Source organism: Thermohalobaculum xanthum (genome assembly GCF_016623495.1).
GTDB classification, from domain to species: Bacteria; Pseudomonadota; Alphaproteobacteria; order Rhodobacterales; family Rhodobacteraceae; genus Thermohalobaculum; species Thermohalobaculum xanthum.
In genome coordinates, this window is sequence record NZ_JAEHHL010000006.1 from 168,992 (window position 1) to 282,296 (window position 113,305).

Consider the following 113,305-nt stretch of genomic DNA (forward strand, 5'->3'; position numbering starts at 1 on the left):
CTGGAGCCGTTGCGAAAGGGCATCATTGTCGATGGCGAGCGATTCCAGCCCATGACCGTCACGATCGACCGCCAGCAGGGGTCGAATGCCTGGCTCACCGTCGGCCTGCGCGAGGGGCGGAACCGCGAGGTCAGACGGGCGATGGAGGCGGTCGGACTGACGGTCAACCGCCTGATCCGGCTCAGCTATGGCCCGTTCCAGCTTGGCGATCTCGCGGCCGGGGCGGTCGAGGAAGTGCGCTCGAAAGTTCTCGCCGATCAGCTTGGTGGCGCATCGCGCAAGCGATGAGCGCCGTACAGGGCGCAACGACCGAAACGGCGCATGGCGGGAACGGTGGCGCTTTCCATTGCGATCCCGAATGTGCTATCAATCCTTGATGTTTGCGTGGCCGCCATTCGTGGCGACCGATATGGGGCGTCCGCGAGTGTTTGGACGGAGGGTGAAGTGAAACGTTTCGCAGTGGTTGTTGCGGCCGCCGTGTGCCTTGGATTGGCCGGGTGCTCGGGGTCGACCGGTGGACCTGATACAGAGACCGCCGCACAGGAAGCCGAATACCAGCAAGAGCTCAATCGCGGCTTCGCGATGTTGCGCGACCAGCGCTTCGAAGAAGCCAAGGACCATTTCTCGGAAATGGCTCAGGACCATCCCAAGGATGCAACCGTCGCGTTGTCCTTGGGCGTGGCGCATCACGAGCTTGGGGAATGGGACGCCGCGCAGGTCCAGTACGACAAGGCCGTCGAGAACGGCAACCTCGTGATCGTCAAGGAGACGATCTACAAGGGCAAGGTCACCGAGGAACGGACGACCATCGCCAACCTCGCCTTCAAGAACATCGAGCAGCTGCGCGCTGATCGTGCTGGCTGAGCGGGGTGTATAGTGTGATGACGGGAACAGTATCCATGCGAAAGATTGCAGCAGCGGGCTTCACCGCGATCCTGACCGCGCTGGCGCCCATGGCGGGGCAGGCCCAGGTTGCAGGCGTTCCGGCCGACGACAAGGCGGCGGCGGCCATTCCGCCCGCGGCGGTCGCGGTTGGCGCGGCTGCGCTGATCGGCGGCGGCGTCGCGATCGCGCTTTCGGGCGGTGGCGGCGGCGGTGGTTCGACCACCTCGACGACGGGCACGACGACGCCCTCGCCGTCCGACTGAGGCTTGCCGGAGCGGCAGCCCAGACCTGCCGCCATGCAAGATGTCCGAGCTATGCTATGGGGCCCCTGAAGGGCCCCGTTTGCTTTTTGCATCCCGCGTTATCTGCGGGTCACGCGGTCAGCCTTCTGCGGATGCTCTCAGCAGTTCGACGATGACCGGCCGGGTGGTTGGCCCGGTCCACTGCTGCGAGCGCCGGATCGTGCCCGAGTCAGGCTCGACCCAGTAGGTATTCTCGAAGCTGCGGCGCTGATTGGTGCAGGTCTCGACGATGCGCACGGTCTCGTATCGCTCGATGACCTCGATGTTCTCGCGCACCACCCGGTCGAAGACGCAGCTGACGACGATCGAGTAGTTGTAGAGGTCGCGTTGCCGGTACTGGTATTCGCGATCCACCTGTCCCGGCCACTGGATCAGGGGGACCGGGTGGGCCACGGGATCGTCTCGCTGGAAGCGCACGGCGAGCAGGTCGATGCCGAAGCCATAGGTTCCCGACACCGCGCCTTCGTGCATCCTGATGCCGCGACGGTTCTGGTCCTGAAAGTTCTGCTGGTCATCCGCTGCATAGGGGGCGGCGCTGAGAATGATGCGCTGAACGCCGCCGAGCGTGAGCGCGATCATCGGCTCTGGCGATTGCGCCAGCACGTCGGCCGGTATCGCGCCCTCCGGCATCACGAGCGGGGGCTCCTCGGCGCGGCCGGTGCGGATGCTGCTTGCCGCGACCTCTGCAAGCTCGCCGAGCGGGCCCAGCTGCTCGCTCGCGCTGCCGCATGCGGACAGCAGCACCGCCAGGGCGGTCATCGCGTGACGCAGTTGCGTGCGGGAGCCGATCATTCCCAGAACCCTCCCCAGCGCGTCTTCAGACCGCCCCGATCATTGTCGCGCACCGTCGGGTAGAGCCGGTTCGCGACGATCAGGCGCTGCCCGCCGTCCCGCGTCACCGGGCGGATCGTGGTCGAGTACGAACTGCGGCCGTCGAAGGGAAGCACCCAGTTGAACGGGATCGTCAGCGTGATGCCCTTGTCGAAGCTGCCCTCGCCGAACTCGTCAAAGGGCACGTCGGTGAGGGTGAAGAAGGCGCCGATCTCCCAGCCATTGGCGAAGCGGCGCGAGAGCGAGAACGTGCCGCCCCAGTCGCCTGCGAGATATCGCCCGGCATCGATCTGGGTGGAGATGCCGTAGAACCCCGTATCCCAGTAGAACGAGGCGTGGCCGGTGAACACATCGTAGTTGCGGAAGCCGAAATACCCCTCGAAATCGCGCTGCTGGACCCAGTTGATCTCGCCGCCGATGCCCCAGGACTGGTCGACCGGTTTCCACAGCACCTCGGCCCCGACGCCGCCGAACATCCGCTCGAAAAGCCCGCCCGAGAAGCGCGCGTAGATGTCGTCGTCCAGCTTGGTCACGTAATCGGCCGTGAGCCGTGAAATCACCGGCGTGTCGGTGCGGAAATACTCGGCGAGATCGGTGCGCACTGGCGGCAGGTCCGAGTCCGGGTCGCGCTCGATGTCGTCGAGATTGCCGACGATCCGCTGCGTGATCTCGGCCGAGGCCGATATGCCCGGCGCTACCTCGACCGTGCCGAGCGCGAGGATCTGCAGATCGGCGCGAAGCGGGCTGTCGGGGTCGAAGAAGTTGATCGGCACATAGGGACCGATCGAATAGGACGCGCGCGGGAAGAGGCTGTCGACCCCCTCGACGGCGCTCCACTGCGGCTTGGGCGCCTCGGCAAGCGTGGCCGCGGACCACATGTCGGTCGCGCCATCGGACTGGTCGACGAAGTCCTCGACGTCGGTGCGGGTGATCGCGATCGTCGCCACCGGCAGGCCGTTCTCGACCGGAACGATTTCGAAGAGCTCGACCGAGGGCGGCATCGAGCGGCTGAGCGCCCGGGCCGTGCGCCCGATGGCGCGCGGCATGGCGAAGAAGCGCCGGTTCTCGATATAGACCCGCGCGCGGGTCGCGAAGAGCTCGATGCCGAAGAGCCCGACACCATCGGTCGCAAGGGCCTCGCCGAGGGCCTCGACGGCGCGCTCGCGGTTGGCGGGGTCGTCGTACCAGTCGGTCGAAAAGTCGGTCGCTGCCCGGCGCGCGGCCCGGATCGCCCGCTCGCCGGCAGGCCGCAGTGCGACCGTGCAGATCGCCTGGCCATCCGGGCGCACGTATGTAACGAGGTCGATCAGCTGAAGATCGGCATCGATGCCGGTGGCGGTCGCGGCCGGGCAGGCGTCGTCGGCCGAAGCCGGAAGGACCGCCTGCGCGCGCCTGGTGCCGTCGGGGTCTGTCTCGAGCGTGACCTTCTTGATCCCGGCTTCGCGGTAGTCGGTCACCGGGACGGCCCCGGTCACCAGGTCGATGGTCTTGCCGAGACCGACGGACGGCGCCGTGCTGGGCTGCAGGCTGCGATGCCGAACCGGGAGGGTCGAGGGCTCGGTGTCGAAAGGCGCGGGCGGCGAGAAGGGATTGCCCGAGATGGTGATCCGAACACCGAATTCCGAGCCGTACATGTAGTAGGCCCCGACCTCGATGTTCTCGATGGGCCTGTATTCGATCCCGAAGTTGACGGGAATGTTCTGGTCGAAGTTGCCGGAGAGTTCCTCGCGCGTGTAGGCGTCGCTCGACAACTCGGCCTTCAGGGCAAGCCCGTCGATCGGCGTGTCCCACTGGACGCCGCCGAAGAAGCCCATTTTCTCGCCGCGGAAGAAACGGCCGAAATTCACTTCGCCGCCCACGCCGTCGAAGTCGTCGCGGTCGCACATGCTGTCGATCGCCGCGCAGAAGACGTTCTCGACATCGTTCGCTGACGAAAGGCGCCCCCAGCCGACGCCGCCGGTGAGCACGACGCTGCCTTCGAAAAAGCGCTTGGTCGCCGCGATGTATTCGGACGAGTAGACGCCCGTGCCGAGGAAGTCCTGGAAGCCCACGACCACGTTCGGCCAGATTTCGGATTCTCGGATCAGCCTGAGCTTGATGTCGAAGCTGCGGTCGTAGAGGTCCTCGGTGCCGGCGCTGAGAAAATCTGTGAGGATGCTGTATCGGAACGCGGCCTCGACGCCCGGAAAGATCTGCGCCGAGAGCGTGTTGCGCATGTAGCCGCCGAAATATCCGCTGGTCAGGCTGATCTGGGCGTCCGGCTGCATCTCGGCCGAGGGCATGTCGATCAGGCCGGTCACGCCATAGAGGTTGTGGTGCGGCCGTGGCGGCTCCTCGGGCATCTCTGCGCGCGTGCTGACCGGCGCGGCAAGTGCCGCACAGGCGCAAAGCCGCACCGCGACTGACTTGATGTCGCGCACCACCCCTTCGGAGCCCCCGCTCGCAGATCTCCCCGCGCGACCTTGCCTCTATCGCGCGCGGGCAGCCTACGGATTTGAAACTGGTGTCACAATCCGTTTTTCGGCAAGTCGGAATCGCCGTCGGGAAATCGCGTGCGTCGGGCAACAGGTGTGCCGGTCCCAGGTTTCGTGATAGGCGTCGAAGCGTTGACCCCTCCCTTGCGCGTTCTTAAGATGTTCTGTCTGCGCCTCAGGACGACAGGATCCGCCCGATGACCGCTTTCACGGCCCCGATCGCCCGACAGATCTGGGAAATGAAGTATCGCTTCAAGTCGCCATCGGGGGACTCGCTCGACGCGAGCCTGGACGACAGCTTCCGGCGTGTCGCGCATGCGCTGGCTGCCGTCGAAGCCGAGCCCGCCGTTTGGGAGCCCCGGTTCCGGGCGGCTCTCGATAGTTTCAGGTTCCTTCCCGCTGGGCGGATCCTCGCCGGTGCGGGGACTGACCGGGCGGTCACGCTTTTCAACTGCTTCGTGATGGGCACGATCCCCGATTCGATGGAGGGGATCTTCGAGTCGCTCAAGGAGGCCGCGCTGACGATGCAGCAGGGCGGCGGGATCGGCTATGACTTCTCGACCATCCGGCCGCGGGGCGCGGCGGTGAAGGGCATCGGGGCCGACGCCTCGGGACCGCTGAGCTTCATGGATGTCTGGGACGCCATGTGCCGGACGATCATGTCGGCCGGGTCGCGTCGCGGCGCGATGATGGCGACGATGCGCTGCGACCACCCCGACATCGAGGCCTTCATCGAGAGCAAGCGCGACGCCGCGCGGCTCAGGATGTTCAATCTCTCCGTCCTCGCCACCGACGCGTTCATGGCGGCGGTCGAAGCCGACGAGCCCTGGGACCTCGTGTTTGATGGCGTGGTCTACAAGACCCTTCGGGCGCGCGACCTGTGGCACCGGATCATGCGCGCGACCTATGATTACGCCGAGCCGGGCGTGATCTTCATCGACCGGATCAACCGGCTCAACAACCTTTGGTATGCCGAGGCCATCTCGGCCACGAATCCCTGCGGCGAGCAGCCGCTGCCACCCTACGGCGCCTGCCTGCTCGGCTCGATCAACCTTGCCGCCTTGGTGCGCGACCCGTTCGGCGAGGACGCGGGCGTCGATGCCGAGGAACTCTCGGACCTCGTGTCGGTCGCGGTCCGGATGATGGACAACGTGGTCGATGCCTCGCGCTTTCCCTTGGCCCAGCAGGCCGAGGAGGCGCGGGCGAAACGCCGGATCGGGCTGGGCGTCACGGGGCTCGCGGACGCGCTGGCGATGTGCGGGGTGCGGTACGGCACGCCCGCGGCGGTGGCGCAGAGCGGCGCCTGGCTGAGCGCCATCCGCGATGCCGCCTATGCCGCCTCGGTCGGGCTTGCGCGCGAGAAGGGCGCCTTTCCGCTGTTCGACCGCGAGAAGTTCATGGCCGGCGAGACAGTCGCCGCGCTCCCGCAACATGTCCGAGACGGCATCGCGAGCCATGGCATCCGCAACGCACTACTGACCTCGATCGCGCCCACGGGCACGATTTCGCTCTTTGCCGGAAACGTCTCCTCGGGGATCGAGCCGATCTTCGCGCTGTCCTACACGCGAAAGGTCCTGCTGCCCGACGGCACGCGTGCCGAGGAGGAGGTCGTCGATTACGCCCTGGCGCGCTGGCGCGATCTGAAGGGACCCGACGCGCCGCTGCCCGAGACCTTCGTGACGGCGCAGGACCTGGCGCCCCATGACCACGTGGTCATGCAGGCGGAAGCGCAGAAATTCATCGACAGCTCGATCTCGAAGACCATCAACCTGCCTGCCGACATTCCCTTCGACGCGTTCGAGGACGTCTACCTCGAAGCCTGGCGCAGCGGCTGCAAGGGATGCACCACCTACCGGCCAAATGACGTCACGGGATCGGTGCTCGAGGTGTCGCAGTCCGTCGCGAAGCCGGCGGCAGGCGCGGAGGACGATGCCGATCACGCAAGCGCGGGCGATGTCGTCTGGATCGCCGAGCCGCTGAACCGGCCGGAAACGCTTGAAGGCATCACCTACAAGCTCAAATGGCCCGACAGCCCGCATGCCATCTACATCACGATGAACGACGTGATCGTGGGAGGCCGGCGCCGGCCGTTCGAGATCTTCATCAACTCGAAGAACATGGAGCACTACGCCTGGACCGTGGCGCTCACGCGCATGATCTCGGCCGTGTTCCGGCGTGGCGGCGACGTGAGCTTCGTGGTCGAGGAGCTGAAGGCCGTTTTCGACCCGCGGGGCGGGGCCTGGATGAAGGGGCGGTATGTGCCCTCGATCCTCGCCGCGATCGGCGGGGTGATCGAGCGGCACCTGGTGGAGATCGACTTCATCGATGGCGAGGGCATGGGTCTTGCCGAGGACCCGGCCGCGGCCAAGCAGGTCGCCGTCGGCCAGGATCGTGCCGTCCCCTCGGCCTGTCCCAATTGCGGCAGCTTCAACACCACCCTGCGCGAGGGCTGCGAGGTCTGCCTCGACTGCGGACACTCGAAATGCGGTTAGGCGGGGGCGCGCTGCCGCCGCCAGCCGCTTGGCACCGCTGACCTCAGTTCTCGTCGCCGTCATCCCCCAGCGGCGCATCCTCGGTCGGCTTGGCGGCCTTCGGCCTGGCCCGCTTCGTGTCGCTTCTGGCTGCAGGAGACGGCTCGACGAGGGCCCGCGTCAGGCCGCGATCGGCGAGCGCAAGCTGCGCCGGCGGGGCCGAGCCGTCCCGGTTCTCGCCAAACCAGATGGTCATGTGCGGGAAGGGGATCTCGACACCCGCCTGGTCGAAGCGCTTCTTGACCGCCTCGTTGTAGGCGCGGCCCATCGACCACTGATCGCCCGGACGGGTCTTGATCCGTGCACGCAGCACCACGGCCGAGTCGCCAAGCTGCTGGACGCCGAACCATTCGAGATCGCCAAGGATCTTGTTGCCCTGCTCGGGATCCGAGCGCAGCGTCTCGAACGCCTCGATCATCAGCGCCTTGGCCTCGTCGATGTCCTCGCGATAGGCGATGCCGATATCGGCGACGTGGTAGGAGAAGCCCCGCATGTAGTTCGAGACCGCGTCGACCGAGCTGAACGGGATGATGTGGAAGACCCCGTGGACGTCGCGCAGGCTGACCGAGCGGATGGTCAGCTTCTCGACCGTGCCGGTCGTGCCCGCCAGGGTCACGACGTCGCCCACATTGATGGCGCTCTCGAACTGGATGAAGATGCCGGTGATGATGTCCTGCACCATCTTCTGCGCGCCGAAGCCGATCGCGAGGCCCAGCACACCGGCCGATGCGATGAGCGGCGCGATGTCGATGCCGATGTCGGAGAGCACGAACATCAGCGTGAAAACCGCGATCGCGATCGTCGCGGCGTTGCGCAGGAGCGACAGCAGCGTCTGCTCGCGCGAGGTGACCCGGCGTCCACGCCGCGGTGTCATGCGATAGTCGACCCAGCTGGTGAGGGCGAGCCAGACCGCGAAGCCGGCCAGGACGATCACGCTGGCCGAGATCAGGGTCTCGGCAATGTCGACGCCGAACGAGCCTTCCAGCCATGCCTCGAGGTCAGCCACGCCCATGGTGTGCAGTGAGAACGCGACCACCATCACCATCATCACGAAACGCACGACGTTCAGGAAGGCGGGCACGAAGGTATTGATCCGCCGCTCGAGCAGGGGGAGCCGCTCATTCACTCCCGAGGGCAGTTTCAGGCCTCTCGCGCTGATCCTGCCGAGCACGGCCATCACGAATGCGCCGAGCGCGGCGGCGGCGGCGATCTTCGCCGTGGCGACGAGCATCGGCCCGACATTGCCCGACTGCCGAACCGCTGCCGAGAACAGGGTGAGCAGATAGATAACCACGGCGATATGCCAGTAGCGCGCCGCATGGGCGATGATTGTGAGCGTGACGTCGCCGCCGCTCTCCTCGGCGCGCTTCTCGTAATACTCGCGCGGCACGCGACGGTTTCTGATCACCAGCGCCATCGCACTGAGCAGGAAGATCGCGTAGACCACGACCGCGACCGCCCGGCCGGTGAAGATGTTCACGGTCTCGTTGACCAGTGGCACGACAAGCAGCAGGCCGTAGCCGAGGAACGCGATCAGCAGCCCCCCCCAGCGCATCCAGTAATGCGCGGTCGCGCTGCCCATCGGGGCAATGCGCAAACCTTCGACCTTGGGTGAAAGGATGGCGCGCAGGACGACGCAGCCGAGCCCCACCATGATGAAGGAGTTGAGGAAGAGCGCCTGGTGCAGCTCGATGTCGAGCCGCTGCCCCAGATAGGCGATGGTCGTAAATGCGCCCGTCGCGGCCGAGACGATGAGTGCAATCGCATCAACGACCAGTGCCGCGGCGTCGGTCACGACGCGCCTCAGCGGGCCGGTGCGGCTCGCTATGGCGCCCAGGCGCCTCCGACACCACTGGACCGGGCCCCAGAGAATCGCGCGGATACCGGTCGCGATCGCCAGCGCGATCCCGACGGCTTCCATCGCGGACAGGAGTTCGTCGACATTCGTGTTGGCCAGCCCCGACAGGCGGCGCTGCGTGGCGCGCAGCCCGCGATACACCTCCTGCGCCCTCGCCATCACGCTCGTCATGGCCTCATGCGTGACCTCGGCAATCCGGCGCCCGATCGGAGGGTCTTCGGCGCTGGCGTCGCTTTTTCCGCGGTTCACGGCCGGTCTTTGCGAAGGCCCTCCAGTCGGTGTTGCAGGGGCATCGGCGGCGGCGGATGTAGGCGCGGAGCCATCGGTCTCGCCCGCCAGGCGCTCAAGTTCGGCGATCAGCCGGTCACGGGCCGTTGCATCGCGCAGGATCGCGATGAGCGCGCGGGCCTCGGAAATGACGGACTCAGCCGAGGCGGGCGCGCTCTCGGGCGTCGTTCCTGTCGCAGGTGCCGCCTGGCCGGGCTCGTTTGCCTGTGCATTGGATGTCGAGGACGGATCCTGCTGCACCCGCGCACCCTCGGGGATCTCTGGCTCGCGGACAGGCGCTTCGACTTGCGGTGCGGCAATCTGCGGGGCGGCTGGAGACGCCGAAAGCACCGCGAGGCCCAGGAATATGAACGGGATCAGCCCGGGCATCGAGCCCAGTCGTGCAATGGTGTTCATGAAAACTCGTGCCGTCTGCTTCAGGAAGGGCATCCGCAAAGGCTGACGCTCGATGCGGGTCATACGGTCCGTCGCTGATAGGTCTTCTGGGGTCGGCATGTCAACGAAGGCCCATCCCAAGCTCTTCCACCCGAGCGTTGTAATTCTGGTTTGAAACGGCCAGATTTCAAGCGCGCGCCCGATCGTCGGTGCGTTTGAGGGGAGCGCGTCACATGAATGGTATCGATGGGAATCTCGGCGTTCTTCAGATCGCCGTCATCGTCCTCGTCATCTTCACGATCATCGTCATCAGCCGCGCCGTGCGCAGCGTGCCGCAGGGCGAGGAATGGACGATCGAGCGCTTCGGGCGGTATGTCCGCACCCTTGGTCCCGGGTTGCGCTTCCTTTGGCCCGTGATCGAGCGCGTTGGCCGCCGCATGAACATGATGGAGACGGTCCTCGACATCGAGGGACAGGAAGTCATCACCCGCGACAACGCGATGGTTCATGCCGATGCCGTCGCATTCTACCAGGTGATCGAAGCGAGCATGGCGGCCTACGAGGTCCGCGACCTCGAGAACGCGCTCCAGAACCTCGCGATGACAAATATCCGCTCGGTGATCGGTGCGATGGATCTCGACGATGTGCTGTCGAATCGCGACGTGATCAACTCGAAGCTCCTGGGCATCATCGACGACGCCGCCCATCCCTGGGGCGTGAAGGTGACGCGGGTCGAGATCAAGGATCTGTCGCCGCCCGCGGACATCGTGGCCGCGATGGGACGGCAGATGAAGGCCGAGCGCGACAAGCGCGCCGACGTCCTCCAGGCCGAGGGGCAGAAGCAGTCCGCTATCCTCAAGGCGGAAGGCGTGCGCGAGAGCCAGGTCCGCGAGGCGGAAGGCCGGCGCGAAGCCGCGTTCCTCGACGCGGAAGCGCGCGAACGCCTCGCCCAGGCGGAAGCGAAAGCCACCGAGATGGTCAGCCTCGCGATCTCCGAGGGTGACATCCAGGCGGTAAACTACTTCGTTGCCACGAAGTACACCGAGGCGCTGCGCGACATCGCCGCAAGCCCCAGTTCCCGCGTCGTGATCGTGCCGATCGAAGCCGGCGGCATCGCCGGAGCGGTCGCCGGAATCGCGGAACTGACGCGGACGATCGGGCAGCCCGTCAAGCGCGACGCGCGGGGCGCGGGCACGACGGATGGTGGCGACGGCGCTCCGGATCCCGGGGCTCGTCCGTGGGGAGGCAGCTGATGCCCGCCATCGACCTCTTCGGTTTCCTCGACGGCACTTCGGCCTGGTGGTGGGTGGCGCTCGCCCTTGCCTTGGGCGCGGTGGAGGTCGTGACCTTCACCTATTTCCTGCTCTGGCTTTCATTCGCGGCGCTCACGGTCGGCGGGCTTCTCTTCCTCGCCCCGGAGACCACCGGCACGACGCAGGTCCTGACCTTCGCGCTCTCGGCGCTTGTCTACACGGTGGCGGGCTGGGCATGGCTGCGTGCGCGGCGCTCGGGCGGCGCAGCGGACGGGGGAAACCTCAATCGCCGTGCCGCGCAGCTCGTGGGGCGCGTCGGCGTCGTCGCGGGCCCGTTTCGCGCAGGGGTCGGCACGATCGAGATCGATGGCGTCGGGTGGCGTGCGCGACTTTCCGGGAATCTCGACCGGGACGCGCAGCCCGGACCGGGCAGTCTGATGCGCGTTCTCGCGGCCGAGGGCACTACGCTTCTGGTCGACATCGCGGGTTGAGTCGCACGCAGGATTGATCAGGTCGCCTCGCAACGGGGCTTGCCGAATTTTAATACTTTGTTAAGAATACTGTCTAAAGGCCCGCAGAAATTGGAGAACCTCCACTTTTCCGCAGGCTTTGGTCAGAGGGTGCAGATTATGATGGGTCAGTTTGCCGGTTTATCCGCGCGCGTCGCCGCGTTGGGTATTGCAACCGTGCTGTGGAGCGCTGGCGAGGCGCCGGCGCAGGGCAGGGGCCCTATCGCCTGCGGCTCGTTCTACACCGTGGTCCGCGGCGATACGCTGCACGCCATAGCCTCGCGGGCGTATCCGCGACCCGATTACATGGCGATCTACCGCGCGAACCGCGGCTTCATGCCCTCTCCGGCCGAGGTCGAGATCGGGGATCAGCTCCTGATCCCATGCCTCGATGGCAGCGGGTTCCAGACGCGGGACGAGGCGCTTGCCGGTCTGGCGCCGCAAGGGGCCGCAAACGCCGCGGGCGAGACCGCTTCGACCGGTCAGGCACAAGGCGCACAGACCGAGCCGGTGGCGGGCCAGTCCCCGACCGCGCGCATCATCGTGGTCTCGGAAGCCGCGCCCTATGCGGGCAAACGCCTGCCCGAAGGCGGCATGGTGACCGAGCTTGTCACCCGCGCCATGCTTCGTGCGCCTTCGCTGGTCGATTACGAGGTGTATTTCGACGAGACCGAGGTCGATCCGGTCGACGCGCTCGCAGCAGGCACGTTCGATCTTGGCTTCCCGATCGCCCGGCCGGATTGCGGGAACGCCCCCGCGCTGGGCGCGCGGCAGCGGCGGCTTTGCGAAGGGTTCATCTTCTCGGAGCCCTTCGCCGAGGTCGAGACACGCTTCTACGTGGCGGCTGGTGACCCGCTGGCGGCATCGACGGATCTCTCTGCAGTGTCAGGCAAGCGCGTATGCCGGGCGACGGGCCGCTTCCCGGGGGACGTGCCCGACGTCGAAGGCATCGAGGTGCTGCGCGAGGCCCATACCCGCGACTGCTTTGCCCTGCTCGCGTCTGGCGGAACCGACCTGGTGTCGGCGAGCGGTCCGGGACTTGACGCGCTGATGCCGCATCTGGGCGCCGACGGTGCGGCCGTCGAGGCGACTGGACTTCGCAGCCGTCGAACGATCCATGTCATCGCGCCGAAGGACAACCCGCGCGGGCAGACCTTTCTGCTGACGCTGAACCGCGGGCTCGAAGCGACGCGCCAGTCCGGCGAATGGTCCGAGGTCGTGGGCAACCACCTCGCGCTCGAGGCAAACACGATCTGAGCGGAGCCGGGGGCGGTCAGGACGCCTGATGCGCCTGTGCTCGGGCGCCGGCTCCATCTGGCGTGTCGGGGTCGCCGGAGATCTCGCGGACGCGGTGATCGAGTTCCTCGAGCGTGCTGTCCTCGACACCCAATTCGATGAGGTGGGCCACCGTGTTGTGGAGATAGTCCCGGTTGGTTCCCGCGGGACCGGCGGCACGCGAGATGATTCTTGCCTGCTCGTCGAGGCTGAGGCCGCCGCAATACTGGGGATGGGTCCGGTCGAGGATGTAGCAGATCGCGTCCACCGGGTCGCCGTCATCAAGCGTCACCGGATGGAGCACCTCGAAATAGCTCCGCGTGACCAGCTCCCGCTCGGCGAGGTAGGTGCGTACCGCCTCGGCACGCGTCGGGCAGACCCGGAAGGCCATGCCGGTGCAGACGGCGTTCGGATCCCAGTCGAGGCCGAGGACGAGGCCCGGCGCCTCGGGTGTCCCGCGGTACCGCACCGATCGCAGGGCGAAGGCACGCCGATAGCCGCGCAGCCGCGCCATGCGGCGGTCGAGATACTCGAAACCGGGCCGCCACATCAGCGAGCCGTAGCCAAACACCCAGAATCCGCCGTCAGTCATGGTGTTGCCACCCTCCATCGCATCTGAGGTATAACCCTCGCCGGTTCCGTGCAAGGAGAGGCCGATGATCCGCCTTCTGAAGGCCGCAAGCGTTCTGTTCGCGATCGCAGCCGCTGGCTGGGTCGCGTGGTGGGTGGTTGCTGCCAACGGTCAGGAGGCGGCGCTGGAGGGCTGGTTCCAGGGCCGGGCCGCGGAAGGGTGGCAGGCCGAGACGAGCGCCATCGAGACAGGGGGGTTCCCGAGCCGTTTCACCACGCGCATCGCCAAGCTTGCTCTGGCGGATCCGGATGCGGGCTGGGCCTGGAGCGCGCCCGAACTGGTCCTCGACCGGCCGGCAACGGATCCGACGCATGTCACGGCTGTCTTAGCCCCCAGCCAGACCCTGGCCGTCCCCGGCGAGCGCGCCGCGATCGAGAGCAGCGAAATGACGGCGGTTCTCGCGCTCTTCCCGGGGCTCGATCTGCAGTTGCGGGAAGGCTCGATTGTCGCGCGCGACCTTGCGGTCGTAGGGCAGTCGGGTTGGCGCGCGGGGGCCAAGCTGGTCGATGCCGGCCTTCGCCGCCGAACGATCGAGGGCGAGCCCCCCGAGACGCACCAGTTGGAACTCACGGCCCAATCCGTGCTGTTGCCTGATACGCTCATGAAGCAGATCGACCCCACCGGGCTGCTCAAGCCCGAGGTCACGGCGCTCCGCCTCGATGCCCTGTTCGTGCCCGATCGGCAGCTCGACCGGCATGTCATCGAGGACGGGCATCTGGGCGTACGCACCCTCGTGCTCCGGCGCGCCGAGTTCGACTGGGACGGAATGGGCCTGACCGCGCGCGGGCGCCTCGATGCGGACGCGCAGGGGCTTGCCGAGGGTGACATCGCGCTCAGCCTCAGCGACTGGCGGCGGCTGCTCGCGCTCGCGCGCACGAGCGGTGCTCTCAACGACGAGGTCGCGGATGCGGTCGAGGGTGCGCTCGGGCTGGTGGCGTTGTTCAATGGCTCGGACGAGCTCGATGTCACGCTGAGCTTTGGCCGCGGGCGGGCGCGCATCGGCCCCGTGCCGATCGGCCCGGCGCCCCGCCTTCTGCCGCCATGAAGCGGCAAACGCGAAAAAATCGGTCAATCGAGGAATCTTCGGGAACCGGTTGCGCCAACTTGCGTTTGAGTGGTGCCGGGCGTCGTGTGTAAGCGCTCGCACTCTCACCCCGGAAGGCGGCGGGCGCCCGGCGAGTCTCCCTCATCCCTGATCGGCTTCACCGACAGTAGGCGTTGCCCCGGCGGCGCGCGGTGTCGAGGTGGAAGTGGTCGTGGTGATAGCGATCCGCGTCGGGGCCGAGCACGGTCATGAACAGTCCGCAGGACTGGCGGTGCACGGCCTTGAGGAATTTTCCCTCGCTCTTTTGCCCCCAGTCTTCCTTGACCGAGATGCGGCGGCCGTCTGCAAGGCGGAAGCCGCCCACGTCGATCGCTCGACCCACCGCGTGCTCGGAGATGCGCCCGCCCGGCCGGTTGTTCCGAGTCCGGCACGAATAGCTGCCCATGACGTCAACCTCGACGATCCGGCTCCCGAGATGCTTCCGGGCGAGCGGCTCGGCGACACCCGTCAGCCAGTGCGCAACGCGCCGTGCAGTCGGGCAGTCGAGTGTCGCCGGCGTGTCGAACGCGATGCCCGAGACCGAGGTGAGGCGAACGGGCAGGGTAACGCCGCACGGAGCGCCATAATCCCCGATCGCCGGGATCACGGAGCCTGCGAGGCGGGGATCTCGGCAGACGAACTGGTCGGGCTGCGGGCCGCGGCTGTCGTCGGGCAGCCGAGCGGGTACGACCGCTGCTGGTTCGAGCGCGACGAACTTCACCGCGTCCGTCGCAGCCTCGGGGCGCGCTCGCGGTCGCATCACCCCTGCGCCGGGACGCGGCGGCGGGAGCGGAGAAGCGAGCTGATCAGGCGTGCCGTCGTTGCCTGTGGCTGGCCTTTGCTCGACGCGCTGCGTTGGCGGAGGGGAGACTGGCGTCCTTGCCTCGGCAAGGCCGGCTGCGACGCGCGGCGGGATGGCGTAGGGAGGTCGGTCGGAGGTCGCCGGGGCAAGCGGGCTGTCGCTTGCCTCGTCCTCGGGTCCGAACGGTGCCGTCGGCTCGACACGATCGACCGTCTCCGCGGCGTCGGATGATGGTGCCGGCGCCGGCGTCACGATTTCCAAGGCTTCGCCTGGAATTGCCGGGCGGGCGGGCGGTAACGGCGCAGCGGCGAGCGCCCAGAGGGCGAGGACCATCGCTGAGGTCCCCATCGCCGCCATTACCCAGCCCGCCCCTTCTCGGCCTTGTGGATGCGCCCGAAATCGGGGGCGGCGGTGTCTTGCCCCGCCTCGATGATGCCGCGGCGGATCGCGCGCGTTCGAGTGAAATAGTCGTGGAGGTAGTCGCCATCACCTGTGCGGATCGCGCGTTGCACGACGAAGAGCTCCTCGGCGAAGCGGCCAAGGATGTCGAGGACCGCCTCGCGGTTGTTGAGGAAGACGTCGCGCCACATGGTGGGGTCGGATGCCGCGATCCGGGTGAAATCGCGAAAGCCGGCTGCCGAGTACCGGATCACCTCGGAATCCGTCACGCGCTGAAGGTCATCGGCGACCCCGACCATGGTGTAGGCGATCGCATGCGGCACATGGCTGGTGACGGCGAGCACGAGATCGTGGTGCTCGGCGGTCATCTCGTCGGTGCGCGCGCCAAGCGCCTCCCAGTAGGATCGCAAGCGCCTGGTGGCGTGCGGATCGGCGTCGGGCAGCGGCGTCAGGATGCACCAGCGGCTGTCGAAGAGCTCGGCGAAGCCCGACTCGGGGCCCGAATGCTCGGTCCCCGCGAGGGGATGCGCCGGGACGAAATGGACATTCGCGGGCAGGTGCGGCGCCATCTGCGCGATCACCGAGGTCTTGACCGAGCCCACATCCGACACGATCGCGCCCGCCGCGAGCGAACCCGCGATTTCCGCGGTGACCGCCCCGCAGGCGCCGACCGGAACGCAAACGATGACGAGATCAGCGTCCTCCACCGCCTCGGCCGGGCTTTCCACCACCTTGTGGCAGAACCCGAGCTTGCGGGCAGTGGCGCGCGTCTGCGCCGAGCGCGCGTATCCCACGATCTCGTCCGCCGCCCCTGCGCGCCGCGTGGCCCAGGCAATCGACGAGCCGATCAGGCCCAGCCCGATCAGGGCCACACGGCGGAAGTGGGTGCCGCTCATCGGGCGCTCTCGGCCACGAAGGCGCGCATCGCCCCGGCGACCGCGCGGCAGGCCGCCTCGTCGCCGACCGAGATGCGCAGGTGGTGGGGCAGGCCGTAGCCCTCCATCCGGCGAACGACGATGCCGCGCAGCTGAAGGTACTCGTCCGCCGCCGGCGCACTCGGCCCGATCTCGACCAGCAGGAAGTTTGCCGACGATGGCACGGCCTTCAGACCTGCCGCCGCGAGCTCCTTCGCCAGCCAGTCGCGCCAGACCTCGTTCTGGATGGCGCAGTGATCGACATACTCGCGATCGCGGATCGCGGCCTCGCCCGCAGCGAGTGCGGGTGCGGACACGTTGAACGGGCCGCGCACCCGGTTCAGAACGTCGACCACGTGTTCCGGGGCATAGGCCCAGCCCAGCCGGAGCGCCGCAAGGCCGTGGATCTTCGAGAAGGTGCGGGTCATCACGACGTTATCGCGCGCGCGCACCAGGCCGACGCCGCCGTCGTATCCCTGGTCACGGACATATTCGGCATAGGCCGCGTCCAGAACCAGCAGCGCCGCGGGCGGGAGCGCCTCGGCAAGCCGCGCGAGCGCGCCCGCATCCACCATCGTGCCGGTGGGATTGTTAGGGTTGGCAAGGAACACGAGGCGCGTCCGCGGCGTGAGCTCGCGGATCAGCGCGTCGACATCCGTCGTCAGCTCCGCCTCGGGCGCGACCACGGGTGTCGCCCCCGCGGCCAGCGCCGAAAGGCGGTACATCAGGAAGCCATGCTGCGAATAGAGGACCTCGTCGCCGGGGCCCGAATAAGCCTTGCATAGGAGCGCGATGAGCTCGTCCGAGCCTGCGCCACACACGATCCGGCCGGCCTCGAGGCCGTGCGTCTCGGCGATTGCGGCGCGCAGCGCCACAGCGCTTCCGTCGGGATAGAGCGCCAGCCCGTCCGCCGATGCGGCGTAGGCCGCGCGAGCGGCCGGGCTCGGGCCCAAGGGGTTCTCGTTCGAGCTGAGCTTGATCGTGCGGTTCGCCCCGGCCGCATGGCTCTTGCCGCCGACATAGGGGGCAATCTCCATGACGCCCGGACGGGGGCGAATGGTCGGATGTGCGCTCATTTGGTCCTGCCCGTTGGTCTCGCGCGAGAAAGCCTCACTGCTCGCATACAGTCTCAAGCGCGGCTTGAGAAGGGGGCTGACGCCCAGCCGGGAATCGGGGCGGTCCCGCCATCTGGCTCGCTTCGCTGCGCGCCGACACGCCCACGAGGCGGCGGCCCGACGAAGCCAGGCCCCGACCGGCTCAAATGTGAATCTTGAAAGATGTTTTTCATCAATTGTTAACACGGATTTCTTGACACAGATTCGAGACTTTGGCGAAAATGCGCCATAGCTGATCCAAAAATGAACATGGTCTGCGTTCAGCTTGAAGCCACGAACAGTCGCGGGGTGGCGACTCGCCGACGCGTCCGATGGGAGATCGCTCCAGTTCCCGAAGGGCACGCAACGGCAGGGTGACGGCGGGAGAAGCGAGGCTTCCGCCGTCATTCAGGAGGGGAGGGCCGGCGGCCCGTTCACCCGGCGGCGCGTCCGAACCAGAAGGGGTAGGGTACGCCGATGAATCTTGCGTTGAACTTTGAGCATGGCGCCGCAGTCAAAGTAATTCCCGCGCCGCGTGCCCCGCAGACACTCGCCGACACCGGTCTTGCCGAGGGCTTCCTTGTCGAACTGATGATGAAGACGATCTATCGCCGCGGCCTCGAGCGTGCGAGCGAGATCGCCCGGGCGATGTGCCTGCCCGTGAATGTCGTTGGCGAACTGATCGAGACGGCCAAGGAGAACAAGCTGATCGACACGCTCGGCCAGCTCGGCGCCTCGGTCACGGCCGAGATGCGCTACGCGATGACCGTCAAGGGCCGCGAATGGGCGCTCGACGCGCTCACCCAGAGCGAGTGGGTCGGACCCGCCCCCGTTCCGGTCGAGCAGTACAACGCGCAGATCCGGGCACAGTCGATCCGCAACGAGCGGCTGTCCGAAGCGATGCTGCGCCAGGTGTTCGCGCATCTTACCCTGACCGACGCGATGATGGAGGAGGTCGGCCCGGCGGTTAACTCGTTCTCGGCCGTCCTGCTCTATGGCCCGCCGGGCAACGGTAAATCCTCGATTGCGCTTGCCGTTTGCGAGGCCTATCGCGACCACATCTACGTGCCGCACGCGATCCTGGTAGAGAAGCAGGTGATCACCGTCTATGATCCGACCGTGCACACGCCCACCGGCGCCGAGGCCGAGGCGACGGGCGGGGACGGGCTGCGCCGTCACATCGGCTTCGACCCGCGCTACATTCCCTGCAAGCGTCCGTCGATCACGGCGGGCGGCGAGCTCACGGTCGACATGCTCGACCTGAGCTACAACCCGGTGAGCCGCGTCTACGAGGCGCCCATGCAGCTCAAGGCTGCCGGCGGCGTGTTCGTCGTGGACGATTTCGGACGCCAGCGCGAGAGCCCGCAGGCGCTCATGAACCGGCTGATCGTTCCGCTCGAAGCACGCCTCGACTACCTCGCGCTCCAGACGGGGCGGAAGTTCGAGGTTCCCTTCGACAGCCTCGTCGTGTTCTCGACCAACCTTACCCCGAAGACCCTTGTCGATGACGCGGCGCTGCGGCGTATCCGGTACAAGATCTTCGTCGGGCCGCCCGACGAGGCGACGTTCGTGCGGATCTTCGCGCGCACCGCGCGTCGTGCCGGGCTCGAGCTGGACGAAGGGACGCTGGGCTTCATCATGGCCGAGCTCTACGGCAAACACGAGGATGCGGGGTTCCACGCCTTCCATCCGCGCTTCCTCTGCGACCAGACGCTCGCGATGTGCACCTATCGAGGGATCCAGCCGCAGTTCACGCAGGACATCCTTCTCAGGGCCTGGCGGAACCTTTTCGTCGACGAGTGAGTTCGATCTAGGTGGGGCGGTAAGCCAACGTGCTGCCCCACTCGACCCTAGACTCGACTGAGTTGCCGTCGCCGCGCGCCCTTGTCCCTCGGGCGCGCGGCTGACGTGCATTTTGCGCCGGTGGGCGCCGCGGGGTGGACGAGGCGCCGATCGCGCGCGGCTTGCTCAGGCGCCCGTCCGCATCCGACCGTCGCGTCCCGCTGCAGGCTTCGGGCGCGGTGGCGCCAGTCCCTCGAGCACGCGCAGCGGGCGGCGGGCGGTCTCCTTCGCGCCACTCGCCGGAGCGATGTAGACAAGCTTCGTGGCTTCGACCAGAACCACACCGGCCAGCCGCTCGGCATCCAGCCGCGATCCGATCCGCTCCATCGCCGGGGCGAGCCTCAGCCAGAAACGGCGATGGGAGGGCGGATGGTAGAGCGCCCCGCCATGCCGCTCGGCTGCGAAGCGGTGCTGCGCCAGCGTGCGTTCGAGCTGGCTGACCGAGTAGGGCCGGCCGTATCCGAATGGCGTCACGTCACGCCGGGCCCAGAGACCGGCGCGGTTCGGCACGATGAACGCCGCACGCCCGCCGGGGGCGAGAACGCGCCAGATCTCGTCCAGCAGCGCCTGCGGACGCTCGCAGGTCTCGAGGCCATGCACGACCATCAGCCTGTCGACGAAACCGTTGGGCAGGGGCCAGAGCGTCTCTTCGATAAGGGCGGCATGGTTCGGTCCCTCGTCCGGCCAGGGGCACACGCCCTGCTGCGCCGGCATCAGGCAGAGCACGCGTGCCGATCGCTCGACGAAGGGGCGCATGAAGGGCGTGGTAAAGCCGAAGCCCGCGACGGTCATTCCCCGCGTGTCCGGCCACAATGTCGCGAGCCGCTCGCGCAGGCTGCGTTGCACCATCCTCCCGAGCGGGGTGCTGTGATAGAACTTCCGCAGATCGACAACGTCGAGGTGCATGGCTCCGCCGAACATATCAGTCGCACGGGCGGCATTGTGCTCCGCGCGCGAGGGGCTAGTCTGACGGCCCCGAGCCTGAAGGAACGCGAGGAGCTTCGCAATGCCTGTCGAGATCGTCACCGTCCCCTGCCGCGCCGACAATTACGCCTACCTCGTTAGGGACGAGGCGAGCGGGCAGGTGGCGCTTGTCGACGCCCCGGCCGTCGAGCCGATCGAGAGGGCGCTGGCCGAGCGCGGCTGGGGGCTCGACCAGATCTGGATCACGCATCACCACGGCGATCACACCGAGGGCGTCGATTCCCTGCGCGCGCGCTTCGGGGCAAAGGTCGTCGGGCATTCGGCCGACCGGGCGCGCCTCCCGGCCCTCGATGTCGAGATCAGCGAGGGCGAGACGGTCACTTTGGGGGACACGGTCGCGCGCGTGATCGACGTCTCGGGCCATACGATCGGCCACATCGCATTCGTCCTCGACGACGTGCCGGCGGCTTTCACGGCCGATAGCCTGATGGCGCTGGGCTGCGGCCGGGTTTTCGAGGGCACGATGCCCATGATGTGGGCTTCGCTCGGCAAGCTGATGGGCCTGCCGCCTCAGACGCAGATATATTCCGGTCACAATTACGGCGCGGCGAATGGCCGTTTCGCCCTGACGATCGAGCCGAAGAACAGAGCCCTGCAGGCCAGGATCGCGCGGATCAAGGAGGCCGACGAGGCTGGACACCCGATCGTTCCCGTCACGCTTGCGGAAGAACTCGAAACCAACCCCTTCCTGCGTGCGACGACGCCTGAGGTGAAGGCGGCGGTGGATATGGCGGGCGCGCCGGACGCCGAGGTCTTCGCCGAGGTGCGTCGCCGCAAGGACCGTTTCTGAACGGCTCCCGAACCGACAGCGCGCCGTTCCGCGCGGCGTGGTGCGGTCTGGCTGCTAGCCGCCCTCGTGCTCGAGAATGACCGTTCCGAGCGGCGGCAGCGTGAGGACGGCTGAACAGGGCAGGCCATGGCACGGCTGCTCGGTCGCTACGATGGCGCCCATGTTGCCGACACCCGATCCCCCGTAGTCGCGCGCATCGGTATTGAGGCGCTCGATCCAACGACCCGCCCGCGGCAGGCCGATGCGCCAGCCCTCGTGCGGCGTGGGCGTGAAATTCGACATCACCGCGACGGGTGGCGCGTCCGGCTCGCCATGCCTGAGCCATGCGAGGACGGATGCCTCGGCCGCGCCGCCATCGATCCACTGGAAACCGTCGGCGCGCGCGTCGCGCTGATGAAGCGCGGGCGTCGCGCGGTAGAGGCGGTTCAGATCCGCGACGAGACGCCTGACACCGGCGTTCAGCGGGTTCGAGAGCGCGCCCCAGTCCAGCCCGGCCTCGAAGTTCCACTCGGTCTCCTGGCCGAACTCCGACCCCATGAACAGCAGTTTCTTCCCTGGATGCCCCCACATGAATCCGTAATAGGCGCGAAGATTGGCGAATTTCTGCCAGCGATCGCCCGGCATTCGCCCCAGGATCGACCGCTTGCCATGGACCACCTCGTCGTGGCTCAGCGGCAGGATGAAACGCTCGGAAAAGGCATAGTGCAGTCCGAAGGTCATCTTGTTGTGATGCCAGCGGCGATGGACCGGATCTTCCGACATGTAGGACAAGGTGTCGTTCATCCAGCCCATGTTCCACTTGTAGCCGAAGCCGAGCCCGCCTTCGGCGCAAGGGGCGGTGACGCCGGGCCACGCGGTCGATTCCTCGGCGATCGTCACCGCTCCGGGCGCATGAGCGGCGACTGCTGAATTGACGCCGCGCAGGAATTCGATGGCCTCGAGGTTCTCGCGTCCGCCGTGAATGTTCGGGGTCCACTCTCCGGCGCGGCGCGAGTAGTCGCGGTAGAGCATCGAAGCGACGGCATCGACCCTGAGCCCGTCGACATGGTGCTCCTCGAGCCAGAAGAGCGCGTTGGCGATCAGGAAGTTCGCGACCTCGCGCCGTCCGTAATTGTAGATCAGGGTGTTCCAGTCGGGGTGGAAGCCCTCGCGCGGGTCTGCATGCTCGTAGAGATGTGTGCCGTCGAACCTGGCGAGGCCATGGTCGTCGGCCGGGAAATGTCCAGGAACCCAGTCGAGGATGAGGCCAAGATCCGCGGCGTGGCAGGCGTCGACGAAGCGGCGCAATCCCTCGGCATCGCCATGGCGCGCCGTGGGCGCAAAGAGCCCGACGGGCTGGTAGCCCCACGAGCCGTCGAAGGGATGCTCCGAGATCGGCAGGAGCTCGAGGTGGGTGAAGCCCATCTCGGCAGCATAAGGGACAAGCTGATCCGCGAGGTCGTTCCAGTCGGGGAAGCGCGAGCCGCTCTCGCGCCGCCAGGATGCGGCATGGACCTCGTAGATCGAGACCGGTGCGGCCGGATCCATGCGCCGCGCGCGCCGCGCCAGCCATTCAGCGTCGCGCCATGCGTGCCCGCGCAAGTCGCGCACGATCGACGCCGTCGCTGGCCGCAACTCGGCGCCGAACCCGACCGGGTCCGCCTTCAGCGGCAGCAGCCGGCCATCTGCGCCGACGATTTCGTACTTGTAGCGTGTGCCCGCCGGAAGCCCCGGAAGGAAGATCTCCCACACGCCGCTCGTGCCCATTGGGCGCATCGCGTGGCGGCGGCCGTCCCACGCGTTGAAGTCGCCCACAACCGAGACGCGCCGCGCATTCGGCGCCCAGACGGCGAAGGCCGTGCCGTCGACACCTTGATGGCACATGACCCGGGCGCCGAGCGCCGTCCAGAGCCTGAGATGCGTGCCCTCCCCGATGAAGTGAAGATCCTGGTCGCCGAGGACGGGCTCGAAAGCGTGAGGGTCGGTTTCGATCCAGCTGTCGTCGCCGCGCCGCGCGGAAAAGCGCCATGACACGGGCGCGGCCGCCAGCCATGCGGCGAAAACCCCTTCGGCGGGGCCCGGCGCAAGCTGAACAATGCTCCGCCCGTCCGGGGTGATCGCATCAACCGCGTCCGCGCCCGGGATGAAGGCCCGAAGGACATATCCGTCGTCGAGCGGGTGCAGGCCGAGGATGCTGAAGGGGTTGCAGTGCGTGCCGGAGGCGAGCGCCTCGGCTTGGTCGGGCGGAGTGAGGGCGGCTGGATCGAAGCGCTGGGGGGCGATGACAGGGCTCTCCCTTGGAAACTGCTCGGGACGCAGGCCGTTCAGCGAAAACTCCGCGCGAGGCGCGCGCACGGCCGGATCGGATGGTCGCAGATACTAGGGGCTGATGACATGGATGCAATCCATGCCGCCATTTCACGCTTGGGCTTCGCTTGCCTTGCGCGACCCTGTATGCGCCGCGCATAATCACGTCGGCCGAGCGGGGAGCGGCCAAGGCTTGGATCTCGTTTCGGGAAAGCGGATACAGCGCCGTTCCGATGGCGGCAGTGGACGATTGCATGGTGTTTGGACTTATCGACAAGCTGCGAGGCCGGCGCGAGACGGCGCGGATCGACACCGTCGTCGAGCCGGAGGGACGGATCTACGCGGTTGGCGATGTCCATGGCGCGGCCCTGCTGCTCGAGCGGATGATCGAGCGGATTGCCGCCGAAAGCCGTGCCGAGGGCGAGCCCGCGACCCTGGTGATGATCGGTGACTACATCGATCGCGGCGATTCGAGCCGGGATGTGCTCGATCTGCTCGCCAATCTTGATGCCTGGCCCGAGTTGTCTCCCGTGCTGCTCCAGGGCAACCACGAGGCGATGCTGCTCGACTTCATCGATCGCGGCGCGACACCCTCGCGCTGGCTCCGTTTCGGAGGGTTGCAGACGCTGCTCAGCTATGGCGTCGGCGGGCTCGGAGTCCTGGGGCCAGCCGCTGACGGCCAGGCCGTCGAGGACCTGAGGGCCGAGCTTGCCGAGCAGATGGCTGATCATCTCGATCTTCTGCGGGGCCTCAGCCTTTCCCACAGCAGTGGCAATGTGCTCTTCGCCCATGCCGGCGCCGACCCGGCGCTTCCGGTCGAAATGCAATCCGATCGCGCGCTGGTCTGGGGAGTGCCGGCTTTTCTCGAGCAGCCGCGAAGCGATGGCCGCTGGGTCGTGCACGGGCATTACATCGTGGATGTCGCGCATGCGGCCAACGGGCGGATCGCCATCGACACGGGGGCATACTTCTCGCAGCGCCTGAGCGCGGCGCGGCTTGGCCCCGGGCAACTCCACTTCCTGACCGAGACCATCGAAGACTGAACGAAGAATGGCGCCCCGCCGGGACGGGGCGCCATGGTCCGAAGCAGGCCTGCCGGGGTCAGTTCGATGCGACGTTGGCGGCCTGCAGGAAGATCTGCGGAAGGATCTGGCTGATGACCCGGTTCCACGACGTGATCGGCTGTTCGGCGACGAACACCACATCGTTGGGATGAATTTCGAGCCGGGTCGCGGATGCGAAGTTCACCGCGTTCTCGGCATTGAGATGATAGGCCGTGAGCTTGCCCATCAGCCGCGGATCGCTGGCGGCGCGGATGACATAGATTTCCGAGAAATCGGCCGTCTCGATCGCAAGGCCCTGGATGTCCTTGTGGAACATCACCTCGGCAAGGCTGGCCCTGCGCTCGAACGGCAGCGGCACCCGCTGGGCGCGCCGCACCTCGCCGGTCACGTAGGCGAAGTTCTGCTCGACCGCGCCGAGCTCGAGCCTGCGCTCGAAGATCGCGCGCTCCTCGGCAAGCCGCTGCAGCTCGTTATCCTGAACCTGCGAAAGCACATTGGTCAGCGTCAGCGCGCTTTGCGTCTGCTGGATCTGCGACTGGCGCAATGCAAGCTGCTGGTCGAAGAAGAGCTGCGCGGCGGCCTCGCTGAACTCGGAGACGACCTGGATGCTGTCACCGTCGCGCATCACCACCTGGCGTGCCGTGGGGTCGGAGAGGAAGCGCTCGCCGCCGATCTGGTAGACTTCGTTCCCGCGGAACAGCTGGACCTTCGCGACCGAGGGGTCGCTGACCCTCAGCCCGCCCGCCGCCTGGATCGCTTCGTGCAGGTAGAGGGGCGTCAGCGTAATCGGGACCAGTTGCGGTGAGCCCACGTCGCCGCCCACCGAGATGCGCTGCGAGTTGAACTCCGCCACTTCGAGCGAGAACGAGGGATCGATCCCCGCTGCGACGAGGGCGCGGAAGATCGCTGCCTCGGCGTCCGGCGTGGTCAGGCCGCCGATCTGGACGCGGCCGACGTCGGGAATGGCGATGGAGCCGTCGTCCTGGACGACATATCCCTGACGCTTGGACTGTGCATTGATCAGCGCCGGGAGGTCGTTGAGCGTCGCGGGTGCGTTGACCGACAGCAGCACGACGTCGGCGGGACCGATGCGATAGGGCTCGGGCGCCGCAAGCGGCGGGAAGCGGTCGGGGATGAAGTCCGGGCGTCGCTCGGGCAGGAACTGCGGCTCGGGCGGCGGGATCAGGGTGTCCGGCACGGATGACCGAACGGCATTGCGGGTGCGCTCGGCCGCGCCGGGCTGAAGCGCGAGCGGAAGCCGCGCCGGGATGTAGGGCTGAAGGTTCGCGGCGCGCGCGGTCTCCTCGGTCAGGACGATGACCTCGACATCGTAGTCGGTCCCCTTGGCGTCGCCGAGCGGCGAGCCGTCGCGCACCTGTGGCGACGTGTAGACCACCCCACAACCCGCCATGCTCAGCGCGAGCACGACCGGAATCATTCCCCTCATCGCCATCGGCGTCTCCCCACCTCGCCAGTATGATCTCCCCGAGCCAAGGTCTTAGCATCGGGCAGGGATCGGGTTAAGCGTGAATTGCCCGGAGCGATTCGGACGGTGCGATTGCAGCACGGGCGTGCCTTGAGCGACACGGCCGGGGAGGCGTGCGACGGGATGACCAAGGGTGATGGTGCCACTGCGCCGGTCGAGCGGCCGAGCCCGAACCAGGGGCCGCGCCGCGGCGGCGCGCGTGCCGACATGGTGGTCCTGCACTACACCGGGATGAGTGACTGCGCGGGTGCGCTTGACCGGCTCTGCGACCCGTCGGCAGAAGTCAGCGCGCACTACGTGGTCGACTTGAACGGGCGGATCTTCGCACTCGTGCCCGAGAGTGCGCGCGCTTGGCACGCCGGCGTCGCCGCGTGGGGCGCGGTGACGGACGTGAACTCGCGCTCGATCGGGATCGAGATCGTGAATCCGGGGCACGAGCTTGGCCATCCGCCGTTCCCCGAGCCGCAGATGCTGGCGGTCGAGCGGCTTCTTGCTGGCATCCTCGAGCGCCACGCCATCGCGCCGGAACGCGTCGTCGGGCATGCCTGTGTCGCACCCGGGCGCAAGCGCGACCCGGGCGAGAAGTTCGACTGGCGCAGGCTTGCCCGTGCAGGGCTCTCGGTCTGGCTCGACGCCGACGACACCGCGCAGCCCGACGGCCCCGCCGACCCCGCCGCGTTTCGCGACGCGGCGCGGCGCTTCGGCTATCCGGTCGGCGAGGGCGCCGGGTGGGACGATGCATTGCGCGCGGTCTGGGCCTCCTTCGCGATGCGGTTCCGGCCAGCCGACGCGGCACGAGGCGCGCTCCCGGGGCGCGCGGCGCTGCGGCATCTCGAACGCCTCGCCGCGTCCTGGCCCGTGGCACCGGAACGCGCGTCATCGATCTCTGCCGATTGACCTGCGGCGCGGCAACCCTTACCTCAGCGCTGCGGGCGATCGGATGGCCGCGCTGCCGCGCAAGCGGCGGTGAGGAAAGTCCGGGCTCCACGGAGGCACGGTGCCGGGTAACACCCGGCGGGGGAGGGCTTCGGTCCGGAACCTCAGGGAAAGCGCCACAGAGATCAGACCGCCGGGGCTTTGGTCCCGGCAAGGGTGAAACGGCGAGGTAAGAGCTCACCGCGCCCCCGGCAACGGGGGCGGCACGGCAAGCCCCACCGGGAGCAAGATCAGATAGGGACGACAGGGGCCATCGCGCTCCGGGGCCGCCTCCGGTCCGTCGTCCGGGTAGATCGCGCGAGGCCGCGGGCGACCGCGGTCCCAGATGAATGGCCATCGCCGCATGCTTCGGCGCGCGGCACAGAACCCGGCTTACAGATCGCCCGCACCCCACGATTGTGGAAACCGCCGCCTGGTGCCGGGCCGCTCGTTGGAGCGGATTCCATTTTCTCCCAGACCGACGGAAAGCCTTGATTCGAGCGTCATCGGCCCGCACTTGCATCCCGGATTCGCGGCGTTCATTCTGATATCGTGCCCGAGCGCCTTTATTGTCGACAGTTATGGAATGATGTTCTTTTTTTGTTCCAGTTAAAGACATCTTGATTATAAATTTGGGAGGGTTTGGGGAGGATTTGGGAGAAATATCCTTGTAGGGGGAAGTTCCTCCGGGTATAAGAATCATACGGAGGCGGGCAGACCGAAAAAATCAGGCACCCGATGCACTTCCGGTAACGACAAGACCACGAATGGCAGGCGCGTCAGACGAGCAGGACACACAGGCAAGAGCGACTGGCGAGCGAGGGACGCGGGGCGGACGTGGTGGCCAAAGGCCCTGTCCGCCCCGTTGCGTTAAGGCGGGGCCGCCGCCCCGCAGCGGCTCTCGGGCCGGCACGGCGGAAGGATCGCGGGGGCGTTCCTGGAACGGGATGGCGGCGGGTCGCCGCAGAAATGATGCTGGGGTGGCCCCCGTCGCCCCGGAGTGCGCGGTCGGAGCGGGATGGCGGGGTCGATGCCGACGGTCTTTTCAGGCACACATCCCCACAAGGTCGAGCCCAGGGGACGGGTCTCGATCCCGGCTGACTTTCGCCGCGTGCTGCGCGAGGCCGAGGCAGCCGAGGTTTTCCTCGTGCCGCAGCTGCGCGACGAGCGCGCGCACATGTTCTTCACCGAAAAGAGCCTGAGATCCTACATCCGAAGCTTCGATGACATGGATCTCGATGCCGAGCAGCAACGGGCAATCGACGAGGTGATCACCGGCGAGGCGCGCTCGCTCGCGATCGACGACCTCGGCCGGATCGTAATCCCCGAGGAATACCGCAATTCGATCGGCGTCGGCGCGGAATGCGTGTTTGTCGGGGGCGGATCCTATTTCGAGATGTGGGAGCCCGCCGCCCATGCCGAATACCGCCGGGCCCAGCGCGAACTGGCGCGCGACATCATCCGCTCGAACCGCATCAAGGAGCTTCCGGTATGAGCGCGGCGGCGGCATCCAGGCCGGCGCCGCATGTTCCCGTGCTGCTTGGGCCGGTGCTCGAGGCGCTCGCACCCATCAAGGGTGGGACCTTCATCGACGGGACTTTCGGCGCCGGCGGCTACACGCGCGCCCTGCTGGATGCGGGGGCTGCCCGTGTGATCGCGATCGACCGTGATCCAACCGCCGTCGCGGCGGGCGCACCGCTCGTGGCCGAGGCCGGAGCGCGTCTGACCCTTGTCGAGGATACGTTCGAGCGGCTCGACGAGATCGCCGAGGAGGCCGGAGCGCCCCGGGTCGATGGTGTCGTCCTCGATATCGGCGTGTCGTCGATGCAGCTCGATCAGGCCGCGCGCGGCTTCTCGTTCCTCCGCGACGGACCGCTCGACATGCGCATGGGCGACGACGGGCCGTCAGCGGCCGACGTCGTGAACCGCGCCTCCGAAGGGGAGATCGCGGACATCCTTTACGGCTTCGGCGAGGAGCGGGCGTCGCGGCGCATCGCGCGCGCGATCGTGACGGCCCGGTCGGACGCGCCGATCGGGCGAACGGCCGAGCTCGCCGAGATCGTCGCGGGCTGCCTGCCGCGGCCGAAGCCCGGGCAGCCGCACGCCGCGACGCGAAGCTTCCAGGCCTTGCGGATCGCCGTGAACGACGAACTCGGGCAACTCGTCCGCGCGCTTGCCGCGGCCGAGCGCGTCCTGTCACCGGGCGGCCGTCTGGCGGTGGTCACCTTCCACTCGCTCGAGGACCGCATCGTCAAGCGCTACCTGGCAGCCGCCTCGGGGCGGGCGGGCCAGGGCTCGCGCCACTTGCCGGCGCGCGAGATGCCCGAGCCCCGTTTCGAGCGACCCGCCAAGGCGGTGGATCCGGATGCCGCCGAGCTCGCGGCCAATCCGCGCTCGCGGTCCGCCCGGCTGCGCTGGGCGCGCCGCACCGCTGCAACGCCCGTCGCGCTTGCGCCCGAGACGCTTGGCCTGCCCCGCGCGCCGGTTGCCTCCGAGCTGTTCGGAGGGCGGGCGCCATGAAGCGTTTGCTGGCCGCGCTCTCGGTTCTTGCGGTGGTGGCGATCGCCGCCTGGACCTATGACATCAATTACCGCACCAAGAACGCCTTGCGCGAGGTCGACCGCCTGCGTGCCGAAATCGCGATGCGCCACGAAGAGCAACAGGTGCTTCGGGTGGAATGGGCGTATCTCAACCGCCCCGACCGGCTGAAGCGCCTTGTCGAGATGAACAACGATCGGCTGGGGCTCGTTCCGATCGGCCCCGAGCGCTTCGGCGACGTGGCGAGCGTTCCGTTCCCGCCGCCGCCCGAGGTCGATCCGCTGGAGGCGGCACTCGCGGCTGCAACGGCCGCGGGCGCCTTCATTCCCACGCCTGCGAAGACCAGCATCGATCCTGCCGCGGCCGCGGCCGAGCGGCTGGACGGAGGCGTGGCCTTCTTCCCGGTGAGGCTCGCGGCCGGTGGCCCGGCAGATGCCGCGCTCGCGCTGCCTGCCGCAGTTGGTCCGGCCGCAAATCATGGCGCCGCCCCGGATGCCGAGCCAGCACTGGCGCTCGCGTCTGCCGAGGTCGAGGCCCCGCAAACGCAGGAATCGGGGAATGCTGCGGCACAAACGGATGCCGTATCCGGCGCCGTGGTCGCGGCGGTTCCGATGCCGCCCCGGAGGCCGGAGGCGCTGCGGTGACCGATATCGCCGCCACCCCACAGCGGCGCCAGGCCTCGCCGAAGAATCGGACGGGCCGCGCCACCGCGCGACCGCGGGACGACTGGCGCCTGATGCTCATCGTTGCGGTCTTCATGCTCTGTTATGGAGCGGTCGCCGTCAGGATGGGGGCAATGGCGATCTCCGAGCCCGAGGAGCCGCGCCTTGCCGGCTACGGCGGGGCCGAGCCGGTTCGTGGCGAGATCGTCGACCGCAACGGCGCCTTGATCGCGGCCAACCTTCCGGCCTGGTCCCTCTACGCCCATCCCGCCGAGCTCAAGGACCCGCTCGCGACCGCGCAGGAGCTTGCCGGGATCTTTCCCGACATGTCCGAGGCGGAGCTCGTGCGCCTGCTGACCTCGCGAAATGATTTCGTCTGGGTCCGCCGGCCGATCACGCCGCGCCAGAAGGCGGCTGTGCAGGATCTTGGCCGGCCGGGGCTTTTCTTCGGAGCGCGCGATATGCGCTTCTATCCTGCCGGCCAGGCGGCGGCGCATATCGTCGGTGGGGTGCGCGCGCAAAGCGAGGGTGTCCGGCATGCCGAGCTGGTCGGATCGGGCGGCATCGAGCGCTACTTCGACGAGCGTCTGCGCGACCCGGCCCGGGCGGGCGATGCGCTTCGGCTGTCGATCGATCTTGGTGCGCAGCAGGCAATGCGCGAGGTCCTGAGCGCCGAGGTCTCGCGCCTCGGTGCGAAGGGGGCAACCGGCATCATCATGAATGTCCGGACCGGCGAGATCGTCACCATGGTCTCGCTGCCCGATTTCGACCCGAACGCGCGGCCCTCAGCCGCGGATGGCAAGGGCGCCGCCAACCCGCGGTTCAACCGCGCGGTCCAGGGCGTCTATGAGCTTGGTTCGGTGTTCAAGGTGCTGACGGCGGCGATGGCGCTCGAACTTGGCATCGTCACGCCCGAGACGATGGTCGAGACCGGCTCGGCGGTCGTGATCGGACGGAACGCCATCCGCGACATGCACCGCATGCCCGAGACGCTGAGCGTCACCGACATCGTGGTGCGATCGTCGAACACCGGGACGACGCGGCTTGCGCTCAAGATCGGGGCCGAGCGGATGCGCGGGTTTCTCGACCGCCTGGGAATGTTCGATCCGGTCCCGGTCGAGATTTCCGAGGCGGCCCGTGCCCGCCCGCTCAAGCCGCCGCGCTGGTCCGAGATCTCGACGGCGACGATTTCGTTCGGCCATGGCCTTTCGGTCTCGCCGCTGCATCTCTCGGCGGCTTTCGCGACTCTTGCCAATGGCGGGCAGAAGGTGGTGCCCTCCCTGATCCGCGGCGGTAACCAGCCGGGAGAGCGCATCTTCTCCGAGCGCACGTCGCGCGAGATGATGGCGATCCTGCGCGAGGTCGTTTCGCGCGGCACCGGGCGCCGCACGAATGTCGAGGGCTACGAGGTCGGGGGCAAGACCGGAACCGCCGACAAGCCTCGCCAGGATGGCCGTGGCTACGAGAAGGACAAGGTGATCGCCACCTTTGCCGCTGTTTTCCCGACATCGGCGCCGGCATATGTGGCGGTGATCTCGCTCGATGAGCCGGTCGATCGCTCGGGACCTCGACCGATCCGCGAGGCAAGCCGCACCGCCGTTCCCGCGACGGCCGAGGCGATCCGCCGGATCGCCCCCCTTCTCGGCCTTCGCCCCAAGGGCGGGCGCGTCGCGGCCGAGCTGAAGGTGGCGCCCGTCAGCGTCGCCAGCAACTGAGGAGAACGGATGGCCGGGACCAATCAGACGGCGCAGCGCACACTCGGCGGGCTCGGCCTGCTCGGGCTGCCGGTGGCCGGCGCGACGCCCGATCCTGCCGCCCCCGTCGCCGGCATCGCCGTCGATAGCCGGGCGGTGCGCGACGGGTTCGTCTTCGTGGCGGTTCCCGGCGTGAAGCTCGACGGTGCGAGCTTCGGTCAGTTCGCCGTCCGTCAGGGCGCGCTTGCCGTGGTCGCGACGCCGGCCGGTGCCGAGGTGATCCGCGCCGATCTTGGCGAGTTGTCGGTGCCCGTCTTCCTGACCGAGGAGCCGCGCCTGTGGCTCTCGCGTCTTGCCGCGGCCTTCTACGCCCGTCAGCCCGAGGTGATCGCGGCCGTCACGGGCACGAACGGCAAGACGTCGACCGCGCATTTCCTGCGCGAGATCTGGGCCGCGGCCGGGTGTCGTGCCGCCGCGATCGGGACGACCGGGGTCGAGGGTGACGGCTTCGCCGAGCCGGGAAGCCACACGACGCCCGAGCCGGTGTCGCTGCATGCGCTGCTGGCGAGGCTGGCCGAGAAAGGGTGCACCCATGCGGTCATGGAAGCGTCGTCGCATGGATTGGCGCAGCACCGTCTCGACGGCGTGCGGCTGACCGCGGCGGCGCTCACACATATCACGCGCGACCACCTCGACTACCATGCCAGCTTCGAGGACTACGTGGCGGCCAAGCTGCGCCTGTTCGGCGCGGTGCTTCCGGTGGGTGGGACTGCGGTCCTCAACGCCGACGATCCGATCTTTCGCGAGGCGCGCACGCTGGCTCAATCGCGCGAGCAGCGGGTGATCTCGACCGGCCGCTCGGAAGCCGCTGATCTGCGGATTGCCGAGGCCAGCTACCATGGTGGCGGCCAGTCGGTCACTTTCGTGTTCCAGGGCACGCGCTATCCGGTCGAGCTCGCACTGGTCGGGGATTTCCAGGCCGAGAACGTGGCAACTGCCGCGGCGCTTGCGCTCGGCACCGGGCTCGAGGCGCGCGGTGTCTTCGACGCGCTGCCACACCTGACGGGGGTGCGTGGCCGGATGCAGTTGGCGGCGCGGCGGGCGAATGGCGCGTCGGTCTTCGTGGATTACGCGCACACGCCGGACGCCCTTGCGTCCGCACTCAAGGCGCTGCGGCCGCATTGCCCGGGGAACCTCGTCGTCGTGTTCGGCGCCGGTGGCGACCGGGACCGCGGGAAGCGCCCGCTGATGGGGCAGGCCGCCGCGCAGTACGCGGACCAGGTGATCGTGACCGACGACAATCCCCGCTCGGAGCCGCCAGCCGCGATCCGCGGTGCGGTGCTTGCCGGGTGCCCTGACGCGACCGAGATCGGCGAGCGCGCGGCCGCCATCCTCGCGGGTGTCGATGCATTGCGTGGGCCGGGGGACTGCCTTCTCGTCGCGGGCAAGGGGCACGAGCAGGGGCAGGAGGTGGCGGGCCGAATTCTGCCGTTCGATGATGTCTCGCAGGCGGCAGCATCCGTCGCGGCGCTCGATGGCGCCGAGGCAGCGCTGGGAAGCAAGCCATGAGCGGGTATCTGTGGACCGCGACAGACGCGGCTGCCGCGACCCGAGGCACCGCCCAAGGCGCGTGGGACGGCGTGACCGGCATATCGATCGACACGCGCACGATCCTGCCGGGCGAGCTGTTCGTCGCCCTGATGGGCGAGAACCGCGACGGCCATGCCTTTGTCGCGGATGCGCTGGCGAAAGGGGCGGGCGCGGCGCTTTTAAGCCGCATCCCCGATGGCCTGACGCGCGATGCGCCTCTGCTGGTGGTGCGCGACACCCTCGACGGCTTGCGCGACCTTGGCGCGGCGGCCCGTGCCCGCAGCCGGGCGCGCGTGGTCGCGGTGACGGGGTCCGTCGGCAAGACCTCGACCAAGGAGATGCTGCGCGCCATGCTGGCCTCGCAGGGCCATGTCCACGCGGCCGAGAAGAGCTTCAACAATCACTGGGGCGTGCCGTTGACGCTGGCGCGCATGGCGCCCGAGACGGACTACGCCGTGATCGAGATCGGCATGAACCACGCCGGCGAGATCACGCCGCTCACGCAGCTGGCCCGACCCCATGTCGCCATCGTGACCACCGTCGAGCCCGTGCATCTCGAGCACCTTGGCTCGATCGAGGCGATCGCGGACGCCAAGGCGGAAATCTTCTGCGGGCTCGAGCCCGGCGGGGTCGCGGTACTCCCGTTCGACAGCCCCCATTTCGCGCGGCTGGCGGCGCAGATCGGCGAGGCACGGCCCGTGACCTTCGGCCGGACGCCCGGCGCCGACTTCCGCCTCGACGACGCCCGCATCGCGGGGGCGGTGACGGTCGTGCGGGCTCATGCGCGCGACGTCGCGCTGACCTTCAAGATCGGGGCGCCCGGCGTGCATTTTGCCTCGAATGCCCTTGCGGGTCTTGCGGCGGTCGAGGCGCTGGGCGGTGACATCACCCGCGCGGCGATGGCGCTTGGCCAGTGGCATGCGCCCGAGGGGCGCGGGCATCGCTGGTCGATCCTGCTCGGTCCCGGCGGTCTCGACGGCGCCGTGAACCTGATCGACGAGAGCTACAACGCCAACCCGGCCTCGATGCGCGCGGCGCTCGCCGTGCTTGCCGCAGCCGAGCCCCAGGACGGGGTCGGCCGCGTCGCGCGGGGGCGGCGCATCGCCTTCCTGGGCGACATGCTGGAGCTCGGACCCGAGGAGGCGCCGATCCACGCCGCCCTTGCCGCGGCGCCCGAGATGGCAGGCGTCGATCTCGTCCATTGCTGCGGGCCGCGCATGCGCGCGCTTTGGGAGGCGCTGCCTCGCGAGAAACGCGGCGAGTGGTTCGAGGACAGCGAGAAACTCGCGCACAAGGCGCGCAGGACGGTTGACGCAGGTGACGTCTGCATGGTCAAGGGCTCGCTCGGCGCCCGGATGGCCCGGGTGGTCGAGGCGCTGAAGGGCCTCGGTCGCGCCGTCGACGCGCAGCTGCGCGAGGAGGAATGAGGCGATGCTCTATCACCTTCTGACACCGCTGAGCGAAGGGGGCGATATCTTCAACCTCTTTCGCTATATCAGCTTCCGGGCGGGCGGCGCCTTTCTCACCTCGCTGATCTTTGCGTTCCTGTTCGGTCGGCCGATCATCAACTGGCTCAGGCGCATCCAGAAGAAGGGCCAGCCGATCCGCGACGACGGCCCCCAGCGCCACATCGTCGAGAAGGCCGGAACGCCCACGATGGGCGGCGTGATGATCCTCGGGGCGCTTGTCGTCTCGACGCTCCTCTGGGCACGGCTCGACAACGGCTTCGTCTGGATCGTGCTGTTCGTGACGCTGGGTTTCGGCCTGATCGGCTTCGTCGACGACTTTTCCAAGGTGCGCAAGTTCTCGGTCAAAGGCGTGCCTGGCAAGGTGCGCTTGGCGATCGGCTTCACCATCTCGGGGATCGCTGCGATCTGGGCGACCTCGCTCCAGCCCGCGGGGCTGCAGAACGCGATCGCGGTCCCCTTCCTGAAAGACGTGCTGATCCATGCGGGGCTGTTCTACATCCCTTTCGCCATGCTGGTGATCGCGGGGGCGGCGAACGCCGTCAACCTGACCGACGGGCTGGACGGGCTTGCCATCATGCCCGCGATGATCGCGGCGGGAACCCTGGGGATCATCGCCTATGTGGTGGGGCGATCCGACTTCACAGACTACCTCCAGCTTCACTATGTGCCGGGAACGGGTGAGACGCTGATCATCTGCTCCGCCCTGATCGGCGCAGGGCTCGGGTTTCTTTGGTACAACGCCCCGCCCGCGATGGTGTTCATGGGCGACACGGGATCGCTGGCGCTGGGCGGTGGGCTCGGCGCGATCGCGGTTTCCACCAAGCACGAGATCGTCCTCGGCATCATCGGCGGGCTCTTCGTGGTCGAGGCGCTGAGCGTCATCGTGCAGGTGGCGAGCTTCAAGCTCACGGGCAAGCGGGTCTTCCGCATGGCGCCGATCCATCACCATTTCGAGCAGAAGGGCTGGGCCGAGCCGACCATCGTGATCCGCTTCTGGATCATCGCGGTGATCCTGGGCCTGATCGGCCTCGCCACGCTGAAGCTGAGGTGATGCGGGGGGCGGCGGGCATGGTGGTGGCTCTGGCGCTGCTCACGGGCGGTGCCGCCGAGGCCTGCCGGTTCGACCAACTGCCGACGCTCGAGCGGCTTGCCGAAGCCGATGCCGTCGTCCGGGCCAGGCTTGTCTCGCGCAGGGCCGGGCCGGCTCTCACCGGCGGCGACGGCCGCGGTGGCGACGAGAGCGAGATCCTGACCCTGCGCGTGCTCCATACCTACAAGGGTGATGTGCGGGCCGAGTGGGAGGTGATCTGGCGCCTCGGCTTCGGCGTGACGAGCCATACGTCGCTCGGGAAACGACTCTACACCGACAACCCGCATTTCAATCTTCGCGACGGTGGCGACTACATCGCTGGAATCGTGATTTCCCCACACCCTTACGTCGCGGTCATCGATGGCGGGAGCCAGGGCGGAGCAGGCATGGACGGCACGACCCCCGCCGGTCGGCTCCCGTTCCTGATGTTCGATTTCTGCTCGGCCGGGGCCGCGTACCTCTTCCCCTTCGACCGGGCGACCGAGGCTCGGGTGACCGCGATCATGGGGCTGCCGCAGTGATCCCCGTGCGCGTCTTCGCGGATCGACGCGTCGGCGTGCTCGGCCTCGGCCGTTCGGGCCTGCCGGCGGCGCGCGCGCTCGCTGCCGGCGGCGCGGTGCCGGTCTGCTGGGACGACGGCGAGGCGGCGCGTGACGCGGCCGCTGCCGAGGGCTTCGAGATTGCCGATCTCACACGCCCGCGCGAGGCGGCGGCACTCGCGGCGCTGGTCGTCTCGCCCGGAATTCCGCACCTGCACCCCGCGCCCCATCCGGCTGTGACAGCAGCGTGGAACGCCGGGGTTCCGGTCGACAACGACGTCGGGCTCTTCTTTCAGGCGCTGGCGGTCGTGGGAGCCGAGGCGCAGGTCGTGGCCGTCACCGGCTCGAACGGAAAATCGACGACCACGGCGCTGATCCATCACGTCCTGCGTACGGCCGGACGGCCGGTTCAGATGGGGGGCAATATCGGGCGCGGCGTGCTCGACCTCGACCCGCCGGCGGATGGTGAGGCCATCGTGCTCGAACTGTCATCCTACCAGATCGAGCTTGCGCGGGTGCTGGCGCCCGAGATTGCGGTCTTCCTCAATCTCTCGGCCGATCATCTCGACCGCCATGGCGGCATGGGGGGCTATTTCGCCGCCAAGCGCCGCCTGTTCGAGATGGGCGCGCCGCGGCGCATGGTGATCGGGGTCGATGACGACTACGGCCGCTTCCTCGCGAATTCCGAGTTCGAGGAGGACGAGGAAGGCACCCGCGTGATCGAGGTCTCGGCCGCGCACAAGCTCAGGGCCGAGGGCTGGTCCGTCTACATGAACCGCCGCTTTCTCAGCGAATGGCGCCGTGGCCGGCAGGTCGCCGCGTTCGACATGGCTGGTGCGCCGGGCCTGATTGGCGCACACAACCATCAAAACGCTTGTGCCGCCTGGGCCACCTGCCGCGCCCTGGGCCTCGGGCCGCGCCAGATCGAGATTGGCCTTGCCTCGTTCCCCGGACTCGCGCACCGCATGGAGCGTCTTGGAACGGTGCGCGGCATCCCGGTGATCAACGACTCGAAAGCCACGAATGCCGATGCCACCGAGAAGGCTCTGCTTGCCTTCGAGCGCGTGCGGCTGATCGCTGGCGGCCAGCCCAAGGAGGGCGGCATCGCCGCGCTGCGGCCGCTGTTTCCGCGCATCGCCAAGTGCTATCTGATCGGCGAGGCCGCGCCCGCCTTCGCCGCCGCGCTGGGCGATGCGGTGGCGCACGAGCAATCCGGCACCCTGGAGCGTGCGACCGCGGCAGCGCTGGCCGAGGCCGAGCCGGGTGAGGCCGTGCTGCTCAGCCCGGCTTGCGCGAGCTGGGATCAGTTCCGCAGCTTCGAGCACCGCGGCGACAGTTTCCGCGCGCTGGTCGCGCCACATCTCGACCGCGAGGGAGGGTCATGACCGAACTCACATTCCGCCCCGCCGGGCTCAGGGCAGACGGCGCCTTGTTCGCCGACTGGTGGCACACTGTCGATCGCTGGACGATCGGCGCGGTGGCGCTGCTGTTCGCGCTCGGGATGGTCCTTGCGCTGGCCGCCTCGCCGCCGCTGGCCGAGAAGAACGATCTGTGGACCTATCACTACGTGCTGCGCCACGCCGTCTTTGCCGTGCTTGCGCTCGGCGTGGTGCTGGGCGTCTCGGCGGTGCCGGCACATCTGCTGCGCCGCGGTGGGGCGGTCGCCTTCCTGGGCTTTTTCGCGATCACCTTGATGCTGCCGGCCTTCGGCACCGATTTCGGCAAGGGCGCGACGCGATGGTATTCGCTCGGCTTCATCAGCCTGCAGCCGTCCGAGTTCCTCAAGCCGGCCTTCGTTCTGATTGCCGCGTGGCTCATGGCTGGCGCGGCGGAGCGCAATGGGCCCCCGGGCCGTCTGATCTCGGGCGCGCTTGCGATCGCGATCGCGACGACCCTCGCCCTTCAGCCCGATTTCGGGCAGGCGATGCTGACCCTCGCGGTCTGGGCGGTGATGCTGTTCGTCTCGGGTGCGCCGCTGTTCCTGCTGATCGGGCTGGCCGGCGCGGTCGGGCTCGCGGGCACGGCCGCCTATCTGAACTCGTCGCATTTTGCCGGGCGCATCAACGGCTACCTGGCCGAGGAGGTCGATCCGAACACCCAGCTGGCCTATGCCCAAAGCGCGATCCGCGAGGGCGGGCTTTTCGGCGTCGGCGCCGCGCAGGGATCCGTCAAGTGGACGCTGCCGGACGCACATACCGATTTCATCATCGCGGTCGCGGCCGAGGAGTTCGGGCTGATCCTGACGCTTCTGATCATCGGGATCTACCTCTTCATCGTCGTGCGCGCGCTGCTTCGCCTGCTCGAGGAGCGCAACATGTTCATCCGGCTCGCGGGGACCGGACTTGCTGCCGCCTTCGCGCTCCAGGCCTTCATCAACATGTCGGTCGCGATCCGGCTTCTTCCGGCCAAGGGCATGACGCTTCCGTTCATTTCCTATGGCGGGTCGTCGATGGTCGCCGCAGCACTCGGCGTGGGCGCGCTGCTGGCGTTGACCCGGGCGCGGCCGCAGGATCCGGGCGCAAGCCTGAGGGACTCGATATGACCGATCCGCTGCTCGTCATCGCCGCGGGCGGCACGGGAGGGCACATGTTTCCCGCCCAGGCACTTGCCGAGGCGATGCTGGCGCGCGGATGGCGGGTCATGCTCACGACGGATGCGCGCGGCCTGCGCTACGCGGACGGGTTTCCCGACGCCGTCGAACGGATCGAGCTGCCCTCGGCCACGCTGGGGCAGGGCGGGATCCTCTCCCGCCTGCTTGCGCCTTTCACCATTCTGCGCGGGGTGCTTCGCGCGCTTTTCCGCTTTCGTGCCGACCGGCCGGCCTGCGTTGCGGGCTTCGGCGGGTATCCGTCGCTGCCGGCGCTGAGTGCCGCCTGGCTGATGGGCCTGCCGCGCCTGATCCACGAGCAGAACGGTGTGCTGGGCCGGGTGAACCGGCTCTTTGCACGCCATGTCGACAGGGTATGCTGCGGCACCTGGCCCCTGGTGCACACGCCGGCGGGTGCGCGGCTCGAACATGTCGGAAATCCCGTTCGTGCCGAAGCGGCGGCATTCGCGGGCGCCGCTTACGTGCCGGCAGGCGATGGCGAGGTGCGACTGCTGGTCTTCGGTGGCAGTCAGGGCGCGTCGGTCTTCGCCCGGCTCGTGCCGCCGGCTCTGGCCTTGCTGCCCATCGAGCTTCGCGCCCAGATCCGTCTCACGCAGCAAGTCCGCCCGGGCGAGGAGGACGAGGTCGCGCGTGCCTTCCGCGAGGCCGGCGTCGAGGCCGAGCTGGCGCCCTTCTTTTCCGACATGCCGGCGCGGATCGCGGCCTCCCACCTCGTGATTGCGCGGGCGGGTGCATCGACCATCGCCGAGCTTTCGGCGATCGGCCGGCCCGCAATCCTCGTGCCCTACCCGCATGCCACCGACGACCATCAAAGCGCCAATGCCGCTGCCATCGCTGCCGCCGGCGGCGCCATCGTGATGCGCGAGACCGGACTTACGCCTGATCTGCTCGCGGGGGATCTCGCGCGGCTCCTTATCGACCCGGTCGCGGCGGCCCGGATGGCCGCGGCCAGCCGGTCGCTCGGGAAGCCGGAGGCGGCTGCAACGCTTGCGGGCATCGTCGCAACTCTTGGCAACCGTGCGGAGGGCTGATACCTCCCCGGTCACCGCCGGATCCTCAGGAGTGCCCGAAAGTGAACCCGCCGACCGCTCTTCCTCTCGACATCGGCCCCATCCATTTCATCGGGATCGGCGGCATCGGCATGTCGGGCATCGCCGAGGTGATGATCAATCTTGGCTATGACGTCCAGGGCTCGGACCTTCGGGCCGGACCGATCACGGAACGCCTGACCCAGCTTGGGGCGCGCATCCATGTCGGCCACGCGGCCGAGAACCTTGGCGACGCGCGCGTCGTGGTGATCTCGTCGGCGGTGAAGACCGGAAACCCCGAGCTCGATGCCGCGCGCACGCGCGCCCTTCCGGTGGTGCGCAGGGCCGAGATGCTGGCCGAGCTGATGCGCCTGAAATGGAACGTCGCCGTCGCCGGCACCCACGGCAAGACGACGACCACCTCGCTCGTCGCGGCGCTGCTCGACGCGGGCAGCCTCGATCCCACCGTGATCAATGGCGGCATCATCCAGGCCTACGGCTCGAACGCCCGTCCGGGCGAGGGCCGCTGGATGGTGGTCGAGGCCGACGAGTCCGACGGCACCTTCGTGAAGCTTCCGGCCACGGTCGCCGTGGTCACGAATATCGACCCCGAGCACATGGACCACTACGGCTCGGTCGAGGCGCTGCGGGACGGCTTCGACGCCTTCGTGTCGAACATCCCGTTCTATGGCGCTCTGGTCGCCTGCATCGACCACCCGGAGGTGCAGAGCCTGATCGGCCGTGTCACCGACCGACGCGTTGTGACCTATGGCACCTCGCGCCAGGCCGACATCCGCGCCGAGAACATCGAGCACGACGCGGGCCGGATGCGCTTCGACGTGGTGATCCGCATGCCCGAGGGTGACGAGCGCCACCATGCCATGACCCTGCCGATGCCGGGCGAGCACAACGTCCTGAACGCCCTTGCCGCGATCGGTGTCGCGCGCGAGCTCAAGATTGGCATGGATGCCGTTCGCAAGGGCTTCGAGGGGTTCTCGGGCGTCAAGCGGCGTTTCACGCGTGTGGGCGAGTGGCGGGGGATCCCGATCATCGACGACTACGGTCATCACCCGGTCGAGATCGCGGCGGTGCTGCGCGCCGCGCGGCGGTCCACCTCGGGCCGGGTGATCGCGATCCACCAGCCGCACCGCTACTCGCGGCTGCACGATCTGTTCGAGGAGTTCTGCGCCTGCTTCAACGATGCCGATGTCGTGGCGATCACCGATGTGTACGCTGCCGGCGAGCAGCCGATCGAAGGCATCAGCCGCGACGCCCTGGTGGGCGGCCTGCGCGCGCATGGCCATCGCTCGGCCCATGCCATCAAGGCGCCCGAGGGTCTGGCGGAGTTCGTGGCTGCTCATGCAACGCCTGACGATCTGGTCGTCTGCCTCGGTGCCGGGACCATCTCGGGCTGGGCCAACGCGCTGCCCGGCGAGCTGGCCGCGCGCGACTGAGGCGCGCGCCGTGACGGCGACCGGCCCCGGCCTCAAGCGCCGACTTGGCTTCTGGCTGCTGACGCTCTACGGGGTCGGGGTGATGGTCGGGGCAGGGATCTATGTCCTCGTCGGCGCCGTGGCCGGCGAGGCGGGAACCTGGGCGCCGATCGCTTTCCTGCTGGCCGCCGTGATCGCCCTGCCGACCGCGCTCGCCTATGCCGAGCTTTCCGGCCGGATCCCCGAGGCGGCGGGCGAGGCCGCCTATATCCGCAGCGCGACGGGCCGCGTCTGGGCGGCGGCGGCAATCGGCCTGGCGATCGAGGCGACGGGCGTGGTGTCTGCGGCGGCCGTGCTTCAGGGTGGGGTCGGCTACCTGCGCGCGCTCGTGCCGCTCAACGAGACGCTGCTGGTCGTGAGCATCGCCACCGCGCTGGGCTTCGCGGCCGTGCTCGGCGTGCTCGAATCCCTCCTGCTCGCGGCTGTCCTGACCCTGACCGAGGTGGCTGGCCTCGGCATCGTCGCCGGCGCGGGGATGACAGGCCCGGCCGTCGTGCAACCCGCCGAGGTCGCGACCTTTTCACCGATCGGCATCGGCGCTGCGGGCATTCTCGCCTTCTTCGCCTTCCTCGGCTTCGAGGACATGGTGAACATGGTCGAGGAAACCCGCGACCCTTCACGCGTGATGCCGCGCGCCATCCTCTCGGCGCTGGTGATCACCACGCTGCTTTATGCGCTGGTCTCGTGGGCGGCGGTGCGCACCGTGCCGGTCGCGGACCTTGCTGCCAGCCGTCAGCCGCTGGTGATGGTCTTCGAGCGCGCGACTGGGCAGGGCGCGGGGTTTCTTGCCGTTATCGCCGTCGCGGCCGCGCTGAATGGGGTGCTTGCCCAGATCGTGATGTCGGCGCGGGTGCTCTACGGGCTGGGGCGGTTCGTCCCGGCGCTTGGGGTGTTCCACCACGCACATCCGCGTTTCCGCACGCCGGTGCTCGGAACCGTGGTGGTGACGCTGGCGACGATTTGGCTCGCGCTGACCGCCCCGCTCGTGACGCTGGCCGAGGTCAGTGCGCTGCTGCTGTTGTCGGTGTTCTGTGCCATCAACCTTGCCTTGCTGCAGCTCAGGCGCATGGGCACGGTGCCAGAGGGTGCCTTCTCGGCTCCGGGTTGGGTTCCGGCGACCGGGGCGGCGCTTTCGGGGTTGGCGCTCATCTGGGGGGTGACGACATGAGTGGTCTGGACGGAGCGTCGCTGATGGCGCGCATGCCGAAGGTCCGCGGCCGGCTCACGGCGATGCGCCCGCTCGCGCCGTTGTCATGGCTCAGGGTCGGAGGCCCGGCGGAAGTCTTCTTCCAGCCCGCGGATCCCGATGACCTCTCGGCCTTCCTGCACGACCTGCCGGCCGACGTGCCGGTGATGCCGCTCGGGCTCTGCTCGAACCTGATCATCCGTGACGGCGGGCTGCCGGGCGTCTCGATCCGCCTCGGCGCGGGGTTCGCCAGGCTCGAGGTGATCGACGGCGCGCGTTTGCGGGTCGGCGCTGCCGCGCTCGACAGCCGTGTCGCGATCGCGGCGGCAGAGGCAGGCATCGTGGGCCTCGAGTTCCTGCGGACCATCCCCGGCGCGATCGGCGGTGCGGTCAAGATGAACGCGGGCTGTTATGGGCGCTACATGGCGGACGTGGTCGAGGAAGTGACGCTGCTCGACCGCCTGGGGCGGACGTACCGGCTGGGCCCCGAGGCGCTCGGATTCGGCTATCGTCACTCGGCGATCCCCGACGACCATGTGGTTCTGTCTGCCATCCTGCGCGGAACCGCCGGCAGCCGCGAGGCGTCCGAGGCGCTGATGGCGGACTATCTGGCCCGCCGGGCCGCGACCCAGCCGGTCGACCAGCGCTCCTGCGGCTCGACCTTCCGCAATCCGGCGGGCTTCTCGTCGACCGGGGCCGATGACGATACCCATGACCTCAAGGCATGGCAGCTGATCGATGACGCCGGATGCCGCGGCCTGCGCCGGGGCGGGGCGCAGATGTCCGAGAAGCATCCCAATTTTCTGATCAATGCAGGCGACGCGACGGCCGCCGACCTCGAGGACCTGGGCGAGGAGGTGCGGGCGCGCGTTAAATCGTGCTCGGGCCATGATTTGGTCTGGGAAATCCGCCGCGTCGGGGTTAGAATCACTGCACAATAAAATTCGCCGCACTGATGCGGCGCGCGGACACGGGGGGCATTCAAGAGCCCCGGCCGCGGAAAGTTGAGGCGGGCGGGTATGTCGGGCAGCGAGCGTCCCCGCGTCGCAGTGCTGAAGGGCGGCTTGTCGGCCGAGCGCGAGGTTTCTCTCGTGTCGGGCCGGGAATGCGCAGGTGCGTTGCGGCGTAAGGGCTACCAGGTAGACGAGATCGATGCCGGGCGCGACCTCGCGGCCGTGCTTGCCGGCAATCGTCCCGACGTGGTCTTCAATGCGCTGCACGGCCGATGGGGCGAGGATGGCTGCGTCCAGGGTCTCCTCGAGTGGATGCGAATTCCCTACACCCATTCCGGTGTTCTCGCCTCGGCGCTGGCGATGGACAAGGAACAGACCAAGGTCATCTATGCCGCCCAGGGCCTGCCGGTTGCCGAAGGCCGCCTCGTGCCACGCGAGGAGATCGTCGCCGGTCATCCCATGGCGCCACCCTATGTCGTGAAGCCCTACAACGAGGGGTCTTCCGTCGGCGTCTACATCGTCCGCGAGGCTGCGAACGGGCCGGCGCAGCTGGAGGCCGACGCGCCCGAGGTGATGCTGGTCGAGCGCTTCGTGCCGGGGCGCGAGCTGACCGTCGCCGTGATGGGCGAGCGCGCGCTTGCCGTGACCGACATCGTGACGACCGGCTGGTACGACTACCACGCCAAGTATGCGCCGGGTGGATCGCGTCACGTGGTGCCGGCCGAGATCCCGGCCGAGATCGAGGCCGCCTGCCTCGCGCATGCGGTAACGGCGCATCACGCTCTGGGCTGCCGGGGCCTGAGCCGGACCGACTTCCGCTGGGACGAGACCAGGGGGCTCGATGGCCTCATCCTGCTCGAGACGAACACCCAGCCGGGAATGACCCCGACCTCGCTTGCGCCCGAACAGGCGGCGCATTGCGGGATCAGCTTCGAGGATCTGTGCGACTGGCTGGTGAGGGATGCCTCATGCGGGCGGTGAGGGACGAGGCCGAGGGCGCGGCGCGCCCCGTCGATGCGCCGCCCCGCACCGGGCCGGGGCCGTCGCGGCTGCGCTACCGCATGCAGCGCGCCTGGGCGAAGCCCGGGCTCAGGGCGTTCGTGACGGTCTACCTGCCGTTGTCCCTGGTTGGCGTGCTGGGCTGGCGTGTCGTCTCGGATGACGACCTGCGCCGCCTGGCCGAGACGCGCGCGACCGCGTTGTGGGAAGCGGTGGCGGCGCGGCCGGAATTCGCCCTCAAGGGCATCGAGATCGTCGGCGGATCCGAGGCCCTTCGGGCGCGGGCGCACGAGGCGATTGGACTGGGCGCGGGCGCTTCCTCGCTCGAAGTCGATGTCGCCGCCCTGAGGGCGCGGATCGAGGCGCTCGACGCGATCCGGTCGGCCGCCGTGCGTCTCGACCCGCAGGGGATGCTGCGCGTCGAGATCGACGCCCGCGAGGCCGTGGCGCTGCACCGCGACGCATCGGGCGAGTTGACGCTGATCGATGCCGAAGGCGTCCGCATTGGCGCCGTCTCGCAGCGCGGCCTCTATCCACAGCTTCCACTGATCCTTGGCGAGGGTGGAGAGCGCGCCGTCCATGACGTTCTGTCGCTCATGGATGGCGCGCCCGACCTCGTCCCGCGCATCCGCGCCTTCGTGCGGGTGGGCGAGCGTCGCTGGGACATCGTGCTCGAAGGCGAGCGCGTGATCATGCTTCCCGCCGAGGCGCCGGGTCGGGCACTCGCCCGCGTCATGGCGCTGCACTACGGCGAGGAACTCCTCGACCGCGACATCGCGGTCATCGATATGCGGGTGCCCGAGCGCCCGACCCTGCGCCTTACCCCTTCGGGGGTCGAGGCCCATCGTTTGCGTCAGGCGGTTTCTGCGGAAGGCGGGAAGGACACATGAACTTCGCCCAGATCGAGATGTTCCGCGCCATGCGTTCGCGTTTGCAGACGGCAATCAAACGCGGGCGTATCGGCGTGATCGACATTGGCTCGTCAAAGATCACCTGCCTCGTGCTCAAGCTCGATCCCAGCCGGTTGGCCGAGGCGCGCGGCACCGATCAGCTCGGCACCTCGCTCTTCGGCGCGATCGAGGTGGTCGGCGCGCGCACCGTGCAGTCGCGCGGTGTCCGGCGCGGCGAGATCGTCGACATGGACGAAGCGGCGCGCGCCATCCGGCTTGCACTGCTGACCGCCGAGAAGATGGCGGCGCCCCGTGTCGACCGCGTCGACCAGGTGATCGTGAGCTTCTCGGGCGGGCGCCCGCAAAGCTTCTCGACCATGGGGGAGGTCGAGACCGAGACCGGCCAGGTGACAGAGCGTGACATTTCCGCGGCTTTGGCCGAGGCGCCCGAGCCGCCGATCGGCGAGGGGCGCCAGATCCTGCATGCCCAGCCGGTCGAGATCACGCTCGACCACCAGTCGGGCATCACCGACCCGCGCGGCATGACGGGGCGTCGCCTTTCCATCGCCCAGCATGTCCTGACGGTTGCCGCACGCCCGCTGGCCAACCTCATGGAATGCGTGCGCCGCTGCGACCTCGATCTCGCGGGCGTGGTCAACAGCGCCTATGCCGCCAGTCTCTCGGCGCTCGTCGAGGACGAGCAGCGGACCGGGGCGGTCTGCATCGACATGGGCGGCGGCTCGACCGCCTTCTCGGTGTTCCTGCGCGATCACCTGATCTGCGTCGACCAGATCCGCTTCGGTGGTGACCACGTCACGGCCGACATCGCCTCCGGCCTGATGATGCGCCAGAGCGCGGCCGAGCGGATCAAGACCCTTTATGGCGGTGTCATCCCCACCGGCGCGGACGAGCGCGACCTGATCGATGCCCCGCGCATCGGCGAGGAGGAGACGCCCGAGCGGCGGCAGATCAGCCGCGGCATGCTGATCGGCGTGATCCGGCCCAGGGTCGAGGAAACCTTCCGGCTGCTGCGCGCGCGGCTTGCCGACATCGGCGTCGACGGGATGCCTGGCTCGGCCTATGTGCTGACCGGCGCCGCGAGCCAGCTTCCGGGCGTCGACGAGATGGCGACGCGGATCCTCGGCAGGCGCCCGCGCATCGGTCGTCCTCTGCGGATCGCGGGGCTGCCGCAGTCGCTTTCCGGCCCCGACAGCTCGGCCGCCGTGGGCCTCGCGATCTACGCGCTAAAGCCGCATGACGAGCTGTGGGATTTCGAGGCGCCGCGACCGTGGTCGGCGCGCGGCAGGGCGGTCGAAATCGTCCGCTGGTTCCGCCAGAGCTGGTGAATTCCCGCGTGACGCGCGGGCCGGATTCGGTTAGTCTGTCAATAATATCAGGCAAGAAACGGGTGAGTTCGCAAAAGACGAACCTCCCACATGTAAACGAGGCAGAGAGCATGGTCCTTAATCTTAGGACGCCGGATGAGTACGATCTTCGTGCACGCATTGCCGTGTTCGGAGTCGGCGGCGCGGGCGGAAACGCGATCAACAACATGATCGAGAAGAAGCTCGAAGGCGTGGAGTTCATCGCGGCGAATACCGACGCACAGGCGCTGAGCCACTCGCGGGCTCCGCGCAAGATCCAGCTTGGTGGCGGCGTGACGCGCGGCCTCGGTGCGGGCTCGAAGCCCGACGTGGGCATGTCCGCGGCCGAGGAGTCGATCGAGGAGATCGCGAACCACCTCGACGGCTGCCACATGTGCTTCATCACCGGCGGCATGGGCGGCGGCACCGGCACCGGTGCGGCACCTGTCGTCGCTCGCATCGCTCGCGAGATGGGCATTCTGACCGTGGGCGTGGTGACCAAGCCCTTCGCCTTCGAAGGTGCGCGGCGCATGATGATCGCCGAGGCCGGGGTCGAGGCGATGCAGTCCCATGTGGACACGCTGATCGTGATCCCGAACCAGAACCTCTTCCAGGTCGCCTCGGAGCGCACGACCTTCGTCGAGGCCTTCCAGATGGCCGACGACGTGCTCTACCAGGGCGTGCAGGGCGTGACCGACCTCATGGTCCGTCCCGGCATGATCAACCTCGACTTCGCCGACGTGCGCTCGGTGATGGAGGAGATGGGCAAGGCGATGATGGGCACCGGCGAGGCCGAGGGCGAGACCCGGGCCACCGATGCCGCCGAGAAGGCGATCGCCAACCCGCTGCTCGACGAGGTGAGCCTCAAGGGTGCCAAGGGCGTGCTGATCAACATCACCGGCGGCTACGACCTGACCCTCTTCGAGATGGACGAGGCGGCCAACCGGATCAAGGAAGAGGTCGACGCCAACGCCCTGATCAAGTTCGGCTCGGCCATCGATCCCGAGATGGAAGGCAAGATGCGCGTGAGCGTCGTCGCCACCGGCATCGATGCCGAGGCGGTCGAGCGCGCGCCCGTCGAAACCCAGACCCGGCGTCGCCCGGCGGTGACCGATCCGTCTACGCTGTCGGCGATCCGTGCCGGCCGCGGCCGGGCCGAGACCCCGGTGACGCGCGCGACGGCGACGAGCACGCCTGCGGGTGCGACAGCGCCTGCCGAGCGTCGTGCCGAGCCTGCGGCCGAGGCTCCCGAGGCCGAAGCCGAGCGCCCGGCCGAGCCGGCTGCCGAGAAGACGGCAAGTCCGGCGCCCGCGGCCGAGCAGCGCAGCGCACCGGCGGCCCGCGGCTTCTCGACGCCTAGCCCGCGGCCGCATGAAGCCGCGGCGATGACCGCGCCGTCGCCCGACGACATCCGCGCCCGCGCCGAGGAGGTGCGGCGCCGTGCCGCCGCGGCGCGTGCCGAGCACGAGAGCGCGCGGTCGGCCGAGCATGCCGACGATGTCCCCGGGCTCTTCGATCTCGATGATCGCTCGCTGGACCGGCCGAGCACGCCGAGGGCCGAGGCGGCCCCCGCGACCGAGGCGGCCGCGGGCGGGCGTCAGCTGTTCCGGAACGATCCGCTGACCGCGTCGCGCGGGGCGGAGACGCATGCAACCCCGGCGGCGGGCCAGCCCGCAGCCGCGGAACAAGCGGCTCCGCGTCCTGCGGCGCAGCGCTCGGGCGGGCTCTTCGCGATCAGCAGCCTGATCAACCGTGTCTCGGGTGGGGCACATGCCGACCCGGCGCCGCAGCGTGCGCCGGCATCGCATCAGCGTCACGACGTCGATGACGACGATGGCGACATTCCGGCCTTCCTTCGCCGTCAGGCGAACTGACGGGAACCGGGAGTTCTCTGCGCGTTTTTCAGCCGCCTCCATCGTGAGGCGGCTTTTTTCTTTTTGGCATGGTGAGTTGGCTTTTGTTTCGTGTCTGCAGATGCGCCGGTGTTGCAAAGGGACACAAAGATTGAATTGAGTGCACTGCACAATCGGCCGTACCTGCTTACTTAAGAACGAGAAATCGTGGCGCCGCGCGCCAGAGGCGCGGTCGTCCCGGACGAGGGGCAAGAGCATGAATCTCACGGTCAGACATCCCATCCGCTTCGAGGGCGTCGGACTGCATGGCGGGCAGACGGTGCGCATGACGGTGCGCCCGGCGCCGCGCGGCCATGGCATCGTCTTCCTGCGCAGCGACATCGGCGGCACGGCCGGCATCATCCCGGCGCGCCACGACGCGGTGATCGACACCCGGCTTTGCACCAAAATCTCGAACGCGCATGGCGCGTCGGTGGGCACGGTCGAGCACCTGATGGCGGCGCTCGCGGGCTCGGGTATCTGGGATGCGCTCATCGAGATCGATGGGCCCGAGGTGCCGATCATGGACGGCAGCGCCCGCGAGTTCGTGCTGCGTTTCGCCGAGGCGGGCCTCGTCGAGCTGGGCGGCCGTCGCGGCGCGATCCGTATCGACCGGCCGGTCGAGGTGGTCCAGGGCGAGAAGCGCGCGGCACTGCTTCCGGCGCCGGTCTTCAGCATGCGCTTCGCGATCGATTTCGCGGATCCTGCCATCGGCCGCCAGCACGAGGCGATGTCGCTGACGGGCGGCGCGATGGCCGAGGAACTGGCAGACTGCCGCACCTTCGGCATGCTGGCCGAGGTCGAGGCGCTGCGCCAGGCCGGGCTCGCGCGCGGCGGCAGCCTCAAGAACGCCATCGTCATAGATCACGGCCGCGTGCTGAACCCCGAGGGACTGCGCCGGCCGGACGAGTTCGTGCGTCACAAGATGCTCGACGCGGTGGGCGACCTCGCGCTCGCAGGCGCGCCGATCGTCGGCTGCTACGAGGGTGAGCGCGCGGGGCACGAGATGACGAACCTGCTGCTCCACGCGCTGTTTGCCGCGCCCGACGCTTGGTCGTGGTGCGAGCTTCGCCCGGGGCAGGGCTTCGACCTGCGCCGTGCGCGACTGCCGGCCGCGGACGAGGCGGCGCCGCTCGCCGTCTGACCCCGGGTGGCGCCGTGTCGCAACGGCGTCACGGACGGCTGGGCCTGCGGTGAGCGCCGTGGCGCCAAGCCTGCTCGACCCCCCTTTGCCTCGCGCTGGAACCCGTCTATTGTCGCGCCGACCCGTGCCGCGGCTGCGTTCTCGCGCCGCATGCGGCCCAGAAGACCTGTCAGCCGGAGGTTGCCCCGCATGACGCCCGCCCCGCGTTTCCTGCGCCCCGTCGCGGCCATCGTGCTTGCCGCGTCGCTTTCGGCCTGCTCGATGTTCTCGGGCGAGAAGGAGCCCACGGTCGAGGACCTGAGCGCGAACGAGATCTTCACCCTCGGCCAGCAGCAGCTCGCCGATGGCCAGGAGACCGCCGCGGCAAAGACCTTCAACGAGATCGAGCGGCTCTACCCCTTCTCGCAGCTCGCCAAGCGCGCCCTGATCATGTCGGCCTACGCGTCCTACGAGGGCAAGGACTACCCCAACGCCCGCGCGTCGGCGCAGCGCTACATCGATCTCTATCCTTCGGACGCCGATGCGCCCTACGCCCAGTACCTGATCGCGCTGACCTACTACGACAACATCGTCGATGTCGGCCGCGACCAGGCGCTGACCGTGAACGCGATGAACGAGTTTACCGAGCTCGTGGCCCGCTACCCCGACAGCGACTATGCACGCGAGGCCCAGCTCAAGCTCGATCTCACCCGCGACCAGCTGGCCGGCAAGGAGATGTCGGTGGGGCGCTACTATCTCAAGCGGGGCCACTACACGGCTGCCATCAACCGCTTCAGCGTCGTGATCGAGAAGTACCAGACCACCAGCCAGACGCCCGAGGCGCTGCATCGTATGGTCGAGGCCTATGTCGCGCTCGGCCTGACCGAGGAGGCGGAGCGCGTCGCTCTCGTGCTCGGCACGAACTTCCCGGGCTCCGAGTGGTATTCCGACAGCTACGCGCTGCTGACGGGCGTCGAGACCTTGCCCAAGCCCGACGAGAGCGGCACGTTCAACTCCCTCTACCGGCAGATCATCCTCGGCCACTGGCTCTGACACGCAGGGCGGGGCCGGGAAACAACGGATGCTCAAGGCACTCTCGATCCGCAACATCGTGCTGATCGAGGCGCTCGACCTCGACTTCGGCACCGGGCTGAACGTGCTGACGGGCGAGACCGGGGCGGGCAAATCGATCCTGCTAGACGCGCTGGGCTTCGCGCTGGGGCGCAAGGTGCGCCGTGACCTGCTGATGGCCGGGGCATCCGATGGCGGCGTGACCGCCGAGTTCGCCGTGGCACCCGATCACGCCGTGCACGCGATGCTCGACGAGCTCGGTCTTGCAGCGGAGGAAGGCGACATCGTGATCCGCCGCCTCGCCTCCGCCAACGGGCCGGCGCGCGCCTTTCTCAACGACCAGCGCGTGAGCGCCGAAGCGCTGCGCCGGGTCGGAGAGCTTCTGGTCGAGGTGCATGGCCAGCATGACGACCGGGGCCTGCTCGACCCCAGGGCGCATCGCGGCCTGCTCGACGCCTTCGCCGGGATCGAGGCCGAGCTTGCCGAGACGCGCGAGCGCTGGCGTGCGGCCGAGGCGGCGCGGCGCGCGCTCGATGCCGCGCGAGACCGGTTAGCCAGGGCCGCCTCGGATGCCGACTTTTTGCGCCACGCGGTGGCCGAGCTCGAGAAGCTGGCGCCACAGCCGGGCGAGGAGGAGGCGCTCGATGCCGAGCGGCGTCTCATGCAGGTCGCGGTCCGCATCGGCGAGGAGGTCGCCAAAGCGGCGCAGGCACTGTCCACCGAGGGGGCCGAAGGCTTGATGGCCGGCGCGCTCTCGCATCTCACCCATGCCGCCGCCCGTGCCGAGGGGCGGCTCGAGGCTGCAATCGAGACGCTCGACCGCGCCATGGTTGAACTGGGCGAGGCCCAGCGCAGCGTCGACGACGCGCTCGAGGCGCTGGCCTTCGACCCCCAGCGGCTGGAGGTGGTCGAGGAGCGGCTGTTTGCGATCCGAGGCCTTGCGCGCAAGCACAACGTGCTGCCGTCCGAACTGCCCGATCTGGCCCTCGACCTGGCCCGGCGGCTCGACGAGATCGATGCGGGCGAGGAACGTATCTCGGCTCTCGAGGCCGAGGCCGGGACCGCCGCGCGCGCCTATGACGATGCGGCCGCGGCCCTGTCAGCGGCGCGGCACGCTGCCGCCGCGCGGCTGGACGCGCGCGTAACTGAAGAACTCGCGCCGCTGCGCATGGAGGCCGCGCGTTTCCGCACCGTCCTCACGCCGGGTCGCCGCGGCCCCGAGGGCAGCGACGAGGTGTCCTTCACCGCCGCGATCAACCCGGGTGCGCCCGAGGGGGCGATCGACCGGATCGCCTCGGGGGGCGAGCTGTCGCGCTTCCTGCTCGCGCTCAAGGTCTGCCTCGCGGCCCGGACCTCGGGCCTGTCGCTCGTCTTCGACGAGATCGACCGCGGCGTCGGCGGCGCCACGGCCGATGCCGTCGGCCGCCGCCTTGCCCGGCTGTCCGAAGGCGCGCAGGTGCTTGTCGTCACGCACAGCCCGCAGGTTGCGGCGCAGGGCCGCCACCATTACCGTATCTCGAAGTCGACCGACGGCCACGTGACGCGGACCGATGTGATCCCCGTTGCCGCGGCTGCCCGCATCGACGAGATCGCAAGGATGCTGGCGGGTGACGTGATCACTCCCGAGGCGCGCGACGCCGCCCGTGTCCTGATGGAGAAGGCGGGATGACATGGGCGAGTACCTCGTCCACAGCGCCGAGGGCTTCGCGGGACTTGCAGAGTCGATCTCGGGGAAGGGCAAGGACGGCATCGAGACCTTCCTCAGCAGCCCGGCACCCCTGATCATTCTCGGCGTCGCGGCGATCCTCCTGATCGTGCGCAAGCTGCGCTGAGCCGGCCGCGCGCGCGGGACATCAGTTTCCCGGAACTAGCTTGCCCGGGTTCAGGATGCCCTGCGGATCAAGTGTGCGCTTGAGCGTGCCCATCACCTGCCACGCTTCGCCATGCTCGGTCGACATGTAGCGCATCTTGCCGACCCCCACGCCGTGCTCGCCCGTTACGGTGCCACCAAGACGGAGCGCGCGTTCCGAGATCCGGCCGGCCAGGCGCTCGGCCTCGGCCTGCTCGGCCGCGTCTGCCGGGTCGATCAGCAGAACGATGTGGAAGTTGCCGTCCCCGACATGGCCCACAAGGGGCGCGATCAGCCCGCTCGCCTCGATGTCGGCGCGGCTCTCGAGGATCGCCTCTGCAAGGCGCGAGATTGGCACGCAGGCATCCGTCACGTAACCACGCGCACCGGGCCTGAGCGATTGCTGCGCATAATAGACCTTGTGCCGGGCTTCCCACAGCCGCGTGCGCTCCTCGGGCTTGTCGGTCCAGGCGAAGCCGGTGGCGCCGTGCCCGGCCGCGATCTCTCCAAGCATTTCGGCCTGTTCGGCGACACTGGCGGGGGTGCCGTGGAACTCGAGAAACAGCGTCGGCTGCTCGGGCATGTCGTATCCCGAATAGCCGTTGAAGCCGCGGACCGTCAGCTCGTCGAGCAGCTCGATCCGCGCGACCGGGACACCCATCTGGATCGTCTCGATCACCGTGCGCACCGCGGCATCCATGTCGGGAAATCCGCATGTGGCGGCCGAGATCGCCTCGGGCACGCCATGCAGCCGAAGCGTGAGTTCGGTGATGATGCCCAGCGTCCCCTCGGCGCCGACGAAGAGGCGCGTGAGGTCATAGCCGGCCGAGGACTTTCGTGCCCGGCTGCCGGTGCGGATCACGCGCCCGTCGGCCAGGACCACCTCGAGCGCCATCACCGCCTCGCGCATCGTGCCGTAGCGAACTGCGCAGGTGCCCGACGCGCGTGTCGAGGCCATGCCGCCCAGCGACGCATCCGCCCCCGGGTCGACCGGGAAGAACAGCCCAGTGTCGCGCAGTTCCTCGTTCAGTCGTTTGCGCGTCACGCCGGGCTGCACCACGGCATCCATGTCTTCGGGGTGAACCGCCAGGACACGGTCCATGCGCGTGAAATCGAGCGTGACGCCGCCACGCAGCGGGATCACGTGGCCCTCGAGCGAGGTGCCGGTTCCCCAGGGAACGATCGGGCAGCCGTGCTCGCTGCAGATCCGTGCGATCTCGGCCACCTCGGCCGTGGTCTCGGGCCAGATCACGGCATCGGGCAGATGCGGCTCATGATAGGACTCATCGCGGCCATGCGCCTCGCGCATCGCCTGCGCGCGGCTCAGGCGCGAGCCGAACCGCGGCTCGAGAAGGGCAAGGGCGGAGTCGATCGTCATGGCGGGCTGCCTCGGGGAAAAACGGAGTGTTGCGCGGCACAGTAGCCGAACTATCCTGCCCCGCAACAGGGAGGCCCATCCATGACCGATACCGCGCCGGCCGCCGCGGCCGTCCGTACTGCGCGCCAGCAGGTCGAGCCCGGCTGGATCGACTACAACGGCCACATGAACGTGGCCTATTACACGCTGGCGTTCGATCGCGCGCTGGACGATCTCTACGAGTCCCTCGGCATCGGGCCCACCTCGGCCCGGCGCGACCGGCTTGGGCCGATGGCGCTGCAGACGCAGATCCACTACCTCGCCGAGCTGCTCGAGGGCGAGGCGTTCCATTGCGAGGTCCAGATCCTCGACGCCGACGACAAGCGCGTGCATGTCTTCGCCACCATGATCGCCGAGGAGGATGGACGCCGCGTCGCCACCTACGAGTCGCTCACGATCAATGTCGATCTCGAGGCGCGCCGCTCGGCCCCCTTCGCGCCCGAGGCGGCCGCACGCGTCCGCGAGCTGGCGGCCGCGCATGCCGGCCTGCCGCGACCGGAGCAGGCCGGGCGCAGCATCGCCATCCGCCGCAAGGGCTGAGCCGGTGCCCGTTTGCCGCCATGACCCGATGGCGGAGGGTTTTAATAATCGCGAAAAGCGCTTAGGCTTGATTTCCCGACATTTTGATGCGGCGTAACACCATGCCGAACAGCGAGAGTCCGGTTGCCCGGCTCTTTACGCCCATTCGACTGCGCCTTTGGGCGAGGCTCCGGCTCCTGCGCGTGCGCCTCAAGCAGATCGAGCCGACGAACCAGATCGTGCTCTGGCTGATCGCCATCGTCGTCGGCGTCGTGACGGGGCATGCGATCACCCTGTTTCGCGCGGCCATTCCGTTCCTGCAGACGATCTTCTACGGCACCACCGACGAGATGATCCACACGGTCGCCGGCGCTCTGCCCTGGTACCTGGTGTTGCTCATCCCGGTCCTCGGGGGGCTGATCGTGGGCGTGATCCTCACGCGGTTCACGCCCGACGGCAAGGCCCGCGGCGTCGCCGACGTGATCCATGCCGCAGCCCTGGGAGGCGGGCGGGTCAATCGCCGTGTGGGCATCGGCTCGGCGCTCGCCGCGCTGGTCACGCTCTCGACCGGCGGCTCGACCGGGCGCGAGGGGCCTGCGGTGCATATCGGCGCCGTGATCGCCTCGTGGGTGTCTGACCGGCTCAAGGCGCCGGACGTCGCCGCGCGCGACATCCTGGGCTGCGCGGCCGCCGCAGCCGTCTCGGCCAGCTTCAACGCGCCGATTGCGGGGGCGCTCTTCGCCCTCGAGGTCGTGCTTCGCCATTATGCCCTGCACGCCTTCGGGCCGATCGTCATCGCCTCGGTCGCCGGCGCCGTCGTCAGCCGGATCCATCACGGCAATGTCACCGAATACGCGCTGCCGGTGCACACGCTCGGCTTTTACCAGGAGATGCCCGCCTTCCTGCTGCTTGGCGTCGTCTGCGGGCTCACCGCGGTGGTGATGATGCGCACGATCTTCTTCGCCGAAGGCATTGGCGACCGTGTCCAGCGCCTGCTGCACATTCCGCGCTGGCTGCGTCCCGCGGTTGCGGGCTTCGTGCTGGGGCTGATCGCGCTCGAGTTTCCCCACATCATCGGCGTCGGCTACGAGACGACGACGCTTGCGCTCAAGTCCGAGCTTGCGCTCACGACCGCGGTGATCTTCGCGGTGGTGAAGGTCATCGCGGTGGCGGCGACCTTCTCGGGCCATATGGGGGGCGGGATCTTCTCGCCGGCGCTGATGCTCGGCGCGCTGACCGGCACGGCGTTCGGGTCGATCGCGATCGATGTCTTCCCTTCCGTTGCCGGCAGCCAGGGCCTTTATGCCTTGGCAGGCACCGGGGCGGTGGCCGCGGCCGTTCTCGGCGCGCCCATATCATCCACGCTGATCGTCTTCGAACTGACCGGTGACTGGCAGGCAGGGATCGCGGTGATGGTGGCGATCTCGTCGGCCAGCGTGGTGGCCGACCGCCTGGTGGCGCGCAGCTTCTTTCTCACGCAGCTCGAGCGCGACGGCCTGAAGCTGGCCTACGGGCCGCAGGACTATCTCGCCCGCACGCTCAAGGTCACCCATGTTATGCGCCTGCGCGGCGCCGAGAACGGTGCCTCTGACAGTGCGTGCTGGGAACTGCACCGGCAGGGCGCCTACCTGCGCCGTAACGACACGCTGGAGCACGCCCTGCCGTTGCTTGAGCGGGTCAAGGGATCGTTCTTGCCGGTGGTGGACGAGCCCGCCGAGGAAGGCGGCGAGCCCGAGCTTCTTGGCGCGGTCTTCCATGTCGACGCGCTGCGCGCCTACAGCCGTTGCCTCGAGGACGAGCTGCGCGAGGAACACGGCTGACGCCGCGTTCCACCGCGGCGTTACAGCATTTCGACGGCCGCCTTTTCGGGGTAGAAGGCGATCAGCCCCGCGATGGCCTCGAGCCCGGCCCGCGGGTTTTCATAGGACCAAGCCGCGTCCTCGATGGGGCCCGACTTTGCCATGATGTGGAAATGGCTCGCCTCGCCCTTGTGCGGACAGACGGTGCGCGTCGGCGAAGCGTCCAGAAACTCCATGCCGATATCGGCGCGGGGGATGTAGAACACGGGCGCGTGCCCCGCCTCGTCGAGCCGCATCGCCGCGGTGCTCTCGGCGATTACCGCGCCCCCGGCGCGCACGACGATCGTGCCGCCCGCGGGCGACAGCGAAATTCTATCCGTCATCGGGAGTCCTCCAGATCCAGCCGACCGCCCCACAATGCGCCGGACGGCACGGGCGGGCAACTCATTGCGTGTCCAGCGGCGCGCAGGCCCGGCTCAGCCAGGCCGCCGTTTCCGCTGGCACGACGGGGCTCAGTTCGTCCCGGACGCGTGCGTGATAGCTGTCGAGCCAGGCGCGCTCGTCGGCGTCCAGCAGGTCCGGCACGATCATCCGGCGGTCGATCGGCGCCAGTGTCAGCGTCTCGAACCCCAGCATCGTCCGGTCACCGCCCTCGGGGATCGAGGGCTCGGTCACGACGACAAGGTTCTCGATCCGGATGCCGAAGGCGCCGTTCCGGTAGTAGCCGGGCTCGTTCGACAGGATCATGCCGGGCTCGAAGGGCACCTCGCCGCCGCGGCGCGAGAGGCTCTGCGGCCCTTCATGTACGTTCAGATAGCAGCCGACGCCGTGACCCGTGCCGTGGTCGTAGTCGAGCCCCGCCCGCCATAGCGCGGCGCGCGCCAGCGGGTCGAGGTCGCGGCCGGTCAGCCCCTTGGGCCAGCGCGCACGGCTGATCGCGATCATGCCCTTGAGCACCAGGGTGAACGGTCTGCGCGCCGCGTCCGGCGCGGCACCCAGCGCCATGGTCCGGGTGATGTCCGTCGTGCCGTCCCGATATTGAGCGCCTGAATCCACGAGCAGCAGCTCGCCGGGCGACAGCGCGCGGTTGGTCTTGCGGTTCACGCGGTAATGAACGATCGCGCCGTTCGGCCCCGAGCCGCAGATCGTGTCGAAGGCAATGTCCATCAGTGCGCCGGTATCGTCGCGGAACGCCTCGAGGCGTTCGACCACGTCGATCTCGGTCAGCGCCTCGCCCGCATCCACCGCCGTCTCCAGCCAGTGCAGGAACCGGGCAAAGGCGGCGCCGTCGCGCAGGTGCGCCGCGCGCATCCCTGCAAGCTCGGCGGGGTTCTTGCGCGCCTTGGGCAAGGCGCAGGGATCGCGGCCCCAGTCGATGCGTGCGCCGGCAGTCTCGAGCCGCGTCGCGATCCGGACCGGAGCGCTCGTCCTGTCGAGCCGGACCTTTGCATCCCCCAGCCCCGCCAGCACGCCGTCGAGCGCGTCGGCCGGGTGCACCGTCACGCCGTTGCCCAGATGGGCCATCACCGCGCCATCGAGCTTGTCGGGGTCGATGAACAGGTCCACTTCCGACGACTTGCGGATCAGTGCGAAGCAATGCGCGACCGGGCTCCGGGCCAGGTCGCCGCCGCGGATGTTGAGCAGCCAGGCGATCGAGTCGGGCAAGGACAGGAACGCGGCGTCGATCCCTCCCTCCTCCAGCGCACGGCCGACAAGCGCGCGCTTTTCTGCCGCGGCCTCGCCAGCCAACTCGGCGGGCTGGATGCTCACGGCGCCGGTCGGAGAAGGCGGCTGGTCCTCCCAGATCGTGTCGAGAGGGTTTGGCTCGAGGGGCACCAACGCGCCGCCGCGCGCGCTTACCGCCTCGTTGAGCCGGTCGAACTCGGCGCGTCCATGCAGCCAGGGGTCGAAGCCGAGGCGCGCGCCCTCGGGGAGAGCGCGCCGCAGCCAGCTTTCGGGCGTGGTCTCGTGGGTCGCGACCACCTCGAAGACGCCGCCATCCACCTGGTCGGCCGCCTGCAGCGTGTAGCGCCCATCGACGAAGATGGCCGCTCGCTCGGCCAGCACGATCGCAAGCCCGGCCGAGCCTGTGAACCCCGTGAGCCAGGCCAGCCTCTCGTCATGCGGTGCGACGGTCTCGCCCTGGTGCGCGTCCGCCCTTGGCACGAGGAATCCGTCCACGCCTGTCTCGATCAGGGCCGCGCGCAGGCGCGCCGCCCGCTCCGGGCCCATGCTGCCATCGGCGGCTGAGTCGAATGTCTGGTACATGCTGCTCGGCGTCCACCCCTTCGCGCGCTCCCGGCGCGCCGCGGCGCCATGCTGGCGGCGGGTCGGTCACGCGGCAAGTGATAAAATTGCCGTGACCTGTTGCTGCGGCGCACCATTGACGTGTTGCATTTCGGGGCATTCATCGTATATGTTGTCAAGGTTGCGTTAAGCCGGATGAAGACCGGCGGCGAGTGGCCTGAGTATTCAGCATAATTCGGAAGTGGGACGGGGCAGGCATGGGCAGGCTTGCGGCAGCGATTGCATTCATGATTGCGGCGGTGGCGCCGGGGCAGGGGCCCGCGGCGACGGACGCGGTCTTCGGATACTGGTTGTCCGAGAACGAGCGCGCGATCATCGAGATGAGCCAGTGCGGCTCGACGCTCTGCGGCCGCATGGTCTGGCTGAGCGATCCGGTCGACGCGAGCGGCACCCCCAAGCGTGACGCCAAGGGCGCGCCCCTTTGCGGCATTCACCTCGTCGACGGCTTCCGTCAGCGCGACATCGGCCGCTGGGCCGATGGCGACATCTACAATCCCCGCGACGGCAAGACCTATTCGGGCCGGCTGACGCTGATCGACGCAGACCGTCTCGAGGTTCGCGGCTATGTCGGCGTGCCGGCATTCGGCAAGAGCCAGATCTGGACGCGCACGGACGGTGACCGCGGCGGCTGCTGAGCCGCGCTGTTACCCTTTCGGCTGGCCGGAGACCGATGCCCCCGCGCCGTTGGCGATCTCGTCGGGTGAGAACCCGATCAGCAGCGTGACCGCGCGACCGGTCTCGTCCTCGACCTCGATCCGCTCGGCCACTCTTCCCCTCCGGAACCCGATGCTGTCGCCCCGGCCGGCAAAGACATGGTCGGTCTGGCCCTTGAGCGTCAATTCCACCGCGCCATCGGGCAGGTGGCGCAGCATGCCCACCGGGCCGCGCAGGTCGCGCAGCAAGGTGATGCGATCGCCCACATCCTCGGCGACGATCACGAGGTCGAGCCCCAGCGCGCTCGACTGGAGCCGCGCCGTCGTCCCCACAGCGTAAGCCATCTCGCTCCGCGGCACTGTCAGGATGCGGTCGAGCGCAAGCAGGCGGCAGCCGCACAGGTCTGCAGTGTCGCTCAGCGCCGCGAGGCAGGCCCTGACCGACGCCTCCGCAGCATCGGCGGGGCTGCCAGTCTCGGCGCCGCCGGCGACGCCGACGGCCGGGCAGATCTCGGGCGGAGACCCGCGTGAAATTGCACGCGGTGCGCCAAGTCCAAGGAACTTCTGCCCCTCTTCGCTGTTTGTCAGATAGGGAAGTGCTTCGACTCCGACGAAACGGGCGTCCGTTCGGGCGGACAACGCGGCGGGATCGAGCCTGGTGGACTGAAGCCGGACGAGCGCCAGATCGGCGTCATTTCTGGCTTCGATGATCGGGGGTTGATCGAGAACGATGAATGACCGGGTATCTCGCAAGCTGGACGAGCCCGTGCGGCTTTCCGTGGCGCCGCAGGCTGCAATGCTCAACACGCAAGCAAGAGCCGCTGCAGGGCGGAAGGTGATTCGCATCTTTAAACCGAAGGGTTTATCGCCCATAGTTGCGAAGGACTCCCGAATCGCTCCTTTGGAGCGTGATATTGAAGCCGGGTCAAATGGGGCTTTTCGCGGGCGCAGAGATGATGAGAATATGGCGGAGCACCCGTTCCGCGATGGAGGCTTGAGGGTGAGCGACGAGAGCAAGGCGTCGGGTTCCGTGGTTGCCGGCCGCGTAAAGTGGTATGACGCCGTGAAAGGGTACGGTTTCGTCGTGCCAGACAGCGGCGACGGCGACATCATGGTTCATGCCTCCTGCGTGCGCAGCTTCGGTCGAACCGCGCTCCCCGAGGGGGCACGGGTCGAGGTGATAACGGCCGAGGGCGCCCGTGGTCTTCACGCGCAGGAGATCCTCAACGTCGCCGATCCCGACCCGCAGGTCGAGGGCGCCTATCCGGGCTCGGCAGAATCGCCGCGTCCCACGGATTTCCTCGGTCCCGAGGCGGATGTTGGACCCCTCCAGCCCGCGCGGGTCAAGTGGTTCGACAAGCAAAAGGGCTTCGGTTTCGTGAACGTGTTCGGCATCGCCGAGGACGTCTTCGTCCACATGGAGATCGTGCGCCGCAGTGGCTTTGCCGATCTCTCCAGTGGCGAGGGCATGGCGGTGCGGACCTTCCGCGGGCCCCGCGGGCTGATGGTCGCCGAGGTCCGCCTGTGGGACGCCGGCGCGCAACCCGAGGGCGGAGCCGCGGCGCACCCTGGATGAGGCGTCGCCACATCGCACCAGACGGTCTTGTCAGGCCCGCCGCGCTGGCGGGCCTGATCGCATTGTGCCTCGCCGTGCCCGTCGCGGCCGCGGACCCGGCCTGCGCGCCTGACCGCGTTACCCTGATCGCGTCGCCCGAGCCGGTCAGCTACCGCGTCGAGATCGCCGACGATCCCGACGAGCAGGCCCGCGGGCTGATGTTCCGAACGCAGATGGACGAAGATGCGGGAATGCTCTTCATCTTCCCGTCGCCGCGGTCGGCGGCGTTCTGGATGAAGAACACGGTCCTGTCGCTCGACATTATTTTCATCGACGCGACGGGCCGCGTCCTGAACGTCGCCGAGAAGACGACGCCGTTCTCAGAAGCCGTTCTCCCGTCTGACGGCGAGGCGCTTGCGGTTCTCGAGGTCCATGCCGGCGAGGCCGCGCGCCGCGGCTTCGGCCCCGGGACGCAAGTTATCCACCCGGCATTCACCGCCGCGCCAGCCGAGCACCGCTGTCCCTGACGGCGCGCGATCGCGGCTTGCCGCAAGGGCGCGGCTCCTGTATCCGCCATCTCTGTCGGGGCGTAGCGCAGCCTGGTAGCGCGTCGGTTTTGGGTACCGAAGGCCGCCAGTTCGAATCTGGCCGCCCCGACCATGCACCACAGCTGCAGTCGATCTTGCGTCCTCAGCCGCGATCCGTGCCGGGCAGGAGCAGACCCTCGAGCACCGCGCGCAGGCGCGCGGGCAGCGCCACCGGGCGCCGGGTCTCGCGGTCGACATAGACATGGGTAAAGGCACCCGCGGCGGCGGCGTCATCGGCGCCCTCGCGAAAGATCCCGAGCGCATAGCTGACCGAACTGCGCCCCAGCCGGTCGACCCTCAGGCCGGCCTCGACCGTCTGAGGGAAGGCGAGCGGGGCGAAATAGCTGCACCGGGTCTCGACCACCAGGCCGATCACCGGGCCGTCGTGGATGTCCAGGGCGCCGGCTTCGATCAGGTGGCCGTTCACTGCCGTGTCGAAGAACGAGTAGTAGCGCACGTTGTTCACGTGGCCGTAGATATCGTTGTCCGACCAGCGCGTGGTGATCGGGCGGAACGCCGCGAAGGCGTCACGCCGCGGCGCGACGGGACGGTCCGCCGTCATGCCGGAACGCACCTTTCCATTCGGATCTCAGCGCCCCGCGGCCGCGCGCGGGCCGCCGCCCACCTTGACCGTCCCGGTTCCGGGATCGGGGCCGCGCATCTTCGAGGAACCCGTGTTCGCCGGGGCGCCGCGCTCGCGATAGGGTGTGCGGTCGAAATGCGCGCGATAGCATTTCGAGAAATGCGAGGGCGAGGTGAAGCCGCAGGCCAGCGCCACGTTGATCACGCTCATGTCGGTCTGCAGCAGCAGGCTGCGCGCCTTGTCGAGCCTCAACTCCATGTAATAGCGCTTGGGCGAGCGGTTGAGATACCGCCGGAACAGCCGCTCGAGCTGGCGCGTCGACATGTTCACCGCCTCCGCCAGGTCCGACGGGCTCACCGGATCCTCGGTCGAGCGCTCCATCATCTGGATCACCTGCACCAGCTTCGGGTGGCGCACGCCGATACGGGCGGGCACGCTCAGGCGCTGCTCGTCATTGTCCGAGCGCATCGGCGTGTGGATCAGGCAGTCCGCGACCAGCGAGCCCAGGTCGGCGCCATGCTCGTCGGCGATCAGGTGCAGCATCATGTCGGCCGACGAGGTGCCGCCCGCGCAGGTGAACACCCCGTCATCGACAACGTAGAGCAGCTTCGAGAGCTTCGCCTCGGGGAAGTCCTCGCCAAAGGCGGCGTGGTTCTCCCAGTGGATGGTGCAGCGCTTGCCGTCCAGCAGGCCGGCCTTCGCCAGGACATGCGCCCCGGTGCACAGCGCGCCGACGCGCGCGCCGCGGCGCGCCTGCTTGCGCAGCCAGGTCAGCACCGGTTTCGACGCCGCGCGGTCCAGGCCGAAGCCCGTGCAGACGACCAGCGAACTGTCGCGGTTCACGTCCTCGATCGGGCCGTCGACCATCACCGTCGTGCCGTTCGAGCATTCCACCGGGTCGCCCGTCTCGGAAACCAGCCGCCAGGCGTAGAGTGGCTTGCGCGCCATGCGGTTCGCGACGCGCAGCGGCTCGATGGCCGACGCGAAGGCGATCATCGAGAACATCGGGCACAGAAGGAAGACGAACTCCCGCGGCTTGGTCGCCTCGGGTTTCGGCGTTTGCGGTGCGGCGACTGAGCCCATGGCGCTCTCTACGACCTCATCGTTCAGGTCTGCGCGAATCATTGCACAAATGCGACATTGACGCCGCATTCGTGCCTGCGTCAAGGGCGGCTCAGGCGCCTCTGGCCTCTGCCGCGCGGGTCTGCTAGAGCGTGCGCATCCACGATCAGGAGAGCCGACCATGACCCAGAACTGGAGTCGCGAAAGCTGGCGCAACCATGTCGCCCTGCAGATGCCCGTCTACGAGGACGAGGCGGCGGTGGCGCGCGTTACCGGTCGCCTGGCCAGCTATCCGCCGCTCGTGTTCGGGGGCGAGGCGCGGCGTCTGAAATCGCATCTGGCCGAGGTTGCGGAAGGCAAGGCTTTCCTGCTCCAGGGCGGCGACTGCGCCGAGAGCTTCGCCGACTTCAAGGCCGACAACATTCGCGACACCTTCCGCGTGATGCTGCAGATGGCGGTGGTGCTGACCTATGCCGCGCGCGTGCCCGTCGTGAAGGTGGGCCGCATGGCCGGCCAGTTCGCCAAGCCGCGCTCGGCGCCGACCGAGACCGTGGGCGGGGTCGAGTTACCGTCCTACCGCGGTGACATCGTCAACGGGTTCGACTTCACACCCGAGGCCCGCATCCCGGATCCCGAGCGGATGGTCACCGCCTACATGCATTCGGCGGCGACGCTGAACCTGCTGCGCGCCTTCGCGACCGGCGGCTATGCCGACCTGCACCGGGTGCAGAGCTGGAATCTCGAATTCGCCAAGGGCAGCCCGCAGGTCGAGAAGTACCAGCACATCGCCGACCGGATCTCGGCCGCGATCGACTTCATGGGCGCCTGCGGCGTGACCTCGGACACGATGGAGACGCTCAGGACCGTCGAGTACTACACCTCGCACGAGGCGCTGCTCCTGCCCTACGAGGAAGCGCTGGCCCGCGTCGACTCGACCACCGGCGAGCCCGTGGCCTGCTCGGGCCACATGCTCTGGATCGGCGACCGCACCCGCCAGCCCGACGGCGCGCATGTCGAGTTCTGCCGCGGCGTGATCAACCCGATCGGGCTGAAATGCGGCCCGACGCTGGATCCGGACGAGCTTCTGCGCCTCGTCGACATCCTGAACCCCAAGAACGAGGCGGGACGCCTCACGCTGATCTGCCGGACCGGCGCGGGCAAGGTGGCCGATCACCTGCCTGGCTGGATCCGCGCGATCGAGCGTGAAGGCCGCAAGGTGGTCTGGTCCTGCGATCCGATGCACGGCAACACCATCAAGTCGGCCTCGGGCTACAAGACCCGCCCTTTCGACAAGGTGCTGCAGGAGGTGCGCGAGTTCTTCGACGCCCACGGCGCCGAGGGGACCTATGCCGGCGGCGTGCATTTCGAGATGACCGGACAGGACGTGACCGAGTGCATGGGCGGGATGCAGGACCTCACCAGCGAGGACCTTGCCAGCCGCTATCACACTGCCTGCGATCCGCGGCTCAACGCGAGCCAGTCGCTCGAGCTTGCCTTCCTGCTCAGCGCGGAGCTCGAGGAGATCATGGCGGCACGGCGCGCGGCGGTCACGGTCTGAGCGTGAGCGCACGGGTCGTCGTCCTCACCGCGCCGCGCGAGCGGGGCCTGACGGACACCGAGATCGCGGCGGCGGGGCGGCATGTCGATGGCGACACGCCCCGCCGTCTCGGCCCGGCCTCGGCCGAAATCGCGACGGAGCGCAGCCCCGATACGGCGCGGATCGCGGCGGCGTTGCCGGCGGTGGACGTCAACGTCGTGCCCGCGGAGGGCCGGCGCAAGCGCATCCTGATCGCCGACATGGATTCGACCATGATCCCGGTCGAATGCATCGACGAGATTGCCGATTTCGCCGGCGTGAAGCCGCAGGTCGCCGCGATCACCGAACGCGCGATGCAGGGCGAGCTCGATTTCGAGGGCGCGCTGCGCGCACGCGTGAAGCTGCTCGAGGGCCTCGAGGAGGCGGTGCTCGCGCGCGTCCATGCCGAGCGGGTCAGCCTCAACCCGGGCGCCGCCGCGCTGGTGCGCACGATGCGGGCGGCCGGGGCGCATACGCTGCTGGTCTCGGGCGGCTTTACCTATTTCGCGACGCGCGTTGCCGCGGAAGCGGGCTTTGCCGAGGCCCGCGCGAACGTGCTGCTTGCCCGGGACGGCCGCCTGACGGGTCACGTCGCCGAGCCGATCCTGGGCCGCGAGGCCAAGCTTGCCGCCCTGCGCGAGGCCGCCGCGGCGATGGGCGTCGGGCCCGAGGCGGTGCTCGCCGTCGGCGACGGGGCGAACGACCTTGCGATGGTCGAAGCGGCGGGGCTTGGCGTCGCCTATCACCCCAAGCCCGCGCTGGCCGAGCGCGCCGACGCCGTCATCCGCCATTCCGGGCTGGACGCGCTTCTTGCCCTCCAGGGCTATGCCGAGGATGAGATCGCCGGCTTTTGATCGCGATTGCCGCGGGCCGCGTCTTCGGATGACGGCGCCGTCGCCCGCCTCAGCGCCAGAGCCGCTCGCCGTATTCCGCCTCGAGCCCCGCATAGAGCTCGGCGACCTCGGGGCCATAGCCGTTGAACTTCATCGTCGGGATGGTCTTCTCGGTGCCCAGCACGCGTTCGTCCGCCTGGCTCCAGCGCGGATGCGGGACGGCCGGGTTCACGTTCGCCCAGAAGCCGTACTCGCTGGCCTGCAGCTCCTCCCAGAAGCTGACCGGGCGCTCCTCGACAAAGCTCACGCGCACCACGGACTTGATCGACTTGAAGCCGTACTTCCAGGGCAGATGCAGCCGGATCGGCGCGCCGAACTGCTTGTGCAGCACCTTGCCATAGGCACCGACGACCATCATCGCCAGCTCGTTCGTGGCCTCGGCCATCGTCAGCCCCTCGACATAGGGCCAGGGATACCAGTGCTGGCGCTGGCCGCGCGCGACGTCGGGATCCTTGAAGGTCTCGAACCGCACATATTTTGCGCCCGACAGCGGCTTGGCCATCTCGACCAGCCGCGCGAGCGGGAAGCCGATCCAGGGCACGACCATCGACCAGGCCTCGACGCATCGGTGGCGGTAGACCCGCTCCTCGAGCGGCATCTTCGCGATCAGGTCATCCGCGCCGATGGTGATCGGCGTCTCGACCAGCCCGTCGATAGCAATCGTCCAGCCGTCGGTCTCGAGAGCCTGCGCCGCACGCGCGATCTGCTTGTGCGAGCCGAACTCGTAGAAATTGTTGTAGGTCGAGTTGATCATCTCGTCCGTGATCGCCCGCCCGGCATCGGAAAAGCGCGGACTGCGCTCGGGCATCGGTGCGAAGGGTTCCTCCGGCGCGGCCGCATCCGCAGGTCCCGTCACGCCCGACAGCGCGCCCGCCGCCAGCAGGCCACCGCCCGCGGCCAGGATCGCGCGCCGGTTCCAGAACACGGGCTCGGGCGTCGCGGCGCTCTCGGGCAGGGCCCAGCGCGGTTTGCGGATGATCCTCATGTCCAGTCCTCGCGGCAGAGTTCGTTAAGCATGACCACTCTGCACGAAAAACTAGGGCACGCCGCAACACCAGAAAGCCGTGAACACGTGCTTGTGTCCGCGGCGCATAAAAAAACCGGGCCACTTGGGCCCGGCCGAGTTCAACAGGGAGGTATCACAACCTGAGGCGATACCAGCGGTAGCGCCTCGACAGCCGAGATAAGCTGTTGCAGGGCTGCCTGCAAGTTGCTCATTGGTCGCAGCCACGCAAGTCAGCTATGCCTTGCGCGCAACCCTAGGGGTATCGTCGCGCCCGCGATTGAATTCCTCGACCTCGCGCAGGATGAAGTCGCGGAAGGCCAAGATCCGCTGCGATCGCCTAAGCTCTTCCGGATAAACGAAATAAACGTGAATCGGCGGGCTGATCTCGTCCGGCAGGACGTTCACGAGATCCGGATAATCGCGGGTGATGTAATCGGGCAACGCCGCCACGCCTAATCCATTCACCGCGGCCTTGAGCACGCCAAAATAGCTGTTGATCCGCAGATGCGAGTTTCGCGCGGGCGAAGTGTGGCTCTTGAGCCACTCTGCGGCCTCGTGCGGCTGCGGCGCGTCGGGGCTGTAGGTGATCAGCCTGTGCTGCTCCAGTTCACGCGAATCCGTGGGCGTGCCCTCGCGCGCGAGATAGTCTTGGCTGGCATAGAGGCGCATCGTCACCTCCATCAGCGGCCGGCGGATCAGATCGGCCTGGCTGGGCGAGGACAGGCGGATCGCCACGTCCGCCTCGCGCATCGGCAGGTCCAGAAGCGCCTCGGTCAGGATCAGGTCGACGCTCAGGTTGGGGTGGGCGTCGAAAAGGCGGGCCATCCGGGGCGCCAGCCACAAGGTGCCGAAGCCCGCCGTCGTCGTGACCCGCAGGTCGCCATGCACCTCATCCTTCGAGTCGCGCAGGCGCGCCCCGGCCACCATCAGCCGCTTGGCGATGGCGCTGGTGGCCTCGTAGAGGATCTCGCCCTGCTCGGTCAGAAGCAGGCCGCGCGCGTGGCGGTGGAACAGCGTCACCTGCAACTGGTCCTCGAGGCCGCGAATCTGGCGGCTGATCGCCGACTGGCTCAGATGCAGCTGCTCGCCCGCATGCGTCAGGCTTCCCGCATCCGCGACGGCATGAAAGACGCGCAGCTTGTCCCAGTCCATGACTCTCCCCGTCGCGGCCTTTGCCGGCCGTGCTCGTTTCTCAGCGTTCGTTTGCTCCCGCGGCGGATCGGAGTATACCGACAAAGCGACATTTGGGCAGCAAAATGGGGTCGGGATGGGAATGAGCGCAAGGCGCGTGGTGCTGGCGGTTGTCGCCTGCCTCGGAGTCCTGCTCGGGCACACGGTTGCGCAGGCGCAGGACACCCTCGACGGGCGCTATGACGGCATGGCCGACGCCGCGGGCGCCGCGATCGACATCTATCCCGATTCTGGTGGCTTTCGCGGCACTTTCTACGACGCGGGCGGGCGCCGGCAGAAGTTCCTCGCGGACCGCGTCGGCGAGACCGCCGAGGCGGTGCTCGACATGGACGGCCGCACGGTCCTGATGCGCATGACGCCGCTGCCCTTCGGCGCCGAGGTCGCGCTCGTCCCCTTCGCCGCCGATGGCACGCTGGACATCGGGGCCTCGCGCATCATCAACTTCGTGCGCGAGGGGCTCGAGGTTCCCAAGCTGCCCGAGGGCTATGTCCCGGCGCCGGATGGCTCCGGGGGGCGGCTCGCGGCGCTGAGCTTCCTTGTCTCCTACGAGTTCTGGGCGCCGACCGGCGTGCGGCACGGCTACATGGCGCTCGCGCCGCGGCACCGCACGCTGGTGCGCCTCTTTCCCGCGGTCCAGCTCGACGTGATCTGGAAGCTCTGCCTCGCCCCCGGGGCCGCCGATGCGCTGGGGGTTGCGCTGCGCGGGCAGGGCGTGACCTGCGACGAGGTCCGAGACGGCATCGCCCAGGCCCAGCGGACCGGCCGTTTCGACGACTACAAGGCCGAGGTCCAGCGCCAGGGGGCGCTGCTGCGCACCGCCGTGCGCTGCGCCGACAACTATGTGATGTCCAAGCCGGTCTGCGACCGCGCCGCGCAGGACGTCAGCCGGGCCGCGGTGTCACTCGAAACCGCCGCCACGGTGCTCGGCCGTTATCGCTGAGCCTCAGCGCCGGTGGGGGTGGCTCCGGCGGTTCTTCGCGCCCCAGTCCTCGATCCATTCGAGCACCGGCCGCAGTGCCATGCCCTTGGGTGTGATGCGGTATTCCAGCCGCCGCGCCCCGGCATGGACCGGCCGCTTTTCCAGGATCCCCTCGTCCACCAGCCGCGCGAGCCGGTTCGAGAGGATGTTGCGCGCCACGCCCAGCCGCCGCTGGAAGGTGTCGAAGCGCGTCACGCCATGCAGGGCCGCCCAGATGATGAGCAGGGTCCAGCTGTCCCCGATCTGGCGAACCGCATCCGCCATTGCTGAAATATCGGATTGCTCGACATCGGCCATGGCGACGTCTCCCGCTGGCGCGCTTCTGCCGCGCGGATAATCCTTTTGTATCATGGAAATGCCTTCGCGTCCTAGACATGGCGTCGGCGCGGCGGCAAATCTGGTGCCGGTTGTGGAACAGATACGCCCGCTCGGCATGGCACATGCCCGCCGGAAATCGCAGGGCGCAGGGGAGGGAGATGCGATGAGCCTCGCGGGCAAGGTGATCCTGGTGACCGGCGCGTCGAGCGGGCTGGGCGCGCACATGGCGACCTTCCTTGCAGCGCGCGGCGCGCGGGTCTGGGCGGCGGCGCGGCGGGTCGAGGCGCTCGAGGCGCTCTGCGCGTCGGCCGATGGCAGCATGCAGGCCGTCAGCATGGATGTCGCTGATCCCGCCTCGGTCTCGGCCGCCGTCGGGCACGTGACCGAGGCCGAGGGCGGCCTCGACGGGCTGGTGAACAACGCCGGCATCGCCTGGGGCGGCCGCGCCCTCGACATGCCCGACGACGAATGGCACCGGGTGATCGACACCAACCTGACCGGCGCCTTCACCGTGGCGCGCGAGGCGGCGCGGGCGATGGTGCCGGGCGGCGGCGGGGCGATCGTCTCGACCGCCTCGATCCTTGGCTTCGGCACCGGTGCCGGTGTCGCCGCCTACGCGGCCTCGAAGGCGGCGGTGGTGCATCTCACGCGCTGCCTCGCGCTCGAATGGGCGCGCCATGGCATCCGCGTGAACGCGCTGGCGCCCGGCTACATCCCGACCGAGATCAACCGCAACTATCTCGAGAGCGAGGCGGGCGAGGAGATGAAGCAGACCATCCCGCTGCGTCGCTTCGGCACGCCGCAGGACCTCGACGGCCCGCTCGAGCTGCTGCTGTCCGATGCCGGGGGCTACATCACCGGCGTGACCCTGCCCGTCGATGGCGGGCACCTCGTCCGTCCGCTCTGAGAGGGAGACCCCGAATGGACTTCACCCTTCCGACCGACTGCGAGGACTACCGCGCCCGCGTCGCCCGCTTCGTCAACGACCACATCCTGCCGCTCGAGGCCGACCCTGCCAATTTCGCCGATCACGGCAACCTTCCCCCAGCGCGACTGCGCGAGATCCGCGATCGGGTGAAGGCCGAGGGGCTCTGGGCGCCGAACGTGCCGAAAGCGCTCGGCGGGCTCGGCCTGCCTTTCATCGGGCTCGCCGCCGCCTACGAGGAGATGAACCGCTCGGTGTTCGGCCCGGCCTGCTTCAACGCCGCCGCGCCCGATGACGGCAACATGCGCCTGCTGGCGCAGGTCGGCACGCCCCAGCAGCAGGACTGGTGGCTCAAGCCGGTCATCGCGGGCGAGATGCGCTCGGCCTTCGCCATGACCGAGCCGCATCCCGGCGCGGGCTCGGACCCCACCATGATGATCACCCGCGCCGAGCGCACCAACCGCGGCTACCGCATCTTCGGGCGCAAGTGGTTCATCACCGGCGCCGAGGGGGCAGGGCGCTTCATCCTGATGGCCCGCACCTCTGACGACCCGCGCAAGGGCATCACCGCCTTTCTGTTCGATGCCGAACAGCCCGGCTGGCACATCGACCGGCGCATCGGGATCATGGGGCCCGAGGAGCATGGCGGCCATTGCGAGCTGGTGTTCGACGGGCTCGAGATCCCGGACGAGAACGTGCTGATGCAGCCCGGCGACGGCTTCAAGGTGACGCAGATCCGGCTGGGCCCGGCGCGGCTCACGCACTGCATGCGCTGGCTTGGCCTCGCCAAGCGCTGCATGGAGATCGCCACGACCTATGCGCGCGAGCGCGAGGGCTTCGGCATGCGCCTCGCGAACCGCGAGACCGTGCAGGTCAAGCTGGGCAACCTCGCCCACCAGATCGAGATCGGGCGCCTCCTGGTGATGAAGGCGGCCTGGCTGCTCGACCAGGGTGACCGGGCCAAGACGGCGGTCTCGATGGCCAAGATCCACATGGCCGAGACCCTGCACCGTTCCGCCGACGACTGCATCCAGATTTGCGGCGCGCGCGGCTACTCGACCGATACCGTGCTAGAGTGGATCTATCGCTACGCCCGCCAGGCGCGCCTGGTCGACGGCGCCGACGAGGTGCACAAGATGGTGCTTGCCGGCGCCTACATGACCGAGGGGCCCGGGCTCTGGCGCTGGGGCGCCTGAGCCGCCCTTTGCCGCGGGCGGGCGGTCGCGCGCGAGACCAGGCGCTCGATTGCGGCCATCACCGTTTCGGGGGCTGCGTGGTGCGGCATGTGGCCGATCCCTGGCAGCAGCGTCAGGTCGGCGCGATCCAGCAGTTCGGCCAGCGGAATCGCGTGGATATCGGCGGGCACGATGGCGTCGACATCGCCGTGCACGATCTCGATCGGGCAGCGCAGCTCGGGGTAGCGCGCGGCCAGCGCCACGATCTGGCGGCGCAGGGTGTTCACCGCGCGATAGTTGGTGCGGAAGCTGTGCGGCCGCAAAGCCAGCTCGGCGCCGATCTCGTGCCGGTAGCGAAGTGGCACGGGCTGCGGCGCGAAGATCTCGGCGAGCGCCGTGTCGATTCTCGCGGCATCGACGGTCAGCGGAACGATCCGGCTGAAGGCGTGACCGATGACGGGTGTGCCCGCGACGCGGTACGTGGCGCCGAGCGCGCCGCCCCAGTCCATCGCGGCGCCCGCGATCAGCGCGACCCCCGCCACCGACTGGGGTCGCGCAAGCGCCCAGGTCAATGCCAGAGATCCGGAATAACTGTGCCCCACCAGGCAGTAACGCTGCAGGCCCATGCCCTCCAGCGCTTCGGCCAGCACGTCTGCCTGGACATCGAGGCGGGTGCCGCCGGCGACCGGGCCGGAATGGCCCATGCCGGGCCGGTCGAGCGCGATCACCCTGTGCCGGCGCGCAAGGCGCGGCATCAGTGAAAGCGTCCAGTCCCTGAGGTTCCCGCTCGCCCCGTGAAGCAGCACCAATGGCAGCCCCCGGTCGGGGCCGTCCGAAAGATAATGCACCGCCGCGCCACGCACCGGGATAAAGCCGCCGAGTGGCGGATAGCGGCTTTCGGCCTCACGCGTATACGCAGTCAGACGAGTCCACAAACGCATCGACAAGGGCGCCTCCCTTACGCAGAAGCCCTTACTTTATAGTAGGATGGACTGGCGATTTCGCCAAGCACTATAGCGTGCCGCGCGCGATCATCGGGGCTTGCAAGATAGGTCATAAACATTTACCTTTTATTTTGACGGAAAGGGATGCACAAATTTCAGAAGGCACCCGACCGCGCCACGAAACCGCAGGGAGACACCCATGGATCTGCGCGACGTTCGCCTGACCGACCGCTACGACCTGACGAAATCGCCCGTGCTGGTCTCGGGCATCCAGGCGCTCGTGCGCGCGACGCTGATGCAGCGTGAACGCGACAAGGCGGCCGGGCTCGACACCGCGGGCTACGTCACCGGCTATCGCGGCTCGCCGCTCGGCGCGGTCGACACCACCTTTACCCAGACGGCGAAATATCTCGAACCGGCGCAGGTCAAGTTCCAGCCCGGGCTGAACGAGGACCTCGCGGCCACCGCGCTGTGGGGCTCGCAGCAGGCCGAACTGCGCGGCGAGGGCAAGCATGACGGCGTGTTCGGCCTGTTCTACGCCAAGGGCCCGGGCATCGACCGCTCGGGCGACGTGTTCCGCCATGCCAATTTCGCCGGCAGCTCGCGCCATGGCGGTGTCCTGGTGGCAATGGGCGACGACCACACCTGCGAGAGCTCGACCACCTGCCATCAGACCGAGCTTGCGCTGATGGACGTGATGATGCCGATCCTCAGCCCCGCGGGCGTGCCCGAACTGATCGACTACATGCTCTATGGCTGGGCGATGAGCCGCTATTCAGGCCTCTGGGTCGGCATCAAGTCGATGAAGGACACGGTCGAGGCCACCGCGGTGATCGATGGCGACCCGCACCGGCTCCAGATCGCCACTCCCACCGATTTCGCGATGCCCGAGGGCGGGCTCAACATCCGCCTCGGCGACACGCCGCAGGAGCAGGAGGCCCGGCTCCACGACTACAAGCGCTTTGCCGCGCAGGCCTTCGCCCGCGCCAACCGGCTCGACCGCCGCGTTCACGGCGAGCGCGGCGCGCGCATCGGCATCGTCGCCTCGGGCAAGACCTGGCTCGACCTGCGCCACGCGATGGAGATGCTGGGCCTCGACGACGACGCCTGCCGCGCGCTCGGGCTCACGACCTACAAGGTCGGCATGGTCTGGCCGCTGGAGATGACGGCCCTGAAGGACTGGGCGCAGGGGCTCGATCTCATCGTCGTGGTCGAGGAAAAGCGCGCCGTCATCGAGACCCAGCTCAAGGAGGTGCTCTACAACGCCGCCTCGCGGCCGCGCGTCGTGGGCTGGAAGGATGAGAAGGGCGAGGTGCTGTTCTCGGTCAAGATGGATCTCAACCCCGCCGGCATCGCCCGCAGCATCGGCCGCGTTCTGGCGGCCGAGGGCGTCCAGTACGCGCCGATGGAGGAGGGCCTCGCCCGCATCGCCCGGCTGGCCGAGGAGGGCAACGCGCCCCAACTGGTCGAGCGCAAGCCGTGGTTCTGCGCTGGCTGCCCGCACAACTCCTCGACCCTGATCCCGGACGGGTCGCGCGCCTATGCCGGCATCGGCTGCCACTACATGGTGCAGTGGATGGACCGCGAGACGACGGGCTTCACCCATATGGGCGGCGAGGGCGTGAACTGGGTTGGCGAGGCGCCGTTCTCGACCCGCCGGCACGTGTTCCAGAACCTTGGCGACGGCACCTACAACCACTCGGGGCTGATGGCGCTCCGCGCGGCGGTCGATGCCGGCGTCACCATGACCTACAAGATCCTCTACAACGACGCCGTCGCCATGACCGGCGGCCAGCGCCACGAGGGCGGCCTCACGCCCCGCCAGATCGCCGAGGAGGTGATGGCCGCGGGCGTCAAGCGCCTGGTCGCGGTGGTCGACGAAAAGGAGGGCACGCCCGACCTGCCGCCGCGCGTGCAGGTCCACCCGCGCGAGAACCTGATGGCCGTGCAGCGCGAGCTGGCCGAGGTGCCGGGCGTCACCGCCATCCTCTACGTGCAGACCTGCGCGGCCGAGAAGCGCCGCCGGCGCAAGCGCGGCAAGTTCCCCGATCCCGACCGCCGCGTGTTCATCAACCCCTCGGTCTGCGAGGGCTGCGGCGATTGCGGCGTGCAGTCGAACTGCGTCGCGATCCTGCCGAAGGAGACGCCGCTTGGCCGCAAGCGCCAGATCGACCAGTCGGCCTGCAACAAGGACTTCTCCTGCCTCAAGGGTTTCTGCCCCAGCTTCGTGACGGTCGAGGGCGCCAAGCCCAAGGCGCGCGCCGCCTCGGATCTCGCGCTGCCCGAACTGCCCGAGCCCGTGCTCCCGGCCCTGACCGGCCCTTGGAACATGCTGATCACCGGCGTCGGCGGCACTGGCGTCGTGACCGTGGGTGCGCTCCTGACCATGGCCGCGCATCTCGAGGGCAAGGGCGCGTCCGAGATGCAGATGGCCGGCCTCGCCCAGAAGGGTGGTGCGGTCTCGATCCACACCCGGATCGCGCCCAGGCCCGAGGACATCACCTCGGTGCGCGTGGCGGCGGGCGAGGCCGACGCCGTGATCGGCGGCGACCTGGTGGTGACCGCGGCGCCAAAGACCATCCAGGTGATGGAGCGCGGCCGCACCCGCGTGCTGTGCAACACCGCCGAGATCGTGACCGGCGAGTTCACCCACGATACCGAGTTCCGCATCCCCGCGACCGGCCTGAGGCTCCAGCTCGAGCGGCGCGTCGGCGTCGAGGCGCTGACCATGGTCGACGCCCAGCGTCTGGCCGAGGTCATGCTGGGTGACGCGATCTTCGCCAATGTCCTGCTGATGGGCGCCGCCTGGCAGGCGGGCATGGTGCCGCTCTCGCGCGAGGCCATCGTGCGCGCCATCGAGCTCAACGCCGCGGGCGTCGAGGGCAACCTGCGCGCCTTCGAGATCGGCCGCTGGGCGGTGGCCTTCCCCGACCAGGCGCGCACCGCGGTCGCCGGGACGGCCGAAACGCTCGAGAGCCCCGAGACGCCCGAGGACAAGATCGCCCGCCGCGCCGATTTCCTCGTCGGCTACCAGGGCGACCGGCTGCGCCGGCGCTACCTGCGCCTCGTCGACGCGGCGAAGGCCGCCGAGCAGAAGGCGGGCGTCACCGGCTTCGCCGAGGCCGTGGCCGAGGGGTATTTCAAGCTGCTCGCCTACAAGGACGAATACGAGGTCGCGCGCCTGCACGCCGAGACGCTCGAGGGCGAGCTGGCCGAGGCCTTCGATGGCGTGAAGCGCATCACCTTCCACATGGCGCCGCCGATCCTGGGCCGCAAGGACAAGGACGGCCGCCCCGTGAAGTCCGAGTTCGGGCCCTGGATGCTCAAGGCGCTGCGCCTGCTGCGCCGCGGCAAGGTGCTGCGCGGCACGCCGCTCGACCCCTTCGGCTACTCGGCCGAGCGCCGGGCCGAGCGCCGCGCGATCCGCGACTATGCCAAGCTGATGGACGAGGTCATGGCGGGGCTGACGCCGGCGACGGCCGAGACCGCCATCGCCCTCGCCTGCCTGCCGCTCAAGATCCGTGGCTTTGGCCACGTGAAGCAGGCGGCCGCCGCCCGCGCGGCCGAGGAGCAGGCGGCGCTGCTCGCGCGGCTGCGCGCCGGCAGCCCCGACCCGATGGCGCAGGCGGCCGAATAGGCCGCGGCTCTCCGCCCCGGCTCTCCGCCCCGGCTCGGGGCGCTGCCCTCAGCTCGCCGCCGACGCGTCGGGGCGGCGGGCGAGGATCACCATGGTCTCGTAGGTCATCACCGCCTCGCCGTGCTGGTTCAGCACGGTATGGGCGAAGCGGGTGATGCCGCGGTCGGGCTTCGAGCGCGACGGGCGCGTCTCGGTGACCTCGACGCGCACGCGCAGCCGGTCGCCCGGGCGCACCGGCCTGAGCCAACGCAGCGCGTCCATCCCAGGCGAGCCCATGCTCGCCTCGGTCCAGACGTTGGAGGCCAGTTCCAGCGTGAAGGCGGTCAGAAGCGTGTGATAGCCGCTCGCGATCAGCCCGCCATAGGGCGAGGACTTCGCCGCCTCGGGGTCGGTATGAAAGAACTGCGGATCCCATTGGCTGGCGAAGGCGATGATCTCGGCCTCGGCCAGCTCGCGCTCGGCCGTCTCGAAGCTGTAGCCCACCGGCAGGTCGTCGAAGTACATCAGGCACTCTCTCTGTGGAAAACGATCATGTCGAGCGAGGGCGCATCGCCCCGCAGCCGTGTCAGCAGCGCATGCACCTGTCCGCGGTGATGCGTCTGGTGGTTGAAGAAATGCGCCAGCGCGGCGGCGCGGTTCTGCGTGATCGTCGCGGGGTTCACGATGGTGCGATAGGTGAAATCGCCCACCAGGTCGGCCTCGCTCAGCTCGTCGACATGACGCAGGATGTCGGCGTCCAGCACCCGCCGCGCGGCCCGCAGCTCGGCGCGATCGTCATGCAGGACATGGTCGAGCGCGAAGGGCGGATTGCGCTGTCCCCGGAAACGCGCGAGCCAGATCAGGTCGCCCACCATGATGTGGTTGAGGGTGCGATGCACCGAGCCGAAGAAGGCGCCCAGCTCGGCCCGCGCCTCCTCCTCGGACAACGTCGCGGCCGCGTCATAGAGCCGCTCATTGGCCCAGGCGTTGTAGCCCGCGAACATCTCGAAATGCGCTTTCATCCCCCCGTTCCCCGTGTTATTGCGCCCGCGAAATTCCGTGGCCCCCCGTCCTGCGGGGCCGCTCGTATCACGAGGAGCTCTCTGATGGCCATCACCCGTACCCTGTCGATCATCAAGCCGGACGCGACCAAGCGCAATCTCACCGGCGCGATCAACGCCAAGTTCGAGGCCGCCGGCCTGCGCATCGTCGCGCAGAAGCGCATTCACCTGACCAAGGCCCAGGCCGGCAAGTTCTACGAGGTCCACAAGGCCCGCCCGTTCTATGACGAACTGTGCGAGTTCATGGCCTCCGAGCCGGTCGTCGTGCAGGTGCTCGAGGGTGAGAACGCCGTCGCCAAGAACCGCGAAGTGATGGGCGCGACCAACCCGGCCGAGGCCGCCGAGGGAACCGTCCGCAAGGAGTTCGCCCTCTCGATCGGCGAGAACTCGGTCCATGGCTCGGATTCGGACGAGAACGCCGCCATCGAGATCGCGTTCTTCTTCGCCGGCATCGAGATCGTCGGCTGAACGCGCCTCAGCGCCGGCCCGGCACGTCCGGGTCGCGCACGCCAAGCATGTCGAGGGCCGCTTCGAAATCCGAGCGGCCCTTTGCTTTTTCCGCGATGCCCGCGACGAGGCGGTCGAAGACGACGCGCAGCTCGGCCTTCTCATCGGGGCCAAGATCGTTCCAGCGGCGCCCCTGCAGCCCCATCACCAGCGCGTAGAAGCCGATGAAATGCGGCCGCGTCCCGGCGAGGATCAGCCGCCGGTAGGCTGCCTCGGCGCCCAGGGCGCGAACCTCCTCGGCGCTGTGGATGCCGGCGCGCGCGAACTGGTCCACGGATGCCGGGCCAAGGTTGCGGATTGCCGAGACCGGCTCGGTCATCTCATTCCTCGTCCGCGAGGATCGCAATCTTCTCGCGCCGCGCCGCCTCGGGGTCTCGCAGGAAGGCGTCGAGGCAGCGGGGATAGAGCCGGTGCTCCTGCCTCAACACGCGCGCGGCCAGCGTCCCGGCGGTGTCGCCGGGCCGGACCGGCACCACCGCCTGGCCCAAGATCGTTCCGGTGTCGAGCTCGGGCGTAACCTCGTGCACGGTGCAGCCATGCACCGCCATCCCCTCGTCCAGCGCGCGCTGGTGCGTGTGCAGCCCCTTGAACAGCGGCAGGACCGAGGGGTGGATGTTGACCATCCGCCCGGTCCAGCGCCCGATCATGTCGTCGGTCATGATCCGCATGAAGCCCGCGCAGGCGACGACATCGGTCCCCGCCTCGCGCAGTGCCCGGTCGACCTCGGCGTCGAAGGCCGCGCGGTCGCCCTTGAAGGGGCGGTGATCGATCGCGGCCGTCGCCACGCCAAGCGCGTGCGCCTTGGCGAGGCCCGCAGCGTCGGGATTGTTCGAGACGACGATGGCGGGGGTTCCCGCGACGCGCCCGTCACGCATCGCTTCGAGCAGCGCGACCATGTTGGAGCCCGAGCCCGAGATCAGGATTCCGACGCGCGGCAGGGCGCGCGCGAGGCTCACGCCAGACCCCCCTCGTAATGCACCTCCGGGCGCTCTCCTGCGACCAGGTGGCCGATGCGGTGGACAGTCTCGCCCGCCTCAGCCAGCAGGGCTGCGATCGCCTCGGCGCGCGCGGCTTCGACCACCACGACCATGCCGATGCCGGCATTGAAGGTGCGCAGCAACTCGGCCTGCTCCAGACCGGCCGTGTCGGCCAGCCAGCGGAACACCGGCGGCAACGTCCAGGCGCGCAGGTCGATCCGTGCGGCCACGCCGTCCGACAGCACGCGCGGCAGGTTCTCGGTCAGCCCGCCGCCGGTGATATGTGCGAGCGCCTTCACCCCGCCCGCGCGGATCGCGGCGAGCAGCGGGCGCACATAGATGCGCGTGGGCGCGAGCAGCGCGGCGCCCAGGTCGCCCTCGGCGAAGGGGCAGGGGGCGTCCCAGCCCAGGCCCGCGCGCTCGACCGCCTTGCGCACCAGCGAGTAGCCGTTCGAATGCACGCCCGACGACCCGAGGCCCAGCAGCACGTCGCCCGGCGCGGTCGGTGCCGGCAGCAGCGTCCCGCGCTCGGCGGCGCCGACGGCGAAGCCCGCGAGGTCGAAATCGCCCTTTGCATACATGCCCGGCATCTCGGCGGTCTCGCCGCCGATCAGGGCGGCGCCCGCCTCGCGGCAGCCGGCGGCGATGCCCTCGATCACGCGCGCGGCCTCGTCGACGCCCAGCTTGCCGGTCGCGAAATAGTCGAGGAAGAACAGCGGCTCGGCCCCCTGGCAGACCAGATCGTTCACGCACATCGCCACGAGGTCGATGCCCACCGTGTCGAGCAGTCCGGTGTCGATGGCGATCCGCAGCTTCGTGCCGACGCCGTCGGTCGCCGCCACCAGCACCGGGTCGTCGAAGCCAGCGCCCTTCAGGTCAAAGAGCCCGCCGAAGCCCCCCAACCCTGCCATCACCCCCGCGCGGTCGGTCGATTTCGCGGCCGGCTTGATGCGGTCCACCAGCGTATTGCCGGCATCGATGTCGACGCCGGCGTCGGCATAGGTCAGGCGGTCGGGGCGGTCGGTCATCGGGGCACTCCGCAAGGCTCGGGCCGCGCTCCGGGGTGGGCGCTGGCCGCCCCCCTTTAGCGCAAGGTGAACCGCTTGCAAACCGCGCCCGTTGACCCCGCGGGCCAGCCCGAAGTATGCCCGACCCGGCGGGGGCCCGTAGCTCAATGGTCAGAGCGGACCGCTCATAACGGTTTGGTTGCAGGTTCGAGTCCTGCCGGGCCTACCATTCCCCATCGTTCGCCTTGAGTATCAGCATTGTGCTGACCCGCATGGCTCTTCGTGGTCGGCCTGTCGCACGGCGGTGTCGCACAACTGCCCGGCTTTGGGAATCGTGCCTCGGAAACGATCTCCTTGAAAAGGGCGTTGCACGGTGAACGTGCGAAGGCGGGTCCCCGAGCATCTCACATGCAGGGTCGGCTGCAAGAAGCTGACCAAGAGCCCGTGCATGGCCGATCAGCGGAAAACGCGCTGACATGCCGACTTTGAGATGCGAGACGGGCCGTTGTGCTCGAGGCTTCCGAAGGAGCGTTCGCTGCATCAGGCGACGCGGGATCGCCCGAGCCACCAAAGATCCACTGCGCCGAAAGCGATCAGATGGTTCTCGGTTGGCCCTGCCGGCGATGGCAGGAGCTTCGGCGGGGTAGCCGTGAACACCATTGGCCCCAGCGGTCGATCGGTGCTCACAATTCCTGGGACGATCGCGCATTTCGAGCGAGAAATGCTGGAGTGGCAACGCGAGGGGGGCAGCACCAGAAACAGTCATCGGAGTTGCTGGTGCTTCCGCCCAAGTCGAGGCCTCACGCGGCGCGGGCGCGCTGGTCCTTGAGCACGTCGCCAAGTGTGGCGCCGGCCTTTTCGATCGCCTGTGCGTTCGCCTCGTCCCCCATGGCGAGCTTCTCGGCCCGAACGAAGGTGACATCGGTGATCCCTACGAAGCCGAGCAGGGTGCGCAGATGCGGCTCCTGCGCGTCCATCGCCTGCGCCGGACCCTCGCTGTATAGACCGCCGCGCGTCAGGACGACGATGGCGCGTTTGCCCCGCAGCAGACCCTCGGGGCCCGCTTCGGTATAGCGGAACGTGACCCCGGCGCGCAGGATATGGTCGAACCAGGCCTTGAGCGTCGAGGGAATGCCGAAATTGTACATCGGCGCACCGATCACCAGCGTGTCCGCGGCCTCGACCTCGCCGATGAGCTCGTCCGAGAGCGCCCGTGCGGCAGCCTGCGCGGCATTCGCGGGTTCCGACCGCAGCGCCGTCGCACCGTCGAGCGTCAGATGGGGCACGGGGTTTGCGCCGACATCGCGCGTGATCACGTCCAGCTCCGGCGCGAGCAGGCGCAGATCGTCGACGGCCTCGCGGATCAGGCGGTTGGAAACGGAGGCATCGCCCAGGGCGCTGCTGTTGACGACAAGAACGGTGGACATGGTTGGATCTCCTCTGGCTCGGTTCCTTATCGAGTGCCAGAGTTGGTGATGCTGATACGGGAACGGTATCCCCATAGAATGCGCCAGACTGTTGCGGATCAAGGAACGCCGGGATGAGCGAGATCGACGACCTGCGCTGCTTTGTCGAAGTGCTGAGAAGTGGCGGCTTCAATCGCGCGGCGGGCAGGCTCGGCATATCGAAGTCGATGATCAGCCGCCGGATCGCGCGGCTCGAGGCGGGGCTGGGCGCCCGTCTCCTCAGCCGCACGACGCGCGGCGTCAGCCCGACCGATGCCGGGTCCGAGTTCTGGACGCGGGCCGAGCGGATCCTTTCCGACTATGACGAGGCCCGCGAGGTCGTGGCCCAGCGAGGCGGCGAGATCGTGGGGCGCCTGCGCCTTGCGGCGCCGCTGGCCTTCGGCGTGCGTCATGTCGCGCCGATCCTTGCGGAAATGTCCGCCCGCCATCCGGGGCTGGAACTCGACGTCTCGTTCAGCGACCGAACCGTCGACCTCATCGGCGAGCGCTTCGACGCGGCGATCAGGATCGGTATCCTGCAGGATGCAAGCCTTGTCGCGCGCCGCATCGCGCCGGTGCACAGTGTCGTGGTGGCAAGTCCCGCCTATCTGGACCGCCACGGCCTGCCCCTGGTGCCCGATGACCTGCTGGCGCATCAATGCCTGGAATATACGGGCCGCCTCATATCCGACTGGCGGTTCCTGGAAGGCAAGCGGTCGCATACGGTACGAGCCGCGGGCCGGTTGCGGTCCGACAGCGGCGAGGCGCTCCTGCAATGGGCGATCGAGGGCCTTGGCATCGCACACTTGCCAAGTTTCCTTGCCGGCGAGGCAATCGAGGCGGGCAAGCTCGTGCCACTCCTCGCCAACTACCCCGTGCCGGAATCGGCAATCCACGTCGTCCGGCCGCCAGGAACCTATGTCCCGGGCAAGGTTCGTCTGCTGATCGACATCCTCGTCGAGCGACTGGGCGGAGTGCCCTTCTGGGATCGGTGCCTGATGCGCGGGGTCGAGACGGAAGCTCCGCGTTGAAGATCGCGGCGGTCAGCCGGGCAATCGGCGCAAAGCAAAGGCCTCATACGTTTCGTTCCGACCTCTGAGGATCAGGTTCGGCAAGTGCAGCCAGTCTGACCGCAAGCCCTCCTCCAAAGCCGCCTCGTGAAACAGGTCGGCCGCGACGATGACGTCGGGGGCACGCGTTCCCGAACCCAGGACACCGTTCTTCCCTGCCGTCTGGGCATATGTGACAATGCGGGCTGATTGTGGAATCGAGGCTTCCGCAGCGACATGGTGCTCCCTCGAGCATGATCGAGGGCGAATGCAACTGTCCTCCTAGATCGGAATCCGGGCAGAAATGACCACACCAGCGGAGGATCTCTGCCTATCCTGCGGCCTCTGCTGCAACGGGTCGCTGTTTTGGGCCGTGCCGGTCGCCGAGGGCGAGGACGTCCCGGTGCCTCTGGACTCGGACGGCCGGCTCCGGCAGCCGTGTGCCTGCTTCAACGGGGCGTGCACCATCTATGCAGATCGCCCCGCTGCATGCCGAAGCTTCGACTGCCGCGTCCTCCAGACCGTGCAGGCCGGCCGTCGGGACAATGCCTGGGCACGTGAGCAGATTGCCGAGATGCGTCGGGTCCTCGCGGCGCTCGACGCCGCTCTCCCGGGCCGGGAGCCCTCGCTCTATCGACGAGCTGCCGAATTCCTGGCGAGGCATCAGAAAGAGCTCCGCACAACGGCGTTCCAGCGCCGGCACAGAACCGTGCTGAAGTGTCTCTCCGACTACGAGGCGGCGCTTGCCCGGTTCCATGTCGCCGCCAGGCAGGGAAAGGAGTAGCAAGGACGGGTTTTCGGGCGCATCGGGACGGGGGGCTCCGGAGCTTGATCATGACACCCCATTGAAGTCCGCACCGGCGCGTCGCTCTCTGCAGGCAGATGACGCCGGCCCAGTGATCACCGGCTCCGCCGAACCCCGTGCTGCGCGACCTTCCTCAGCTGATCGTTGTCTTCGCGGCAGGCGGATCTCCGCGTGGTGGCTGGACGCCCGGTGGCCGCGCGAGATACCGTCGGTGCAGGCGACGCGTTCCTGGCGGGTCTGATGGCTGCGCAGGCCGGGCTCGGCGCGGGGTCGCGTCGGGATCTCGGCGCCGTCTCTTTCGCGTTTGCGGCCCTGGCCGTCGTCTTCCCCGGCGCGGGCGATGGTCGCGGGAACCTGGATGGCCGAGCGGATGGCCAAAGGGACGGGGAGAGGGTGATGAGCATGACGGATGCCTGGGCCGCGGTCGACGCCGCGGCGGCGCGGCTTCGGGCGGTGCATCTGCGCGACCTCTTCGCCGGCGATCCGGGGCGGTTCGGGCGGCTCTCGTGGCAGCTTGACGATCTGACGATCGACTTCTCGAAGGAAAAGCTCGACGCGGCAGCGATCGAGTCGCTCGTCGCGCTTGCGCGGGCCGCCGGGGTCGAGGCCCTGCGCGACCGGATGGTGGCGGGCGAGCCGGTGAACCTTACCGAGCGGCGCGCCGTCCTGCACATGGCGCTGCGCGGAGGCGCCGACGCGCCTGCCGGGGACGACGTGGCCGGCACGCTCGATCGCTTTCTCGGCTTTGCCGAGGCCGTGCGGGCGGGGAAGGTCGCGGGGTCGGGCGGGCCGTTCACGGACGTCGTCAACATCGGGATCGGCGGCTCGGACCTCGGTCCGGTGATGGCGGCGCGGGCCCTGTCGCCCGACCGCGACGGCCCGCGGCTGCACTTCGTCTCGAATGTCGACGGCGCGCATTTTGCGGACACGGTGGCGGCGCTCGATCCCGCGCGGACGCTGGTGATCGTCTCCTCCAAGACCTTCACGACGCTCGAGACCATGGCAAATGCGCGCCTCGCGCGGGACTGGCTGGGCCGGCACGCGGCCGCGCAGATGGCGGCGGTCTCGACCAACATCGCCGGCTGCGCCGCGTTCGGCATCCCCCAGGCGCGCGTCTTCAGCTTCTGGGACTGGGTCGGCGGGCGCTACTCGCTGTGGTCGGCCATCGGGCTCAGCCTCGCGATCGGCATCGGCGCCGAGGGCTTTCGCGCGCTGCTTGCCGGCGCCCAGGCGATGGACCGCCATTTCCGCGAGGCGCCGCTCGAGCGCAACCTCCCGGTCCTGCTGGCGCTGGTCGGCATCTGGCGACGCAACGCCATGGGTTGGCCGACGGTCGCGCTGATCCCCTATGACCAGCGGCTCGAGCGCTTTCCGGCCTATGTCCAGCAGCTCGACATGGAATCGAACGGCAAGCGGGTGCGGCGCGACGGCACGCCGGTCGCGACCGCCACGGGTCCGGTGATCTGGGGCGAGCCGGGGACGAACGCGCAGCATTCCTTCTTCCAGCTTCTGCACCAGGGCACCGACATCGTGCCGGTCGATTTCATCGCCGCGGCGCGGCCGCGCGCCGCCGACGCGGGGCACCATGCGCTCCTGCTGGCGAACTGCCTGGCGCAGGGGCAGGCGCTGGCCTTCGGGCGGACGGCCGCCGAGGTCGAGGCCGAGATGCGTGCCGACGGCAAGCCCGAGGACGAGATCGCGCGCCTCGCGCCGCATCGCACCTTTCCGGGCGACCGGCCTTCGACCACTATCCTTTTCCGCGAACTCGACCCCTTTGCGCTGGGCCGCCTGATCGCGCTCTTCGAGCACAAGGTCTTCGTGCAGGGCGCGGTCTGGGGCGTGAACTCCTACGACCAGTGGGGCGTCGAGCTTGGCAAGGCGCTGGCCGGCCCGTTGATCGCGGCGCTGCGCGACGGCACGCCGGCCGAGGCCGACGCCTCGACCCGTGGCCTGCTGGCCCGCGTGAGGGAACTGGGACGCTGAGCCTTTCCGCCATTGGCAGCCCCCGTGCTGCCGGCAGCACGGAGACGACGATGCAGGTGAAGACCGTCACGACGACGCCGATCGAGGGGCAGAAACCCGGCACCTCGGGCCTGCGCGCCAGGACGCGCGTCTTCATGCAGCCCGGCTACCTCGAGAACTTCGTGCAGTCGATCTTCGACGCGGTCGGCCCGATCGCGGGCAAGGCGCTGGTGCTGGGCGGCGACGGGCGCTTCTTCAACGCGCGCGCGATCCAGACGATCCTGAAGATGGCGGCGGCCAATGGCGCCGCGCGCATGGTGGTCGGGCGTGACGGCCTCCTGTCGACGCCGGCCGCTTCGGCGGTGATCCGGCACCTGAAGACGGATGGCGGCCTAATCCTTTCCGCCAGCCACAACCCGGGCGGCGAGGACGGCGATTTCGGCCTGAAATACAACATCCCCGCCGGCGGCCCTGCGCCCGAGAGCATCACCGGCGCGATCCATGCGCGCACCCGCGAGATCACCGAATACCGCATTCTCGAGGCCCCCGATATCAATCTCTCGGCCGAGGGCGAGACGCGGCTTGGCGAGACGGTGGTCGAGGTGATCGACCCCGTGGCCATCTATGCCGACCTGATGCGCAGGCTCTTCGACTTCGACAAGATCCGCGGCCTCTTCGCCTCGGGCTTCCGGATGCGCTTCGACGCGATGCACGCGGTGACCGGCCCCTACGCGACGGCGATCCTCGAGGGCGAGTTGGGCGCACCGGGCGGCACCGTGCTCAACGCCGTGCCGCTGCCGGATTTCGCGGGCGGCCATCCCGACCCGAACCCGGTCTACGCGGCCGCGCTGATGTGCGAGATGTTCGCCGCCGACGCGCCCGATTTCGGCGCGGCCTCGGATGGCGACGGCGACCGGAACATGATCGTCGGGCGCGGCGTCTACGTCACGCCGTCCGACAGCCTCGCGGTGCTGGCCGCGAACATCCACCTCGCGCCCGGTTATGCGGGCGGGATCGCCGGCGTCGCGCGCTCGATGCCGACCTCGCGCGCCGCCGACCGGGTCGCGGCGCATCTGGGCGTGCCGGCCTTCGAGACGCCGACCGGCTGGAAGTTCTTCGGCACATTGCTCGACGCTGGCAAGGCCACGATCTGCGGCGAGGAAAGCGCCGGTACCGGCTCGAACCACGTGCGTGAGAAGGACGGGCTCTGGGCCGTGCTGCTCTGGCTCAACATCCTCGCGGTCACCGGCAAGTCGGTGGCCGAGATCCTGGGCGACCACTGGGCGCGGCACGGGCGCGACTACTACTCGCGCCACGACTACGAGGGCCTCGACAAGGCAGCTGCCGAGGGACTGATCGAGGCGCTGCGCGCCCGCCTCGGCTCGCTGCCCGGAACCGAGGTCGAGGGCCTCACCGTGACCGCCGCGGACGACTTCGCCTATACCGACCCGGTCGATGGCTCGACCGCGACGGGGCAGGGTGTGCGCGTCATCTTCGGCGAGACGGCGCGGGCGGTCTTTCGCCTCTCTGGCACCGGGACCGAAGGGGCGACGCTGCGCGTCTATCTCGAGCGCTTCGAGCCCGATCCGGAAAGGCATGGCGAGGATCCGCAGCGCGCGCTCGCGCAGGTCATCCGCGCCGCCGACCGGCTGGCGGGCATCCGCGAGCGCCTCGGCCGCGACGCGCCCGACGTTCGCACCTGAGCGCGGCGCCGAGCCAGCCGGGGGCTGATTCGCGGCCCCGGGCAGGCGCATGCCCGGGACTGCCGGCTTTGGGGCCGGTTCCGGCCCGGCGAGCCGGATATCACTTCGGCCGATCAGCGCGGTGAAAACATTCTAAATTTTGAATGTATTTTTAATATCAATGAGTTGCGCGATTTTCACGCGTGAAAGTCCCTCGCGGGACCGGCGCGAGCCGTGCCGCGCGAGCCGCGCCGGTCCCGCGAAGGCTGCAGCCCGAGGGCTGGTCCGGTAGCCTGCCAAGTCAACGCGCGTCCTGCTTGGTATTGGAAATGCCGCTTTTGAGCACGACGCGCGCGCGCTCAAAGCGCATTTGTCGCGGCTAATCGAGGCCGATGGGGGCCCGACGAGGAGTGGCGCCATGCTGAACGACCCCAACCTGCTCTCCCTGCTGCTCGCCCGCAAGCCTGCGTACTCGCTTGAGCGGCCCTTCTACACCGATCAGGGCGTCTATGACGCCGAGATCCGGCACATCTGGGCGCGCGAATGGATCTTCGCCCTGCCCGCGGCCGAGATCCCCAAGGCCGGCAACTACGTGACCCTGCAGATCGGCAACTACCCGGTGATCATCGTGCGCGGCAATGACGGGGCCGTGCGTGCCTTCCACAACAGCTGCCGCCACCGCGGCTCGCGCCTGTGCTCGATGGTGAAGGGCTCGGCGCCCAAGCTGGTCTGCCCCTATCACCAGTGGACCTACGAGCTCGATGGCCGCCTGCTCTGGACGCGCGACATGGGTCCGGATTTCGATGCCTCAAAGCATGGCCTCAAGACCGTGCATGCCGAGGTCGCGGCCGGCATGGTCTTCATCTGCCTCGCGCCCCAGGCGCCCGACTTCGGCCCGGTCAAGCAGGCGGCCGACCGCTACGCCGCGCCGCACCGCATGACCGAGATGAAGGTCGCTTACCAGTCCACCATCACCGAGAACGGCAACTGGAAGCTCGTGATGGAGAACAACCGCGAGTGCTACCATTGCTCGGGCGCGCATCCGGCGCTGTGCCGCACCTTCAACGACGATCCCGACCTGGTCGGTGGCGACGACAGCATCGGCTCGCCCGTCGGCGCGGCCCATGTCGAACGCTGCGAGGCGGCGGGCCTGCCGTCGCGCTATCTCATCGACCCGTCCGAGCAGTGGCGGCTGGTGCGCATTCCCTTCCTCGGTGACGCGGTCAGCTACACGATGGACGGCAAGGCGGCCGTGCGAAACACGATCCCGGGCATGCCCTTCGCCAACGCGGGCAGCCTGCTGTTCTTCCACTATCCCAACACCTGGAACCACTTCCTCTCGGACCATGTGCTGAACTTCCGCGTGCTGCCGGTCAGCCCGACCGAGACCCAGGTGACCACCACCTGGCTCGTGCACAAGGATGCGGTCGAGGGCGTCGACTACGACCTGAAGCGCCTCACCGAGGTCTGGACGGCGACCAATGACGAGGACCGCCGCGTGGTCGAGGAGAACCAACTCGGCATCAACTCGCCGGCCTACGAGCCCGGCCCCTACTCGGTTCGGCAGGAAAGCGGCGTGATCCAGTTCATCGACTGGTATGCTCGCACCATGCAGAAAGCCCTCACCGGCCGCATCGCCATCGCAGCGGAGTAGTCCGATGATCCCGATGCCGCGCGAGAATACCCCGCTCTGGTCCGACACCGAGGTGCTGGAATGCGTGGCGGTGGTGCCCGAGGCCCCGGGCGTGAAGACATTCGTCTTCCGCCCGCCCTCGGGGGCGACCTTCCTGTTCCGCGCGGGTCAGTTCATCACGCTCGAACTGCCGGTTCCGGGCGGGCCCGAGCATCGGACCTACACGATCTCGTCGAGCCCGACGAGCAACGTCTATCTCGCGGTCACCGTGAAGGCCCAGCCCGACGGGCGCGGCGGCTCGCGCTGGATGCTCGAGAACCTGGTGCCCGGGATGCGGCTCAAGGTCTTCGGCCCGGCGGGTGTCTTCCACCTGCCGCGCCAGCCCGACGGGAAGTACCTCTTCATCTCGGCGGGTTCCGGCGTCACGCCGATGATGTCGATGGCGACCTTCCTGTTCGAGCGCGGCGAGGATCCCGACATCTCCTTCGTCCACTGCGCGCGCCGGCCTTCGGACCTGATCTTCCGCAAGCGGCTCGAATACATGGCGAGCCGGGTGCAGGGGCTGAAGCTCCATTTCGTCGTCGGCCGGGACGAGCCCTACGAGGTCTGGACCGGCTATCGCGGCCGCTTCAACCAGCTGATGCTGGGCCTGATGACGCCCGATTACCTCGAGCGCGACGTTTATTGCTGCGGGCCCGAGGGCTTCATGCAGTCGGTGCGCGACATGCTTCACTCGCTCGGCTACGACATGGCGCGCTACCGGCAGGAGAGCTTCGACGCGCCCGCCGAGCGGGTCGAGGACATCATCGCGCCCGAGGACGTGGTGCCGCAGGAGATGGCCCCCGCCGAGATTGTCTTCGCGGGCTCGGGCGTCACCGCTACCTGCACCGAGACGGACACGCTGCTGGCCGTCGCCAAGGCCTCGGGGCTCAACATCCCCTCGGGCTGCAACTTCGGCGTCTGCGGGACCTGCAAGGTGCGCAAGGTGTCGGGCGACGTGCACATGGTCCACAACGGCGGGATCAGCGAGGACGATGTCGCCGATGGATACGTGCTTGCCTGTTGCTCGCGTCCTCTTGGCCGGGTCGAACTCGACGTCTGAGGCAGGCCGGCGGCTGGCCGCCGGCGGATCTCCTGCCGCTCAGTCCTCGATGGGCGGCAGGCGTTCTTCCAGCCACGCGCGCAGATGGGCATGCTGCGAGGGCAGCTTGAGCGCCTCGCCCAGGTGCGCCATCTCCTCGTCGCGGTCGAAGCCCGGCTCGTCGGTCGCAACCTCGAAGAGCACGCCGCCGGGCGTGCGGAAATAGATCGCCCAGAAGTAGTCGCGGTCGATCACCTCGGTCACGCGGTGGCCGGCCGACACGAGGGCATCGCGCGTCTCGCGCTGCGCGGCCCGGTCTGCGACCGAGAACGCGACATGGTGGACCGAGCCCGCGCCCTGCGTGGCCTCGGGCAGGTCCGGCGCGATTTCGAGGTCCACGCGATCGGCGCCATTGCCGCCATCGAGCGCGTAGCAGGTCAGCGCGCCTTCCTGCCCGACCTCGCGATATCCCATGAAGCTGAGCAGATCGCCCATCGCGCCGCCTTCCCGCAGCCTGAGCCGGACGCCGCGGAAGCCGCGGATCGCGATGTCCGAAGACACGTCCCCGCCGGTCCACGGCGTGCGCGCGTCATCCGCGGTCTCGACCAGCGCGAAAGCGTCGCCGTCGGGCCCCTCGAAGCGAAGCCGTGCCTCGCCGAAGGCGGCCTCGGCGGCGAGACCGCGAACGCCCCTCGCGTTCAGCCGCTCCTCCCAGGCCGCAATCGTGCCAGCCGGCACCGAGAACTCGGTAACCGCTGCCTCGCCGGTTCCGGGAATGCCGCGCGCGATGCCGGGGAAGGGGAAGTAGGTCATCACGGTGCCCGGTGTTCCCGCCTCGTTGCCGTAATAGAGGTGGTAGACATGGGGCACGTCGAAATTGACCGTCGTCTTCACGCGACGCAGGCCAAGGGTTTCCGTGAAGAACCGGTTGTTACGCCGCGCATCGGCCGCGAGCGAGGTGATATGGTGCAGTCCCTGGATCTTCCGAAGCATCTGTGCGCCCTCCTCTCGGTGATGATGTCGCGGTCACTGGATCGCAGCATATAGAAACCACTTGCACCAATCCGTAACCCGCGGTGAGTGGCAGTAACTGTTGCCGAATGGGCAATAATTCGAACACCGCCGCTCCCGTCGTCGTAGCAGGGGGGGAAGAGCAGCATTCCTGATCGAAGTCGCTCGGCTCGCGTCGGCTGGACCCTCGGGCTTGGTTCAGACGAGCCGACGCGGGTGCCTTGCTGACCCGCGCCCGGCTTGCCGCGTCCCGGTCTTCGGCAGAGAGCCTCCAAACGCGAAACCGGAGCGCGGGAGCCATCCAGCTGGGATCTGGCCTCCCGCGTGCTGCGAAGGAGCCTTTAGGTGCCACGGCCCGCGATCAAGACTTTACGCTCACGAAGCAGGCAGGAGGCTGCCCCACGCAGTCAGCGTCTTGGTCAGGAGGCCTGCTGGCGTAAGCGAAGGTAGCCGAATTGCTCGCCACTCTCGCGAAACGCTCAAGGAAATCAGCTTGTCAGAGGGAGGAGTGGTGCCCAGGGGCGGATTCGAACCACCGACACGCGGATTTTCAGTCCGCTGCTCTACCAACTGAGCTACCTGGGCCCTGATCGACGGATCGATCGGAAACGCCGTATGGCGTGTGTGACGCGCTACTTAGGCGATTGGGGCGGGGGTGTCCAGCGCCAAATTCCATGGGTCCTCGCGTCCGTGCGGCGGGCCTCGCTCGGTCCCGCCGGATGGGTGCGGAACGCGGCACGGTCACGGCACCGGTCGGCTCAGGGAGCCGTGGCCTGGGCCGAAATCGCGGAGAAGATGCCGTCGAGTTCGGCGGCCACCTCGGCCAGGGGCGCACCGCCCTCGTCCGCATAGGGCGCAAAGACCGTGGATGGCAGCTTGTAGGCGAGCGTCGCCGTGCCGTCGGGGTTCTCGGTCACGTAGAAACGGAGCGGCGCCTCGATCATCGCCGCCACGCTGATCTCGAGGAGGCGCACGGCGAAGACATTGTTGAAGACCCCGACGACCCGGTTGCCGGGAATCGTGATGCCCCGCGCGCGAGCCGCTCCGGTCGGCCCCGCCTCGGTGACGACAAAGAGGCCCTCGGCCTCGACGACCCGCCTCAGCCGTTCGAGCAGGGTCTCGAAGGGATGCGGGGTCGCGACCACCGACCATCCGTCGCGCGCGGCAAGCGGCGCGTCCCAGCCCGCTGCGGGGGCCATTGCCGGGGCGAGCGAAAGCACTGCGGCCAGGATTGCGGGCAGGAGGCGGCGGTGTGCCGATGCTCGCATGATCTCCCCGCTTCAGGCTGCGGCGCCGCGCGCGGCGAGGGGCGGATCCATTGCGAGTGCGGCGCGCAGCCGTGTGCCGATCACCGATCCCGCGAAACCCCAGAGGAGCCACCAGAACCCGTGCATCGAGCCGGACACCAGGCCGCCCAGATAGGCGCCGATGTTGCAGCCATAGGCGAGCCGGGCGCCATAGCCCATCAGCAGCCCGCCCGCGATGGCAGTCAGCAGGTCGCGCGCGGAGAGATGCCAGACCGGTGCGAAACGGCCCGCGAGGGCGGCGGCGGCAAGTGCGCCCAGGACGATGCCGAAATTCATGATCGAGACCGCATCCGCAAAGACGCTCGCCGCAAGCTGATCAGCGCGCCAGCCCTGCCAGTAGGGCCAGGATGCCACGTCGCCACCCGCCGCATGCAGGATCTTCGCGCCCCACAGCGCGAAACCCGAGGTGATGCCCCATGGCTGCTGGAAGACCAGGAAGCAGCCGATCGAGACGATCGCCAGCGCGACCGCGCCGCGGGTCATCGACCAGGGTCCACGCAGGACGCTCCCGCTCGCGCGATCGGGCTCGAGCGCACCGTGGGCACGCCGCTCGATGGCGGCCGAGGCGCCCCAGATCGCCGCGAGCATCGCCCCCAGCACGGCCAGCCCGCCCCATGGTCCGAAGAGCGTGATCAGCGACGTGCCGGGAATGTTCGGGACCCCCGTGATGCGGTCGAGCTGGCCCCAGAAGCCGGGGATGTCCGCGGTCGCCCAGACGCTGCCCGCGATGAAGAAGGCGAGAACGATCGTCATGCGTGTCGAGCCCCCACCCACGGTAAAGAGCGTGCCCGATGCGCATCCGCCGCCGATCTGCATTCCGATGCCAAACATGACCGCGCCGATCGCCGAGGCCACACCCATCGGCATGATGACCGGGCGCATGTCGATGCCGGTGATGTCCTCGTAGCCGATCAGAAGGAAGGTGCCGGTGCAGGCCAGCGCGAGGAGCAGCGTCTGCGCCCGAAGGCCGGCGCCGCGCCGCTCACGCACCATGCGTCGCCACGCCGCCGTGAAACCGAACGAGGCATGGTAGAGCGCGAAGCCGGCCGCGCCTCCGAGCAGGGCGCCGGCTGCATAGGTCGTGCCGCTGCCTTGCCATCCGCCGCGTGCGAGGAATGCGGCGACCGCCAGCGCAATCAATCCAGCGACGGAGATGACCAGCACGTTTCGTTGCATCTTCGATCCTCGGACGCTCCGGAAAACGGCGCGAACGCAGTTCTGGTAGCTTGTCTTAGCATCCGCAAGCCGAGATCCGGTGCGGTAATCCTGTTCAGATGCGGTCACATGTCGGTGAGTGGGAGTCGTTTCAAGTCCTTTCGGGGGGCATTCTTTCAAAGACCGCGCAAAATCGCGCGGCGTCTTGAGAGAGGACTTGCGATGACGGCCCGTTCGACCACGTCCTGCCCTGATGAGTCAATCGAGGCCGGTCCGGAAAGCTGGGGACGCACGGTCACGGCGTTTCTCGCGCATTCGTCCGAGACGCCCGTTTATTTGGGCGAGACGCTTGCGGCGCGGCCGGACCACATGCTCGCCTGGATCGCCAAGGGGTTCTTCTACCTGCTGCTTGGCCGCTCGGAGCTCGTTTCCGTGGCTCGTGAGGCACTTGAGCGGGCCGAGGCCATCGCTGCGAGCCGAGGGGCGAACACCCACGAGCGGCACTATCTCGACGCGCTTGCGGCGTATGCCGCGGGGCGGCCTTCCGTGGCCACGTCGCATCTTGCGCGCATCCTCGAGCGGCATCCCGAGGACACGCTCGCCTTCAAGCTCGATCACGCCGTGCGCTTCGTGCTTGGCGATCGCCGGGGCATGCTCGAGCAAAGCGAGCACATCGTCGACGCGATCGGCGCTGATCACCCTCATCTGGGCTACGTGCTCGGGTGCAGGTCGTTTGCGCTCGAGGAGAACGGATCGTTCGGCGAGGCCGAAGCCACGGGCCGCCACGCGGTCGAGATCGCTCCGGACGACGCCTGGGGTCTTCATGCGGTCGCGCATGTCTACGACATGACCGGACGGGCAGAGACCGGCATTCGCTGGCTCGAGAACCGGACTTCGGCATGGGAGCACTGCAACAATTTTGGCGGTCACGTCTGGTGGCATCTCGCGCTCTTCTACCTCGATCTTGGCGACTACGACCGCGTCTTCGATCTCTATGACCGGCATGTGCGCGCCGAGAAGACCGATGACTACCGCGACATCGCGAACGGCGCCTCGATGCTGATGCGGCTTCAGCTCGAGGGGCTCGATGTCGGCGATCGCTGGGACGAGCTTGCGGATCTCGCTGTCAACCGCGTCGACCCGGGCTGCGTGGTTTTCGCGGATCTGCACTACTTGCTGGCGCTGGGCGGGGCCGGGCGCAAGGCGGAAACCGACCGGCTGGTCGAGCGGCTTGCGCGTGACGCGCAGGCGCGAGACCATGACATGCACGAAATCGCGGGGGTGGCGGGACATCCGGCGGCCGTGGGCCTTGCGGCATTCCGCGCCGGAAAGTACGCGCTCGCCTTCGAAAGCCTGCGCGGTGTGCGGCCGGCGCTTCAGCGGATTGGCGGAAGCCACGCGCAGCGCGACGTTTTCTCGCGGATCATGATTGAAGCCGCGATCCGTTCGGGACGTTATGCCGAGGCCGACGTCGAGCTCGCGGCGCGCGCGGCGAGGCGCGGCGCCGAGGACGGGTTCTCGGCGCGCCGGCGTGCGTCGATCGCGCGGGCGCGGGAAGCGAGAGGAGTTGCCGCCGAATGATCGAGGGAGGCATGCGTCAGACGGGCCCTTCGGAGACCCCTGCGCCCGGAGGCAAGCGGCAACGCGACCTGCGGCTCGACTTCTTTCGCGGGCTCGCCATGTTCATCATCCTACTGGCGCATACGCCCGGCAATGCCTGGACGCTGTGGATCCCGGCCCGTTTCGGCTTCTCGGATGCCACCGAGATCTTCGTCTTCTGCTCGGGCTTCGCTTCGGCGCTGGCCTTTGGGGCGACATTCGTCAAGAGGAGCTGGCTGCTCGGCGCGGCGCGGATCGCCTACCGCGTCTGGCAGGTCTACTGGGCGCATATCGGGATCTTTCTCGTCACCGCCACGCTGGTGTTCTCGATCGACTATTTCGGAGTCGGCATCGAGGGGCACCGCCATGTAACCGAGCCATATGTCGTGCCGCTGTTTTCGCGGACCGGAGAGGCCCTGATCGGGCTGCTCACGCTGACCTATGTTCCCGGGCTCTTCGACATCCTGCCGATGTATCTGGTGATCCTGGCCATGGTGCCGGTGGTGATGGCCCTTTACGCCGTTGGCGGGCGTGCCGCGGTTGCGGCGTTCGTCGTGACGGTATGGCTGGCCTCGAACCTTGCGGGTCTTGGCCGTCTGGCCGAGGAGAGCGCTGATCCGGGCGCGCTCACGACCGCACTGGCGCCGCTGGGCACCGCGCTCGGCTGGATGAACCTGCCCTCGAACCCTTTCGGCAACGGCACGTGGTTCTTCAATCCCTTTGGCTGGCAGCTCGTCTTTTTCACGGGCTTCGCCTTCGGCATGGGCTGGATCCCCGCGCCGCCGGTCACGCGAGGCCTGGTGCGCCTCGCCCTGGCGATCGTTGTCCTGACCATTCCCTTCGCCTGGTTCAAGATCCATGACGGCCTTTACGTGCCGGCCGACTGGGCCCTGCGCGAGTGGATCGCCGCCACGCGTGACTGGGCCGAGCCGATGTGGTGGAAGTCGTGGCTCGGCATCTTTCGTTACGCGCATTTTCTGGCCGTGGCTTACCTCGCCTGGGTGGCCGTGGGGCCGGGGGGACGCAGGCTGACCGAGGGCTTCAGCCCGCCGCGGGCCCTGGGGGGCGTCTGGCTTGCGCTCGCCGCCGTCGTCGTGGTGTTGACGATCCCTTATGCCTATGTCGACGAGATCCGCACGATATCGCCGACGCTCGACGCCTTCCTCGTCAAGACGGTTCCGCTGATACCCGGCGACCGGATGGGGCTGGTGCAGCTTGCCCATCTTGTTGCGCTGATCGTCGTCGTCTGGGCCGCGATCGGCGCCAGCGGGCGCGAGGCGGTCGCGCGACGCTGGCTTCCCGCGTCGGTGCCCGTGATCCGCAAGGTCGGCACGCAAAGCCTTGCGGTGTTCATGACCTCGATTCCGCTCGCGCAGATCAACGGTTGGTTGCTCGGCATCATGGGGCCGGATGTCTGGACCCGCGCCGCGATCAACCTGAGCGGGTTCGCCATACTGATAGCAACGGCCTATATGGTGTCTTGGTTCAAGTCGCAGCCGTGGCGCGGCGCCCAGGTTGCGTCAGCCGGTGCCATCGAAGGCCACGGCCGGAAGGCCGGCGCCTCGGGCGGCAAGGCGGCGCGGGCATGACAGGAGCGGCCTCGACCGCAGAGGTCTGACGAGGGAGAGACGCATTGTTCGTGGATGCGGGCAAGGACAACGGCAGGCGCCGTTCCTCGGATTATGACCCTGAAACCGCGCTCGACCGGCTGGCCCGGTCGGATCGCGGCGCGGCTTACGTGATCGGCCAACTGGGTCAGTCGCTCGATGGACGCATCGCGACGCCCACCGGCGCGTCGAAATACATCAACGGCCACGAGGCGCTGCGCCACCTCCACCGCATCCGCGCATGCGTCGACGCGGTTCTGGTGGGCGTTGGAACCGCCATCGCCGACAATCCCCAGCTGACGACCCGGCATGTCGATGGGGCAAATCCGGTCAGGGTGATCGTGGATCCGCAGGGGCGGATGCCCGAGGGCCTCGCGATGCTGCGTGACGGGGCCGCGCCGGTGCTGGTCGTCACGCTGCCTGGCAGCGACGTTCCGCGAGGGGCGGAGCCGGTCCACCTTCACTGCGATGGCGGCGGGCATATCCGACCCGGAACGATAGCCGCGGCCTTGCGCGAGCGCGGCCTGCATCGCCTTCTCGTTGAAGGGGGCGCCGCGACCCTTGCACGTTTCATCGATGCGGGTGAGCTTGACGAACTGCACCTGATGGTCGCGCCCATCGTCCTTGGGTCCGGCAAGACGGGGCTGAACCTGAATCCGATCGCCGGCCTCGACGAGGCCCTGCGCCCATTGGTGCGCACGATGCGGTTCAAGGATGGAGACATGCTGTGCATGTGTGACATGCGCCGCCCGGTGGCCGTCTGAAGGCCGGAGGGCTCCGAAACGGGAGGTGACGGTCAATGCAACGCGTCCGCTACAGCCTTCTCCAGCGTCTGCTTCACTGGATCGTGGCGCTCTGCGTCCTTGGAGCCCTCTCTGCCGGGTTCGTCCTCGGGACCCTGGGGTTCGAGGGCGCCAAGAACAGCTTCGGTCTCGATACGACCAACGCCATCTACAAGTACCACAAGAGCTTCGGCGTGCTGATCCTCGGGCTGATGCTCGTCCGCCTGGGCTTGTGGGTGGTGCTCGGGCGGCCAGCTTTGCCCCAGTCGATGCCGGGGTGGCAGCGTGTCGCCGCGATCGCGACGCATGGGGCGCTCTACGCGCTGCTGATCGCCATGCCTGTCGTCGGCTGGATGGCCACGGCGTCCGGGGGCTTCCCGATCGAGTTCTTCGGTTATGTACTTCCGGGTTTCATGGCGAAAGATCCGGAACTGTCGAAGTGGCTCTACGAGGTGCACGGTGCCCTGGGGGTTGCCATCCTCGCGGTCGTGGCACTGCACATCGCGGCTGCGCTTCATCACTGGCGGGTCAAGCGCGACGGGGTCATGCGGCGCATCAGCCTGCCCTGACGTGGCCACGCGCGAGCATGCCGGCCCCGCCCGAGCCGTTCACTTAGGTGGGAACGCGAGTAGGTCGCGGTGCCCGATGACAACGCGCCGCGCGTGGCGATGCGCGTCGAGCCACGCGGCGGCCGTCGCCGGGCCCAGATGGTCCGAGATCGCGCCGGCGCTTCCCTCGGCCAGAGCCTCGATCAGGCCGGCGTCGGCGGGCGCGGCGAGGTCCCAATCGCTGCGCCCTTCTTCGACGGCGAATCCCCGATCAGCGAGACACTGCGCCAGATATCCGTGCGCGTCGGGTCCGAGTGCCCGCCCAAGGCCCTTATCCCGCCTCTGGTCGGCGTGGAAAGCCGCCAGCGCGGCCTCGTCGAGCGCCGATGGTGGCTCCCACTCCTCCCGCCCGTCATAGCTGAGAACGGCGTAGAGCACGGTGCGCGCTTCGGTAAGGGCGTCGGCCAGGCGATCGATAAAATCCTTGCCGCAGAGGTCGAAGAAGGCGGAAGCGGTGACAAGCTGGGGTCGGACCCGACGGACGAGGTGCGTTGCATCGACGGACAGGTCGGTGATTTCGCATTGCGCCGTCACACGCCCGGGAAGCGAGCGGGCTGCGCGTGAAAGAAGCACGTCGTCGGCGTCCGCCAACACCCAGTGCTGTGGCGCGGGCAGGAGAGGTGCGGTCGCGCGCATGTTGTTGCCGCTTCCCGCCCCGAGGTCGAGGACCCTGAGATGTGAATGGCGCGCGAAATGCGCGGCCAGGTGCTGGGCGAGGCTCGTGTTGCGCGCGCGCAGATCGGCAGGTGCGCGAAGGTCGAGCCAGTCGGCCGAGAAACCGCTCACGTCGCGCCCGTCGCGGCGAGCCCGTGCGTGGCCTCGTCTGCAAGTTCCACGAGCATCGCCGCGACGGCCCTGACTGTATCGGGCCAGCGGGGAAGGTCTTGCGCAGCGGACCATGCTCGGTCGGCAAGGGATCTTCGCGCGGCCAAGTCCGTGATCATCGTCCGCAGCGCCTCGGTCAGCGCTTCCTCGTCGTCGGGGTCGACCAGCAGCGCGGCGCCCATCGTCGCCTCGGGGATTGCCCCGGCGCGGGTGCCGATCACCGGCAGCCCATGGGCCAGCGCCTCGGCATAGACCATTCCGAAGCCTTCGTAGCGCGATGCGAGGGCAAAGATGTCGGCCCCCGACCAGAGTTCGGCCAGCCCATCGGCATCGGCCGGCCCGTGGAAGCGAATGCGATCCACGAGCCCGTGCTGCGCGGTCAGGGCCTTCAGTTCCCGTGCATGTGCGGGGTCCCGGTCCTCGGCCCCCACGATGGTCAGATGCCAGCCGAGGTGCGCGAGACGGCCAAGCGCCGAGATCAGCCGGTCATGGCCCTTCCGCGGGACCAGCGTGCCGACGGAGAGCAGTTGAGCCTCAAGGCCTGACGATCCCGTCGCGCGCGGGAACTCAGGCGTCCCCGGCGGCGCGACGGTGATGCGATCCGGCGCAACGCCGTAGTCGGCAACCAGGGTTGCCGCCGTCGTCCGGCTTGTGGTCAGGACGCGCGCTGCATGGCTCAGGGCCAGGCGTTCCGACGCTTCGAGGCGGATTGCCAGTTCGGGATCGATCCCGGTCTCGAGGGCGAGTGGATGATGACAGAGCGCGACGAGCGGGCCCTGCAGTTGCTGGAGCACATGCTCGGGCATCGCGCCAAGGGCGAGGCCATCGATGATCACCGGCCAGCCAGTGGGCATCGACGCCAGGCAGCGAGCAGTCTGCGCCACGTCCCCCGCGCCGGGGCTCGGCCATTCCCCCGGGAGCGGCCAGTGCACGAGATCCAGACCCGCCGCCTTCGCGCCGGCCAGGAGTTGTCGGGCATAGGCATATCCGCCCGTGGGTGTCGCCAAATCGCCGGGAACGGCGAGTATGGCGCGAGCGATCACGGCCGCCCCTCGTACCACGCGCGGGCCACATGGCTTTCATTCAGGGTGACGCGGATCAGGCTCAACCCCTCGGAGCCTGGGCCGAGTGATCCGTCGCGCGCCGCGCCAGCGATGGCGTCGAAGATGTGCCGGCACAGGAACTCGGTCGTCGTCACCTTCCCGGTGAACTGGGGGAGCATGTCGAGATTGGCGTAATTGAGCGGTGCCAGCGTTGCCTTGAGCGCATCGTGAGCGCGGCCGATGTCGACGACGATGCCGTCCTCGGAAAGCGTCTCGCGGAAGAAGGCCACATCGACGACATAGGTCGCGCCGTGCAGCTTCTGCGCGGGGCCAAAGACGTCGCCGGGCAGGGAGTGGGCGATCATGATGTGGTCGCGGACTTCGACGGCGTACATTCTCAGGAGTTCTCCTCGCGGTAGGTGACGCGTGTAGCGATACCCGGCGCACCCGGTGCCAACAACCCGGGCAGGGCGTCTGGCAAGGCGTCGAGCGGCACGTCTCCAGTCAAAAATGCGTCAATCCGCGCATCGTCAAGCAGGGAAAGTGCATGGCCAATGCGTTCGCGATGGCTGACGGCTGCGCGTCGCCGGGGCGCAACGTGCCCGACCTGGCTCGACCGGATGGTCAGCCGCCGGGAATGGAATGCGGCCCCCAGCGGGACGGCGACGGTGCTGTCACCATACCAGCTGAGCTCGATCACCGTCCCCTCGAAGCGCAGTGCCGAGAGCGCCGCGGCGAGCCCGGCGGCCGACGCCGAGGTGTGAAAGACGAGGTCGTGATCCGCCTCGAGCGCTTCTGGATTACAGAATGTCACGCCAAATTCAGCGGCGAGCCTCTCGCGCTCGGGTACGATGTCGCTCGCCGTGATTGTCAGGTCGGTACGCCGGGAAAGCAGTGACAGGATGAGCAGTCCCAGGAGCCCAAGCCCCACGACGGCGATGCGAGCGCCCGGCCGCAGCTCCGCATCCCACAATGCGTTGAGCGCCGTCTCCATGTTCGCGCCCAGCACCGCGCGCCCCGGCGGGATGCTGTCAGGCAGCGGCAGGACCGACGCGGCAGGCACGCGGAACCGCTCCTGATGCGGGTAGAGCGCGAAAACGCTGCGGCCCAGAAGGCCTTTCTCGCCGCCCACGACTCGACCGACGGCCGCATAGCCATATTTTACCGGGAAGGGGAGATCGCCCTCCTGGTGCGGCGCGCGCATTCGTTCGTGCTCGCTGGCAGGGATCCGGCCCTCCCAGACGAGGCGCTCGGTCCCGCGGCTGAGTGCCGAGAACAGCGCCTCGACCTCGACCCAGCCGTCATGCAGATCCGGCAGCGGGGTCGGCCGAAGTTCCGCGTTGCGCGGGCCAACGTACCAAAGCGCGCGTGCGGTGTCGGCCATGGCTATCATCCGTGCTTGCAGCTGCGTAGGCGCGCGTCAACATATGCACCGCCGCAGGGTCGGGAAAGGACGATCGACGATCATGCCGACTGACATCACTCCTCCCCTCGATCCGGCGCGGACAGCGCGCTCGGACGCAATCCGAAGCGAGAGCGGCTGGATGACCCCTGCAGCGCTGCAGGGTCGGCGCGCGCTGGCTGCGCGCAGATGGGGCTTCCTTGCGCTCAACCTGCTGACGGTCGCCGCGCTCGGCTGGGGTGTTGCCAACGTGTTTGGCGCGGGTGGCTGGTCGATCAGCGACGTCGTGATGACCGCCTGTTTCCTGCTCGGCGCGCCCTGGACGGTGTTGGGCGTGTGGAACGCGCTGATCGGCGTGTTCCTGCTCCATGGCCGCCGCGATGGCATGGCGCTTGCGGCGCCGCATCTGGCGGCCGGGGACGGCGATGCGCCGCTTGCGCTGCGCACCGCGATCGCCATGACATTGTGCAACGAGGACCCGACCCGCTCCTTCTCGAAGCTGGTCGAGATGCGCCGCAGCCTGGACGAGACGGGGCAGGGCGGCCGGTTCGATATCTTCGTGCTCTCGGACACGACCGATCCCGAGATCGCGTCGCTTGAGGAGCGGTTGTTCGAGCGGAACCGTTCCTTGCTTGGCCCGAACGCAGCCTACCGGCGCCGCACGCGCAATACCGGCTTCAAGGCGGGCAATGTGCGCGACTTCCTGCAGACGCTGGGACGCAAGCACGATTTCTACCTGCCGCTCGACAGCGACAGCCTGATGGCGGGGCCGACGATCCTGCGGATGCAGCGGATCATGGAGGCATTCCCCCGCATCGGCATCCTGCAGAGCCTGGTGGTCGGGGCACCCGCCACGAGCTTTTTCGCGCGCGTCTTCCAGTTCGGCATGCGCCACGGCATGCGAAGCTACACGATGGGTGCGGCCTGGTGGCAGGGCGACTGCGGTCCCTACTGGGGACACAACGCGCTGATCCGGGTTGCGCCATTCCGGCGTCACTGCCGCCTCCCGGTCCTTCCCGGAAAGCCCCCGCTGGGCGGTCACATCCTGAGCCACGACCAGCTAGAAGCCGTGCTGATGCGCCGCGCGGGCTACGAGGTGCGGGTGCTTCCGGTCGAGACCGAAAGCTGGGAGGAGAACCCCCCGACGTTGATGGACTTCACCAAGCGCGACCTGCGCTGGTGCCAGGGCAACATGCAGTACTGGCGTCTGCTGGGGTTGCGCGGGCTCGAGCCGGTGTCGCGGTTCCAGATCTTCGCCGCCATCATGATGTACGTGGCCGCACCCGCGTGGATGATCATGACGATCGCAGCCGCCGCGCGCATCGTCGAGGGCGAGGTTGCGGATATCGATGTTGTTCTGGGTATCACGATGTTCTTCATCATGTTCGCCGTGAGCTTGGTTCCCAAGCTTCTGGGGATGCTCGACACCGTGCTGACCCCCGGCGCCGTCGCGCGTTACGGTGGCCCAATCCGTTTTCTCGCGAGCGGGCTGGTCGAGACGCTGATGTCGGTGTTGATGGCGCCGGTCGTTGCCTTCCGCGTGAGCATCTTCCTGGTCGGCCTGGCGTTTGGCAAATCGATCATCTGGGGCGCGCAGAACCGCGATGCCTATCGCCTTGGCTGGGCCGATGCCGCGCGCGGGCTCTGGCCGCAGACGCTGTTCGGGCTCGGGCTCAGTGCGGTCATCGTCGGCGCGCTTGGCTGGGGAGGCACGGTCTGGGCCGCGCCGATGCTGGCGGGGTTATCCTTCGCGATCCCGTTCGCCGTGGCGACGGCGAGCCCCGCGCTCGGGCGGCTGGCGACCCGCGTCGGTCTGTGCGCCATCCCCGACGAGATCGCGAGGCCCGCGCCGCTGGTCCGCACCGGGTATTTCGATGCGGCCGAGCAGGGAGTGCACGCAGCCGAGTTGCCGCGGGCAGCCTGAGGCCGCGACGCGCGGGCAGGGAGCGGGCGACCCTCCGCCCGCCACGACGCTTGACCCGGCAGCTCTGGACCTATCGAATGTGTTCGCTGGCTCCTTGCGGCATGCGCGCCATGCGCGTTAGCGAGTGCAGTAAGTCCTGATCCGGTCAGAGGTTTTGCCATGTCGCTCGCGCATCCGTATCTGCTTTTCCTTGGTGACGCGCCCGATGCGCTGGCAGCAAAGGTGGCGCAGGGCGTCCGCGACTGGCGGCCCGAGGCGAGCGTGGGGCAGTTCAGGATGCCCGGCTGCAACGCCGACATGCGGCTGCCCGACATGACGATCGCCGAGGCGGCGGCCGCTGGCGCGAAGACCCTGGTGATCGGGGTCGCGAACCGCGGTGGCGTCATCTCGGACGCCTGGCAGAGCGTGCTGATCGAGGCCATGGAGGCGGGGATGGACATCGCCGCCGGGCTTCACACCTTGCTGCGCGATCAGCCTGCGCTCGTCGAGGCCGCCGCCCGCACCGGCTGCAGGCTCCACGACGTTCGACTTCCCGCGCGCAAGTATCCCATCGGCGATGGCAAGCGGCGCAACGGCAAGCGCCTGCTCGCGGTCGGCACCGATTGTTCTTGCGGCAAGATGTACACCGCTCTCGCGATGGAAAAGTCGATGCAGGCGCGGGGCATGAGTGCCGATTTCAGGGCGACCGGGCAGACAGGGATCCTGATCACGGGCGACGGTGTGCCGCTCGATGCCGTCGTGGCCGATTTCATGGCTGGTGCGGTCGAGGTATTGACGCCCGACAACGACCCCGACCATTGGGACCTTATCGAGGGGCAGGGGTCGCTGTTCCATCCGTCCTACTCCGGCGTCACGATGGCCCTGATCCATGGCGGTCAAGCCGATGCGCTGGTGCTGTGCCACGAGCCCACCCGCACCCATATGCGCGGGTTGCCGCACTATCCGTCGCCCGCCCTGGACGATCTGGGGCCGCTGGTGCTCCCGCTCGCGCGGATCGTGAACCCGGATGTGCGGATCATCGGCTGCTCGATCAATACCGCCGCGCTTCCCGAGCCGGAGGCACTCGCCTACCTCGAGGAGACGGAGAGGCGGCTGGGGCTGCCCTGCGTCGATCCGTTCCGCCAGGGTGCGGATCGCCTGGTCGAGGCCCTCTGAGCATGGCCGCCACGGGGCCAAGCATCAGCGCGCGGATCGAGCGGTTTCCCATCGCGGGCAAATGGACGATCTCGCGCGGGTCGATCACCGAGCTCGACGTGGTGATTGCCGAGGCGACGCTGGACGGGTTCGTCGGTCTGGGGGAGTGCCGCCCGTATCCGCGTTATGGCTGGACGGCCGAGGGCGTGGTCGAGGAGATCTCGTCCGTCGCGCCGAAGCTCGCCCGGCTCTCGGACCCCGAGGCATGGGATCTCGCGCATCTGATGCCTGCCAATGCCGCGCGCAACGCGGTCGATTGTGCGCTGTGGGACCTGAGGGCGAAGATGACGGGGCGCCGGGTCTGGGACCTCGCGGGCCTTCCCCGGCCCGAGCCCGTCGTCACGGCGTTCTCGCTGTCGCTCGACACGCCCGACGCGATGCAGGCGGCCGCGCGCCGCAATGCCGACCGGCCCCTGCTGAAGGTCAAGCTCGGGGGTGAGGGCGATCTCGAGCGCCTCGCGGCGATCCGTGAGGGGGCGCCGAATTCGCGCATCATCATCGACGCGAACGAGGGCTGGGACGCCGCGACCTATTCCGAGCTCGCGCCGCGCCTGGTCGAGCTGGGCGTCGCCATGGTCGAGCAGCCCTTGCCGGCCGACAATGACGCGGCACTTGCCGAAATCGAGCGGCCGCTGCCGGTTTGTGCCGACGAAAGCTGCCACGATCGCGCCTCGCTAGCAGGGCTGGTGGGCAAGTACGACATGATCAACATCAAGCTCGACAAGACCGGCGGGCTGACCGAGGCGCTGGCCCTCAAGGCCGCCGCCGAAGCGCAAGGCTTCGAGGTGATGGTCGGGTGCATGCTGGCCACGTCGCTGGCAATGGCGCCCGCTCATCTCGTCGCGCAAGGGGCTGCCATTGTCGATCTCGACGGCCCGCTTCTGCTTGCGCGCGACTGGCCGGGCGGGCTTGTCTATGAAGGCAGCCTCGTGCATCCGCCCGAGGCCACACTCTGGGGCTGACGCGCCGTAATCGCCGGGAGAGCGGAACATGAGCAGGATCGTCTTCGTCAATGGCGCCTTCGTCCCCGAGGATGAGGCGAAGATCTCGATCTTCGACCGGGGCTTCCTCATGGCCGATGCGGTCTACGAGGTCACCTCGGTGCTTGACGGCAAGCTGTGCGACTTCGCGGGCCACGTCGCACGGCTGCATCGCTCGCTCGGCGAGCTTGGGATGCCGAGCCCGGTGAATGACGACGAGTTGCTGGCGATCCACCGCGAACTGGTGGCGCGCAACGGCATCGAGGAGGGCGTGGTCTACCTCCAGGTCACGCGCGGGGCACATGATCGGGATTTTGCCTGGCCAGAAGGGCTCAAGCCGTCGCTGGTGTTGTTCACGCAGGCCAGGCAGATCGTGACCTCCCCCACGGCGGCCAAGGGGCTCCGCGTCATCTCGATCGACGATTTGCGCTGGGGTCGGCGCGACATCAAGACCGTGCAGCTGCTCTATCCGAGCCTCGCGAAGATGGAGGCGAAGCGCCGCGGCGCGGATGACGCCTGGATGGTGATGGATGGGAAGGTCACGGAAGGCACGTCGAACAACGCCTATATCGTGACGCGCGATGGCACGATCGTTACCCGCAACCTGTCGAATGACATCCTCCACGGGATCACCCGTGCGTCGGTCCTGCGCCTCGCATCGGATGCCCAGATGAAGATCGAGGAGCGGCCCTTCAGCATTGCCGAGGCGCAGGCTGCGACGGAGGCGTTCTCGACCGCCGCTTCGAGCTTCGTCATGCCCGTCGTCGAGATCGACGGCGTGGCGATCGGCGACGGCAGCCCCGGGCCGGTCGCCCGGCGCCTGCGCGAGATCTATATCGAGACCGCGCGCGCGCAGGCTGTCTGATCCGAGCGCGCGCCATGGATGGTGGCGGGGCGGCGGTGCGTAGATCGCCGCAAGAAGCCGTCTGGCGATGATCCGCAGTCAGCCATGAAGATCAACCGGCCGGCGCCGTGAGGCGCCGGCCGGTGACGTTTTCAGCCGTTCCGCGCGACGCCCGTGGCCTTTTCGAGGGCCTGATCGAGATCGGCCATCAGGTCCTCGGCATCCTCGATGCCGATCGAAAGCCGCACCACGTCGTCGCCCGCCCCCGCCGCATCGCGCTGTTCGGGCGAGAGCTGGCGATGCGTCGTCGAGGCCGAATGGATGATCAGCGAGCGCGCGTCGCCCAGATTGGCGACATGGCTGAAGATCTCGACCGCGTCGACCATCTTCACGCAGGCGTCATAACCACCCTTGAGGCGGATGGTGAACAGAGCGCCAGCACCCTTCGGGTACTGCTTGCGCGCCCGGCGGTAATAGGGCGACGACTTGAGCCCCGCATAGGTCACCGCCTCGATCCGCGGATCGGCCTCGAGCCATTCGGCCACCTTGCGGGCGTTGGCGACATGGCGCTCCATCCGCAGGCTGAGGGTCTCGATGCCCAGCAGCGTGATGAAGGCGTTCTGCGGGCTCTGGCACATGCCCAGGTCGCGCAGGCCCACGGCGTGACCATGCAGCGTGTAGGCCAGCGGCCCGAAAGTCTCGTGGAACCTCAGGCCGTGATAGGCAGGCTCGGGCTCGGACAGCGAGGGGAACTTGCCCGCGGCGGTCCAGTCGAACTTGCCCGAGTCGACGACCACGCCGCCCATGACGGTGCCGTTGCCCGACAGGTACTTGGTGGTCGAGTGCACCACGATCGTCGCGCCATGGTCGATCGGGCGGCACAGGTAGGGGGTGGCCGTGGTGTTGTCGACGATCAGGGGGATGCCCTTCTTCTCGGCCACCGCGGCGATCTTGTCGAGATCCGCGACATGGCCGCCGGGGTTCGCGATCGACTCGCAGAAGATCGCCTTGGTCCGCTTGGTGCAGGCCCGCGAAATCTCGCCCGGCTTGTCGATATCGACGAACTTCGCCTCCCATCCGAAGCGACGGATCGTCTGGCTGAACTGGGTGACCGTTCCGCCATAGAGCCGGCTCGAGACGACGATGTTGTCACCGGGCCCCATCAGCGGAAACAGCGCCATGATCTGGGCCGCGTGGCCCGACGAGGTCGCGACCGCGCCGACACCTCCCTCGAGGGCCGCGATCCGCTCCTGCAGCACCGCGACGGTTGGGTTCGTCAGGCGCGAGTAGATGAAGCCCACTTCCTGCAGGTTGAACAACGCCGCCGCATGATCGGCATCACGGAAGACATAGGCGGTGGTCTGGTAAATCGGCGTCTGCCGCGCGCCCGTCGCGGGGTCGGGACGCGCGCCTGCGTGAATCTGGAGCGTGTCGAAGCCGAAGCTGCGGTCGGTCATGGTGTCTCCTCAATCTCTTTTGCCCGCCACTCATTAACGTGCCTGAGCGAAAAATGAAGTGGCATGGTCGTCTGTTGGGTGCCAGGTGGGTTCGAGCGGCGCCGACGCGGCCTGGAATGGTGGGCACTCTCGTGACGGCGCCTGCTTGGAACAGGTGCTTCAGGCGCCATCAACCGGTTCGTAGCCCTCGAATTCAGGCGGCCCGAGATAGATGTCGCGGCTCGACCCAGCGTGCGCATGCGCCTTGCGGAAGGCCTCGGACCGGGTCCAGGCCTCGAAGGCCCCGCGGCTCTCCCACACCGAATGGGAACAGTAGAGGGAATGCGCGTCGGTCCTGGGTCCGCGCAGGAGATGGAACGAGCGAAAGCCCGGCACGTCTTCGAGATGTGATTTCCGACCCGTCCAGATTGCCTCGAACTCGGCTTCACGTCCCGGCGCGATGCGGAAACGGTTCATGGCGATGAACATGGATCCTCCGAACAGGTCACCGCAGGCGCGAGGACAGGACGCCGGAATTGAACCCGCCCCAGCTCAGCTCGCCCCAGAGGCGCTGATACTCGATCTTCGGGCAGCGGTTCATGATCACCGTCAGCCCCGCAGCCTCGGCCCGCGCCGCGGCGTCGTGGTCTATGACGCCAATCTGCATCCAGATCGTCTTGAGGCCGCGCGGAAGCAGAACTTCGATCGCTTCGTCGACCACTGCGCCGGCTTCCGAGGACCGCCGGAAGATGTCGACCATGTCGATGGGGTCATGCTCGCTCGGGATCGCCGCGAGGCTCTCGATCACTGTCTCGCCAAAGGCCTTCTCGCCCGCGTAGCGCGGATTGACCGGGATGACCTTGTATCCCTTGAGCTTGAGATAGCGCGCCACGTAGAAGGATGGCCGGACCTCGTTGAGCGAGACGCCGACCGTGGCGATGGTCTTGGTGCGCTCGAGCACCGAGCGAAGATGCTCGTGCGAGTAGTTCGGCTCTTGCATCGTCAGATCCTTCGCAGCGCGCCGGCGCCGCGACAAAAAAGTCCGCCGGCTTTTCTTTTGGGGAGAAGACCGGCGGACATCAAGTCGGAACGAGGGACAGTGAGTGTCGGAGCGGGGCGTTCAAACCCGCTCCCGTCCTTAATATGGGACGAGCGCGAAGTTTTCGTAACCCTCTGTAGCATTCTCGTGAGGAAAAATTTCCCGCCAGCCGGATTAGCGCTGCATTCCCCGGGCGCACTTGCCCGTCATTTGCGCATCGACGCGATGTGCAGCGCGACCGCGGCTGCATTCGAGACATTGAGAGAGGCGAAATCCCGAGCCGCCCTGATTCGTGCGAGCTGATCGCAAAGCTCGCGCGTGCGCGGTCGCAGGCCCGGGCCCTCGGCCCCGAGAGCGAGCCCGAGCGGCTTGCCGCTCGTCCCGGGAACGGCGTCATCGATGGATGCATCCCCCGCACCGTCGAGGCCGATCAGCACATATCCAAGGGCGCGGAGCTCTTCCATCGCATCGCCCAGGTTGCGGACACGAAGATAGGGTTGCCGCTCGAGCGCTCCGGATGCCGATTTTGCCAGCGCGCCGGTCTCGGGGGCGGAATGATGGCGCGGCGCGATCACGGCGCGTGCGCCGAAGACCTCGGCCGAACGCAGGATGGCACCGACATTGTGCGGATCCGTCACCCGGTCGAGCAGCACGACGAGCGGAGACGGGTCACGTGGCGTCGGCCGACAGAGGTCGCCAAGCTTGCCCCAGTCGAGCGGCTCGGCCTCGAGCGCGGCCCCCTGGTGGACCGATTGCGGATCGAGAGGCGCATGAAACCGGCGCGGGTCCGCGATCTCGGGGGTCATCCCCGACCCGTCCACGGCATCGCCCAGCCGCTCGCGCGCGTTTGGCGTGAGAATGAGGCGCCGGCGCGTCCGCAGAGGGTTCACCAGTGCATCGCGCACCGCGTGGATGCCGAACAGCCAGACGGTCTCGTTGTCGGCGCCGCGGTGCGGCGGTCGACCGCGACCGCCCGCGATGCCAGCACCGCGCCTGTCGCCGGGGCGGCGCGGGCCTGTCCCGGTGCGGGACTTGGGTGCTTTTGGGCGCTCGGGCGGCATGATCTGGCCCTCTCGGAAGTTTCGCCGCATCCTATGCGTGATCTGCGGGTACACCGCAACAGGCCTCTAAGGGAGGATCGCATGCCCCTTTGCCGCGGAGCGGGCCAGACCTCGCCAACCGGCGGGCAGGACGTCACGATCCGCCCGGCCGAGCCCGACGACGTCGCGCGCATCGCCGTCATCGCCGAGGCGGCGTTCGCGCCCTACATCGCGCGCATCGGCCGTCGGCCCGCGCCCATGGACGACGACTTCGTCGCTGATGTAGCGGCGAGAAAGGTTCTCGTCGCGGGACGGCCCGCGCTGGGGTACGCCATCTCCTGGGCGGCGGGCGGTGGGTGGCACCTCTCGGCGGTGGCGGTCGATCCCGAGGTCGCGGGGCGCGGGATCGGTCGGAGCCTGATCGCCGCGGTCGAGGCCATGGCGCGCGAAAGCGGCGCTTCGGCCATCGAGCTCTACACGCATGCCGCAATGACGGAAAACCGTGCGCTCTACCCGCGCCTGGGCTACAGGGTGACGGGCGAGCGGACCGAGGATGGCTTCCGTCGCGTGTTCTTTCGCAAAGTGCTGACCGGGCCGGAAATCCCCGGTTGACAGCCCGCCGCTGCGCATCCTACACCCGCGCCGGTCACCAGGTGACGCCGGGCGCTCGAAGCGTTTCCAGTGGAGGGGTGGCAGAGCGGTCAAATGCAACGGACTGTAAATCCGTCGGGGAAACCCTACGCTGGTTCGAATCCAGCCCCCTCCACCACCTTCTCATCGACTTGACGGTTTCGGCGCGGACCCGGCTCTGACCCGGTCCACAAGTGGCCATCGGGTGGGGCTATGACCGGTGACGGTCCCGGGCGGCGTGCCCTCCGCCGCCTGTTCTTACCCCGCGCGGGGGCGGTCCCTCTGGTCTGAATTGGTGCCTTGCTTGCCGCTGATCGGGCCGGGGAACGGGCCGAGATGGCTGGCGTTGTATTCGACCTGGAAGATGTGGTTGTAGAGTTGCGCGACCCAGATCTTTCCCTCGATCGTCAGTTCCAGATAACGCAGCGCCGGCCCGATATAGGGTTGGACGTGCGACCAGAAGAACTCGGGATACTGCTCGACCATGTCCATCGCGGAGGTGTAGCCAAGCTGCCGCGCGACGCCCGTCTCGACGAATTCCTGATAGAGCGCGTTCGTCTTGCGGCGGTAGAAGGGGTCGCCCATCTGGCCTATCAGGTCGGCCGCGCGCACCAGCGCGCGCTCGGTGTCGGTCTCGGCGTGTTCGGGGCCCTCGGGCACCGGAAAGCGCGTGTACTCGATCGCGCGGGCGATCCGCTCCTCGTCGATATACTCGGAGGCGGCAAAGCGCTCGCGCGCATAGATCTTCGCGCGGTCGACATGGTAGGGCCCGAGGAACGCGTCCGACGCGCCACGAGGTGGGGTGACGGTTTCGCCATCCTCGTTGATGACGAAGGCATCGCGCGTATCGCCGCCACAAGTGCCGCGGACATAGCCGATGTCGTGGATCAGCAGGGCGACCGTGTAGTGCAGCCAATCCTCGGGCTGGAGCGCCTGAGCCAGCAAGCGACCGCGAATGATCTGCTGACCGGCCAGCGTGACCATCATCGTGTGCTCGGCGTTGTGATAGAGCGCGTCCGAGTTCGCCAGCCGCTCGATCACCAGCCGCGCCGCGCCGCCGATGAAGGTCGCGTATTGCGGCTTCCGCGTCGAGAAGTGCTGCAGGTAGAGGTCGCTGAGATAGTCCCCGAAGGAGGAGGTCAGAATCGTCGTCGGATCAAACATGCGCGGCCCCTTCGTCTATGGCCGCATCGTGAGCAGCCAAGATTGGTCCGTCCATACTGATTGTTAGTGCATGGCGGGCGCTTGGTCCATTGTAGTGATGACGCCCTGCGCTGGCGCCCCGTATCCGGGACGGCTGTCTGCCCTGTCGGCAGTGTGGTCGTGGCGCCATGGTTCGATCAGGATTGCCGACGGCGGTGATCCGGTTCCGGGCCGGCTCGGCGTCGAACGCAGGCTCGTTGTCGGAGCGACTGAGGCACGGCACGCCGCAACAGACGAACGGTTGCGTCGGACAAATGATATCATCGGTCATACCGAGCTTGCGTTGACCCCGGGTTGCCAGCCACTCTCGGGTGGAACCATCAAGCAGGTTCAACAGCCCGAAAGCCCGATCATTCTCTGCGCGCCAGTGCATCGCATCTTGGCGGCGGATGTGACGTCGGCGCGTCTAGGTCAGTGGCCGGGCGCCTCATCCGATCCTGACGGCCCCGATGTCGCTGGTCGCACGGGTCAGTGCGCAGCGCCCGTCATTTCAGAGATCCAGTCCTCGAAGAACCTTATGGTGGGCTTGAGGCCGTCCTCGAGCCGCGTCGATGGCTCCCATCGCAGGCGCTTTCGCGCGAGCGAGATATCCGGCTGGCGCTGCTTCGGGTCGTCCTCCGGGAGTTCTCGCATCACGATGTCCGAGCGTGAGCCCGTCAGCGCGATGATCCTTTCCGCGAGTTCGCGGATCGTGAATTCGTCCGGGTTGCCGAGGTTCACGGGGCCCGACAGACCGTCTTCGTTCTCCATCAACTTGAGGAAGCCGTCGATCATGTCGTCGACATAGCAAAACGAACGGGTTTGCTTTCCGTCGCCGTAGATGGTGATCGGCTCGTTCCTCAGGGCCTGCATGATGAAGTTCGACACCACCCTGCCATCGGCATGATGCATGCGCGGCCCGTAGGTGTTGAAGATCCGGGCAACCCTGATCTCGAGCGCGTGCTGCCGATGGTAGTCGAAGAAAAGCGTCTCGGCGCAGCGCTTGCCCTCGTCGTAGCAGGCGCGCCGGCCCACTGGGTTCACCCTCCCCCAGTATGTTTCGGGTTGCGGGTGAATTTCAGGGTCGCCGTAGACCTCGCTGGTCGATGCCTGGAAGATCTTGCACCGAAGGCGTTTCGCGAGCCCCAGCAAGTTGATCGCGCCATGCACTGACGTCTTGGTCGTCTGCACCGGATCATGCTGATAGTGCACTGGCGAGGCGGGGCAGGCGAGATTGTAGATTTCGTCGACTTCCACATAGAGCGGGAACGTCACGTCGTGGCGCAGGAACTCGAAGCGCGGATTGCCGTGCAGATGCTCGATATTTCGCTTCGTCCCCGTGAAGAGGTTGTCGGCGCAGAGCACTTCATGGCCCCGCTCCAGCAGCCGGTCGACGAGATGGGAGCCGAGGAAGCCTGCGCCACCGGTCACAAGTATCCGCTTGCGGCTATCAGCGAGACGCGGCATGTCACTCTCTCGTCTTGTCAGGCGCCAGTCGGACGGGACGGACGCGGAGGGTGGTTGACGGCATCCTCATCCGTCACCGACCGTCACGCAAGAGTGACTCTCGCCAACGTCACGATGCCCAAATCTTGGGTCGTTTCGTGAAAGCCCAAATTCGACGCTCTCGAGAAAATTGGCGGCCTGCCAGGGCTCGGGCATGCGCGTCCGGAGCGCGGGTGCTGGCTTAGGACGTCGATCGAGCGAGAGAGGGGTGCGATAAGTCATGGAAAATCAGTATCTTGCCGCCATGTGTTGGCGGGCGTCTTGATCGTGCTGGAAGTCTGAACCGAAGCTCTCGCGACGGGTCTCCATGTCGCATGAACTCTGTTCGGAGGCATACCAAAATGCGCCACAATCGAAGTTCGGATTTCCTATTTTCCGCCAGATTCACGCGATCTTAAGGCCTCACTCTCCTGCATGATTGTAAGCGTGCCCTCAGCACAGCCGATGTCAGCTTGTTGGACTCGGCAAGTTGTCGGGCGCGAAGGCGGCGCGACAGTCGCCACGCTTGGGTGGAAGCGGAGTGGGAGTGAGTGATGAAGAACGGGAAAGTGCCCCGACAACGCGGACGTCTGATCACGGTCCGCACGACGGAGATCGCCTCTAAGGTCGTGATCGTGACGGTCCTGGTGCTCTTCGCGGTGCTCTACTTCGTGCCGGCGTCCGAGGCTTCGAAGTCGTCGGCTGCCGCGCATGCAGCCCTTGGCGCCGATAACCGCTTCGCCGCTTTCTCTCCTTCGATGGCGGCCGCAGGTTCGCCCGAAATCCGGCTGTCGGACGCCGAGGGTTCGCACTCGCGTTTCGCCCTCAACGACTGAACCCGAGCCACGTCGAAGCGATGGCGTCGTGCCTGTTGGTGCGGCGCCCAATTCATTTCGAGGCAGCCAGCGTGCGCACGAGTTTGCCTTCGGCACGGTCACGCGGTAACGCGGCCTGGATCCCACCCGTCTCAGGGCATCGGACGAAGCCG

At 68.2% G+C, this 113,305-nt stretch carries 100 protein-coding genes, 4 tRNA genes, 1 other RNA gene and 1 pseudogene (1 of these 106 only partly in view); 66 read left to right on the forward strand and 40 right to left on the reverse strand.

Annotated elements, in window-relative coordinates:
- From H0I76_RS10570 to H0I76_RS10580, 3 genes and pseudogenes are all read left to right on the forward strand, one after another.
- Positions 1-267 (forward strand): annotated as a pseudogene (locus tag H0I76_RS10570) (pseudouridine synthase) (its annotated part extends 555 nt beyond the left edge of the window); the annotation flags it as partial.
- A 54-nt stretch (positions 268-321) separates the two neighbouring features.
- Entirely contained in the window at positions 322-864 is a 543-nt protein-coding gene (locus H0I76_RS10575; RefSeq protein WP_200609835.1) for a tetratricopeptide repeat protein, read from the forward strand.
- A 35-nt stretch (positions 865-899) separates the two neighbouring features.
- Positions 900-1,148, forward strand: coding sequence for a hypothetical protein (locus tag H0I76_RS10580; RefSeq protein ID WP_200609836.1), 249 nt, complete (start codon positions 900-902; stop codon positions 1,146-1,148).
- 117 nt (positions 1,149-1,265) lie between these two features.
- On the opposite strand, the gene H0I76_RS10585 is transcribed toward H0I76_RS10580, so the two are convergent.
- Both H0I76_RS10585 and H0I76_RS10590 read right to left on the reverse strand, forming a co-directional pair.
- Positions 1,266-1,979, reverse strand: a complete 714-nt coding sequence (locus H0I76_RS10585) for a YjbF family lipoprotein (RefSeq protein WP_200609837.1) — start codon at positions 1,977-1,979, stop codon at positions 1,266-1,268.
- Positions 1,976-4,438, reverse strand: coding sequence for a YjbH domain-containing protein (locus tag H0I76_RS10590; protein ID WP_200609838.1), 2,463 nt, complete (start codon positions 4,436-4,438; stop codon positions 1,976-1,978). The genes H0I76_RS10585 and H0I76_RS10590 overlap by 4 nt, the downstream gene beginning before the upstream one ends.
- A gap of 251 nt (positions 4,439-4,689) precedes the next feature.
- Between H0I76_RS10590 and H0I76_RS10595 the strand changes: the two genes are divergently transcribed.
- Positions 4,690-6,984, forward strand: coding sequence for an adenosylcobalamin-dependent ribonucleoside-diphosphate reductase (locus H0I76_RS10595; protein WP_200609839.1), 2,295 nt, complete (start codon positions 4,690-4,692; stop codon positions 6,982-6,984).
- A 43-nt stretch (positions 6,985-7,027) separates the two neighbouring features.
- Here H0I76_RS10595 and H0I76_RS10600 read toward each other — a convergent pair whose 3' ends face one another.
- Positions 7,028-9,628 carry a mechanosensitive ion channel domain-containing protein gene (locus H0I76_RS10600; RefSeq protein ID WP_200609840.1) on the reverse strand — a complete coding sequence of 867 codons (2,601 nt, stop codon included), beginning with the start codon at positions 9,626-9,628 and terminating at the stop codon, positions 7,028-7,030.
- A gap of 149 nt (positions 9,629-9,777) precedes the next feature.
- On the opposite strand from H0I76_RS10600, the gene H0I76_RS10605 reads away from it, so the two are divergent.
- The 3 genes from H0I76_RS10605 (at position 9,778) to H0I76_RS10615 (ending at position 12,563) form a co-directional block, all read left to right on the forward strand.
- Positions 9,778-10,797: an SPFH domain-containing protein gene (locus H0I76_RS10605; protein WP_200609841.1), complete on the forward strand. Its 1,020-nt coding sequence runs from the start codon at positions 9,778-9,780 to the stop codon at positions 10,795-10,797.
- Positions 10,797-11,288 (forward strand): NfeD family protein, encoded by a 492-nt coding sequence (locus H0I76_RS10610; RefSeq protein ID WP_200609842.1) that lies wholly within the window; start codon positions 10,797-10,799, stop codon positions 11,286-11,288. The genes H0I76_RS10605 and H0I76_RS10610 overlap by 1 nt, the downstream gene beginning before the upstream one ends.
- 195 nt (positions 11,289-11,483) lie before the next feature.
- Positions 11,484-12,563: a LysM peptidoglycan-binding domain-containing protein gene (locus H0I76_RS10615; protein WP_200609843.1), complete on the forward strand. Its 1,080-nt coding sequence runs from the start codon at positions 11,484-11,486 to the stop codon at positions 12,561-12,563.
- Positions 12,564-12,579: 16 nt separating this feature from the next.
- On the opposite strand, the gene H0I76_RS10620 is transcribed toward H0I76_RS10615, so the two are convergent.
- Positions 12,580-13,173, reverse strand: a complete 594-nt coding sequence (locus H0I76_RS10620) for a gamma-glutamylcyclotransferase (RefSeq protein WP_200609844.1) — start codon at positions 13,171-13,173, stop codon at positions 12,580-12,582.
- A 64-nt stretch (positions 13,174-13,237) separates the two neighbouring features.
- On the opposite strand from H0I76_RS10620, the gene H0I76_RS10625 reads away from it, so the two are divergent.
- Positions 13,238-14,257, forward strand: a complete 1,020-nt coding sequence (locus tag H0I76_RS10625) for a DUF2125 domain-containing protein (protein WP_200609845.1) — start codon at positions 13,238-13,240, stop codon at positions 14,255-14,257.
- A 157-nt stretch (positions 14,258-14,414) separates the two neighbouring features.
- Here the strand turns inward: H0I76_RS10625 and H0I76_RS10630 are convergent, their stop codons facing one another.
- The 3 genes from H0I76_RS10630 to hisC form a co-directional block, all read right to left on the reverse strand.
- Positions 14,415-15,056 carry an extensin-like domain-containing protein gene (locus H0I76_RS10630; RefSeq protein ID WP_200609846.1) on the reverse strand — a complete coding sequence of 214 codons (642 nt, stop codon included), beginning with the start codon at positions 15,054-15,056 and terminating at the stop codon, positions 14,415-14,417.
- 398 nt (positions 15,057-15,454) lie between these two features.
- Positions 15,455-16,393 (reverse strand): prephenate/arogenate dehydrogenase family protein, encoded by a 939-nt coding sequence (locus H0I76_RS10635; protein ID WP_200609847.1) that lies wholly within the window; start codon positions 16,391-16,393, stop codon positions 15,455-15,457.
- The gene (gene hisC, locus H0I76_RS10640; protein ID WP_200609848.1) at positions 16,390-17,487 is read right to left on the reverse strand and encodes a histidinol-phosphate transaminase; all 1,098 of its coding nucleotides are present in this window, start codon (positions 17,485-17,487) and stop codon (positions 16,390-16,392) included. The genes H0I76_RS10635 and hisC overlap by 4 nt, the downstream gene beginning before the upstream one ends.
- Before the next feature lie 495 nt (positions 17,488-17,982).
- Here hisC and H0I76_RS10645 point away from each other — a divergent pair, with 495 nt between their 5' ends.
- Positions 17,983-19,308 carry an ATPase gene (locus H0I76_RS10645; protein WP_200609849.1) on the forward strand — a complete coding sequence of 442 codons (1,326 nt, stop codon included), beginning with the start codon at positions 17,983-17,985 and terminating at the stop codon, positions 19,306-19,308.
- Positions 19,309-19,473: 165 nt separating this feature from the next.
- On the opposite strand, the gene H0I76_RS10650 is transcribed toward H0I76_RS10645, so the two are convergent.
- Positions 19,474-20,253, reverse strand: coding sequence for a class I SAM-dependent methyltransferase (locus tag H0I76_RS10650; protein WP_200609850.1), 780 nt, complete (start codon positions 20,251-20,253; stop codon positions 19,474-19,476).
- A gap of 100 nt (positions 20,254-20,353) precedes the next feature.
- Here H0I76_RS10650 and gloB point away from each other — a divergent pair, with 100 nt between their 5' ends.
- Complete coding sequence (gene gloB / locus H0I76_RS10655; protein ID WP_200609851.1) at positions 20,354-21,121, forward strand: hydroxyacylglutathione hydrolase; 768 nt, start codon at positions 20,354-20,356, stop codon at positions 21,119-21,121.
- Between the two features lie 54 nt (positions 21,122-21,175).
- Here the strand turns inward: gloB and glgB are convergent, their stop codons facing one another.
- A complete protein-coding gene (glgB, locus tag H0I76_RS10660; protein WP_200610062.1) occupies positions 21,176-23,383 on the reverse strand; it encodes a 1,4-alpha-glucan branching protein GlgB in 2,208 nt (735 codons plus the stop codon).
- 278 nt (positions 23,384-23,661) lie between these two features.
- Between glgB and H0I76_RS10665 the strand changes: the two genes are divergently transcribed.
- Positions 23,662-24,450 (forward strand): metallophosphoesterase, encoded by a 789-nt coding sequence (locus H0I76_RS10665; protein WP_200609852.1) that lies wholly within the window; start codon positions 23,662-23,664, stop codon positions 24,448-24,450.
- A gap of 58 nt (positions 24,451-24,508) precedes the next feature.
- On the opposite strand, the gene H0I76_RS10670 is transcribed toward H0I76_RS10665, so the two are convergent.
- The gene (locus H0I76_RS10670; RefSeq protein WP_200609853.1) at positions 24,509-25,924 is read right to left on the reverse strand and encodes a polysaccharide biosynthesis/export family protein; all 1,416 of its coding nucleotides are present in this window, start codon (positions 25,922-25,924) and stop codon (positions 24,509-24,511) included.
- 156 nt (positions 25,925-26,080) lie between these two features.
- On the opposite strand from H0I76_RS10670, the gene H0I76_RS10675 reads away from it, so the two are divergent.
- The 24 genes from H0I76_RS10675 to H0I76_RS10790 all read left to right on the forward strand — a co-directional run bounded on the left by H0I76_RS10675 (position 26,081) and on the right by H0I76_RS10790 (position 52,893).
- Positions 26,081-26,854, forward strand: coding sequence for an N-acetylmuramoyl-L-alanine amidase (locus H0I76_RS10675; RefSeq protein ID WP_200609854.1), 774 nt, complete (start codon positions 26,081-26,083; stop codon positions 26,852-26,854).
- Positions 26,855-26,885: 31 nt separating this feature from the next.
- Positions 26,886-27,284: RNase P RNA component class A (rnpB, locus tag H0I76_RS10680), an RNA gene on the forward strand.
- 618 nt (positions 27,285-27,902) lie between these two features.
- Entirely contained in the window at positions 27,903-28,367 is a 465-nt protein-coding gene (locus H0I76_RS10685) for a division/cell wall cluster transcriptional repressor MraZ (protein ID WP_200609855.1), read from the forward strand.
- The gene (gene rsmH, locus H0I76_RS10690) at positions 28,364-29,392 is read left to right on the forward strand and encodes a 16S rRNA (cytosine(1402)-N(4))-methyltransferase RsmH (RefSeq protein WP_200609856.1); all 1,029 of its coding nucleotides are present in this window, start codon (positions 28,364-28,366) and stop codon (positions 29,390-29,392) included. Before H0I76_RS10685 ends, rsmH begins: the two co-directional genes overlap by 4 nt.
- The gene (ftsL, locus tag H0I76_RS10695) at positions 29,389-30,054 is read left to right on the forward strand and encodes a cell division protein FtsL (RefSeq protein WP_200609857.1); all 666 of its coding nucleotides are present in this window, start codon (positions 29,389-29,391) and stop codon (positions 30,052-30,054) included. The genes rsmH and ftsL overlap by 4 nt, the downstream gene beginning before the upstream one ends.
- Positions 30,051-31,787: a peptidoglycan D,D-transpeptidase FtsI family protein gene (locus H0I76_RS10700; RefSeq protein WP_200609858.1), complete on the forward strand. Its 1,737-nt coding sequence runs from the start codon at positions 30,051-30,053 to the stop codon at positions 31,785-31,787. The genes ftsL and H0I76_RS10700 overlap by 4 nt, the downstream gene beginning before the upstream one ends.
- Before the next feature lie 9 nt (positions 31,788-31,796).
- The gene (locus tag H0I76_RS10705) at positions 31,797-33,335 is read left to right on the forward strand and encodes a UDP-N-acetylmuramoyl-L-alanyl-D-glutamate--2,6-diaminopimelate ligase (protein ID WP_200609859.1); all 1,539 of its coding nucleotides are present in this window, start codon (positions 31,797-31,799) and stop codon (positions 33,333-33,335) included.
- Positions 33,332-34,783: a UDP-N-acetylmuramoylalanyl-D-glutamyl-2,6-diaminopimelate--D-alanyl-D-alanine ligase gene (locus H0I76_RS10710; protein ID WP_200609860.1), complete on the forward strand. Its 1,452-nt coding sequence runs from the start codon at positions 33,332-33,334 to the stop codon at positions 34,781-34,783. Before H0I76_RS10705 ends, H0I76_RS10710 begins: the two co-directional genes overlap by 4 nt.
- Positions 34,784-34,787: 4 nt before the next feature.
- Positions 34,788-35,876, forward strand: coding sequence for a phospho-N-acetylmuramoyl-pentapeptide-transferase (gene mraY / locus H0I76_RS10715; RefSeq protein ID WP_200609861.1), 1,089 nt, complete (start codon positions 34,788-34,790; stop codon positions 35,874-35,876).
- Positions 35,876-36,436, forward strand: coding sequence for a hypothetical protein (locus H0I76_RS10720; RefSeq protein WP_200609862.1), 561 nt, complete (start codon positions 35,876-35,878; stop codon positions 36,434-36,436). Before mraY ends, H0I76_RS10720 begins: the two co-directional genes overlap by 1 nt.
- On the forward strand, positions 36,433-37,839 hold the full coding sequence (gene murD, locus H0I76_RS10725) for a UDP-N-acetylmuramoyl-L-alanine--D-glutamate ligase (RefSeq protein WP_200609863.1): 1,407 nt from the start codon (positions 36,433-36,435) through the stop codon (positions 37,837-37,839). Before H0I76_RS10720 ends, murD begins: the two co-directional genes overlap by 4 nt.
- Entirely contained in the window at positions 37,836-38,996 is a 1,161-nt protein-coding gene (locus H0I76_RS10730) for a peptidoglycan glycosyltransferase FtsW (protein WP_200609864.1), read from the forward strand. Before murD ends, H0I76_RS10730 begins: the two co-directional genes overlap by 4 nt.
- Positions 38,993-40,093, forward strand: coding sequence for an undecaprenyldiphospho-muramoylpentapeptide beta-N-acetylglucosaminyltransferase (gene murG, locus H0I76_RS10735; protein ID WP_200609865.1), 1,101 nt, complete (start codon positions 38,993-38,995; stop codon positions 40,091-40,093). The genes H0I76_RS10730 and murG overlap by 4 nt, the downstream gene beginning before the upstream one ends.
- Before the next feature lie 41 nt (positions 40,094-40,134).
- Positions 40,135-41,544, forward strand: a complete 1,410-nt coding sequence (gene murC, locus H0I76_RS10740) for a UDP-N-acetylmuramate--L-alanine ligase (RefSeq protein ID WP_200609866.1) — start codon at positions 40,135-40,137, stop codon at positions 41,542-41,544.
- Between the two features lie 10 nt (positions 41,545-41,554).
- Complete coding sequence (locus tag H0I76_RS10745) at positions 41,555-42,751, forward strand: APC family permease (RefSeq protein ID WP_200609867.1); 1,197 nt, start codon at positions 41,555-41,557, stop codon at positions 42,749-42,751.
- Positions 42,748-43,710 carry a UDP-N-acetylmuramate dehydrogenase gene (murB, locus tag H0I76_RS10750; protein WP_234455254.1) on the forward strand — a complete coding sequence of 321 codons (963 nt, stop codon included), beginning with the start codon at positions 42,748-42,750 and terminating at the stop codon, positions 43,708-43,710. Before H0I76_RS10745 ends, murB begins: the two co-directional genes overlap by 4 nt.
- Positions 43,711-43,788: 78 nt before the next feature.
- Entirely contained in the window at positions 43,789-44,703 is a 915-nt protein-coding gene (locus H0I76_RS10755; RefSeq protein WP_200609868.1) for a D-alanine--D-alanine ligase, read from the forward strand.
- Positions 44,691-45,611: a cell division protein FtsQ/DivIB gene (locus tag H0I76_RS10760; RefSeq protein ID WP_200609869.1), complete on the forward strand. Its 921-nt coding sequence runs from the start codon at positions 44,691-44,693 to the stop codon at positions 45,609-45,611. The genes H0I76_RS10755 and H0I76_RS10760 overlap by 13 nt, the downstream gene beginning before the upstream one ends.
- Positions 45,608-46,957: a cell division protein FtsA gene (gene ftsA / locus H0I76_RS10765; protein ID WP_200609870.1), complete on the forward strand. Its 1,350-nt coding sequence runs from the start codon at positions 45,608-45,610 to the stop codon at positions 46,955-46,957. The genes H0I76_RS10760 and ftsA overlap by 4 nt, the downstream gene beginning before the upstream one ends.
- A 110-nt stretch (positions 46,958-47,067) precedes the next feature.
- A complete protein-coding gene (ftsZ, locus tag H0I76_RS10770; RefSeq protein ID WP_200609871.1) occupies positions 47,068-48,849 on the forward strand; it encodes a cell division protein FtsZ in 1,782 nt (593 codons plus the stop codon).
- Positions 48,850-49,084: 235 nt separating this feature from the next.
- The gene (gene lpxC / locus H0I76_RS10775; RefSeq protein WP_200609872.1) at positions 49,085-50,011 is read left to right on the forward strand and encodes a UDP-3-O-acyl-N-acetylglucosamine deacetylase; all 927 of its coding nucleotides are present in this window, start codon (positions 49,085-49,087) and stop codon (positions 50,009-50,011) included.
- Positions 50,012-50,200: 189 nt separating this feature from the next.
- Positions 50,201-51,043 (forward strand): outer membrane protein assembly factor BamD, encoded by an 843-nt coding sequence (locus H0I76_RS10780; RefSeq protein ID WP_200609873.1) that lies wholly within the window; start codon positions 50,201-50,203, stop codon positions 51,041-51,043.
- Between the two features lie 28 nt (positions 51,044-51,071).
- Positions 51,072-52,730 carry a DNA repair protein RecN gene (gene recN / locus H0I76_RS10785; protein ID WP_200609874.1) on the forward strand — a complete coding sequence of 553 codons (1,659 nt, stop codon included), beginning with the start codon at positions 51,072-51,074 and terminating at the stop codon, positions 52,728-52,730.
- 1 nt (position 52,731) lies between these two features.
- The gene (locus H0I76_RS10790) at positions 52,732-52,893 is read left to right on the forward strand and encodes a hypothetical protein (RefSeq protein ID WP_200609875.1); all 162 of its coding nucleotides are present in this window, start codon (positions 52,732-52,734) and stop codon (positions 52,891-52,893) included.
- 21 nt (positions 52,894-52,914) lie between these two features.
- On the opposite strand, the gene H0I76_RS10795 is transcribed toward H0I76_RS10790, so the two are convergent.
- Positions 52,915-54,288: an FAD-binding oxidoreductase gene (locus tag H0I76_RS10795; RefSeq protein WP_200609876.1), complete on the reverse strand. Its 1,374-nt coding sequence runs from the start codon at positions 54,286-54,288 to the stop codon at positions 52,915-52,917.
- A gap of 81 nt (positions 54,289-54,369) precedes the next feature.
- Between H0I76_RS10795 and H0I76_RS10800 the strand changes: the two genes are divergently transcribed.
- Positions 54,370-54,867 carry a thioesterase family protein gene (locus H0I76_RS10800; RefSeq protein WP_200609877.1) on the forward strand — a complete coding sequence of 166 codons (498 nt, stop codon included), beginning with the start codon at positions 54,370-54,372 and terminating at the stop codon, positions 54,865-54,867.
- 86 nt (positions 54,868-54,953) lie between these two features.
- Positions 54,954-56,666 (forward strand): chloride channel protein, encoded by a 1,713-nt coding sequence (locus tag H0I76_RS10805; RefSeq protein ID WP_234455255.1) that lies wholly within the window; start codon positions 54,954-54,956, stop codon positions 56,664-56,666.
- Positions 56,667-56,686: 20 nt separating this feature from the next.
- Here H0I76_RS10805 and H0I76_RS10810 read toward each other — a convergent pair whose 3' ends face one another.
- A complete protein-coding gene (locus H0I76_RS10810; protein ID WP_200609878.1) occupies positions 56,687-57,028 on the reverse strand; it encodes a DUF427 domain-containing protein in 342 nt (113 codons plus the stop codon).
- 61 nt (positions 57,029-57,089) lie between these two features.
- Positions 57,090-58,913, reverse strand: coding sequence for an aminopeptidase P family protein (locus H0I76_RS10815; protein ID WP_200609879.1), 1,824 nt, complete (start codon positions 58,911-58,913; stop codon positions 57,090-57,092).
- A gap of 236 nt (positions 58,914-59,149) precedes the next feature.
- Here H0I76_RS10815 and H0I76_RS10820 point away from each other — a divergent pair, with 236 nt between their 5' ends.
- On the forward strand, positions 59,150-59,587 hold the full coding sequence (locus H0I76_RS10820) for a DUF2147 domain-containing protein (protein WP_200609880.1): 438 nt from the start codon (positions 59,150-59,152) through the stop codon (positions 59,585-59,587).
- 9 nt (positions 59,588-59,596) lie between these two features.
- On the opposite strand, the gene H0I76_RS10825 is transcribed toward H0I76_RS10820, so the two are convergent.
- On the reverse strand, positions 59,597-60,244 hold the full coding sequence (locus tag H0I76_RS10825; RefSeq protein ID WP_200609881.1) for a hypothetical protein: 648 nt from the start codon (positions 60,242-60,244) through the stop codon (positions 59,597-59,599).
- A 361-nt stretch (positions 60,245-60,605) separates the two neighbouring features.
- Here H0I76_RS10825 and H0I76_RS10830 point away from each other — a divergent pair, with 361 nt between their 5' ends.
- The 3 genes from H0I76_RS10830 (at position 60,606) to H0I76_RS10840 (ending at position 61,820) form a co-directional block, all read left to right on the forward strand.
- Positions 60,606-61,181: a cold-shock protein gene (locus H0I76_RS10830; protein ID WP_325166432.1), complete on the forward strand. Its 576-nt coding sequence runs from the start codon at positions 60,606-60,608 to the stop codon at positions 61,179-61,181.
- On the forward strand, positions 61,178-61,687 hold the full coding sequence (locus H0I76_RS10835) for a DUF192 domain-containing protein (protein ID WP_200609882.1): 510 nt from the start codon (positions 61,178-61,180) through the stop codon (positions 61,685-61,687). Before H0I76_RS10830 ends, H0I76_RS10835 begins: the two co-directional genes overlap by 4 nt.
- Positions 61,688-61,743: 56 nt before the next feature.
- Positions 61,744-61,820, forward strand: a tRNA-Pro gene (locus tag H0I76_RS10840).
- Between the two features lie 30 nt (positions 61,821-61,850).
- On the opposite strand, the gene H0I76_RS10845 is transcribed toward H0I76_RS10840, so the two are convergent.
- Positions 61,851-62,309 (reverse strand): acyl-CoA thioesterase, encoded by a 459-nt coding sequence (locus H0I76_RS10845; RefSeq protein ID WP_200609883.1) that lies wholly within the window; start codon positions 62,307-62,309, stop codon positions 61,851-61,853.
- A 27-nt stretch (positions 62,310-62,336) separates the two neighbouring features.
- Complete coding sequence (locus H0I76_RS10850) at positions 62,337-63,413, reverse strand: GlxA family transcriptional regulator (protein ID WP_200609884.1); 1,077 nt, start codon at positions 63,411-63,413, stop codon at positions 62,337-62,339.
- A 160-nt stretch (positions 63,414-63,573) separates the two neighbouring features.
- Between H0I76_RS10850 and H0I76_RS10855 the strand changes: the two genes are divergently transcribed.
- Positions 63,574-64,950 (forward strand): class II 3-deoxy-7-phosphoheptulonate synthase, encoded by a 1,377-nt coding sequence (locus H0I76_RS10855; RefSeq protein ID WP_200609885.1) that lies wholly within the window; start codon positions 63,574-63,576, stop codon positions 64,948-64,950.
- A gap of 2 nt (positions 64,951-64,952) precedes the next feature.
- Entirely contained in the window at positions 64,953-65,822 is an 870-nt protein-coding gene (gene serB / locus H0I76_RS10860) for a phosphoserine phosphatase SerB (RefSeq protein WP_325166433.1), read from the forward strand.
- Between the two features lie 49 nt (positions 65,823-65,871).
- On the opposite strand, the gene msrP is transcribed toward serB, so the two are convergent.
- Positions 65,872-66,846 carry a protein-methionine-sulfoxide reductase catalytic subunit MsrP gene (gene msrP, locus H0I76_RS10865; RefSeq protein ID WP_200609886.1) on the reverse strand — a complete coding sequence of 325 codons (975 nt, stop codon included), beginning with the start codon at positions 66,844-66,846 and terminating at the stop codon, positions 65,872-65,874.
- A gap of 255 nt (positions 66,847-67,101) precedes the next feature.
- On the reverse strand, positions 67,102-68,019 hold the full coding sequence (locus H0I76_RS10870; RefSeq protein ID WP_200609887.1) for a LysR family transcriptional regulator: 918 nt from the start codon (positions 68,017-68,019) through the stop codon (positions 67,102-67,104).
- Between the two features lie 121 nt (positions 68,020-68,140).
- Here H0I76_RS10870 and H0I76_RS10875 point away from each other — a divergent pair, with 121 nt between their 5' ends.
- Positions 68,141-68,998, forward strand: coding sequence for a hypothetical protein (locus H0I76_RS10875; RefSeq protein WP_200609888.1), 858 nt, complete (start codon positions 68,141-68,143; stop codon positions 68,996-68,998).
- Between the two features lie 3 nt (positions 68,999-69,001).
- Here the strand turns inward: H0I76_RS10875 and H0I76_RS10880 are convergent, their stop codons facing one another.
- Positions 69,002-69,334, reverse strand: a complete 333-nt coding sequence (locus H0I76_RS10880; RefSeq protein ID WP_200609889.1) for a winged helix-turn-helix transcriptional regulator — start codon at positions 69,332-69,334, stop codon at positions 69,002-69,004.
- 184 nt (positions 69,335-69,518) lie between these two features.
- Here H0I76_RS10880 and H0I76_RS10885 point away from each other — a divergent pair, with 184 nt between their 5' ends.
- Both H0I76_RS10885 and H0I76_RS10890 read left to right on the forward strand, forming a co-directional pair.
- The gene (locus tag H0I76_RS10885; protein WP_200609890.1) at positions 69,519-70,262 is read left to right on the forward strand and encodes an SDR family NAD(P)-dependent oxidoreductase; all 744 of its coding nucleotides are present in this window, start codon (positions 69,519-69,521) and stop codon (positions 70,260-70,262) included.
- Positions 70,263-70,276: 14 nt separating this feature from the next.
- Entirely contained in the window at positions 70,277-71,476 is a 1,200-nt protein-coding gene (locus tag H0I76_RS10890) for an acyl-CoA dehydrogenase family protein (RefSeq protein WP_200609891.1), read from the forward strand.
- Here the strand turns inward: H0I76_RS10890 and H0I76_RS10895 are convergent.
- Positions 71,434-72,396: an alpha/beta fold hydrolase gene (locus H0I76_RS10895; RefSeq protein WP_200609892.1), complete on the reverse strand. Its 963-nt coding sequence runs from the start codon at positions 72,394-72,396 to the stop codon at positions 71,434-71,436. The genes H0I76_RS10890 and H0I76_RS10895 overlap by 43 nt on opposite strands.
- A 202-nt stretch (positions 72,397-72,598) precedes the next feature.
- On the opposite strand from H0I76_RS10895, the gene H0I76_RS10900 reads away from it, so the two are divergent.
- A complete protein-coding gene (locus H0I76_RS10900) occupies positions 72,599-76,036 on the forward strand; it encodes an indolepyruvate ferredoxin oxidoreductase family protein (RefSeq protein ID WP_200609893.1) in 3,438 nt (1,145 codons plus the stop codon).
- Between the two features lie 48 nt (positions 76,037-76,084).
- Here the strand turns inward: H0I76_RS10900 and H0I76_RS10905 are convergent, their stop codons facing one another.
- Positions 76,085-76,540 (reverse strand): MaoC family dehydratase, encoded by a 456-nt coding sequence (locus H0I76_RS10905; protein WP_200609894.1) that lies wholly within the window; start codon positions 76,538-76,540, stop codon positions 76,085-76,087.
- Positions 76,540-77,037, reverse strand: coding sequence for a DinB family protein (locus H0I76_RS10910; RefSeq protein ID WP_200609895.1), 498 nt, complete (start codon positions 77,035-77,037; stop codon positions 76,540-76,542). Before H0I76_RS10910 ends, H0I76_RS10905 begins: the two co-directional genes overlap by 1 nt.
- A gap of 84 nt (positions 77,038-77,121) precedes the next feature.
- Between H0I76_RS10910 and ndk the strand changes: the two genes are divergently transcribed.
- Positions 77,122-77,544 (forward strand): nucleoside-diphosphate kinase, encoded by a 423-nt coding sequence (ndk, locus tag H0I76_RS10915; protein WP_200609896.1) that lies wholly within the window; start codon positions 77,122-77,124, stop codon positions 77,542-77,544.
- A 7-nt stretch (positions 77,545-77,551) separates the two neighbouring features.
- Here the strand turns inward: ndk and H0I76_RS10920 are convergent, their stop codons facing one another.
- The 3 genes from H0I76_RS10920 to purM are packed head-to-tail and all read right to left on the reverse strand — an operon-like array spanning position 77,552 to position 79,588.
- Positions 77,552-77,902 (reverse strand): TfoX/Sxy family protein, encoded by a 351-nt coding sequence (locus tag H0I76_RS10920; RefSeq protein ID WP_200609897.1) that lies wholly within the window; start codon positions 77,900-77,902, stop codon positions 77,552-77,554.
- Between the two features lies 1 nt (position 77,903).
- Positions 77,904-78,539: a phosphoribosylglycinamide formyltransferase gene (purN, locus tag H0I76_RS10925; RefSeq protein WP_325166434.1), complete on the reverse strand. Its 636-nt coding sequence runs from the start codon at positions 78,537-78,539 to the stop codon at positions 77,904-77,906.
- A complete protein-coding gene (gene purM, locus H0I76_RS10930; protein ID WP_200609898.1) occupies positions 78,536-79,588 on the reverse strand; it encodes a phosphoribosylformylglycinamidine cyclo-ligase in 1,053 nt (350 codons plus the stop codon). The genes purN and purM overlap by 4 nt, the downstream gene beginning before the upstream one ends.
- Before the next feature lie 132 nt (positions 79,589-79,720).
- On the opposite strand from purM, the gene H0I76_RS10935 reads away from it, so the two are divergent.
- Positions 79,721-79,796, forward strand: a tRNA-Ile gene (locus H0I76_RS10935).
- 571 nt (positions 79,797-80,367) lie between these two features.
- Here the strand turns inward: H0I76_RS10935 and H0I76_RS10940 are convergent.
- The gene (locus H0I76_RS10940; protein WP_200609899.1) at positions 80,368-80,994 is read right to left on the reverse strand and encodes an FMN-dependent NADH-azoreductase; all 627 of its coding nucleotides are present in this window, start codon (positions 80,992-80,994) and stop codon (positions 80,368-80,370) included.
- Between the two features lie 113 nt (positions 80,995-81,107).
- On the opposite strand from H0I76_RS10940, the gene H0I76_RS10945 reads away from it, so the two are divergent.
- From H0I76_RS10945 to H0I76_RS10970, 6 genes are all read left to right on the forward strand, one after another.
- The gene (locus H0I76_RS10945; RefSeq protein WP_200609900.1) at positions 81,108-82,043 is read left to right on the forward strand and encodes a LysR family transcriptional regulator; all 936 of its coding nucleotides are present in this window, start codon (positions 81,108-81,110) and stop codon (positions 82,041-82,043) included.
- A 322-nt stretch (positions 82,044-82,365) separates the two neighbouring features.
- Positions 82,366-82,845 carry a YkgJ family cysteine cluster protein gene (locus tag H0I76_RS10950; RefSeq protein ID WP_200609901.1) on the forward strand — a complete coding sequence of 160 codons (480 nt, stop codon included), beginning with the start codon at positions 82,366-82,368 and terminating at the stop codon, positions 82,843-82,845.
- Positions 82,846-83,268: 423 nt separating this feature from the next.
- Positions 83,269-84,849 carry a glucose-6-phosphate isomerase gene (pgi, locus tag H0I76_RS10955; RefSeq protein WP_407704269.1) on the forward strand — a complete coding sequence of 527 codons (1,581 nt, stop codon included), beginning with the start codon at positions 83,269-83,271 and terminating at the stop codon, positions 84,847-84,849.
- A gap of 50 nt (positions 84,850-84,899) precedes the next feature.
- The gene (locus H0I76_RS10960; RefSeq protein WP_200609903.1) at positions 84,900-86,531 is read left to right on the forward strand and encodes an alpha-D-glucose phosphate-specific phosphoglucomutase; all 1,632 of its coding nucleotides are present in this window, start codon (positions 84,900-84,902) and stop codon (positions 86,529-86,531) included.
- A 397-nt stretch (positions 86,532-86,928) separates the two neighbouring features.
- Complete coding sequence (locus H0I76_RS10965) at positions 86,929-88,164, forward strand: aromatic ring-hydroxylating oxygenase subunit alpha (RefSeq protein ID WP_200609904.1); 1,236 nt, start codon at positions 86,929-86,931, stop codon at positions 88,162-88,164.
- A 4-nt stretch (positions 88,165-88,168) separates the two neighbouring features.
- A complete protein-coding gene (locus H0I76_RS10970) occupies positions 88,169-89,245 on the forward strand; it encodes a hybrid-cluster NAD(P)-dependent oxidoreductase (protein WP_200609905.1) in 1,077 nt (358 codons plus the stop codon).
- Positions 89,246-89,284: 39 nt separating this feature from the next.
- Here the strand turns inward: H0I76_RS10970 and H0I76_RS10975 are convergent, their stop codons facing one another.
- The 4 genes from H0I76_RS10975 to H0I76_RS10990 all read right to left on the reverse strand — a co-directional run bounded on the left by H0I76_RS10975 (position 89,285) and on the right by H0I76_RS10990 (position 92,718).
- A complete protein-coding gene (locus tag H0I76_RS10975; RefSeq protein ID WP_200609906.1) occupies positions 89,285-90,217 on the reverse strand; it encodes a VOC family protein in 933 nt (310 codons plus the stop codon).
- Between the two features lie 527 nt (positions 90,218-90,744).
- Positions 90,745-90,820 (reverse strand) — tRNA-Phe (locus H0I76_RS10980).
- A 173-nt stretch (positions 90,821-90,993) separates the two neighbouring features.
- Entirely contained in the window at positions 90,994-91,503 is a 510-nt protein-coding gene (locus H0I76_RS10985) for a DUF302 domain-containing protein (protein WP_200609907.1), read from the reverse strand.
- Positions 91,504-91,515: 12 nt separating this feature from the next.
- A complete protein-coding gene (locus tag H0I76_RS10990) occupies positions 91,516-92,718 on the reverse strand; it encodes a YeeE/YedE family protein (protein WP_200609908.1) in 1,203 nt (400 codons plus the stop codon).
- A gap of 201 nt (positions 92,719-92,919) precedes the next feature.
- Here H0I76_RS10990 and H0I76_RS10995 point away from each other — a divergent pair, with 201 nt between their 5' ends.
- The 4 genes from H0I76_RS10995 to H0I76_RS11010 are packed head-to-tail and all read left to right on the forward strand — an operon-like array spanning position 92,920 to position 97,254.
- Positions 92,920-94,278, forward strand: coding sequence for a tetratricopeptide repeat protein (locus H0I76_RS10995; protein ID WP_200609909.1), 1,359 nt, complete (start codon positions 92,920-92,922; stop codon positions 94,276-94,278).
- Entirely contained in the window at positions 94,275-95,885 is a 1,611-nt protein-coding gene (locus tag H0I76_RS11000; protein WP_200609910.1) for an OpgC family protein, read from the forward strand. The genes H0I76_RS10995 and H0I76_RS11000 overlap by 4 nt, the downstream gene beginning before the upstream one ends.
- 50 nt (positions 95,886-95,935) lie before the next feature.
- Positions 95,936-96,667 carry a RibD family protein gene (locus tag H0I76_RS11005; RefSeq protein WP_325166441.1) on the forward strand — a complete coding sequence of 244 codons (732 nt, stop codon included), beginning with the start codon at positions 95,936-95,938 and terminating at the stop codon, positions 96,665-96,667.
- A 35-nt stretch (positions 96,668-96,702) separates the two neighbouring features.
- Positions 96,703-97,254 carry a cytochrome b gene (locus H0I76_RS11010; RefSeq protein ID WP_200609912.1) on the forward strand — a complete coding sequence of 184 codons (552 nt, stop codon included), beginning with the start codon at positions 96,703-96,705 and terminating at the stop codon, positions 97,252-97,254.
- 39 nt (positions 97,255-97,293) lie between these two features.
- Here the strand turns inward: H0I76_RS11010 and H0I76_RS11015 are convergent, their stop codons facing one another.
- From H0I76_RS11015 to H0I76_RS11030, 4 genes are read right to left on the reverse strand one after another with little or no spacing between them, the layout of a single operon-like run.
- Positions 97,294-98,079: a methyltransferase domain-containing protein gene (locus tag H0I76_RS11015; protein WP_200609913.1), complete on the reverse strand. Its 786-nt coding sequence runs from the start codon at positions 98,077-98,079 to the stop codon at positions 97,294-97,296.
- Entirely contained in the window at positions 98,076-99,161 is a 1,086-nt protein-coding gene (locus H0I76_RS11020) for a glycosyltransferase family 4 protein (protein WP_200609914.1), read from the reverse strand. Before H0I76_RS11020 ends, H0I76_RS11015 begins: the two co-directional genes overlap by 4 nt.
- Entirely contained in the window at positions 99,158-99,556 is a 399-nt protein-coding gene (locus tag H0I76_RS11025) for a 6-pyruvoyl trahydropterin synthase family protein (RefSeq protein ID WP_200609915.1), read from the reverse strand. The genes H0I76_RS11020 and H0I76_RS11025 overlap by 4 nt, the downstream gene beginning before the upstream one ends.
- A 2-nt stretch (positions 99,557-99,558) precedes the next feature.
- Entirely contained in the window at positions 99,559-100,545 is a 987-nt protein-coding gene (locus H0I76_RS11030) for a zinc-dependent alcohol dehydrogenase (RefSeq protein WP_200609916.1), read from the reverse strand.
- 160 nt (positions 100,546-100,705) lie between these two features.
- Here H0I76_RS11030 and mdoH point away from each other — a divergent pair, with 160 nt between their 5' ends.
- The 4 genes from mdoH to H0I76_RS11050 all read left to right on the forward strand — a co-directional run bounded on the left by mdoH (position 100,706) and on the right by H0I76_RS11050 (position 105,526).
- Entirely contained in the window at positions 100,706-102,487 is a 1,782-nt protein-coding gene (gene mdoH, locus H0I76_RS11035; protein ID WP_200609917.1) for a glucans biosynthesis glucosyltransferase MdoH, read from the forward strand.
- A 159-nt stretch (positions 102,488-102,646) separates the two neighbouring features.
- Positions 102,647-103,642, forward strand: a complete 996-nt coding sequence (gene dgcN / locus H0I76_RS11040) for an N-acetyltransferase DgcN (RefSeq protein WP_200609918.1) — start codon at positions 102,647-102,649, stop codon at positions 103,640-103,642.
- 2 nt (positions 103,643-103,644) lie between these two features.
- Complete coding sequence (gene dgcA, locus H0I76_RS11045; protein WP_200609919.1) at positions 103,645-104,643, forward strand: N-acetyl-D-Glu racemase DgcA; 999 nt, start codon at positions 103,645-103,647, stop codon at positions 104,641-104,643.
- A gap of 28 nt (positions 104,644-104,671) precedes the next feature.
- On the forward strand, positions 104,672-105,526 hold the full coding sequence (locus H0I76_RS11050) for a D-amino-acid transaminase (protein ID WP_200609920.1): 855 nt from the start codon (positions 104,672-104,674) through the stop codon (positions 105,524-105,526).
- Between the two features lie 131 nt (positions 105,527-105,657).
- Here the strand turns inward: H0I76_RS11050 and H0I76_RS11055 are convergent, their stop codons facing one another.
- The 4 genes from H0I76_RS11055 to H0I76_RS11070 all read right to left on the reverse strand — a co-directional run bounded on the left by H0I76_RS11055 (position 105,658) and on the right by H0I76_RS11070 (position 109,041).
- Positions 105,658-106,962, reverse strand: a complete 1,305-nt coding sequence (locus H0I76_RS11055; protein ID WP_200609921.1) for an O-acetylhomoserine aminocarboxypropyltransferase/cysteine synthase family protein — start codon at positions 106,960-106,962, stop codon at positions 105,658-105,660.
- 159 nt (positions 106,963-107,121) lie between these two features.
- Positions 107,122-107,430, reverse strand: a complete 309-nt coding sequence (locus H0I76_RS11060; RefSeq protein WP_200609922.1) for an antibiotic biosynthesis monooxygenase family protein — start codon at positions 107,428-107,430, stop codon at positions 107,122-107,124.
- 16 nt (positions 107,431-107,446) lie between these two features.
- On the reverse strand, positions 107,447-107,941 hold the full coding sequence (locus H0I76_RS11065; RefSeq protein ID WP_200609923.1) for a CoA-binding protein: 495 nt from the start codon (positions 107,939-107,941) through the stop codon (positions 107,447-107,449).
- 245 nt (positions 107,942-108,186) lie between these two features.
- Positions 108,187-109,041, reverse strand: a complete 855-nt coding sequence (locus H0I76_RS11070) for a TrmH family RNA methyltransferase (protein WP_200609924.1) — start codon at positions 109,039-109,041, stop codon at positions 108,187-108,189.
- A gap of 81 nt (positions 109,042-109,122) precedes the next feature.
- Between H0I76_RS11070 and H0I76_RS11075 the strand changes: the two genes are divergently transcribed.
- Both H0I76_RS11075 and H0I76_RS11080 read left to right on the forward strand, forming a co-directional pair.
- Positions 109,123-109,632 (forward strand): GNAT family N-acetyltransferase, encoded by a 510-nt coding sequence (locus H0I76_RS11075; RefSeq protein WP_200609925.1) that lies wholly within the window; start codon positions 109,123-109,125, stop codon positions 109,630-109,632.
- A gap of 71 nt (positions 109,633-109,703) precedes the next feature.
- A tRNA-Tyr gene (locus H0I76_RS11080) sits at positions 109,704-109,789 on the forward strand.
- 119 nt (positions 109,790-109,908) lie between these two features.
- Here the strand turns inward: H0I76_RS11080 and H0I76_RS11085 are convergent.
- Positions 109,909-110,814, reverse strand: coding sequence for a hypothetical protein (locus H0I76_RS11085; RefSeq protein WP_200609926.1), 906 nt, complete (start codon positions 110,812-110,814; stop codon positions 109,909-109,911).
- A 507-nt stretch (positions 110,815-111,321) separates the two neighbouring features.
- Entirely contained in the window at positions 111,322-112,299 is a 978-nt protein-coding gene (locus H0I76_RS11090; RefSeq protein WP_200609927.1) for a UDP-glucuronic acid decarboxylase family protein, read from the reverse strand.
- Positions 112,300-112,871: 572 nt separating this feature from the next.
- On the opposite strand from H0I76_RS11090, the gene H0I76_RS11095 reads away from it, so the two are divergent.
- Complete coding sequence (locus H0I76_RS11095; RefSeq protein ID WP_200609928.1) at positions 112,872-113,153, forward strand: hypothetical protein; 282 nt, start codon at positions 112,872-112,874, stop codon at positions 113,151-113,153.
- Positions 113,154-113,305: the final 152 nt, after the last annotated feature.

Coding starts and splice junctions, on each gene's coding strand:
- H0I76_RS10575 (WP_200609835.1), top strand. CDS start 322: ATGGCGGGAACGGTGGCGCTTTCCATTGCGATCCCGAATGTGCTATCA.
- H0I76_RS10580 (WP_200609836.1), top strand. CDS start 900: ATGCGAAAGATTGCAGCAGCGGGCTTCACCGCGATCCTGACCGCGCTG.
- H0I76_RS10585 (WP_200609837.1), bottom strand. CDS start 1,979: ATGATCGGCTCCCGCACGCAACTGCGTCACGCGATGACCGCCCTGGCG.
- H0I76_RS10595 (WP_200609839.1), top strand. CDS start 4,690: ATGACCGCTTTCACGGCCCCGATCGCCCGACAGATCTGGGAAATGAAG.
- H0I76_RS10600 (WP_200609840.1), bottom strand. CDS start 9,628: ATGACCCGCATCGAGCGTCAGCCTTTGCGGATGCCCTTCCTGAAGCAG.
- H0I76_RS10605 (WP_200609841.1), top strand. CDS start 9,778: ATGAATGGTATCGATGGGAATCTCGGCGTTCTTCAGATCGCCGTCATC.
- H0I76_RS10610 (WP_200609842.1), top strand. CDS start 10,797: ATGCCCGCCATCGACCTCTTCGGTTTCCTCGACGGCACTTCGGCCTGG.
- H0I76_RS10620 (WP_200609844.1), bottom strand. CDS start 13,173: ATGACTGACGGCGGATTCTGGGTGTTTGGCTACGGCTCGCTGATGTGG.
- H0I76_RS10625 (WP_200609845.1), top strand. CDS start 13,238: ATGATCCGCCTTCTGAAGGCCGCAAGCGTTCTGTTCGCGATCGCAGCC.
- H0I76_RS10630 (WP_200609846.1), bottom strand. CDS start 15,056: ATGCGACCGCGAGCGCGCCCCGAGGCTGCGACGGACGCGGTGAAGTTC.
- H0I76_RS10635 (WP_200609847.1), bottom strand. CDS start 16,393: ATGAGCGGCACCCACTTCCGCCGTGTGGCCCTGATCGGGCTGGGCCTG.
- hisC (WP_200609848.1), bottom strand. CDS start 17,487: ATGAGCGCACATCCGACCATTCGCCCCCGTCCGGGCGTCATGGAGATT.
- H0I76_RS10645 (WP_200609849.1), top strand. CDS start 17,983: ATGAATCTTGCGTTGAACTTTGAGCATGGCGCCGCAGTCAAAGTAATT.
- H0I76_RS10650 (WP_200609850.1), bottom strand. CDS start 20,253: ATGCACCTCGACGTTGTCGATCTGCGGAAGTTCTATCACAGCACCCCG.
- gloB (WP_200609851.1), top strand. CDS start 20,354: ATGCCTGTCGAGATCGTCACCGTCCCCTGCCGCGCCGACAATTACGCC.
- H0I76_RS10665 (WP_200609852.1), top strand. CDS start 23,662: ATGGTGTTTGGACTTATCGACAAGCTGCGAGGCCGGCGCGAGACGGCG.
- H0I76_RS10670 (WP_200609853.1), bottom strand. CDS start 25,924: ATGGCGATGAGGGGAATGATTCCGGTCGTGCTCGCGCTGAGCATGGCG.
- H0I76_RS10675 (WP_200609854.1), top strand. CDS start 26,081: ATGACCAAGGGTGATGGTGCCACTGCGCCGGTCGAGCGGCCGAGCCCG.
- H0I76_RS10685 (WP_200609855.1), top strand. CDS start 27,903: ATGCCGACGGTCTTTTCAGGCACACATCCCCACAAGGTCGAGCCCAGG.
- rsmH (WP_200609856.1), top strand. CDS start 28,364: ATGAGCGCGGCGGCGGCATCCAGGCCGGCGCCGCATGTTCCCGTGCTG.
- ftsL (WP_200609857.1), top strand. CDS start 29,389: ATGAAGCGTTTGCTGGCCGCGCTCTCGGTTCTTGCGGTGGTGGCGATC.
- H0I76_RS10705 (WP_200609859.1), top strand. CDS start 31,797: ATGGCCGGGACCAATCAGACGGCGCAGCGCACACTCGGCGGGCTCGGC.
- H0I76_RS10710 (WP_200609860.1), top strand. CDS start 33,332: ATGAGCGGGTATCTGTGGACCGCGACAGACGCGGCTGCCGCGACCCGA.
- mraY (WP_200609861.1), top strand. CDS start 34,788: ATGCTCTATCACCTTCTGACACCGCTGAGCGAAGGGGGCGATATCTTC.
- H0I76_RS10720 (WP_200609862.1), top strand. CDS start 35,876: ATGCGGGGGGCGGCGGGCATGGTGGTGGCTCTGGCGCTGCTCACGGGC.
- H0I76_RS10730 (WP_200609864.1), top strand. CDS start 37,836: ATGACCGAACTCACATTCCGCCCCGCCGGGCTCAGGGCAGACGGCGCC.
- murG (WP_200609865.1), top strand. CDS start 38,993: ATGACCGATCCGCTGCTCGTCATCGCCGCGGGCGGCACGGGAGGGCAC.
- murB (WP_234455254.1), top strand. CDS start 42,748: ATGAGTGGTCTGGACGGAGCGTCGCTGATGGCGCGCATGCCGAAGGTC.
- H0I76_RS10755 (WP_200609868.1), top strand. CDS start 43,789: ATGTCGGGCAGCGAGCGTCCCCGCGTCGCAGTGCTGAAGGGCGGCTTG.
- H0I76_RS10760 (WP_200609869.1), top strand. CDS start 44,691: ATGCGGGCGGTGAGGGACGAGGCCGAGGGCGCGGCGCGCCCCGTCGAT.
- ftsA (WP_200609870.1), top strand. CDS start 45,608: ATGAACTTCGCCCAGATCGAGATGTTCCGCGCCATGCGTTCGCGTTTG.
- ftsZ (WP_200609871.1), top strand. CDS start 47,068: ATGGTCCTTAATCTTAGGACGCCGGATGAGTACGATCTTCGTGCACGC.
- lpxC (WP_200609872.1), top strand. CDS start 49,085: ATGAATCTCACGGTCAGACATCCCATCCGCTTCGAGGGCGTCGGACTG.
- H0I76_RS10780 (WP_200609873.1), top strand. CDS start 50,201: ATGACGCCCGCCCCGCGTTTCCTGCGCCCCGTCGCGGCCATCGTGCTT.
- recN (WP_200609874.1), top strand. CDS start 51,072: ATGCTCAAGGCACTCTCGATCCGCAACATCGTGCTGATCGAGGCGCTC.
- H0I76_RS10790 (WP_200609875.1), top strand. CDS start 52,732: ATGGGCGAGTACCTCGTCCACAGCGCCGAGGGCTTCGCGGGACTTGCA.
- H0I76_RS10795 (WP_200609876.1), bottom strand. CDS start 54,288: ATGACGATCGACTCCGCCCTTGCCCTTCTCGAGCCGCGGTTCGGCTCG.
- H0I76_RS10800 (WP_200609877.1), top strand. CDS start 54,370: ATGACCGATACCGCGCCGGCCGCCGCGGCCGTCCGTACTGCGCGCCAG.
- H0I76_RS10805 (WP_234455255.1), top strand. CDS start 54,954: ATGCGGCGTAACACCATGCCGAACAGCGAGAGTCCGGTTGCCCGGCTC.
- H0I76_RS10810 (WP_200609878.1), bottom strand. CDS start 57,028: ATGACGGATAGAATTTCGCTGTCGCCCGCGGGCGGCACGATCGTCGTG.
- H0I76_RS10815 (WP_200609879.1), bottom strand. CDS start 58,913: ATGTACCAGACATTCGACTCAGCCGCCGATGGCAGCATGGGCCCGGAG.
- H0I76_RS10820 (WP_200609880.1), top strand. CDS start 59,150: ATGGGCAGGCTTGCGGCAGCGATTGCATTCATGATTGCGGCGGTGGCG.
- H0I76_RS10835 (WP_200609882.1), top strand. CDS start 61,178: ATGAGGCGTCGCCACATCGCACCAGACGGTCTTGTCAGGCCCGCCGCG.
- H0I76_RS10845 (WP_200609883.1), bottom strand. CDS start 62,309: ATGACGGCGGACCGTCCCGTCGCGCCGCGGCGTGACGCCTTCGCGGCG.
- H0I76_RS10850 (WP_200609884.1), bottom strand. CDS start 63,413: ATGGGCTCAGTCGCCGCACCGCAAACGCCGAAACCCGAGGCGACCAAG.
- H0I76_RS10855 (WP_200609885.1), top strand. CDS start 63,574: ATGACCCAGAACTGGAGTCGCGAAAGCTGGCGCAACCATGTCGCCCTG.
- msrP (WP_200609886.1), bottom strand. CDS start 66,846: ATGAGGATCATCCGCAAACCGCGCTGGGCCCTGCCCGAGAGCGCCGCG.
- H0I76_RS10870 (WP_200609887.1), bottom strand. CDS start 68,019: ATGGACTGGGACAAGCTGCGCGTCTTTCATGCCGTCGCGGATGCGGGA.
- H0I76_RS10875 (WP_200609888.1), top strand. CDS start 68,141: ATGAGCGCAAGGCGCGTGGTGCTGGCGGTTGTCGCCTGCCTCGGAGTC.
- H0I76_RS10880 (WP_200609889.1), bottom strand. CDS start 69,334: ATGGCCGATGTCGAGCAATCCGATATTTCAGCAATGGCGGATGCGGTT.
- H0I76_RS10885 (WP_200609890.1), top strand. CDS start 69,519: ATGAGCCTCGCGGGCAAGGTGATCCTGGTGACCGGCGCGTCGAGCGGG.
- H0I76_RS10890 (WP_200609891.1), top strand. CDS start 70,277: ATGGACTTCACCCTTCCGACCGACTGCGAGGACTACCGCGCCCGCGTC.
- H0I76_RS10895 (WP_200609892.1), bottom strand. CDS start 72,396: ATGCGTTTGTGGACTCGTCTGACTGCGTATACGCGTGAGGCCGAAAGC.
- H0I76_RS10900 (WP_200609893.1), top strand. CDS start 72,599: ATGGATCTGCGCGACGTTCGCCTGACCGACCGCTACGACCTGACGAAA.
- H0I76_RS10905 (WP_200609894.1), bottom strand. CDS start 76,540: ATGTACTTCGACGACCTGCCGGTGGGCTACAGCTTCGAGACGGCCGAG.
- H0I76_RS10910 (WP_200609895.1), bottom strand. CDS start 77,037: ATGAAAGCGCATTTCGAGATGTTCGCGGGCTACAACGCCTGGGCCAAT.
- ndk (WP_200609896.1), top strand. CDS start 77,122: ATGGCCATCACCCGTACCCTGTCGATCATCAAGCCGGACGCGACCAAG.
- H0I76_RS10920 (WP_200609897.1), bottom strand. CDS start 77,902: ATGACCGAGCCGGTCTCGGCAATCCGCAACCTTGGCCCGGCATCCGTG.
- purM (WP_200609898.1), bottom strand. CDS start 79,588: ATGACCGACCGCCCCGACCGCCTGACCTATGCCGACGCCGGCGTCGAC.
- H0I76_RS10940 (WP_200609899.1), bottom strand. CDS start 80,994: ATGTCCACCGTTCTTGTCGTCAACAGCAGCGCCCTGGGCGATGCCTCC.
- H0I76_RS10945 (WP_200609900.1), top strand. CDS start 81,108: ATGAGCGAGATCGACGACCTGCGCTGCTTTGTCGAAGTGCTGAGAAGT.
- H0I76_RS10950 (WP_200609901.1), top strand. CDS start 82,366: ATGACCACACCAGCGGAGGATCTCTGCCTATCCTGCGGCCTCTGCTGC.
- pgi (WP_407704269.1), top strand. CDS start 83,269: ATGACGGATGCCTGGGCCGCGGTCGACGCCGCGGCGGCGCGGCTTCGG.
- H0I76_RS10960 (WP_200609903.1), top strand. CDS start 84,900: ATGCAGGTGAAGACCGTCACGACGACGCCGATCGAGGGGCAGAAACCC.
- H0I76_RS10965 (WP_200609904.1), top strand. CDS start 86,929: ATGCTGAACGACCCCAACCTGCTCTCCCTGCTGCTCGCCCGCAAGCCT.
- H0I76_RS10970 (WP_200609905.1), top strand. CDS start 88,169: ATGATCCCGATGCCGCGCGAGAATACCCCGCTCTGGTCCGACACCGAG.
- H0I76_RS10975 (WP_200609906.1), bottom strand. CDS start 90,217: ATGCTTCGGAAGATCCAGGGACTGCACCATATCACCTCGCTCGCGGCC.
- H0I76_RS10985 (WP_200609907.1), bottom strand. CDS start 91,503: ATGCGAGCATCGGCACACCGCCGCCTCCTGCCCGCAATCCTGGCCGCA.
- H0I76_RS10990 (WP_200609908.1), bottom strand. CDS start 92,718: ATGCAACGAAACGTGCTGGTCATCTCCGTCGCTGGATTGATTGCGCTG.
- H0I76_RS10995 (WP_200609909.1), top strand. CDS start 92,920: ATGACGGCCCGTTCGACCACGTCCTGCCCTGATGAGTCAATCGAGGCC.
- H0I76_RS11000 (WP_200609910.1), top strand. CDS start 94,275: ATGATCGAGGGAGGCATGCGTCAGACGGGCCCTTCGGAGACCCCTGCG.
- H0I76_RS11010 (WP_200609912.1), top strand. CDS start 96,703: ATGCAACGCGTCCGCTACAGCCTTCTCCAGCGTCTGCTTCACTGGATC.
- H0I76_RS11025 (WP_200609915.1), bottom strand. CDS start 99,556: ATGTACGCCGTCGAAGTCCGCGACCACATCATGATCGCCCACTCCCTG.
- H0I76_RS11030 (WP_200609916.1), bottom strand. CDS start 100,545: ATGGCCGACACCGCACGCGCGCTTTGGTACGTTGGCCCGCGCAACGCG.
- mdoH (WP_200609917.1), top strand. CDS start 100,706: ATGACCCCTGCAGCGCTGCAGGGTCGGCGCGCGCTGGCTGCGCGCAGA.
- dgcN (WP_200609918.1), top strand. CDS start 102,647: ATGTCGCTCGCGCATCCGTATCTGCTTTTCCTTGGTGACGCGCCCGAT.
- dgcA (WP_200609919.1), top strand. CDS start 103,645: ATGGCCGCCACGGGGCCAAGCATCAGCGCGCGGATCGAGCGGTTTCCC.
- H0I76_RS11050 (WP_200609920.1), top strand. CDS start 104,672: ATGAGCAGGATCGTCTTCGTCAATGGCGCCTTCGTCCCCGAGGATGAG.
- H0I76_RS11055 (WP_200609921.1), bottom strand. CDS start 106,962: ATGACCGACCGCAGCTTCGGCTTCGACACGCTCCAGATTCACGCAGGC.
- H0I76_RS11060 (WP_200609922.1), bottom strand. CDS start 107,430: ATGTTCATCGCCATGAACCGTTTCCGCATCGCGCCGGGACGTGAAGCC.
- H0I76_RS11065 (WP_200609923.1), bottom strand. CDS start 107,941: ATGCAAGAGCCGAACTACTCGCACGAGCATCTTCGCTCGGTGCTCGAG.
- H0I76_RS11070 (WP_200609924.1), bottom strand. CDS start 109,041: ATGCCGCCCGAGCGCCCAAAAGCACCCAAGTCCCGCACCGGGACAGGC.
- H0I76_RS11075 (WP_200609925.1), top strand. CDS start 109,123: ATGCCCCTTTGCCGCGGAGCGGGCCAGACCTCGCCAACCGGCGGGCAG.
- H0I76_RS11085 (WP_200609926.1), bottom strand. CDS start 110,814: ATGTTTGATCCGACGACGATTCTGACCTCCTCCTTCGGGGACTATCTC.
- H0I76_RS11090 (WP_200609927.1), bottom strand. CDS start 112,299: ATGCCGCGTCTCGCTGATAGCCGCAAGCGGATACTTGTGACCGGTGGC.
- H0I76_RS11095 (WP_200609928.1), top strand. CDS start 112,872: ATGAAGAACGGGAAAGTGCCCCGACAACGCGGACGTCTGATCACGGTC.